The sequence below is a fragment of the Staphylococcus coagulans genome (assembly GCF_022557135.1).
Taxonomy (GTDB): Bacteria; Bacillota; Bacilli; order Staphylococcales; family Staphylococcaceae; genus Staphylococcus; species Staphylococcus coagulans.
The window spans coordinates 422,432-537,774 of the sequence record NZ_CP092966.1 but is presented as its reverse complement, the minus strand read 5'-3'; the positions used below and the strand labels follow the sequence as shown (position 1 = coordinate 537,774).

Genomic DNA, 115,343 nt, shown 5'->3' with positions numbered 1-115,343 from the left:
AATGTGTGTATGTGTTTTTAATAATTGTGCTAAATTTTGTGTATTCAATCCTCCAGCAATCATGTACTTTGTTTCGGGCAAGTCATTTAAATATGACCAATCAAACACTTCCCCTGTTCCACCAAAATGTTGTGATGGCGTATCAATCAAAATTTTGTCAACAGCATCACGATACGACATTATATGAGAACGCAATATGTCGTCAGCAGGAAGCGCTTTGAACACTTGTATATGTGGATAGTACGCTTTAAATATACGTAAAGTCTCCACAGATTCATCTCCATGAAATTGAAGGGTGTTAATATTCGTCTGTTCAACAATATTTTGCAAAGTTTGCATTGAAGCATTTACAGTAACAGCCACGCGGTCAATGTCATCGGGCACTTGCTTTGAAAGGCTGTGCAATGTTTCTAGATTAACGTACCGTGCACTTTTAGGATAAGTAATAAAACCGATTGCAGATACATCACATTGAATCGCAGCTTCAATATCTTGTTGTCTCGTAAAACCACAATATTTTAAATACATATTAGACACCCTTTGTTAATTTAAAAGCTTGAATTTGTTTTTGAGGTGCTTTGGCTTTCATTAATGATTCCCCCACTAAAATGCCTGCAATACCTGTGGAAGTTAGTTGAGCGATATCTGCAGGGGTCTTAATACCACTTTCCGAAATATAATGCACACCCGGTTGCTTACACGTGAGTATTTGAGACGTGTGTGCAACGTCAGTCTTAAAGTGGCGCAAATCTCTGTTGTTAACACCTATCAGTTCTGGATTGAGGCGATGTGCACGTTCAAGCTCTTTACGGTCGTGTACTTCGACTAATACTTCTAAGCCTAATTCAGTAGCGTAATTGTATAATTGTTGGAGTCGTACATCTGTTAAAACATTGACAATTAATAAAATAATCGAGGCCCCTGCTTTATGTGCAAGGTCTATTTGGCGTTCATCGACGATAAAATCTTTACAAAGTACAGGTAAGTTTGTTTGCTGGGTTAAATCTATCAACCGCTCGTAACTGCCGCCAAAATACCTGTCATCTGTTAAAACAGAAATGGCTGAAGCCCCTCCTTCTGTATAAAGTTGCAATTGTTCTGTTAAATCACGTTCAGGAATGTCTGACACTGTCGGACTTTTTGACTTAATTTCTGCAATGACACCTATTTTTGAATCATCCGCTAGCAATTGCGTAAGACGAGGCTTGTGCGCCACATTGATGGCATCTATCTGAGCTATTTTCTGTTCATAATACCCCTCTGCTAGTAATGCTTTTTTATATGTGATGATTTCGTCTAAGATACTCATACGATGACACCTCTCGCTTGTTCGTATTGTTGATAGGCTGCACCTGAATCAATACATTCAGCCGCATAGATAATGCCGTCTTGAATAGATGCTGTTTTTTCAGCAGTATAGAAAGCGATACCCGCGTTCAATAACACCACATCTCTCCGACAAGAGCGATCTTTCCCTTTTAAAATATCTAAACTGATTTGCTTATTTTGTTCAGGCGTTCCGCCTTTTAAAGCATCATCAGGCGCGTATTGTAATCCGTAATCCGCGGCATTAACGGTATAGACCTCAATCCCTTTATTTTGGTTCATTTCTACAATTTGGTTATCTCCAGATAGCGTTGCTTCATCCATGCCATTTGCGCCATGCATCACTATCGCTCTCTTACGTCCTAATTTTTGAAGCACCTCTGCAATTTTCACCATTCTTGATGGATCAAATACCCCCATCGCTTGGTAATCTAAGGCATAAGGATTAATGATAGGGCCTATCAAATTCAGAATCGTCGGCCGTCCTATTTTTTTGCGTACAGATTGCATATTTTTCATTAATGGATAAGACTCTGTCGCACTAACAAATGCCAAACGGCTCGTCGCCAGTTGTTGTGAAACTTGTTGAACCGGCGTTGTCGAAATCTCCATTGCTTGTAAAATGTCCATTCCACCTGACTGTGAAGTGACACTTTTATTTCCGTGTTTAACGACATGAATGCCGCCACTTGCAGCAACAAATGAAACGGTCGTTGAAATATTAAAACTATTCGATCCATCTCCCCCTGTTCCACAGACGCACATACTTCCTGTATGTTGAGGTTGTTCTTCATACATGGTTTGAATCAAACGCGCACATAATGCATATAATTCATCTGTTGTTTCACCTTTCATCGTATATGCAACAAGCAATCCTACCTTATCTTCTATCGGTGTTGTTTCAGAGATTAAAGTATTGACGAATAATGCCATATCATCTGCATCTAACGTTTCAAAATTCATTATTTTATTGAGCAATGTCATGTGACTTCACACCTTTCTTTACGATGAACAAAAAATTCTCAACCACTTTCGCCACATCTTTACTTGCAAAAGACTCTGGATGATATTGAAGACCAAAGTGTGGCCGACTTCGGTGTTCAAATGATTGAATACTATCTCGCGTACGTCCTGTAATCAATAACGAAGCGGGTAATGTGGCTTCTTCACAAATCAGTGAATGGTAGCGCATAATGTCAGAATGTTCTGAAATCCCGTTGTATAAAGCGCTCGGTGCATCAAAAGATAACTGATCAATTTTACCGTGCATAACTTTCTGTGCGACGTTCACATCCCCACCGTAATAACAGTAAAGTGCTTGCGCTCCAAGGCAAATCCCTAAGATAGGTATATGTTCGAACGATTGAATAATCCGATGCAAATCATCGCTATCGTTTGGATGGCCTGGTCCAGGTGAGATGACCACACCATCTGGATTCAGATTAAAGATTGACGTATCGTCTGGATAATGGACACGCACATTGTCAAATGGTCGCAACATGTCTACCAGGTTGTACGTGAATGAATCATAATTATCGATGACTAATATCATAGTGTGACCTCCAATAAACTTTTCGCTTTAAGTTTCGTTTCTTCCAATTCTTTCTCAGGCACAGAGTCATAGACAACACCGCAACCCGCTTCGACATGAACATCGTTATCATCAATGACCATCGTTCGAATGGCTAGGGCTAAATCCAACGTATGATCACAATTGATATAGCCTACACCCCCGCTGTAAACGCCTCTTTTATAGGGGTGATTCTCATAAATACGTTGAATCGCACGTAATTTCGGCGCACCCGAAACTGTTCCTGTAGGTAAAAGACTCGCGATTATATCAAGAGGAGAGCGCTTGGCATCAATTTCACCTACGACCTCTGTCACAATATGCATGACATGTTCATAGCGTTCTATCGTCATTAACTTCGGTATCTCTAATGAGTTAGGTTTGGCAATTCGCAAAATATCATTACGTCCTAAGTCAACCAACATACGATGCTCGCTTAATTCTTTTTCATCTTCCAACAAAATTTGCGCAAGTTTAAAATCTTCTTCCTCTGTCTCACCTCTTTTAATTGTGCCCGCGATTGGGTTTGTCATGACTTTGCCATCTTTCACTTTAACGAAGCTTTCTGGCGAACTCCCGATTAAAATGGGTCCTCCCATATTTAAGTAAAACAGATAAGGACTTGGATTTTTGCGTTTTAATTTTTGATAAAGCCGATACGTTAATTGATGTAAATGATGACCAAAGCCATGAGCATATTTGTAAACTCGAGAAGGAACGACTTGAAACATATCCCCTTCTTGAATTAATTTTTTAAACTGCGTAATTTGATTGATAAAAGTCGCTCCATCAATATTGGTTTCAATTTTCCGTTGTGGCAAGTTGTATTCTATTTCCTCTTCAAACAGTTGAATGTGGCTAAATACATCAATCATCGCATCCAAGCGTTGTACCATCTCTTGTTCAGAGGCGCCTGAGAAAAGATTTGTCACAATCACATAAATCTGCTCTTTATAATGATCAAAGACATAGACCGATTCGATCATGTAAAAATGGACGTCTTCTGTTTCTCCTTGAACCGGATATTGTTGAAGTATGGGAAATGCATGTCGCACTAAATCAAAACTGCAGTAACCCATGAACCCTGAAATAAAAGGAAGTTGTTGTAATGCTTCGTACTTAATATCTGATTGGTGTGCGCCTATAAAAGCTTTTAATTTTTCAAACGGAGCGTCCGTTTCATATTTTGAATATTGAGGCGTCGAAATATTTAAACCCGCTTCAGTCAATGTCACTTCACCATACGTATCAAACGCAACAACTGAATAACGTCCTTTGGTTTGAGATGTTGTGGCACTTTCTAATACAATTTTGTGTTGTTTATGTCGTGCTAGTGTTTCTGGATTTATTGGTGCATCTAAAATGCGATAACGGATTTTCATCGGTCTCCCCCTTAATTTTTAAAATAAAAAAACGCGTGTGTCTCCTTAAAAAAGGACGCTCACACGCGGTACCACCTTTGTTAACAGATATACTTCTGTTCACTCAAAATCTTATAAAATTAGCTGCTTCCAGTAAAACCCAATTCATTTGAAGTCGGTATAGACTCTCATCAACCGTCTATTTTCTGATGCTACCGATGATTCAAACTACTACATCTTACCTCACTATTTAACTATATCTCACTAAAAAATAAAAAACACCACGGTTTCCCATCCTCTATAAGGACGCGTTACCGTGGTGCCACCTTAGTTAATATGACTGTTGTGCCATATTCGCTTTTAAAATCATGATTCAATTATTACGTTAATGCGTGATTGCCCAATTCATTTTTACGCCGTGCTAACTTTCATCAACCGTTAGCTTTCTGCATGCTACAAACGATAAAAACTACTTTCAATCTAACGTATATTAAGTTAAGGCTTACTATAACACCATTCATAATCCCATGTCAATAACTGACTTTGAAAATCATCAAGATATTGCTATTTTTAGTATTGGTTTTGCCTATTTATTTTGATTTGCAAAGGCTTTTGAAATGATGTTCAATTTTTCTGGCGCGTCCATCACATCCATGTGGACCTCTACAAAATGCATTGTATTTGGGTTTTGTTCAATCGCATCCATTGTTTCTTTTAAGGCTTTTGTTGACTTCACATCATAAGTTGGAATATCTTGGCCTCCAAATACGGCTGGTAACATTTTGTAATCCCACATTTGAATATCATTATAATGTGCTTTTTCACCATGAATTTTTCTTTCAACAGTATAACCATCGTTATTGATGACAAAAATAATCGGATTCATTTTTTCTCGAATCATTGTTGAAATTTCTTGTACTGTTAATTGTAAAGAGCCATCGCCAATAAGTAAGATGTTACGACGTTCTGGTGCAGCTAAAGTCGTTCCTAAAGTGGATGGCAATGTGTAACCAATTGAACCCCATAAAGGTTGACCAATAAACGTTGTTGAACCTTCAATACCTAGACTATATGAACCAAAGAATGATGTACCTTGTTCAGCTAAAACAACGTCACCTTTTTTAAGAAAACCTTGCATTAATTTAAAGTAATTTTCTTGTGTCAACGGCTCTTCATTTAAGTCCACATTTTCAGCTTGTGGCCATACAAATTGTGGGAACTGACCTTCATAGTGATAATCGATTTGTCCAAGTGCGTTCACAATCTCAGGAAGTGCTGGCGAAGTCGATTCAAATTCTCCAATACGAACTTGACGATGATTTAAAATCATCACAATGTCATCTTTAAATTCTTGAGAAAAGCCTGCAGTAGCTGAGTCTGTTAATTTTGCCCCTAAAGTAATGACAACATCGCTACCATTTACATAATCACGAATCGCTTCATCTGCAATACTGCCATCAAAGATCCCCATATATTGTGGGCTTTCTTCGTTAAAAGCGCCTTTTCCAAGTGATAACTGTGCAACAGGTAAGTTTAAACGTTCAGCTAATTGTTGAACTTGAGCTTGTAAGCCAAAGCTATTGATTTGATGTCCTACAATTAAAGTCGGTTGTTTCGCATTTTGAAGTGCTTCAGTTACTTTTTCGATGATACTTGATAAGTCCTCTGACGCTTTTACTTCTGGATATTCAATTTGATCTGGTACTTCAATTTCTTTCATCGCTGTATCAATAGGTAAATGAACATGTACAGGGCGTTTTTCTTCTATTGCGACTTGGATGATTCGAGGCACTTCTGTTAGAGCATTATCTGTTGTTAAATAAGTTTGTGCTTCAGTGATATGTGCAAACATTTTACGATATGCATCAAAGATACCTGTTCCTAATGAATGATGGACATATTTTTTAGCTTTCTCAACGACTGTTGTAGGGCCACCTGTAATTGCAATCACCGGCACATTTTCAGCGTAAGATCCTGCAATACCATTCGTTGCACTTAATTCTCCTACTCCAAATGTTGTCACCATTGCCGCTAATCCATTGATACGTGCATAGCCATCTGCTGCATAACTCGCGTTTAATTCATTTGTATTCCCTACCCATTGTAAGGTTTCATGTGACTCAATATCGTCTAAAAAGGCAAGGTTAAAATCTCCAGGTACACCAAAGATTTTATCAACACCGTGTTTTGCAATTTCGTCAAATAAAAATTGTCCTACTCTTTTTTTCATTTTCATCCCGTCCTTGATTTATATTTTTCTTTACAATTAGAATTCTACATGGCACTTTTAAATAAGTCAATGATATTGACCTAATAATACTGAATCTTCTATTGAAATAATATAAAGGCCGTTCTATACTTGATTCAAAGTTATTTGATTGCGCTCTTTAGTACATTATTGAGTTCAAATTGTTTTCAATTCATAATAATTGGGCTAAAAAATAGGCACGTATTTATCACCCATTGATTGTGTTTTCGTGCATTAATGTATGACTCAACAGTTTGAGAAAGGAAGGTCTATTGTGTCTAAAATTAAAGGTCTCTTGCTTACATTGAGTATTGCGATAGTTGCAACATTGCTCGGTCATTTCTTTCCTATTATAGGAAGCGCCATATTCGCAATGCTTATCGGTATGGTCCTAAATAACTGTATCCAATTACCACAAACGTTAAAACCAGGTATTCAATTCAGCAGTAAAAAAATATTACATTACAGCATTATCGTACTCGGTTTCACACTTAGCTTTCAGTCGATTGGTTCCATTGGACTTAAATCTTTGCCTATCCTTATCGTGACACTTCTCGTCGCACTCGTAATTGTTACTGTATGCGTCAAACTATTAAAAATTGATACCCATACAGGCATACTCATAGGTGTCGGCACATCTATTTGTGGTGGTTCTGCAATCGCAGCAACGAGTCCAATCATTAAAGCCAAAGATGAAATTATTGCTTTTAGTTTATCAACTGTGTTCTTGTTCAACTTAGTTGCAGTGATTATCTTCCCACCAATCGGTCATTTTTTACATATGAGCCAAGAGGCTTTTGGCTTTTTCAGTGGTACAGCGATTAACGATACGTCTAGTGTTGTCGCTGCGAGTGCCCTTTACGGATCAAAAGCGCTTGAAGTTGCGACGATTGTTAAACTGACACGAACACTCTTTATTATTCCTATTACAATTATTCTTGCCCTATGGGTTACACAACGACAAGAGCCTCAAAAACAAGGGGAACGTCCTACCATTATTCGTGCCGTCCCAGGATTTATTATTTGGTTTATTGTAGCCTCACTCATCAGTACGCTGTTTAACTTTTCACATGAGGTCATTCAAATTTTTAAAACGATTGCACTCTTTCTTATCACTATAGCTTTAGCGGGCGTCGGATTATCTGTGAAATTCAGTCAATTTAAAAAGGCAGGACTGAGACCTATATTGCTCGGTCTATTAACTTGGGCTGCTTTAATTGTGACAAGCCTTATTGTCTTGAGCTTAATAGGAATGCTATAAAAATGAACAAGCAAGGGGAACAGAAATCAATCGGATTTCGCTTTTTAAGTCTGCCCTTTGCTTGTTTTTTCATGTCTTTATCCTCTATTCGTTTTTTCTGTTGACTATTGTTAAGATGAAGATTAAATCACAATTTGTCAGTTTCAATTCACAGTACAAAACCTTGTACAAATGTAAAATCAATAGTATTTATAAATTCAAAAAGATATTCAATATAATTTGCATAAGAAGATAAATGTGCTTTATGATATAAGAATAAGTAAAATGTACAATCAAGGAAACTTATTCACACTCAAATATGGACTCATACTTTTATGTTTTGAATATTAATCTAAACTTTAAATTATTTAACAATTTTAACAAAATTATGTTTTAAGCATAGACGTAACGGAAATGTAATAATATGAAACGCGAACGAAACATTGTTTTAAATAAAAATCTTTATAAATAGAATCAAGTTGTTTTCTAGTGTGTCACCACAACAAATGCTATGATAGTTTCATTGATGGGTTTTGATTGTTGATGAAAACAATTTGTTTCAAACAATGGTGTATCGATTCATATATTGAAAATGAATTAGGGATGATGAGAAAAATTTTTAAACAAGAGCGGATACGTTAAATCGTGTTATTCTCTTCCCTATCATAAAATTTCGAGCATAGTCATGCTAAAAATACACCCGTTGACATAAAGTCTGCTGTATTTTTATCTCTTTTATAAAGGAGGATGCTTTCACATCCTACTGGCGAAATACATAACAATAGGAGCTGGAATTAATGATTAAACAACATTGGGCTCAAAAAGTCGTAAAAAAAGCATCATCAATTATTAAGTCAGATGTACTAATCCTGAATAGAAGCGGTTACGTTATCGCAACATCAAATTCAGATAAAATAGGCGTTTTTTACCCTGCTGCCCGCCATTCTATTCAACGAAATCTCCCTATCGATATTGAAAAAGAGGATATGAAATTTTGGAAGGTTAAACAGACTGGTGTCATTATTCCGATTACACATAGTGGGAAAACGTACGGCGCACTTTTTGTAGTAGGAGAGCCAGATGAAATTAGAATTTATTCACATTTATTAAAATTAAATGCAGAGTTCATCGTCGAACAAGAATTCGAACGTTCCACGCGCTTTGAAGAAACATTATCTCGAACACAGATGCTTGCACATATATTATTTAATCCACAGCGGCAAATCCAAGCCTATAACCGTAAAAATGTCATTGAAAAGTTAGGTTTAAACGAAGACTTTACCGTCGCACTCATCTCGATAAATAGTACAAGTAAAACGAAAATCATGACATTGCGCCGCGCTTTAGAAGACTGGAAATTACCAAGCGACGACATTATTGAAATTTCTCCTTCTGAATACGTGTTCATACTCAAATCCAATGACAATCGTGGTCAAACACAATCTGAAATAAGAGCCTCCATTGAGAGTGAGATGAAAGATGAAATCTTTTCCCGCACATTAATTACACTTGGCTCCATTACTAATGGATTACAAGGACTCATACAATCTTATAATGAGGCGACGTCACTTAAAGTGCTGATGCACGATTTAAAAATTCAAGAAGGCTTGCATACGTATAAAAGCCATGAACTAGAGACAATTTGTAATAACATTAAAAAATTCACGCCATCGAATGAAATGTCACTTGTATCTAACTACAAAAAGTTATTAGATTTTGGAGAAGATAAATATCTCAATGAAACGATTGAGGCCTACTTTAGAAATCACGGTAAACTCGTCAAAACGGCAAATGACTTGTTTATTCACCGCAATACACTGAACTATCGCATTAAAAAAATCCATGAAATTACAGGATGGGATCCCAATACGATAGACGGGATTGTATTGTTACGAATCGCACAAATCTTATATGAGCGTGCACAATGCTAATACAAATTTAAAAAAATAAATCATGAGGCCGAATCCAACTTCCAAATAGGGTTTCGACCTCATAATTTTTTTATTTCATATACGCTATTCAAAGTGCCTCCAGACTATGCATGTCGTCATTTATTAGATATAATGCGAGTGTTAGGAGCGATTTTAATGAATAAAATTAAGCAATGGATTAATTCTTTTTTTGAAATGGTCGGCCCAAAGGTGATGAAAATTATTTTTGTCACAGTTTTTATCCTTGCCATTCTTTTTATTGGTATGGCAACAGTCATACCTGAACTAAACCATAAAACTTATCAAGGCATTGTCGTTGAAAAATATAAAGAAAACCATGGTCTAACGACTGGTACAAGTCGTTTTATCGTTTTAAAACATGGCAAAGAGACGATTAAAATTCAAAATGATGATATATTGTTGCATGGTAAATTTAACAGCCAAAGCATTCAAGAAGATATTATAGAAGGTAAAAAAGCTGAAATTAAAACAATAGGCTTTAATTTCCCTCGTATTGGTTTTTATCCTAATCTATACCAAATCAAGCAATAAAAAATAAAACAGCTTACCGTCATCTCCAACATATTGGAAAATAGCGATAAGCTGTTTTTTTAACGTTCGTAAGTATCAATCCATTGCTGAACAGCCGGTGCAATCCGGTCTAAGTCGTCTATATGCACCCAATCAATGTCTGTAATTTCTGCATTGATTGCAACGCGAGACCAATCAATAGCATGATTCACTTTAAATCCATTCAATTCAGTTTGCTCATCATGTTGCGGATAAGCTTGTCCTACAACGGTTCCGATATAGATGATATTTTCAGGTTTAATCTCTAACTGTAATTCCTCTTTCACTTCTCTAATTAATGCCGTTTCCATCGTTTCACCCGGTTCAATTTTGCCACCTGGGAAGTACATTTTATCTCTATGTCTCACTTGAACCAAGCGTAAGTGATCTGCCTTTCTATCTACTAAACAAACACACCTAATCATGCTTGCCACTCCCCTTTTCCAATCGTTTTTAAAGAATAGGACATCTTTGCACACATATTCTCATCTTATAACGAATGGCATCATGACGCAATTTGAATATCCATTAGAAACGATTTGTGAGCGTTAACTTACTGCTTGTTGATACGTTGCGATGCGGTTTGAATAAACCTTGCCAATTCTTAATGCAGCTTGACGGCCTCCCATTATATTTCGCGCAAAGGGACCTAATTGTAAATCTGCTAACATTCCTGAGACATATAAATGGGGCAACCATTCTAGCTCATCTGAAATACGAGGATAACCCGACACTAATTGCGCTTCTGGTAAAGCCAATATGTCTCGAAGTAAAGGCTGTGTCATTAAATCTGGCACAAAACCTGTCGCTAAATAAATGCCATCATAACGCGTTTTTAAGTCGCCCGCGATAATCATATGATCTTGGACGTAATCAATGGCTGTATGATGAACAATCAATCGGCCTTGTTTTTCATATTTTTTTAAAGTCATGCACATATCTTTAGGCATCGAACCTTTATGACGTTCTTGGTGATTAACAAGCGCGCGTTCAGAAAGTGGTTCTTCTTGAAAATGTTTCATATTTTTCGGACCTAACCAACCCGGATCTGCATCAAAATCATGGATTTCATAATCTTTCTTCATCCACAAATGAATTGTCTTATCTTGATTTTCTTTAATCAATTTGATGGCTAAATGCCCAGCTGATATCCCACTACCGACCACATGTGAAACTTCAGCGATGGGCTCTAATTGTTCACTATGAATATGTTGAACATCAGGTTGATGTTGAAATATTTGAGGTATGAATGGCGTATGATGTGTTCCCATCGCTAAAATTAATTGCTGCGCTTTAATTTTTTGTCCATTCTCTAATTCAATTTCCCATGACGTATCACATTGACAAAGGTGTCGCGCCTTTTGACATATGTGACATGTTTCTAATTCATACGCATCTATCCAATAACGCGTATGATCAAAAAACATATCCAAACGTGGCCGTTGGTATTGTCCAATCATCGCCTGAACATAGCCTTCTTTTTTCGCAAATTTTTTCAAATCAAACGGCTCGGGATGACAATGATGCACTAATGGCGATCTTAAATAAGGCATACCTATCCGCCCTGTTTGCATTTCAAATTGTCCTAATAATCGCTCATGCGGATCAATCATTTTCAATTGTTCTTTCGGTAGCCCCATGCTTCTTAATTGTAACGCAATCGTTGTCGCTTGTACGCCACCCCCGATAATAACCCATTCGTATGTCATCTTTTTCACCTATCTTAAATAGTAATAATTACGATTTATGATAAATGAAATTCGTTCTCAAATCAACTGTTTATTCATGCGAATAGCACTTTTAATTCATTTTTTAGAACATCTAACAATGGGTACCTCACGAACTGCAAAGGAACTCCAGCACAAAAAACCAGAAATCGAAATAAGCTCGACTTCTGGCTTTTATATAGAAAGATGTGTGTACGTGTAAACCGATTAATTGATCGGCGCGCCTCCAGTTACACCATAAACTTGTCCTGTAATATAGCTTGCATTGTCTGAAGCAAGTAACACATAAACATCTGCTAGTTCAACAGGTTGACCTGCACGTTGGAGTGGTTGATTTTGACCAAATTTTGGAAGACTCTCTTGTGGTTGGCCTCCGCTTACTTGAAGTGGTGTCCAAATAGGGCCTGGGGCAACCGCATTAACTCGAATACCTTTAGGTCCTAATTGTGCGGCTAAACTTTTCGTCATTGAAATGTTAGAAGCTTTTGTCATCGCATAATCCACTAAATGTGCGCTCGGTTTTACCCCTTGGATAGATGCAGTTACGATGATGCTCGCACCAGGTTCAAAATATTGTAATGCTTCTTGAATTGAATAAATATTTGAGAAAACATTGACTTCAAATGTATCTGTTAATTGATCTGCAGCTAAGTTTTCAATTTCATATTCATATTGTTGCATACCTGCATTTAATACAAGGATATCGAGTCCATTTAATTGACTGTGAGCATCCTTAACCATTTGTTTTGCATATTTAGCATCACGTAAATCACCAGGCAGTAATACCGCTTTTTGACCTGCTTTTTCAATCACTGCTTTGACTTCTTCAGCATCGTCTTGTTCATCTGGATGATAAGCAATCGCAACATCCGCACCTTCTTTGGCATATGCAATCGCAGCAGCACGACCAATACCTGAGTCGCCACCTGTTACTAATGCTTTTTTACCTTTTAATTTATTGGCACCTTCATATGTTTCTTCTCCACAGTCTGGGACAGGTGTCATTTGTTTTTGAATCCCAGGATATTTTTGAGGTTGTTCTTCAAAATCACCATTAAAAAATTGTTTCAACGGATTATTATTAGACATGATAAAACCCCTTTCAATAGTATATGAATTCCATTCCCTTTTTATGTGTTTAAAAACATACCTATCTACATTTTTCCATCATCATCTATATATAGTTTTATTTATTAAATAGTTAACAAATAAACACAAGTCTTAAAAACAAAATTTCATTGTCGAATAAATATCTTATTTTTTAGAAAATTTTAACATCTACGAACTATTTATCTACACTTAGGCAAAATTTGTATTTTAAACTTATAATTTTATTAAACTTTTGTTGTATTAAAAATTAATGGAGTTGATAAAATGTATAAAATTTCAAAATTAGTATTATCTAGTTCTTTATGCTTAAGTCTTTTACCTATCTCTGACAATGCTCACGCTGAATCGAAAGCTGATATCCCTCTTAAACATAACTTTAAACAACCTGTTCATAGTCAATCTGAAGCACACGAAGTGCTTAAAGAATTACCTAGCGACATTAAAAAGAACTATGAAGATTACGAAGTCGTTAAAACAGAAAAAGACAAACTTGGTTTTACACATTACACGTTACAACCCGTTGTTGATGGTGCATTTGCGACAGATAAAGAGGTCAAAGTACACGTGAATAAAGATAATAAAGTTGTCCTTGTCAATGGTGAAGTCAAAGCTAAAAAAGTTAAACCGACAAATGAAGTTGAAATTTCAAAGGATAAAGCCATCAACCGTGCGTTTCAAAGTATTGATGTCAGGTCATCAGAAGCTAAAAATATTGATGATCACGTCGTTAAAGAAAGCAAAGTAGAAATCGATGGTGAAAAGAATAAATTCGTTTATAACATTGAATTAGTTATGACAAAACCAGATGTTGCCCATTGGGATATTAAAGTCGATGCAGAAACTGGAGAAATTATTGAAAAAACGAATTTAATTAAGCATGCCGCTGCAAAAGGAACTGGCCGTGGGGTACTAGGTGATACTAAAGAAATCAACATTAACAGTATTGGAAATGGTTATAGTTTAGAAGACGTCACAACACCCGCTGTTATGTCTGCTTATACAGTTAATGAAGCAACAGGCTCCGCTCAATTAATTACAGATAGAGATACAAACTTTACAGATAAATATCAAAGCGCAGGTGTAGATGCAAACTACTATGCGAAACAAGTTTACGATTATTACAAAACTAAATTTGGTCGTTCTTCGTATGACGATAAAGATAGTCCAATTGTATCTATTACACATGTCAACCGTTTTAATGGACAAGACAACCGTAACAATGCCGCTTGGATTGGTGATAAAATGATTTATGGTGATGGCGATGGTGTAACTTTCACAAACTTATCTGCTGCGAATGATATCGTTGCACACGAAATTACGCACGGTGTGACACAAAGTACAGCAAACCTTGTATACCGCAACCAACCAGGTGCACTTAATGAAAGTTTCTCTGACGTATTTGCTTATTTTGTAGATTCAGAAGATTTCTTAATTGGGGAAGATGCATACACGCCAGGACGTGATGGCGATGCCTTACGTAGTATGTCTTCACCAGAACAATATGGGCAACCTTCTCATATGAGTCAATATGTCCATACTTCAAGTGATAATGGTGGCGTTCACACAAATTCAGGTATTCCGAACAAAGCAGCTTACAATACGATTCAACGTATCGGTAAAGACCGTTCAGAACAAATTTATTACAGAGCCTTATCTCAATATTTAACTTCAACTTCTAATTTCAATGATGCAAAAGCGTCTCTATATCAATCTGCTTTAGATTTATATGGACAAAATGTAGCGAGTCAAGTCGCTCAAGCTTGGGAAGATGTTGGCGTATAAAAAAAGATTTCATCTCCTTGTAATTGCATTGCCATAACATATAAAAACGCTTATTTTTCCAAATATAGATAAAAATTGATGTTGTTCAATAAACCCCTCAATACATTGAACTGAATCAGCAATAAAGGAGCGGAACAGTCGTTATTTTGCCCCTGTTCCGCTCCCTATTTGAAATTCAGGATGCAAATACCTTTTGTTATCTTCCTATTTGAATCGCATCTTTTCTTGTGTTTGCGATCCAATCTTTCACATATAAAAAATTCTGCCAGTCCGCTTCACTATAGAATAAAATTTCATTCTTTTCTAATACCTTTTGTACCGCTTCTCTAAATGACCGACTCATATAATAAAACGCACCTGGATAAAAGCGGTCATAAAAATTGAAATCACATTGTGCAACTAACGCTTCTGCCGAAACTGGAATATCCCGTACTAATTTTTCAGCTTTTTCACGACCTCCATGCTTTAAAATATAGAGTGCGATAAAATCTAAACGCGCATCTGATCCCCACACGATTGGCGTCGGTTGAAGATCTCGCGAATGGATTCTCAAACCCAGATAATGGCGCTCATTTTCAATTTCTACTAATAATCTCTGTAATGAACTGACATGTGGTTCTGACAGTTTAACCGAGCTAATCGCACTTTCTAATATATTAGACCAATGACGACAAGCTATTTTTGTATGACCGACAACAGTTAAACCTAGAGAATGTGGCAAATTAATCATACCCGCTATCGCTTGCTCTGCTTCTATTTTAGACATATTAAAAGTTAATGGATTAAGTTGTAAACCCGTAATCATATAGGTCGTATTAAAATAATCCTTGTATAAAATACTACCAATCATATAATAATCGGACGTGATTTTTGGAAAATGAGTTGCCATCACATTCGTTTTAACGATTCTACTATTCCAGCGATCAAACATTTCATACATCCGTATTGATTCTTGACCGAAGTCTAACGACACTTTATTCACTTCGCCTGGTGTTAAAGCTAAAGCTGACAAATTAGACAAATCACCATTAAAATTCAAAGTCTTAATATCTTGTCTCATCATCTTGTTAATATTCCAAAATAGCATGCCTACTTTACAAATCAATTGTGCACCGGTACGCGCCTCTATTTGTTTTTTGGTTTTATTCGATACTTTTAATGCCAGTTCAATGGTGTCATAATATTGTCCACACAAAGCAGCAAGGGCTTCAGCTACTATATCATCACGCACATCAATTGCATCTGACATTTCAAAACGTATGCAACCTTCATGTAAACCATCCTTATAATCAGCTTGTATCCAGCCACTTTGATTTTTTATCGCCTCGAAAGTGATTTTCACCTGAGATACTCCCTTCATTTGTCTTTACTTTCATCATATCGTAATGATATTAAAGGAATGTAAAGATGAAACGAATATGAAAAGTGAACGAAGCTTGTATAGCACACGTCAATCAACATTCCGCTTTCTAGAATTCATTAATATGGTAAGTAGACTATTGTTTGGAATGCGTTTTAAAGCAACGTCGTGTCATTAAGCTCAATCCCACAAAGCCCAATAATAAACCTTTCCACTGTATATTTTCAGATTGACCTGTGGCAGGCAATTGTGATGCAGTGAATAATTTTTTATTTTCATCACTGACATTCACATGATTGACCAATACTGTGTTACGAGCTAATGTTAAATGCGCCTTTGTCATTTCTAGTGATTTATAACCATGAGGATTATTCGACTTAGCCTTCATAATTTGGACTTTATCATCGATATTCTGCTTATCATATTGGTTATGGTTATCAATTTCTTCTACCATAGGTCCATCTTGTGATTCAGGCTTTCCTAGAGCTTTTAAATTTTCTTCAATTTCCCGATTACCAGATACTCTATCGCTCTCCAATGTTATTTTTGATTCAGTTTGACTATCGTTTTCTACTGGTGGCGTCTTTTCTAATTCTTCTATATGTCCAATAGCATTTTCCTCTTGTAGTGGATTGATGCTTTCTAAGTCTTCTTCCTCTGATGGAGGTGCTGCTTCTATTGAAGTTGATTCCTCTGGTACATTGTCCTCCTCTATGACTACAACATTGTCGTCAATCTTAGGTCGTTCTTCTACTTCAACTGGTTCCTCTTCCTTCTCTATGGCATTTTCCACTTCTGGAGTTTCCACACTGTCTGAAGTTTCTTCTACTGCTGACGTATCTTCTTTTATAACACTTGGTTCTTCTGGTGTTTCCACTTCTTCTGTTGGTTCTACTTTATCTTCGACTTTAGGTTCTTCTACTATTTCTGGAACGTCTACAGGACCTGAGGATAATTCTGTTTCCACTGGCACTTCTTTCTCTGGTGTTTCATCTGCTTCGGTTGGCTCAGCGTTACCTTCAGTCTTTGGTGGCTCCACTACTGCTGATGCTTCAGGTGGCTTCTCACTCGTAGATGAATTTTCCTCTTTCGGTACATCTACATTTTCTGCAGGTTCTACTACTGCTGGTGTCCCCTCTTCTTTAACAGTTGATTTCTCTGGCGTTTCCACTTCTTCTGTCGGTTCTACTTTATCTTCAGCTTTTGATTCTTCTTCCATTTTAGGTGTTTCCTCTGTTCCTGTAGCCTCGACATTATTTTCAGTCTTTGGTTGTTCCATTACTTCTGCTGTTTCTACAGAGTCAGACGGTGTTTCTGATGTATTTGTATGCGCTAAAGTTTCACTGTCTTTAACAGGTTCTATCGGCTCAGGTGCTTTTGTTATCGGTTGAACTTTAACAAATACGAGCGGTGAAACATTTGCGCTTTCATCGACAGCTTTGACTGAAACGTTGTCATCAGCTTGAATCGTTGCGATGACAGGATCATTAATTTCCCATGTTCCATCTTGAAGGACCTGTGCTTCTAAAGTTGTTTTTTCATTAATCGTCACAATGATTTTACTTTTCGGCTCTGCTTTCCCTGTCAATACCAATGTTCCTTGTTGTAATAAATCGACTGTAGGTGTTTGAGGTGGTGTCGTATCTACAACTTGTCCTATGCCCGGTTGAGATCGATTGCCAGAGCGATCTATTTCTATAACTGATACTTTGGATCCTGCACGCAATTCAGTATGAAATGGTACACCGATCATCCAAGTTAAATTTCGTCCTACTTTCGTTTTGATGATTTCATTGTTCGGTAATGTCACTTCTATCGTGTCTTTATACTTTTCACCATACCCCCAAATAATATGTTTGCCCGCTTCAGTGACTGTAACTTTTGGTTGAATAGGTGGTGTATTGTCAATAGGTGTCACGTAGTTGATTGCTGATCGATTGCCTACATCATCTATCGCTTGGACAAAAATTGTATCATCTGCAATTTGAGGTGTACTTGGCGGTATTTCAATGGACCATTTACCTTCTACAGTATTCGTTTCTAAAGTTTTCTTGTTCGGTAATGTCACCAATATGGTCGTATGCAGCGCTGATGTACCAGTCATTGTTGACGTATTTTCTACAAAATCATCCACTTGTGGTGGTGGCGGTGCAATGGTATCCATGACTTTAGCGTAAAGTGGCGGAGAAGGAAATTTCCCAGGCAATGTAGCAACAATTGCCAATTGATCATTGACTTGTAATGCTTCTCGTTCAGGAATTGCAGTTTCCCAATAACCATATTCATCTGCTTGAACTTTTGTCATAACACCTGATGGATACGTCACAGTGACCCATGCATTTTCAGATGCATCTCCCGTAATAAAATCTTTATCCCGTTCAGTTGAAGACACTGTTGGTCGCTCAGTATGATTTGTGACCATTTCTTGTAAATAAGGTTGTAATTGTTGCATCAATTTCTCTTTTTCAATGACATCCATATGTTGAACGCCTTGAACAATACGATATAGTGGGATGCGATAATCTCGATTTGGCTCCGCTTTCAATCGCTGAATCAGCTGTGTCACATCTTCTTGCATTTGCTCAGCATATCTTTTTTCTGCTGCTTCGGTAGTTTCTCCCTCCGCTATAAAGCCTTTGTCAGTTAATGTGTAAGTGACTGTTTCCTTTTCAGGTTGCGGCAATTTTAATTGCGTATGATTTTCGATACGCCAAACTTGTCGACGTGATTGGGGTTCACGATGTTTAACCGTAATTGTGTCACCGTCTTTCAAATCAAATGTAGCAACTTTGCCTTCAGCTGTCTCATTGCCTATTAATGATTGGTCTAATAAAATCTTTCCATTTTGATTTTTTATCGTAATATGCGCATATTCATCTGTAAAATAAAAATGCGGTTGTACATTGTTTTGACGATAGATCACTTTTTGATGCTCAGGTTGATATTCAATATTCACAAACTCTCGATTAGAAATCCCCTGTAATACAATGCGTTCAGTCATTGCCGTTTGCCTATGTTGGATGGCAGGATATGTCACTGTGGCTACGTTTTCCCCTTTTTCTTTCACTATCAAATACGCATGCTCTGGCAACGCTGCGTCTTTTGATAACGGCGCTACAATTTTATATATCCCTGCACGAATTTGTTCAAATTGTGCTTTTCCATTTACAATTGTAGCTTCAGCTACTTGTGTCGTTCCATCTATTAACTTAATCGTACTGCCATCAGGTAAAATCTGCCCTTGCTGATCCACTGTCACCGTTGCATTTGCTTTGATAGAACTCTCTTTTAAATCCGAACTACGTACAAGTTCATAGGCAGTCGCCAAGCCTAACTGCTTCACATATTTTTGACGCTCAGTTTCATTATCAATTAATAACGCTAACGGATAAATGTAACTATTAGGATATGCATTTACAGTATCTTTTAAACTTGTTGGTATATCGATATGATATAAATCAAAGTATGCCAAGCCGTTGTACCCACGATTCGCAAGCCAGTACGTATTGATCCAGCGTGGAACATCTTTTGTTACTGGCCCTTGTGAGGCTTCTTCCCGTATAGATTGAAGCATCTGAGTCAAACCCTCAATTCCCGTCAAACGAACCATCCGAGTCATAAAATCCAATCGATCACGTAAACCAATATTGGCATACGAAAATTGTTTCGAATCCTTTAATATTTGATCATGAATGCGCTGTTGAAAAGCTTGCTGACGGTTCTCATATAACCAACCATTTTTAATGCTTTGAACTTTTGTTTGATACTCATTCGCAAAAATATTGTTCCATACTTCTAGTAATTCCATTCGACTATCGCCGACCATCCAACCATCATACCCGTGCCCCACTTCATGTAAAGCGAGCCATCCTGGTTGTAAATAGCCATGTAATGATGCGCTGTTAGAGCCCATATGATCCCATGTCCAATAAGCTAAACCATAACCATTTTTATCTGCCATCGTAAAATATTTCATTTCCACATTATAATTTGGTGATTGCGGGTCCTCATTTAACCCTGCCCATTGACTATATTTCGAAATGACATCATCATAATAGGCAATCATTTCATCTAAATTTTTAAAAGCGGAACCTTGACTCTGTTTCATTTCACTGATGCGTTGACGGTCTTCTTTTGGAATCAAAAATGAGATATGTTCACCTTCTACAAATGCATAGCTCGCATCTTGCTTTTCCCATTGCGCTTCAAAATCATTTTGACTTTGTCCACGTCGATAAGTAGGCAAAGTGCGTCCTAAATTGTTTTGAATATAGAAATCAACGAGCGGCTGATGATTAAGGCCTCTAGGTAAATTGACAAAGGCCGCACTGTCGATCGCTGCTTCAACACTGACCCATTCTCCAGTTTTAGGGATAACTTTACTTTTATTTTGTTGGCTATCATCCGTCATCAAACTTACGTGAAGCTCATCGTTATTTTGCGGATGAACTTGACGGATATATAATTTCGTATGTGCAGGTACAATCACACCTAAACTTTCACGTCCTTGTCCAATGCCTCTTCCCATCCCTAATGTTTGTGCATTTTTAGGATGGTTCATGACTGGGATACTTTTTTCATAAACTTTCTCTGGAATCTTTTCTACTGTTTTTGGCTGAGCTTGTGCTTGAGGTGCTGGTGCGTGTATGTCTGCTTCATTTGCTTCTAGTACAGATGAATCCACTGCACGAAAAGTGGTTTCATCCGTTTGTTGACCTATCTCTGCATCTTGCTTATCAGATTGTAGTGTCTTTGTCGTTGTGTCTCGTGTATCTATATCCGCATTTGTAGGTTGTCCCGCTTGCTTATGGTTGATGACTTTCTCTTTATTAACAGCACTTTCTACATGCGTCACCGTTGGCACGTCTACTGGGTCTTCAGACTTGAGCGCTGTATGTTCCCCGGCTTGAGGTGCTTCTTTTCTCTCTCCTGTGTTTACATTGCTATGTGTTATAGATGACCCTGATTCAAGGGAAGCAGGTAATTCGGCGGCTTGTGCTGTATGCCCTATATTGATATAAATAAATGAAGCAAACATGACAGAGACGATACCCACTTTAAACTTACGTATGCCAAATTGTTGCTGTACTTGCTTTTCTGATTTTAAATGATATTTTCTATTCAATATCGATTCACATCCCTATATCTTTGTTGATATAAATTAAATTTATCTTAATATATATTAACAAAACATTTTTAGTTTTGGAAGATGTACTGTGGTTATCATTCAAGCAAGTATTTTATTCTTAGAAATAAGGCTGTATCAAAATAGGGTTATAATGCGTAATTATTGTATATCATTTGCATCGTTTAAATGCTTTTTAATAAAATGTTGATTATCATTCTAAAGTCGTATGCAGGGTTATTGCTGAGGCCGCATGTCAATCATCAGCATCATCCTGTATGATGAAAGTATCACACGACAAGAAGGAGGAAAATCATGCGCGTCATTATTCGAGCAACAGTCGCAATTGCAGCCATCCTTGTTGCTGCACATTTCCTAAATCACGAAAATCTCTCTACTATTGATAACTACAAAAATGAATTGGCCCAAAGCCAACCTGTTCAAGAAATATTAAATAGTGGTCCTGTACAAAAAGTTCAAAACTTTGACTTTGAGGAATTCTTACCTTCAGATTTCTTTTAAACCTTTAAAAATCACGTCCAATAGATGATGCGAAAAAGAGGCCGAGCCATTAATCTCATAATAAATAGCGCTAAGATGATTGATAATAAAAATCGTCTTAGCGCTTTCTTTTTTATGATAAAACTTTGTATGATATGATTTCGTCACGCGTGTAATAACCACTATTAGTGTTAATAAAATGGTCTTTAATTTATAACGATAATAGATGGTTGATATGATAAGTGATGCTCCCTTGATGTCGATCATGCGTGTGATTCAAGACACGTAAAAAGTCTAAATGCCCTACTTCAGGATAAACAATCGATTTAACTTTTGCACCTAATGCATCAAATTTTTCGTAGGTTGTTTGCGAGTCTTTGTTTGGAAAAATCACATCATCTTCACCTAACAAAAACAGTACTTCTGGCATGTTTTGAATAAGATCAATATCATCTAAATAATCCGCACGCAACGTATACAACAAATCTGTCATCATCGTATCAACTGGTGCAAGATATTGGGTGAAATTAAACACTTCATTATGTTTTTTCGAAACACCTTGCTTCAAGATAAATTCAGGAATACTTTTGACCATTTTATCTTGCTCACCCGGCTTGATATCTTTAACGAGTTCACTCAGTAACTTAGAAAAACGTAACTCTTTGTAATCAATTTTAGCTGCACTATTTAAATAAATTAAATGCTTGATGGGTAACGTATTATAGCCTGCTAACTTTGTCGCAATTAATCCACCCATTGAATAACCGATAATGGACATTTGCTCAATGTGGCCTGCTTCTACAATATCAACAAGTGCTTCGTTCATCCGTATTGCATATTCTGAGAGATCATACTGACCTCGCTCTAGTCCCGTACTTTCTCCACGTCCAGGTGCGTTAATAAAAATGAGCTGCGCATTTTGAAGATATTCTGCAAATAGTGTCATGATCTTGTAATTCATAATCGCACCATGAAGTAAAACGACCGCATGGGTTGCATTCGGGTCACCCATCGTTACAATTTCAAGTTGTGCTTGATGTGCATTTTCTAACACTTTAATATCCGTTTTGTAATTTTCCAATGACATAAAAATTCCTCTATCTAAGGTCTATTGTTTTATTGATAAATATATTATAGTAGAAAAAAGTTTTGGTCAAAAGACTTAGGACGGATTTTAATATTGCTGAACGCCCCAAAGTTTTTCTTCGCATTTTTGAATAATATATTTTAAAACTTCAATTCGTGCTGTTTTCTTATGATCTGCAGCAACAACATACCACGGTGCAGCTTCAGTATTTGTTTTTTCAATCATATCGTGACTTGCTTCCACATACTCGGCCCATTTATCTCGATTGCGCCAATCTTCATCTGTGATTTTCCATTGCTTATCAACATCTTCTTCGCGCGCTTTAAAACGTTTCAATTGTTCATCTTTATCTAATGACAAGAAAAACTTCAATATGATTGCACCGTCATTGACCCACATTTTTTCAAACGCATTAATTTCATCATAAGCACGCATCCATTCTTGTTCAGATGCAAAACCTTCAACACGTTCAACAAGAACGCGCCCATACCAACTGCGATCAAAAATACCGATATGCCCACTTTTAGGCATGGTTTTCGCAAATCGCCATAAATAATGATGATTGAGTTCGACATCTGTCGGTGCACTAATGGCATTAACTTCATAACCTGTTGGATCCAAATAGGTTCTCACGCGTTTTATATTTCCGCCTTTTCCGGCAGCATCCATTCCTTCATAAACGAGGATTAATGGGATTTTTCTTTCATATAATGCAAACTGCAGTTCACGCATTCTTAATTGAAGTGCTTCAATTTTATCTTGATAGGCTTCTTTTGACACTTTGTTTTTAGGTTTGACAAATAAATGCGAGTGAAAAGAGGGCGAAAAATGACCGTCTTTCTTATCTTCACGCTTCTGATGCTTGTCTATAGCCTTAGATAAGCGTTCATGCAAATGCTCATACATTGTTATAATCGCATCTTCTCTATCGCTATAATCAATTTCTTTCCACGTTTGATCTAACATCGGTTTTAATGTCTCTAAATAAACGTCTGGTGAAACAATTTGCTCATACTCTTGTGCTTTCCATCGTGTTAAAGGATTCGATTTCATATGCGCAATATGCTTTTGTCGCTTTTCTTCATTAATATGAATAAAAAATTTAATAATTTCGTGATGGTCGTCTTGTAACATGCATTCAAAGCCTTGAATTTCACTTTTAAGGATTTTTTCATCTTTGTAAAGCGGATATTTAATTTGATGAATTTTATAATCCACAAAATGTGAGTACCAACTTCTAAAATAGATATTGATATGACCTTTCTCGGGTAATGTTTCCCAAAATCGCTGTAAGAAAGGATATCTCAAGTCATATTCAGAAGGGGTTTTTGTCGCAATAAATTTTGTATATTTAGCATCTAAGTTGAGTAGTAAGTCGTTCGTTAAGCGTGTTTTTCCTGATGCAGCTACCCCTTCAAAAACAATCATTATCGGGATGCCAAGTTCGTGGGTTTGTCGTGTGAGTTCCGCAATTTTTAGTCGTAGGGTTTCAAGTTTTTTCATTATTTCACCTCGTCCACTTCTATTAATATATAAGAATATTTTAACTGAATCATGGATTTTTTTCGCCCTTTCTTCAAAAAAAATTAGCTTTACAATTCAAATTTCGTCAATTTCAACCCCCTCTTTTCATTACAGTTTTAATTCATATTGTAATATTTGTAATAAAAGGACGGTTTCAACAATTTTTAAATGCATCGCTAAAAACCTTTCATATCAGCGCTTTATAATGTATTAAACCATTCAGGGTACGACATTTTATATGACAGTTAGATTACAAAAAGAGAAAATGAAAACTGATTGTAATGTTTTGTTATTTACACGTAATTTACAAATAGGTGTTTCGTTGGTAGAGTGTGGTTGTTGAAAATTTTTAGTAAGCTTTTGAAAATGAAAATCTGAAAAATAATTTTTACTGGAGGACTTATTTTATTATGAAGAAAACATTACTTGCATCTTCTTTAGCATTAGCATTAGGAACTACAGGTGTTGCTTTACATTCAGCAGACGCGAATGCCGCAGAAGAAAATATTAATAAAGTAGAATTAGCTCAATTAGCATTAAACAACGATCAATCATTAAATGAACATGCAATTGAAGATGGTGCATACGACTACCACTTCACTGTAAATGGCGTAAACTTCCACTTCTGGTCTGACGGTGTGACATTCGGATGGTCATACGGTTACGGTTCAGGTCAAGAAATGGCACAATCATCAGTAGCACAACCAACTCAAATGGCTGACTACAGTGCACAAGCTTCAGCACACCACGGAAATAATGAAGCTTCAAATGTACAACAATCAAATTACTCAGCACCAGCGAAACAATCAGCACCTTCATACCAAACTTCATCAACTTCATCAAACAGTGCTGGTTCTGTAACATTATCAAACGGCAACACTGCTGGTAGCCACGGTTCAAGAGCAGCACAAATTTTAGCACAACGTACTGGTGTTTCTGCTTCAACTTGGGAACACATCATCGCTCGTGAATCTAATGGTCAATTAAACGCGCGTAACGCTTCAGGTGCGTCAGGTTTATTCCAAACTATGCCAGGTTGGGGACCAACAAATACTTTCGATCAACAAGTGGACGCTGCTACAAAAGCATACAAAGCACAAGGCTTAAGTGCTTGGGGAATGTAATTTAACCCAATATATTATAAAAAAGGATTCCAAAATTGGAATCCTTTTTTATGTTTAATGTTATTTTTCAATCGAGTGACACTATCCCTACTATTTTAAAGCTTTATTTATAACGCTAATTCCTATTCCCTCTCACCCCCATTTTCATTTACAAAGAATGTGCCAACTTGTTGAAGTTCATATAACCTTTTTAGTACGTGTCACTGAACTCAATTTTTTATGCTTTATGTGAAATTCATACTACTTCTAACTTCAATTTCAATAACCTCTCTCTTTTCGTTGTATAAAAAATGATTATATTTTTTGTTTTAAGTAGCAGGTTAAAAGAAATAAGAAGCTATTTTGGCAGTCTTTGATCCCATTTATCACTTTCTGATTTTTGATTAAAGTCAAAATTTTCCATTGTTCCGTTTTATAAAATATGAATTACACACTAATGTAAAATAAGACGTCATTTTATCTTTTGTTTCATTTATGTTACATTCACACTTAAAATTGTTTACAATGGTTTATTCCATCATATGAGTGTGCTATGATGCTTTCAGTAACAAAACGAATTCAGAGAGGAAGACTTTTTAATTATGAAAAAATTAACTACTGCTACGATCGCTACCTTGAGTTTAGTTGGAGTTGGCTACATGGCTTCTAATGACGCCCAAGCAGCAGAACTTAATGAAACATCGCACTACACGACAACATATTCAGAAGCAACTCAAGACTTCGTAACAACAGACGTAAATGGTAACAAACACCATACATTAGACGGAAACTGGGATCCATCAATGTTTAACAACCAAGATTATGTTTTTTATACAGAAAATGGTGATGGAACAGTTGATTATTACTACTACCAAACTAACAACCAAAACTACACTTATCACTATGACTACACTTCAGTTGAAACACCTGTAGTCAATACAAATAATAATACAAATACAAACTATCAATACAGTGCATACAATGCACAATCAACATCAAACGTAACAGTACCTACTACAACAACAAGCCAAGTTAACTACCAAACACAACAAACAGCCACAACAATGGCTACTGAAGCACCTACTTATAATCAAGGTACAGTAACTACAAGTGGACGTTCTATCGCAACAACTGCATCTGGATCAAACTTATATACTTCTGGTCAATGTACTTACTATGCATTTGAACGTGCAGGCGGTAAAATTGGTTCAACTTGGGGCAATGCGAATAACTGGGCAAACGCAGCGCGTTCAGCTGGATACACAGTAAACAACAAACCAACTGCAGGTGCAATCATGCAAACGTCTGCTGGGGCATATGGACACGTTGCTTACGTTGAAAGTGTCGGTTCAAATGGTTCAGTAACAGTGTCTGAAATGAACTATGGCCACGGTGCTGGTGTTGTCACTTCACGTACGATCTCTGCAAGCCAAGCTGCAGGTTATAACTTTATTCACTAATCGCTAGTTAATATATAATAAATCGGGACATCAATACTAAAATAAGAAGCGCTAAGATGATTCTTAACAGAAAATCGTCTTAGCGCTTCTTTTTATAATAAAACTGCTATGATATAACTTCGTTTCCTCTTCAATTAAGCCAAATTGAGTTGAGATTTTAGCCCCTAAGCAAGCTGTTCATGTTTTCGTGCACACAGCTATGATATATGAATCATTTCCTTCCATATAATTAGCTACGTGCTACTTTGAAACAAAATCATTGTGCTGAATACATATGCCTTATAAAATAATATTACTTATTTATATAAGGAGGATATATGAAACGTTCCTTATTTTTTATACTTTTTTGTATGACCACGCTAGGGGGGGCTTTTACTGCGCTTCGGAATGACCACACGCTCAAGTCACAGCTCACACATTGGTATACAGCTCAATATGAAAAGTATGTACATCCCGATCGAAAAACACATGGATTTGGAAAGTATAACCATGGTTTATCATTTAATGGTGATTCACGTCATTATGGTATCGATTACGCATTACCTGAAAACACGAAAATTCTTGCACCAACACACGGTACTGTGACACGTACATTTAAAAATAAATTAGGTGGCAATGTTTTAGAGATTCGCGAAGCTAACGGCACACATTATCAATGGTTTATGCATTTAAACCGATATAAAGTTAAAGTGGGTGATACTGTCTCTCCTGGAGAAGTCATCGCACAATCTGGTAATACGGGGGAACAAACAACAGGCCCTCACCTCCATTTCCAACGTATGAAAGGCGGTATTGGTAATCGTTTTGCCGAAGATCCTGAACCTTTTATTAATCAATTGCCACATCAACAACGTAGCCTTTATCGCATTGAATAAGGACATATTGAGAAATCAATGCACCGTTCGATTTCTTAATATGTCCTTTTGACATAGCGTTTTATTTATACCAACGTTTCATATACGTTGTATGCATGCTTATTAATGACATCAGGTTATTCTTCCAAATAGGGATGATGCGTTGTATTTTGATTGCTCACATCATCTTGTTGAATATTGAGATGAATACGTTGCATTTTGCGTTCAACATTTGCAATTTCAAGCGCACATTCTTTCAATGTATGACGATAAACGTCTGTATTGCCATTTGTATTTTTATAATGCAATTTATGTTCTAAACTTGCCCACATATCCATCCCGATTGTACGTAATTGGATTTCAACGGGTGTCTCAACAGTCCCATCTGTCAAAAATATAGGGACTGAAACAACAATGTGTAAACTTTTATAGCCGTTTTGCTTAGGCACTTCGATGTAATCTTTACGCTTCAACAATTTAATGTCTGCTTGTTTTAACAATAGTTGCTCCACAGTATAAATGTCATCGATATAATTACAGACGACTCGAATTCCTGCAATATCCATAATATGTGTTTGTGCAGCTTTCGCGGTAATTTCGATGCCTTTTCTTTTAAGTTTTTGGAGTAAACTTGGTATCTTTTTCACTCGTCGCTCCATATGATGAATTGGATTATGTGCATTTTTGACTTGGAAATCCTCGTCTAGTATCCTCAATTTTGTGCTAATCTCTTCTAAAGCTGCACGATACGAATGTTCGAGTGCTACAAATGCGATAATTTCCTCAGGTTGGTCCAAATGCTTTAAATCCTCAATTCGATAGCTTGCAAATTCATGCTTCAAACTTTGAACATTGATTGGCGCGTTTTTTTCTACAAACATGTTCTCACCCCATATTGATTGGATACGCGTTTTATCATTTTTTGTCTTTACTCCCATGTCATCGATGTTTTCACTACTTACCACTTTACTACTTATGATTGTATTATCGAATTTTTAGCTAAAAATTGCAAAAAAAGTGATAGCAACAGATTCAAATCTGGTCTATTACCATCAATTTGTTCATCAGTCACTATCACTTTAATTATGTGGCAAATGATCTCATTTAAGGAAATGAAAGTTACGTTCATTTTAGCCTTGGGGATGGAGAACATATTCGCAATGAAGCCACTCTTTACACAGCGAATAGCAATGTCTCTTTAGGTTTAACGATATTGAACGATTCTGTCTACATCTAAACGTGCACTTGGACGACCTTCTTGCGCTGCTTTACCAATTGCTACGATCATAACAGGTACATAACGTTGAGGATCTAATCCTAAACCTTCAGCAATTTTTTCTCTTTCAAAGCCACCAATTGGGTTCGTATCATAACCATGTTCACGTGCAACTAACATTAACTGCATCGCAGCTAAACTGCTGTCCACTTTAACGATGTCATTCATTGATTGTTGATCAAGACCTTCATACATACCTACAAAACGTTTAACAAGGTCAACTTTAACATCTTCTGGCATAAAGCCTTGTTCAACTGCAGAACCATAGATTTCTTCTGCATATTCATAATTTAACATATCACCGAAAATAACAATCATCGCTGCAGATGAATCGTTTTGACGTGTATTAAATTGAACAAGTGGACGTAATGTATCTTTACCTTCTTCTGTATCAACTACTACAAAGCGCCATGGTTGCATGTTAATTGATGAAGGTGCTAACGTCGCTTTTCTAATCATCTCATTCATTTCTGAACGTGGAATTTTAACAGATTCGTCAAATAATTTTACCGAACGTCTTCCTGTCATTATTTCCTCAAAGTTTTGATTAAGTGCCATAAGTATCACCTTTCTTTTATTTTTATAATAATCCATTTAATCAAGTGCTATTTGATTATATTTTATACCTTCTTTTGAATCAAGAGAAAAGTGTTATAATAGAAATAATCACTTCTATATACTGGGGGTCTGAAAATGACAAATCAAGATAAAAATTTAAATAAAGAATTATGCTTTTTATTTTATGTCGCTTCCAAAGAAGTCATTAAAAAGTATAGCACGCATTTAAAAAATTATAATCTCACATATACAGGTTATATTACATTGATTTCAATAGAAGATGATGAAGTGATCAATATTAAACGTTTAGGTGACCGAATTTATTTAAATTCAGGTACACTCACACCACTTATTAAAAAGTTGGTTGCTCAAGGATTTGTTGAAAAAATTAGAAACCCTGAAGACGAACGTAACCTTAATATTTCATTGACCGATGAAGGGCGTCAACTGAAGCAACAATTAAGAAATGTCACTGTTGATGCCTGTGCTTCACTTAAATTTGAAGGCAATGATTTGGCAGATATGGTTGGTATTTTACAACGTTTTCTAGATAATAACTTTCCTTCAAATCCAACGGCACTGTAAAACACCAAAATAGGTCGTTGATACACTTCAACTCACCTTGTCACGTTGACTAGGTGAGTTTTTCTTTTTAGCAACTTAGAGTCTCTTCTCTATTTAAAGCTATTCCAATACTTATAAAATAAATATGAAACGCCAACATGCAATGGCGCCTGTGTTAAACGATAAATCGGCCAAGGTAATCTCGGCACAAAATCATGCAAAGCGATTAAGCAAGTCGTTGTTGCCCCTTCTAAACGTCTAAACTCTAACCTTGGAATCCGACCGCTTCTTTTAACAAGCAATCCCCCTGTAATATTGAGTACCACGCTTTTAACAGGATCACTTGTGGTGTCGTGATACATTTGAATAAGGGGTAACTTGAATGGCATTAAAATAATTGTAAAACGTGTTCCATCATAGACACCATTAATCAATCGGCCATTCAATGTCTTAAGAAAGCGACCATACATAGACGTAACACCATCCATGGACACATTTTCAGGAATTTCAAGGGCCTGTATAGAACGTACAGTTTGTGTTTCTTTACTCAGTTGGTAAAGTGCACGTTTTCCCCATTTTAAATGTCTCACTTTTATTTTTTGATGAATCACATCAATATTAAAAGCTGCCAATGTTTGTTCAAGTATAGGATTGAGGTGTGCTTGAATTGCTAAACATTTTTGGACGCCCGCTTGATGCATAGCGGTTGCTAAATTATCATAGATGAGTCGTTCCAAATTGATAACCCGTCCTTGTGTCAAGGCGTTGTTAGAATAATGTGGGTCTCCAATGATAACGACAAAAGCAATATCTTCTAGCGCCTTTCCAACAGCTGCTTTGTTAAATAAATCAATATGGCGTGTTCGCCCATTCGTCGTTTGTGCCATAGTAGGTGACACTTGTACATAAACTTTATGACCTTGCTCCCGCATCATATTTACATATTCATGGGTGTAAGGTTGACCGTCTGTGATGACTAAAGTATTGACCATCCTACTCACTCTTTCGTTTTTTCAATTTAAACGTATTATACCAATTTTTTAATCGATAATGAATCGAATAAGCGCCATAGCGATACTTGATCTCCATATTACTTATCATCAACGTGTTCTACTATGGTAACTTACTTCTTACAAACTAACTTTTCGACGCTCTGTATAAAGATAGGGTTGGAACCGTATCGCTCCAACCCTATCTATAACATAGAATCACTAAAAGCTTAGAATCTTATTTTAAGTTAAGCCCTTTTTCCAATTCATCAATTTGTTTAATTGTCGTAGTCGTTGAACCAGATGCAAAATACCATAATTTTGGATCTACTTCGACAACTTTTTTATCTTTGATTGCTTTTACATTTTTAAGCACATCATTGCTAAGCACCTGTTTAGCTGAAGATTGTTCACCTATCGCTTGACCACGATCCATCGCAAAAATAATACCAGGATTTTTCTCACTGACATATTCGTTTGTCACATTCTGACCATGTCTACTACTCTTAATATTGTGATCAGCAGGTTTAAATCCTAATGTATCATAAACTAAATTACCAAAACGGTCACCAGCGCCAAAAGTTGATAATTCACCTTCATTAACAAGTAAATACATTGCTTTTTCATCAATGTCTTTCGTTTTTGCTTTCATTTCATCAATCTTTTGTTCTAAATCTTTAACAAGTTGATTCGCTTTATCTGATTGACCATAAATCTTACCTAAATTTTCAGTATTTGTTTTCATAGAAGATACATAATTTTTATCATTAGCACCCATATAAATTAATTTTGCATTAGGGGCTGCTTTTTTTAATTCATCAATATTTTTCTGTGACGCTGTTCTTGGTGATAAATAAATAACATCTGGTTTTGCTTTTGCGACAACATCAAAATTAATTTCTTTCAAACTTCCTGTATTCGCATAGCGGTCATCTTTAAACTCATCTAAGAAATCTGGAAGTGATGCATTGCCTTCACCTTTTGGTAACGCGACAATCTTATCTTCTAATCCAAGGGCTTTCATCGTATCGACCGTACCATAATCAAAAACGACTGCTTTTTCAGGATCTTTATCTAATTTCACTGTATCTTGATATGATTTGTCTTCGCTGCCATCTTTAGCTTCCCCTCTTAAAGTGAAATCATTTTTAATTTCAACCGCTTTTTTGCTATCTGCTCCTTTCGTTTCTTCTTTTTTATCATTGTTTTGATTACCACATGCGACTAAAATCACCATGAGTGTCATCATTAATAATAGACCTAGTTTTTTCATTGTTTTCCTCCACATACTTAAGCTATTTAATCGTGTTGCTTTTAATGATATACATCATTATTCATCAAAATAAATACAAATCTGTTGACCACGAATTTCTTCTATTTTGACATCCATTTCATAAAGTTCTTTTAATACGGCTGTATGAATGACTTCGCGTTTAGGTGCCACTTTGACCAATTTGCCCCCCTTCAGAGCGACAATACGATCTGAATATACAGAAGCAAAATTAATATCATGTAATACAACCACAATGGTCTTATTGTGAAAAGCAGCCAGTTCACGTAACGTCTGCATAATTTGGACAGAATGCTTCATATCCAAATTATTTAAAGGCTCATCTAATAAAATGTAATCCGTATCCTGCGCAATCGTCATCGCAATATAAGCACGTTGACGCTGACCTCCGGATAACGTTTTAAGATAACGATGTCGAATTTCTTCCAACTTTAATAATGAGAGTGCTTCATTAACTTTTTCTTTATCCTCATTCTTTAAATAGCCCTTCGAATAAGGAAAGCGACCAAAATTAACGAGCTGTTCAACGGTAATATTTAACTCCGTATGATTGGTTTGTTTCAGGATGGATAAACGTTGCGCAAGTGTCTGACTTTGATACGTTTCAATTGCTTGTCCCTCGATTTCAATAGATCCAGAATCAAATGAACTCAAACGACTCATTGCTGAAAGTAATGTACTCTTTCCAGCCCCGTTCGGACCAATCAAAGATGTTAATTTTCCTTTTTCAATATCAACATCAATATCTTTGAGTATCTCTTTACCATCGATAGATTGGTTTAATCCTCGAATACAAATCATGCCGCTGTCCTCCTTCTCATTAATAAGTAAATAAAGTAAATACCACCAATTAAATTAATCAGTATACTCACTTGTGTTGTTGCTTCGAATAAGTGTTCCACAATCCACTGTGCTAAAAATAAACTGATCCAACTGATACAAATTGTTGCAGGTAATATATAGCGATGCTCAAATGTTTTCATTAACTCATGGGCTAAGTTAATTGTTAAAAGACCTAAAAAGGTAATCGGCCCCACTAAAGCTGTTGCAATAGCGACTAATAGTGCGACAAGAATTAACAGTAAGCGTGTGACCACATTGTAATTCACACCTAAATTAATCGCTTGGGCTCTCCCTAATAAGAGAACGTCTAAATAAGGAATAATTGCCACTGTAATACCAAGCAATACAAGTAACACAACCGCACAAATCATTACAAGCGGTGTTTGAGATGCATCAAAATTTGCAAACATAGCACTTTGCACGGCTAAGAAATCTTCTGGGTTAATTAAGAGCTCAAGAAAACCGGTGATACTTCTAAAAAATGTCCCTAGAATAACACCAATCAGTAAAATAAAATAGACAGAAAACTGACCGAATTTGAAAATGACTTCAAATAAAAGCAATGCAAATATGACCATAGCAATAAGCGATATTGAAAAATTTAAATAAAAAGAATGAACTAAGACTGAATTCACCCCAAATACAAATAATATCAATACTTTACTAAACAAGTAGACAGCATCTAATCCCATAATGGACGGGGTTAATAGTCGATTGACGGTAATCGACTGAAAAACAACTGTCGATGCGGATATCGCAGCGCCAACTAATAAAATTAAGAAAAACTTTCTAAGTCGACTTGAAATTTGGTATGCAAATATTTCGAAATCAATTCCGATCAATAAATACATCAAAGCTGTAATCACTGTACCTATCATTAGAAAGATAAGTGTTCTCAAAGGTTTATTGTTCATAATGTCGACGTCCTTTCATTAACATCACAATAAAAACAAATGTGCCAAAAATACCAATCGTTAATCCAATATTGATTTCGTATGGATAAACGATAAGACGTCCAAAAATGTCAGAAATCATCACAAAAATCGCGCCAAGAAGCGCTGTTTGTGGCAGCGCATTTTTTAAATGATCACCTTTAAAAATTGAAACAATATTCGGTACAATTAACCCTAAGAAAGGTAACGTCCCAACAGTGACTACAACAAGCGCAGTCATCGTGGCAGTAATAAACAAGCCTATATTCATAATCCATTCATAATTTAAGCCAAGATTTTTACTGAAATCACGTCCCATTCCAGCAATCGTAAATTGATTTGCAAAAATATATGTAACAATGAGTAGCGGTATACTCAAATACAAAACTTCATAGCGCCCGCTCGTAATTATCGCGAAATTACCATTTAGCCAATTGCCAATACTCTGAACAGCGTTTGTTCTTAGTGCAATAAAGGTCGCAAAACTAGAGACAATCCCACCAAGCATGATGCCGATGAGCGGTACAAAGATCACATCTTTGAACTTAATCCGTTGCACAATTTGAACAAACATAAATGTTCCAAATAAGCTGCATAAAACGGCGAAAACCAATTTTAAAAGGATATGTTGTTTTGGGAAAAAGATAAGTGATATTAAAATGCCTAATTTTGCCCATTCCATCGTCCCTGCAGTCGTTGGACTCACAAATTTGTTTTGCATCATTTGTTGCATAATGAGGCCTGCAAGTGCTAGAGCACTCCCAGAAATTAATATACTTACTGTTCTTGGTATTCGACTTGCCCATAAAATATTCAGTTGATGCGCATTAAATTGAAATAGCTCAGTGATAGGGACACGACTCACACCTATAAATAAAGAGCAGACAGTGAGCACACTTAGGATCAAGAACAACACATAAACATTCATTATCACGCGCATTATTCTGGCTCCTTAAAAAGCAAAATATTGATAATGATTTTCATTATCAATAAAATTTTAGCATTAAGCCAACTTTTACACAATATTAAATTTAAATTTTCAATTAAGCTTAAATCCAGTTCTCATTTAAAAATAATTGTTAAATACTTATCAACGTTCATCACAATGTGAACATCAAAATAAAAAAGCCACATCATTTCGCGCACACTGCATTTAAGAATACAGTTTTATTGCAAATGATGTGGAAATTGAAATCTGCATATGATAATTGTCAGCAGTGAACATAGAAACGCGGTTTGACTGCGTGATGCAATGTCCATCTTAAAATACAGCTCAAAAGAACTCCAAGTGTTTGAGCAACCTACTCAAAACGTCATTGTCAGTTGTCATGATGATACATTCTTAATGCGAGTCTACATCAAGCTATAAATAAACATTAACATAATTGTCAGCGTTGTAATAACGGCTGTAATCACCGCCCAATTATTCGGACTGATTTTACCAGGTTTTGCTGTACGTTTAAACGCACGAATGGTAATGACCCAAGCTATCACCGTTAAAACCGATAAAATCACTATAAAGAACATGGTGTTCACTTCCTGCACCTCCAATGTCATCTCGTGAATAATATCATATTATCATATTTATCAATATAAAATTAAAAAAATCGTCATGGCGTGTAGGGGTAGCCATGACGATTCTTTATTCATTAATAGAACAACATCAATAAGATTGGAAGCATAACGGAACTTAAAACGGCAGATAAAATCATGCCGATTGAGCTAAATGCGCCTGACTCTAAGTCCATCTCTAAAGCACGTGCAGTACCAAATGCATGAGAAGCATTACCAAATGTCATCCCACGTGCGATAGAAGTTTGAAAATTCGTCATGCGCACAAGTGTTGCACCTATCATACTTCCGACGAGACCAGTAGCAATAATAAACATAATTGTCACTGTATCTTCGCCGCCGAGCTGATGTGACACTTGCACTCCGACCGCGGCTGTAATCGACCGAGGTAACAAAGTCACGATATCTTCGCGACCGTAACCGAGTAACTTTAAAGTAAAATAAATTAGGGAAAAGTTTAAAGTGACCGCAGTTAACACACTGACGAAGATTGTTTTGAAGTATTTTAAAATCTTGTGACGATTTAAGTACAATGGAAAAGCCAAACAAACGACGGTAGATCCGAGTAATTGATTAATCCATTGTCCCCCAACCATATAACTGTGATAATCGAGACGAAATAAGAGTAATATAATAATGACACTTATAGATGTGATTAAAACAGGGTTAAGAATAGGAAATTTAAACTTTGTATATAATTTTCTAGACAGTATATACATCACGACTGTCAACGCAATCATTGCAACGCCCTGTAAAAATATCATGATTGCTCATGCCCTTTGCGAAATACACGTCCTGTTGTCATTTTTTCAGCAACTAAACCTGAACTATAAGCGACAAGTACAGTCCCTAAAACAACAAGCGAGAAAAAGACAACGAAGTTTAAATTTAATTCAGAAACCACATCCATCACGCCTATCACAGAAGGAATGAAGAAAAACACCATCGTAGCGAGTAGAAAATTTGCGCCCTCTTTAATCCATTCTACTTTCACGATTTTGAACTGCAGTAAAATAAAAAATAGGATTAATCCAACAATACTTCCTGCAAGTGGGATGTGAAATAATTGTTGAATCCCGTTACCTAATAATGTAATGCCGTATATGATGAGTAATTGTGATAACACTTTAAAACACTTTTTCAACTTAATCATTTCATCCACCCTTTTCTTCATTCGAATGATTCTATTGTAAAGGGTGATGATACATAAGAAAAATATTGGTTTTTCATATCAATCATTACTTTTGTCTATGATAACGCTATCTCCTTGTTGTGCCAATGGTAGATGGATATTTAGGTAGTCCAAAAAAGTTTTTGTAGCATGGTTAAGATGGACATCTTTTTTCCATATCACACCCATCTCCCAATCTAACGTGACATCACTCAGTTGTAAGACTCTGATTTCTGGATTTTGAGCAATGATACGCACGATGTTCTCAGGCAATATACTAATCCCCATCTTGGCAGTAATTAAATGCTCAATAAAACGCCATTGCGAAATTTTAGAAACAATATGCGGAACGAACCCCGCTTGGCGTGTTACCGCAATGATTTTATCATTCAAATAAAAATCCTCATTAAACATCACAAAATCTTCGTCTTTTAAATCAGAAATTGTCACACTTTGTTGGTGTGCTAACGGATGGAGATGATGCATCACCACTTCAAAGCGCTCTGAATAGAGTGGGAATGAATCGAATTCTTGGTTATTTACTGGTAATGACGTTAACCCTAAATGGATATCATTGTTTCTCACTTGAGCTTCAATCGTTTTCCCGCCGTTCTCATTCAGATTAAAAACGACATCCGGATACTTTTGATGAAATTCTCCCAACACTTGTCCAAATCTTTCCATATCCATAATGGCAGATAATCCAATGGAAACATAACCTTTCTCTATTCCGAGTAAACTACTGATTTCAAAAGGTAAGCTATCATATAAATTTAATATTTCACATGCTTTATTAAAGAAAACTTCACCCACATCCGTTAAGTTCAGTTGCCGCTTCGAACGATCAAATAATGGCTCTCCTAACTCTAATTCTAGCTCTTTGATTGCCTTACTAATTGTTGGCTGTGCAATATACAATGTTTCCGCTGCACGTGTCATCCCTTCTTGACGTACAACTTCTACAAAGTATTTCATTTGTTTGATATCCAAACGATAACCCTCCATTCTTTCTCTTTATTATAGCCCAATGCCTCTTACAAATTGTAACGTGCACAACGGTCTCACACAAATTTTGACACGCTTACACTTTAAAGATAATATAATACTAATTTTACATATTTTTTACCTTATAAAATGGAGATATGCTTATGACATTACCTAAAAATGTGAAGTTGCGTTTACTCATGTTGTTTATTCAAAATGCCTCAGTGAATGCCGTGTTTCCGTTTATGGCATTATTACTCACGCACTATTTAGGCGGTAAAAAAGCCGGACTTATGCTCATTGTCGGAATTTTATTAAAGTTTAGCGGTTCGATTATCGGTGGCTATTTGAGCGACCATTTACCGCTTAAGAAGCATGTCATCGCTTGTTTAACGGCAATGAGTGCACTGCTCTTCCTAGGTATGGGGGCTGTATTGGCTCAGTTAGAAGGTTCACAGTCATTTCAATTATTATTTTTAGTTTTCTTGGCCTGTTACCTTCTCAATGAGCTCTTTACTGCCTTAGCCAAACCGATGTACAATGCTTTAGCTTTAGATAGTATTGACGAGACAAACCGACAACGCTATGCCCGCTTCAAATATTGGATTTCTAACACTTCTACGGCTTTAGGGATGTTGATGGGTGGGTTGTTTTACAGTTCATTCAAGGTGAGTTTGTTTATGCTAATTTTTATCTGTTTGACTGTGAATGTGTTAATTCTCTATTTTGGTGTACAAGAAGCGCGTCGCACAATCAGTCATCCATCAGCACGTCGCTTTGTGGCGATGTTTCAACGTTATCAAGTGGCATATCGCAATCGACCATTCGTCTTATTGCTCATCAGTAGTATGCTCATATTAAGCGCTGAAATGTCGCTCTCATCCTATGTTGCAGTACGTTTAGAACATCAATTTAAAACGATTCAGTGGTTTGGCTTTCCGATTGATGGCGTCCGTATGTTTTCAATACTGTTATTAATCAATACATTGACGATTATTAGTTTAAGCTTTGCGATTTTACACTATTTCAAACGTTTCAAAGTCGCCACCATTTTAAATATTGGCTTTCTCTTTTTCGCGGGAGGCTATACTGTCATCATGAGTAATAACCACGCGCTCGTCCTCGTTATCTTCATGTTGATGGCCACGATTGGCGAAATTTTGTTTACGCCGACTGTGGAAGCAGAAAAAATACGTTTTATTCCTGCCGACACACGTGGTGCCCATTCTGCATTGGACAGTTGGGTGCCGATTGGGGCAGAGCTCATATCGCGGCTATTTTTAATCATTGGTACGTTACTCACACCGCTTATGATGTCAGGTTTAGTTTTAGCAACAGTCGTAACAGGCTTTCTATTATTACTCTCAACTGTCAAACGTTATGAGGCGATTTGAAAAAGTCCACATTTAAAAGGCTGGGGGGCATTTAAGTTTTCCCAGCCTTTTCTATCACTTTTTTACACTATGCCTATAACAAATATAAAAATCACGCTCAATATCCCCTGATCAACTGATGTGTATGCATGATCGTAGGTTATCATTGCGTGCCGTTGCATACAATCCTTTCCCTTCAGAAAAAGATAAATATGTACATTCTTATTTAAGCAAAATTGTACATATTTATTTTGACATTTATACTCTTAAACCGACCAATAAAATATGTAGAAATTCCATCATATGGGGGTTCACTCTAAAGCGATTGATGGTTCTATAAGTTGGCGTTTAACCTTGCTCAAGCCGCATCCTTCGGCAACTATCTTTTAAAAGGTGCTCGATTCTTCGCCCTGAAAAAACAGAATTGGCATAACTATGCAGTATGATTTTTAACATCATTTTTGGATGGTATGATGAAGGACCTCTTTGGCTATAATATGGATTAAAAACTTCTTAGGGGATAGATTCTACAAGTTTGTTAATAATGAATACAATATCATTTTCAGGAAAAGACATCTCAGTTTCTATTGAAAGTGTAAGTTAAAACATGTTATAATTTTTATATATATAAAATATAAAGTTCCCCCGTATTTATGCTTTTGGTTATTTAATATTATACGCGAGAAATTTATTTTTTTGAAATAATATCTAAAAAAGCTCTGATTAAATGTTTTTTTACATCTAATCAGAGCTTTTTTAGCGAAGAGGGCAGGAATTATGTCCCAGCCCCTGATAGGCTAGGCTAGTAAGCGAAGCGCGGTAGAATTCTCTTTTTTCTGTGGCCGTATTCTTGACATAGTTCCAAAATAACTCTTTATACAGCTATTCCCCTACATCACATGAATTATTTTATTTTTAACAACCCATATCCGGACTTATAATCCTTTCCATTTTCTTCGATATCCAATGCATTATTATACAATTTTTTCTCAATTTCACTCGAATTAAGAGTCGGATTTTCATATTTCAATCTTACTAAAGCAGCAGTTACCTGCGGGGTAGAAAGGCTAGTTCCATAATTTAATGAATACCCCTTTTTCAAACCTAGCGCCTTATCAACTATATTTTGTTCTAAATATTCTGGGAATTTTGTTATTATCATATCCTTCACATTAATATTTTGATTTTTATCAAAGTCTTCTCCAAAATATCCTCCAGGAGCAACAATATCTAAGTTTTCTCCGAAATTCGAATAATTTGCTACCTTGTCATTCTTTAAAGTACTGCCTACCGTTATTACATCTGGGTGTCCCCCTGGTAAATGTCTATTATTATTATTTAGCAAGTTTCTTCCATCATTACCCGCCGAAGTAACTATCATTGTACTATGTTCATTTGCGTATTTAATAGCCCTATCATACAGATCTATTATCTGTTTATCTTTCACATTATTAACGTCTTTATATGTTCCTAAACTAATGTTTATAATATCATTTACTTTACTGGCTTCTACTATTGCTTCAATAATATCTGAACTGTCACCTTGATCCTTATCTATTACTTTATATACAGAAATACGAGCATTAGGTGAAATTGTGTTAATCATATTTGCTACCATCGTACCATGGCCAGTTTTATCTCTTATATCATTATTATTATCAATGAAATTTTTTGAGTTCTTAGCATCTATGTTTACACTATTAGCATCTATACCACTATCAATAACACCTACTTTTATAGAGGAATAATCTTTTTTTCCTATATCAGCACCCATGATTTTCCTGATAAACCAGTTATAATCTTCAAATTCCTTCTCTAAAAGGGAGTTAGTAGAAACTTTTATTGACTCACCATTCGATTTTATTATTTTCTTGTATTTTTTTAAGATAATACTTTTACTTCCAATATCTGAATCTGAATTGTAGATAAATAAAGAGTTTATCTCTTCTATATATTTTACTGAGTAATTATTAGCCTTTAATTCTTGAATAAATCTTGATATTTCTCCTTTTGACGAATGCTGATTAAAATTCACTATTTCCTCTTTTCCGAAAACTTTATTATTTGACAGCAATATAAGCAAGAAGAATGCCAGTGACGCTACAAAAAGAATTTTTCTCATCATAAATCCCCCTTCATGTATCTATAAACAATTCCAATTTTAGTTTGTACATTAAGCTTTCTAGCTAACTGCCGCAATTTATATTCTATTGCTGCTTCTGAATAACACAATTTGCTAGCTATCTGCTTATTGGTAAACTCTAAACATATCATTTCAATTATCTTTTTATCCTCTGTTGAAATCATACTAATACAATCCCCCATTGCTTAAATAAAACTGATTAATTACTTATTAATAATCACTCTTCTGTAAAAATAATAATTTAAAACCGTAACCAGTACAGACCATAATACAATTAAGCTAATTGATAAAAATAAATTAGTGTCGTTAATAAATAGAGCATACTGTTGTGCAGAAGGAAGATACCTAATTGCATATAACCATTCATTATACTTAAATAACTGATCATATAATACTGGCAAAGTAACAAAAACAAATACAGGGATAAATAAAAGATTCACTTGTGTTATATTTTTAGATACTAAACCAATTAATATGCCTAAAAGTACTGAAAAAACAATCATCAAAATAAGTAATACCAATTCTGTAATATCGCTGTGTAAATCTAAATCTAATAAAAAGTAACACCCCATAAAATAATTGAACACGCCAATCAATATAGGTACTATAGATTTGCCAACTAAAATCTCAATAAAAGATGCAGGAGACATTATTAAAGCTTCTAACGTCTTATACTCTTTTTCTTCTGCTATCGTACTTGCCAACACTAGGATTATTGAAAAAACATACGTACCACATAGCGTTAAAAATAACTCTATATCCGATGCATCTTCCCCAACATTAAAATAAATCAAAATTGAAAACAGAATGGGCATACATGCAGTTAAAAAAAGGTAGTTATTTTTCTTTATTTCTAAGTAGTCTTTCTTAAATATAGAAAAGATTCTATTCACCATATCTTTCTTCCTCCGATTCTTTAGTCATTTCAATAAAATTATTCCTCAAAGTGTGTTGATTCACATCTATATCTACAATTTTTTCATCCCTCATAATCCCATGCAGGTAAGCATTCAAATCATCACTTTTCGTTATTTTATACTTCTGCTTTTTAGTTTCAATAACTATTTCCTTATTCTTTTGCAATATCATTGCAGTATTACCACTCAACTTTATTTCTCCATGATGCAGAATAGAAATCTGATCACACAGTTTTTCTGCTTCCTCCATATCATGAGTAGTTAGAAATACTGTCGTGCCGCTTTCTCTTATATTTTCAATTAGTCTGTGTATTTTTTCAGTAGTTTTAGGGTCTAAAGATGAAGTTGGCTCATCTAAAATTAGCAATTTGGGTTTATTAATTAAAGCTATACCAAGCAACACTCGTTGCTTCATACCTCTGGATAAGTTCTTATATACTTCATTTCTTTGATCATAAAGCAGCAATTCTTTCATAAGCCATGTTGCAGTTGATTTTTCAACTTTATATAAGCTAGAAAAAAAGCTTATATTTTCTTCTATGGTTAATCTAGAATATGCTGAACTAGCATCACTCATTATCCCTACATTTTCCTTGAAACTTTTCTGTGTCAATTGATCTTTGTTGTGGTTCATTATAAGTAAGTCGCCTGAAAAGTCGTTTACCTTCCCAACCATTATATTAATAAGCGTCGTTTTCCCTGAACCACTCGGACCTAATAATCCATATATAACACCTTCATCAACTTTTATATCTACTCCTTTCAATACAAATTTATTTCCAAAATTCTTCCGTATATTTTTTAGGGTTATCATTTTATTCACTCCTTTGCCAAACATCATAATGCAATTTAAGCAAAAATTTCATATTTTTAGCCGAATGGTGGTTAAATCATTCCGAATAGAGCCCAATAATTAAGGGGTAAGTCTGAATTCCCTCTTATTTTTGATTTTTTGATAATAGAAGTAACAACAGTAACTAATAAAATCACTTTTCTTTGTAATGAAATGAAAAAAGAATTCAAACATATTAGATGATATGGTTAAGATGCTATAAGAAATTATAGATTAGTTGTAAATGACGGTTATAAAATGTAGGAAAATGGCGGAATGAAAATGCTGTTTTTCCTACATTTTTTAGTTTCTAAAATATATAATCATGTCTCAACTCAATCTTTGAATGGAGGTTGTTTGATTGAGACTTGATATATACGAAGGTCATGAAAGGAATAAAACCAATTTATACTGAGCTGGGTAGACAGTATCATTGCGACCCAAGAACAGTCAAAAAGGATTACGAAGCTGGAAAAGAAAATGAGTTAGAAAGAATAAAAGCAAGGAAAACGACGAAGAGAGTATCAAAATTAGAACCGTATAAAACGCTTATAGACAAAAATTAGAGTTAGGTTGTACGGCTATGGCGATTTATAAATATATTTCTAAAAAAGGATATGAAGGCAAGTATACGATTCTGAGAGAATATTGTAAGAATAAGAAAGAACCGGAGGCGTTCCTAAGGAGATATGGTTTGATAATATGAAAACAGTCGTTGATCGTCCTAGAACGCAATATAGAAAAGTTGTATTTAACACCCTTTTCCATCAATTTAGTAAAGATGCAAACTTTGAACCCATCGCGTGTAGGCCTTATAGACCACAAACCAAGGGCTCTGTTGAATCTTTAGCTAAATTTGTGGAACAGCGTTTAAGGCCCTACGATTATGAATTTTATGACGCTGTTGAACTTATCAGTCTTGTCAATCACTTTTGTCATGAAATGAACCATAACGAAATGTCCCAAGCAACTGACTGCTATCCCATTGATTTATTCAATTCTGAAGAAAAACATCTATTGAACCCGTTTAATGTGCAGTTATTAGACACCTATGTCGAAGATGAATGCATTCGAATCGTTTCTAAAGAGTCGATGGTTAATTTTAGAAAAGGTAAATATTCAGTACCTACAAAATTTATTGGAGAGGAGGTTCAATTAATCTTTAATGAATTGACTGACGAGTTATCAATCTACTTTGATGCCGAGTTAATTAGAACGCATCATTTATCGGAAAAGAAATTCAATTATGTTACCGAAGATATGTGTGAGATCTTGAAGTCTCATGTACTCAAGCATAAAGACGATCAAGAAATTCTTAGTTATATCGAAGATTCATTATTAAAATATGACGAGGTATAGGAGAACAGATATGTATACAGACCATCAAAAGCTATTAGAAAACTTTCGACAGCTCAATCTAAAAATGATTAAAGACTATTATCCGAAGTATTTAGAGTCACTATCCAAGAATCAAAAATCTTTAACTGAAATTTTACTTGAGTTGACGGAAAAGGAAGTAGAATATCAAGCTGAACAAAAATTTAAACGCGCTATTAAGTTAGCACGTTTCCCTAAGATTAAATATTTAAGTGATTTTGATTTTACGTTTCAACCAAGTATTAATAAACAAGAAATACTCACATTAAAATCCATGCATTTTCTAGAGAAGAAAGGAATAATCAATAAAACTTTAAAACAATTAAACAAAATTGAACTGCTTATCATTGATGAGATAGGCTATCAAAAGAACAAGCAGATCTCTTCTATCAATTGATGTCACTAAGGTTATGAAATGAAATCCACAATCATTACGACGAATATCCCCTTTTCTAGTTGGGGGGATTCATTTAGTAACAAAATAGCGTCAGCACCCATTATTGATAGACTTATTCATCATTCAAAAATATTTAAGATTACAGGGGGCTCTTACCGACTTAAAGACTACAAAAGTGAAAAAAGTTTAAACATACGTCATTCTCAAACCGCTAAAAAACGACATTTTCAAACCGCTATTGACAATGGGCTAGGCAAACAAGCGAAGCGCGGTAGAACTCTCTTTTTTTGTCTCCGTATTCTTGACATAGATCCACACCTTACTATTCAAAATGATTTATATAACATTGATGTAAGAGGCGAAAAATGCTTTCTATGCTATTGTACAATGCTTATAAGGTATTCTATAAGCAACGCTCCTCCCACCACTAATATAATAAAAAAGGAACTCAATGTGTTTACATTCAAACCTATCAACTTATTCTTTTTTATACTTAAAGCCCATTTCAAGCTAATATAATTTAGAAATAAACCTGTAATAAACATCAAAAAAGCCAGTTTAGCCACAATATAAACCAATAGAAAATAATACGGCATTGATATTATGATAGAAAAGTAATAATAGTTTGAAAATATGATATTGTAATTAGAATATAAAAAACCATTGCCACTTTGTATATCTCTCTTCTTTATAAAAATCGGAATAAAAAAACTATTGAAGAAGAGCATTATGATCCAAGTAGAAACTACAACAATATCGTCCATAACATTTAGTACATAAGTAATGAAAAATATTGCATAAGGAGTTAAAAAACAACCTAAAGCATTCATTGATGAACACATATTTAACATATTTTTTTTAAGAAGTTGAAAGAACATCATTATCACCTATTTTTTTGATGTATTGATTCTTTAAATGCTTTTAATCTATATTTAGATAAAGGGATATTATAATTACCTATTGAAATTTCATAACTAGATTTAGATACTTGAGTAAGTTCAATAGCATAATTCAAATTTGCGAGATAACATCTATGCGTTCTAAAAAACGAACCTAATAATTCTTTTTCTAAATTCTCTAATGTTGTTTTAATACGAACTCTATCTTCATTTAATTGTGCGTATATTATAGAATTCACAGATTCAAAAAACACAACGTCCTCTGGAGAAAAAAAGATTGTATTTTCAGTTTTCACTGACATCCCATTTAAACTTTTCGGAATTATTAACTCATTAGTTAACGGTTCCGAAAAGTTCAGTGTTTTGTATTTTCTGAGATTCTCGTTTGATAAATCATCAACAAAAATAATGTATTTTTTTTCTTTTAAAGACTGCCCAACGTCTATTATTTCATAAAAAGATGGATCGTTTATAATTTCACATGTAGGTGTTGTCAATATGACAATATTAGAATTTAATACCAAGTTAAGATAATAAGCTGTACTTGTTGAATTGATTGGTATACATTCCTCGATTTTCTTCTTTATTGCTTCGTTTTCGTTATTCCAAACTAACAAAAAGTTGATATAACTTTTCACTCCCATACCTGGAAGAGTTTGTATAATTGGATCAACATTAGTTGAACAATCATAATTTTTTAATATATATTCAATAAAGCCTCCTTCGTTTCTACGAGGAGGCTTTACAATAACAATACTATTATTTTTCATAGCATGTTTAACTTCATCAAGATAGATATCCTTATCTCTTCCCATGTAAAACACTTCCTAATTCCTTAGATAAGGTTAATTATATCCTGGTTTATGTGACGTTTCAATGCATATAAAAATCCTGCTTTGCCTAGTAACAAATTCCAAGAATCGATGTTATTAGGGAATCCGGATAAAAAAGTATCTAAATCCAATATATGTGAAATTATCCTATTTTTTTCATTAGTTAAATCATTAAAACCTAGTTCTTCTAAAATATTGCTTGTTTCAATAAAACCGCTGGCACCATTACATATAGAGTGATTATCAAAATAATAATGTTTTTTTAAGAAATTTATATGTTCTTTTATAGAGTAATCCGGAGAATATTTTTTGTATAAAGCTCTACTCAACAAAACACCTAATAATCCATGAGATAGCGTGAAGTCTCTGTACTTTTCAAAAATACTTTCATCATTTTTTTTGATAAGATTCATTACAAATTTCAAAACTATATTGTTATTAGTAATTTCGTACCCTCGTAACAAACCATAAATAATTCCGCTGTTTCCATGAGAAAAACCAATATCTTTAGGAACTCTATTCTTATTCTTAAGTATTTGAGTTTCTGTCATTACAATAGCTTTTTTTAACACTCTTTTGACATCGATATTTTTACAATATAAAAAAGCATCTCGTAGTAATGATAGTATACCTGATAAGCCACTGAAAAAATCTAAATTTTGGATTTTTTTCATATTAGATGTGTATGCTTCTAATATCGAAAATATTTTCTGCATACATTCAATATCATTATACCTATTCACTAGTATGACAAGCGGTTTTAATGCCGATAATATGTCATAATATGAAGAATAAAGGTTATCGTGTATTTTAATGTTACTAAGTAACGAATTCTTTACTAACCTATCAATTGAATCATTACCTTCATATAATAATAACTGAAACATTCCAGAAAGTCCGTCTGAATAATTTATATTCAAAGCGTTATATTCATAGGATCCGCTTAACGTCAAGCTCATACCTTCCCAGTTAATATCTTGAAAGTCGTAATCTCCTTTATAAGAAAAATCCACCAATTTATTGATTTCTTTAGTAATTAACTCATTACGAAAATCATGATTATCATTTTTGATATACTTTAAAGTCGTTCTTTGTCTTTTAAAATCCTCTACATCGCTATTAACCAATAGAATATCATTTAATATTTGGCATTGTTTTTTTATACTATCCTCATCTAATCTTTTGAATTTTTTCTTTACTAACTCTAATGGTGAAGATTTATATATATCTTTATAAATTGAATTATTGGTATATATGTCTTTTGTTGATGTATTATTATAAAATACAGGTACATCATTATTTAATAACGATAACTTTTCTTCTTTTAGAATATTTTCTGGGAGATACGAAAGATAAAGTCTATCTACTACCATTTCTCTTAAGAGAACATCAGATGTTTTTCCAGGAGATAATGAATCAAATAAAATGTTAGCATAAAAATCTGTATTTCTAATCACCGTCCTCACTTGTATATCCTGAAATATATCTAAGGCGCCCTGTTCCTTAATCAACTCTTTTTTTATATTTTGTAATACTTTTAGAATATTTTCAAAGCCATCCAAAATATACTTATTATATTCATAAGGATTGACCTTCTCATCGTTTAATTGAGGGATGTTTTTAGTTTCTGAAATTTCCATGTCTAATTCTTTTAAGGTCAAATTAGATGTCATATCGTTAGCTATATACAAATTTTTGACTGGAACTTTTTGGCATATACTTCCTAACGCACTAAGGTCAAAACCTTTACCATACTTGTCTGGAAATGAATTTTTAGGAAGCATACCAGTTCCTATTATTGAGTTTGCTAAAAAATATTTCACTTTATTGGTTGCATTTCTTTCGAAAACTCCTTCTAATTGATTATTAAAAAGCGTTTCCAAATCAATTATCACCGGAAATCCTTTATAAGCAATTATATTCTCATAATGTATATCATTACCGTTTAGCATGTAAATTATACCTAGAAGACTTCCAAAACGATAGTAATAATCTTTAATATCACCTTCCGAAACACACGATGCATAAGGTATTTTCTCTTCTATACAATACTCCTCAAACAATAGGTGGTTGACTGTATATAGTTTCTTATCTAAGTATGTATTCAAATATGAAACAAATTTATTGAAGCACTTGGTCACATATAAATTTTTAGGCTTAAATACTAAGTCCTTTTCACCAAAACTGAGGACTGCAACACTCTTTCCATTTTCGTGTGTATCACCATAATTTATATCGATTTTATTTAAAGTATTTTCTAATCCAAAGTGTCCTTTTATCTTCTGGTAATCATTTTCGACATTTTTTATGATACTTGAAATATAATTTATATAGTTATACGTCATGTCACTGTTGATTCTAAATAAAGTAATATGCTTTAGATAGAAACATAACAGATCTTTTCTGTTGAATAGATTTTTTTGAAGAAACTCTTCATATTGTTCAATAGGAGATTTAGATTCAGCCACTTGTCTAAAATCATTTACTTCTTTAATAAATGTTCTAATAACGTTATTCATCAACATTTCGTGAAGTTGGTTTCGTGAATGTTCAATATCAATACTTCTTATATTTTGTAAAGACATCTTTCTATCAAACTCTTTTAAAAAAGGAAGCGTTAAATAGTTTCTATCGAGTTCTTTATTATCTTCAATATCTTCTATATTAAAATAACGTTTTTTGTACATTTTAAGTAACTTTTCTGATTCGCTATCACTTTTATTAATTCTAGCTATTAAATCTTCTTCTGTTAGGTTCTCTGTAGCTAATTTTTTTTGCCAGTGCTTACTATGGGTCAAAAATGATTCTTCCTTCCAAAAATCTAACAATGAATAATCTGTATTTTCCACTAACTTTTTTTCACTTGCGATCTCATTACTATATAACATATTACTCATTTATCCTACCTCCATTAATCATTTCATTAAAAACACTGTTAATTGACAATAGTTCTTCAGGTTTACCTTTTTCTATAATTTTACCTTTATCTAAAACATAAATTAAATCGGCATCTAGCACCGTACTAAGTCGATGTGCAACGATAACTTGAGTTATACCTTTTTTCCGGATTCTCTCACTTATTATCCTTTGATTTTCATTATCTAGTGCACTAGTAGCTTCATCATATAATAATAATGATGGACTATTTGCAAGCGATCTTGCTAACAAAATCTTCTGAATTTGACCTCCAGAAAAATTACTAGCTTCCTCATTAATTTTAGTATGTAAACCATATGGTAATGCTTGCAACTCTTCGCTAAAATTCATTTCCTTTAATAACTCTAAACATTTTTCGTCGGTTAATATATTCGAAATATTTTCTTTTATCGTCTTATTAAAAAGTCCGCTTTCTTGTAATACCACTCCTAGGTGGTGCCCGTAGCTATACGTGGAAAAATCTTTATTATTCAATGTTATTTCGCCTTCATAATCCGTATATACTCCAGCGAGTATTTTCAACAACGTACTTTTACCTGACCCGGATTTGCCCACTATCGCTATTTTTTTATTTGCTGGTATTACCATATTTATATCTTTAAGAATTTCTGTTTCAAAAGTTCCATATGAAAAACTTAAATTTTTAATTTTTAAATCTTCCCTAAAATCACTAGCTTCATAGAACTTCACTTTTTGCTCTTGCGTACGGTAGTTTATGATATCTGTAATTTTAGATATATAACTTTTTACATAAATTATTTCAGCAAATGAATTACTCAAAGATATTACTGGTGCCATAAACATTGTTCCTATAGAATTTATAGCCAATAAAGTGCCCATGCTCATATTTCCATTTTTAACGTAGGATATACCCAAAACAAAAACAATCAAGGGTAATGAAAATTGATAGGCTTGTATCAAAGTATTCAACTTATTATTTAAAATTTCTCTCTTTTTAAAGCTTGAAATCTGATTATGAAAATATCGCTTCCATTGTTCCAAATACGTGTTTTCTAAATTCTGAGTCTTAATATCTATAATTCTTCCAACTAACTCAGTATAAAATGTTTGTAAATCTGATTTCGCTGATACATCTGTATCTGTTAAATCCATAATCTTAGGCATTGTTAACACTAAAGTTAGAAAGACTAAAACACTCAACAAAACAATCAAAACGCCAAACTGAAAAGATAAATTTACTAGTAAATACAAATATAAAACAAGAAATGCTAAGTCTATAAAAACTGCTATAACTTTACTAGATAAAATTTGCTTAATTATCTCGTTTGCAGTTGCTCGAAAAACCAAATCGCCTCTACTTCTTAGAGAAAATTCTGAAGCAGGCATATTTACTAACTTTAAAATAAATTTATTCATAATAGAGTAATCTAATTTGTTTTCTATGCTAATAACTAATAGCCCTCTTGACCAATTAGCCAATAAATATATTAATATTAATATAACTAACAAAGGAGTTATTTTTATAATGTCAAAACTGTTAATGTTGTCAGTTAGATTTTTTATTAATAATGGAATTTGTATCAATAAAATTTGAATTAATACAGTCACGATAAGTAAACTAACACCTATTTTCACAAACGGCCTAAAGTTAGGTAATTGATACCTCTTCTTTATAGGTGCATCAATATTATTTATGGATAGGAAGTACTCAGAAAAACTATCTTTCATTTTAGAAACTATATATTTTTTACGCCCTTTAGCTGGATCGACAATATATGCAATTCCTTTTTTCACTTTTTCTAATATAACAAAATGCCCTTTTCTCATATGGACAATACTAGGTGTTAAAAAATCTTCTATTTTATTTGCTTTTCCACACACCACATTCGCACCATAAAACTCAAGAATTTCGCACAAGTTCCCCATGCTCAATCCGTTTGATCCTACTTTAAATTGTTCCCTTATACTGTCTATGGTGATGTTTTTATTTTTTTGTGCTAATAGCATAGTTACACAAGCTATCCCACAGTCTTGATCATTAGTTTGCTCAATAAATGGAGTTTTTTTCATTGTAAGTCTCACCTCATCACCTTAAATATAACACTATTTATTCTTAAATTTATTAAGGATTCCCTTAACAATGCGCTGTACTACTAGATAAATATTAAAATTTGTTATAGTTTTAATATATACAAAAGGCCTATTGTATACACCAATACCTAAATTAGGAGTGATTTCAATGGATAAACTAAAATTGTGGAAGCACACAAAACAAGAAAGTAATTCTTCAGAATTTCAAAAGGTAGACATTAAAGAACTCAACAGAATTAATGGAGGTAGTGACGTTAAACCTGAAACTACCCCTTTGTGTGTAGGAGTCATCGCAGGATTAACATACTCAATTAAAAAATGTAACAAGAAGTAATAAAATCGAGTAGGAGAATAGTCATTTATTGACTATCCGTCCTCTCACACCACCGAGCGTACGGTTCCATACTCGGCGATTCAATATCTTGTATAAGCCAACTCTGCAAGCTGGACTAGTGGTATCAGTCCCCATTTGTAGAGTTGTTTTGTTGTAAGTGCACGTTGAACTTCATGCGTATTCGATAATCGCCGGTACTTTTTGCGAGACTGTGAGATTTTCATTGCACTTCTATGGTCAAGACCATATTGGCGCAACATCTTATATTTAGTTCTTACTCTTTTCCACCGTTTAAGAATGAGTTGTCTAAGTCGGCGGTTTAGCCAAGATTGCGTGGTTTCAATAAATCCTTTGATAAAACCTCTACCAAAGTAATTTATCCAGCCGCGCGTCACTTGGTTAATTTCAGTGATAATATTCTTGAAAGTATCGGGTCTATTTCGTTTCGTTATTTTCCTTAAGGCGCGTATTAAATTTCTTTTTGCTTCCGTAGTCGGTCTGAAACGATAAACCCCATTGACCTTGGTTATTAGACAACTCAAGAACTTTAAACGTGTGACTGCTCCTATTTTACTTTTCTCTTCATTGACAACCAGTTTCAATTGCTTTTCAATAAATTTCGTTACACTTGTCATTACGCGTTCACCTGCACGTTTTGTGCGTACAAAAATGACAAAGTCATCGGCATAGCGTACAAAACGTTGTCCACGCTTTTCGAGTTCTTTATCCAGTTCATGTAGATAGATATTACATAGTAAGGGAGAGATAACGCCCCCTTGTGGCGCACCTATCTTTCTTTCTGCGGCTTCGCCAGATAGTTCAATAGCACCCACTCTGGTTCTCGCTTGTTGTATCACTCTGTCTCTAGCGACAGGAATACCAAGCACACGCATTTTCCCGTTTGGTTTAGGAATTTGAACTTTTCGAACTGCTTGAGGTTGATAAGTACCATCAAGCAGTTTTTTCGTTATCTGTGAAAAGTATTGCGCAAAGTGGGCATGGAGTCCACTGACTTTCATGCCGTCAATTCCAGGAGTACCATTGTTTTTCTTAACCTTCTTGATAGCTTTTTCTATGTTGTCAGGTCTTACAACAAGCTCCATCAGAGATGAAGACTTACGATACATTTCTTTCATTTCACCTAAGATTTACTGTACACACTTATGTATTCTTTTTCGTTCCACTACTTATCCTTCCATAAGTTGCCGGTTGAAAACCGTATTCTGCACGTCGTAAACCTGTAACCTCCAATCTTTACTTTGTATTGAATATTGTTCAGTCCTTCGGTACATTTTCCCTACTATGACTTCTGCTGACTTCTCATCATTCGTTGTTACTATGGTAGAAATATACCGCGCATGTTGTTGCTTACAATCATTTCCACTGTACTTCTTTTTGATACCACGCGATGACTTGATCAATACGCGCAATCAATGTCGCCTCATCTTCTCCTTCGATGACGACTGACATAATATGATCCACACTTAATTGCGCTGCGCCAAATGCTTGGCCTGGTGTCGCTTTATGAGATTGAAAAAGCACCCAATCTTCATCTAATTGTTGTTCTATCCCTTGAAATGTCGCATTTTGGGGAGGTAGCAAGATAAATCCGCCATACCGTTGAATTTGTGTGTGTCCATTTACTTCATCTGCACGCCCTGTTTGTAAGTAAAGACTCATTTGATTGAGCTGCATTCCGATGGCATGTTCTAACATACGACCGATTTCACCGCCCCCTGTACGACTTGCAATTTCACAAAAATAGATGTCATTCGTCGGTGTCACAAAAAATTCGGCATGAAACGATCCGTTCGGTAATGTCGGTAATGCCGCAACGACTTGCTTCACTTCTTGTTGCAGCGCTTGACTAAGTGAATGGTCTTTCTTCAACATATAACTCGCTAACGGCTGATAATCTTTAAATGCTAAACATCCATTATAATAGTGAGAAACATAGGCACACTTCACTTCTGCATTGTGAACAAGTCCATCGATATGATACATCTCCCCATCAATAAACTGTTCAATTTCATATCTTCCGATGTCAGGATGCGTCTGCAAAAACATGTCAATATCCTGTTGTTTGCGTGCAATCACGACATCTGACGAACCTGAGCCATCAATCGGCTTGAGCACGACAGGATAGCCGTACTTTTCTACAAATCGCTGTATGTTCACGCCGTCTATCGCTTTATCAAAGTGTGGTGTTTTTACTGCTGTGCTTTGCAACAACTGTTTCATTAGCACTTTATCCCGATATGCTTCTGCACTGATTAGCGACTGCCCTTCTATGTTCAACAACGCTCTAATTTTCGCTGCTCGAATAACGTCAAATTCCGAAATCGATAGCACATGTGTAATGTTATATTGCGCACTTAATTCGAGTGCACGCATTTCAATGTCAGGATTTACCATATAATGTTCAAAGGCTTCAATACGCAAATAGTTTTCATCAGCATAACTGTCTTTTCTCTCAGCCGGACAAAATAATATCATTTGTTCTGCTGTATCCGGAAACCATTCATCATAAGGTGTTTTTGCATGCGCCGTACTTGATAACATGAGTATCGTCATTCCACAACCACCTCAATCACTTCATGAATCCAATCAATCTTTTGGCGAATCGCTTCTGTCGTCTCACCTTCTAAAACGATATTGAGCACAAAGCAACTCGAAAAATGTTCCGGTGGCATGACGATGGCATCACCAACATTTTTTAACGGAATGACATAGTGCACGCCTGGTATTTCAACTAAGCGGTCAAGCCCTTTAATCCCTTGAAATATTCCGGCTTGCTCAGTCATAACGCTATAAAAACACATTTTTTTTGATGTTTGATCAAAAACAGGCCAATTTTCAGTCACATCATTTCCGACTGACACATTCAATATTTTTTCAACAAACGAATGGCCAGATGCACCTGGGATTAAATGTGATGTAATGAAGCCGCCCGCTGGTCTCGCCGCCGCTTCGATGACTTTAAAACCCTCTTTCGTTGCTCTACCTTCCAGATGAAATGCACAGTTGTCAATGCCTAAACTTTGAATAGCCTGTGTCGCTTTCGTCTTAATTTCTTGTTGTAAGGTATCATGTTTATCAGACGGAAAAATTGCAATGTACTCCAGTGAATATTCAGGTGTTACCGCTTTGTCCGTAATCCCTGCAATGCGTACTTCTCCATTTTGTACGACACCTTCAACCGACACTTCTTCACCGACAAGATACCCTTCATAAATGTAATCATTCGGATAATAAGAATACACTTTGTCACGTTCTGGTGATGTCGCATGACGTAAAGTTTCGTACACATCATCAATACATGCTTCACTTTCGATTTTAAAGATTCCTTTACTTCCCGAAGCGCCAACTGGTTTCAATATCCCTGGCGTCCCAATACGTGCAACAGCCTGACGTAAATCATCTTCACTGCGCACATTTTTAAAAGAAGGTGAAATGTCAGGTACTTGATCAAACGCTACACGCATTAAATATTTGTTACGTGCATTTTTGACATGTGACATCGGTATACCTGGCAATTGTAATCGGTCATTTAATTGCGCAACCAACTCCACATCTTTATCTGACCACGTCAGTATCCCGCTCAACGGTTGTTTTTGATGATACGTAAGCACTGCTTCAACGACTGATGTTTCATCATACGTATCGATTTCAATCACTTCATCTAATCCGCTGTCAATCAGTTGTGGATTATGGTCTGTCATCAATACAACACGATACCCTTGTCTTTTTGCCTCAATCACCGGCGCAACACGCTCTACTTTGTGACTTCTTAAATTAATAAATAGTAATGTTTTCACGCACTTCACGCTCCTATATTAAATCTATATATTGCTGTTGATACCATTTACGATCATATGCCGTCATATTAAGTTGACTTTGATGTTCACGACAATAATCGAACCATGCTTGATAGAGTGCACCGACAACCCCTTTATAGTAAAGCGCTTTCATTAAGTCTGTTTCAGAATACACCACGCCAGACGTTTTCATCAACCTTAAATCGTAATAGGCGTTTAACGTATACGGTGGACATTGAATCGCCCCCGGACAACGTATCGCATGTTTCACATTTGCAAATACATGCCCTTGATGATGTTGATTGCTCCATTCGGTAATGTCACTCATCACTGGCGGAAAATAGTAATCTCGCTGAATCCGATGTCGCTCATTCAAAAAATTCCCCGGTGTATAGTGCCAACTGTTGTACTCCATGCGTTTACTCATCGCAGTTAAAATACCTGCCAACATTTGACCTTGATTGAGAAAAGCTTTTTTCATTTTGTCACTCGGTATCGCACAACAAAAATAAATTTGCTGTTTCCATTCAAAAATTGTTTCTAGCTGATTGTGTTTTAATGCATCATCATACATCCACGGCTGTCTAAAACCTCGCGTCATACCCACATCTGAATCCGTTGCCCGTATCGCATAACCCACCATTTTTTCAAGCAAAGTTTGGATCACCGTAATATCCGGATGTTGCGCAATATAGTTTATAAATGCGTCATGATACGTCTCTTCTGGCGCCATCCTTAATATTTGTGCTAATTCATTCTCCATCACTTCATCATGATAGAGTCCAACTTTTTGCGTATTTAAAAACTGTTCTTGCTTGTGTAAGTTGAGTCCATTAATTTTTCGATAAATGACATAGTTTTCCACAACTTTTTCACGCAATTGACATATCAATCGTGCTTTCGCTAAAAAAGATTTGGGTACAGGTTTGGGAGGTGTATAAGTCATTTCACGATAAACCGCTAACTTTTCTTCTAAATAGCGGGATAAATAATGCAATGAAAAATGAACACCATTCACCTCTTCTCCTCTGGCAGGCGGACCGGATTGCAACAATGTATAGAGGTTGAAAATAAATATACGTTCATCTCTTGTCCATGTGTCCTTATTTTTCTTAGCTAAATCATCTAGTAGAAAGTGTGCGGTATCGCCTTCTAAGCTTTTAAGTAAATTGTTGTAATGATAAAACGTCGTATACGTATGCCCGTTATAATACAGTAATACCGGTGCCATAAAATCCACTTTTTCTTTAATTGCATCAATAACTTGTAACACGTCTTGCGGTTCAATATGCCGAAAAAATGGGACAACTTCTGATTGATAGCGCAACAATTCTTCCCTATGCAAATGTGTCGTCAATTTTTCAATTTCAGTCATTGCTTCTGGTGTCAATAAAAATAACCCTAAACTTTCGTATAGTCATCGTTAAAACTCGGTCCTAAGTGAAGACGCCCATAGGCTGACATTCCAAAACTGATGGCTTGCTTTGGATTTATTGATTGTTCATCTGTAAATACACATTTCGCATGCACCAATTGTTGATAAATCGCCCATTGTTCAAAATTCAAACTTTGTCGTGCAATCTCAAGCGGAATTTTACCATCCAATGTTAGCATCGTATCAATCACTTCTAACGGTTGCTCGAGCTGTGTCACCTTTGCATGTGTTTCTTCCAACAACTGTTCAAAACCTTTTTGCTTCATTACAATTCCTTCTCTCTGTCTAATATGATTGGTAACGAAAAAGGCCGCTGTCCCACTATAATCGCTGACGTGGGACAATTTTCAACTACATCATCTAAATTTTCCAAGTCACATTCAGGTATTTGCGCCATGCCACTATTACAATCTAAACACATGTACGCTATCCCTTGGCATCATACTGAAACAATCGAGGCGCCGCAGCACCACAAGCTGAACAAGAAATACACACTTCTCTGTCTACATACGCATAATAATGCATCAACTTCCCTCCTTGTTCCTTGAATACAAACAAAAACACATAATATATTTATTTATTTATATTATTTTTTATATTATATACACAAAGCAATATAGAGTCAACACAGTAATTCTCCTTGTTTCAGGAATTTTACCAAAAAACCCTTCAGACAACGAATGCCTGAAGGGAAAATATATTATAATTATATAAATTATTGAAGATATTTATTATTTTATAATCAATACAGGGATATTGACACGCTTCGCAATTTTATGTGTAACATGTCCTAACACATGCTTAATATCTATTTCGGAACGTTTATTACTCATGACTACAACGTCATAGTCTGCATTTTCAACTTCATTGACGATTTCTTTCGTAGCTGCACCTGTCGTAAACTTGACATCATATTTTAAGTTGGCATCGTCTAAAGATTTTAAAAATGGTTTCATTTCATCTTTTTTCTCTTCAACAACTTCTTCAAAATGCTTGCCTTGGTATCGTACATAGTTTGCAAGTTCCGTTTCAGAAATAACATTAAAAATGACAATTTTATATGCAGAATTTTCACCTGTTAATTTCACTAATTGCTCAGGTACATTTTTAAAACTATTACCGAAATCAAATGGAACTAGAATATTTTTGAACATATCCAATCCCTCCTCATTATTAGCATTCCCCAATATATTAAATAACAAACAATATAACTGAGAAATAAATACTTCTATCACATTTATTCTATCATTATGATAACGCTTTCTCAAATAAGAAGAATAACTTAATCAATTGAATTTTAAATTAAAAAAGCACAATGCGAGTAGCCGATGAGATCTCGACATTCACATTATGCTTTAGTTCATCTATTCATTTTTAAGATGCGAGTTCCATTACATCAAACGTATCGGTAATTTCTTGATAGTCCAAATTATGTCCCACTACAATTAAATATGGCTTCATCGGAATCGGACACGGTTTGATTTCTAAATTACCAGGTGTATATTGGACAACACACGGATTCTCACAATCTTTAAGATATACAAATCCTTTAATACGATAGATATCTTCTAAACCTTGTAGCCCTTCAATTAAGGCTGTTTGTTGCACAGGCGCCTCGAATTCGTACATCAAGTGTGATAATTGCCCATGATGATGCACGCTGGAACGTTCATTGACTTGACACTGTGATTGATGTTGGACTTCGTTTAAAGTCAGCTCTCCATAACTTGTTAAAATATAAGGAATATTCGGATATGTTTGCTGAATTTCATCCACCACAGATAACAAGGCCTCGTTATTCAATAAATCTATTTTATTTAAAATTAAGTGACTGCAATAGCGAAATTGTTCAAATATTAAATGATGCACGGATTCTGGTAATTCTTTTTTCTCATAATAGGCTGCTACGTCAACGAGACCTAACATCGTGATATCTTCAATATAAGGCGCAAGCACAGGGGTCATACATGCATCAAAGACCCCGATAGGGTGTGCCACACCACTACATTCAACTAAGACAATATCAGGTTGGTACGATAGATACAGCTCATGCAATTGTTGAGATACATCTTCCTTCAACTCACAACAAATACAACCATTGACTAGGACTTCCATTTGAACATCTTCTGTAACAAGATGTTCGTCAACACTTCTTGCACCAAAATCATTCATAATTACAGCCGGTTTCAAATGATTGTCAAGGGCGTCTTGGACTAAATAATTGAGCGTCGATGTTTTTCCGCCACCTAAAAAGCCTGATAATATGACAATATCCATCTAAATCCCCCCATCTTTCATCCAATCACGGAATACTCGACTTCCCGTTGTGGTTTGTTGACCTTGATACTTACCATGATAAACAGCTTGGGGTTTCGTTTTCGTTTCAGCTAAAACAATTTGACAAATTCTTTGACCTTGCTCAATTTCTAAAGGAAAATCATTCGCATTATATAATTCTAGCGTAATCTTTCCTTCAAATCCTGGATCAACCCATCCTGCGTTTTGAATAAAGAGACCTGCACGACCAATTGAACTTCTACCTTCTATAAAGCCAGTTAATTGTTCTGGCAAAGTAATATATTCTTCCGTTGTAGCTAAAATAAATGCATGTGCAGGAACAACAACATGCGATTGATTGATCGTTTCGTAATCAATCGGCTCACTCATTCGCTGCACACCATCTTTGGGTGGGAGTGGCTTTAAAAAATGTTGCCCTAACGTGAGGTCAACAGAAGCAGGTTCAATATGTTCTTCTACTAATGGTTCGATTTTAAGCATGTTGCGTTTTAGATATTCCTTTATATCATTATCTGACAATATCACGCTCAACACCTCTATTTCTTTATAATCAATCATAATTTTTCTGAAAATTTATAGCCTAAATAATTTACCATGTATAAAAAGTTCATACAAGCATTTTAAAGATTCAAATAGTTTGGTCTGTTTTCAATTCGGAAAATTATCACAAAAAATGAAAAATATACGATAATTTGCACAAATATCAATTCATTTGCGTCTTTTTATTTCTCTATTGTATATGTATTCCATGGATTAGGTTGTTTTGACTGCCAATTGACCATCCTTCATTTAACAAAGGATTAAAAAAATATACCCTACTCAGTTAAAATTTAAACTCATTTTATATATTTTAAGGACTTAATTTTTCAAAATCAAAAATATGACCATATAAAAACAAAGAATCAACATCTCATCCCTAAAATTTAGAACCATTATCAAATAAAAAGGGACAGTCACTGAAGTTGTTCTCCAGTTATTTTCATAAAGAAACTTAAAGATTAAAAATTAGCAGTAAAGAAGCTTATTATATTTAGCTTCTTTACTGCTTTTCTTGGTTATTTAATTCTTATTAAAACATTCTTATTTCTTCTAAAGTGTTTAACTTTTTAACTGCTGAAATAATTACGCCCCAAAAAGGTCTCTTACGACTCTTTCACTTGATCTTCCATCCTGGAATTTAAAATGCTTATCTAAGAAAGGTGCAACTTTTTCAATTTCAAAATCTTCATTTTCTAGTGAAGTAATTAATTCATTAAAGGACTCTACAATTTTTCCTGGAACAAAAGATTCATAAGGCTCATAAAAGTCTCTTGATGTAATATAGTCTTCTAAATCAAACGCGTAAAATAACATAGGTCGCTTAAATAATGCAAATTCATATACAAGTGAAGAATAATCACTAATCAGAATATCTGTGATGAATAAAATATCATTGACTTCTCTAATTTGCGATACATCTAAAAAGTATTGCTTATATTCTTTGGGTATATTTAATCTATTCTTTACAAATGGATGCATTTTAAATAGTACGACCGCGTTATTTTCACGACAGTAACGTGCAAATCTTGAAAAATCAATTTTAAAGAAAGGATAGTGGGCAGTTGCATGACCATTCCCTCTAAAAGTAGGCGCAAACAAAATAACCTTCTTACCTTTTATCATAGGTAAATCTTCTTTCATTTTAGCAACTACTTTTTCTTTATACTTCTCATCAAAGAAAATATCAGTTCTAGGCACTCCAGTTGGAACGACATTTTGTTCTTTTATTCCGAATGCTTCTCCATAGTATAAAATATCGTTTTCTGAAGCAACATACGCTTTTGTATAGTTTCTATGATTAGGTGAATCAAAGAATGGCCCACCTCTTTTACCAGCACGACTAAAGCCTACAGTTTTGAAAGCACCTACAGCATGCCAAAGTTGAATAATTTCTTGAGTCTTTCTAAAATTAACTGTGTAAATTAAAGGGTGATAGTCGTCAACGAAAATATAGTCTGCTTTCCCTAGTAAATACGGCAGTCTAAATTTATCCACATAACTTCTTCTCATAGAAATGTGTGGTTTAAATATATAGTGTATATCATACTTTTCATCTAATTTACGTCTCAACATTTCATCATAAATAAATTTGAAGTTTCCTGACATATTTGATCTAGAGTCTGATGTGAACAAAACTGTATTCCCTTTTTTTAAATGGAAAAATTTAGTCATGTTAAAAATCGCTTTGAATAAAAATTGACGCACATGATATGAATTTTTATTATAGCTCTTTTTATATTCGCTTATTTTTGTGGCTAATTTACTTTTAGGAGGAATAGGTTTGTTAAATTTGATGTCTATAACAAATTCATTGACTTCTTTCGACATTTTAGGAGATACAATATAAGTCGTTTTCTGAGAGGTACCGCCTTTTTTAAATTCATACTTATAATGATTGAGTAAGAAATTATTCTTGTCATTCGTTGTTTCAAATGAATTGTATATTTCTAATTCATCTTCTTCTAAATTATAATTTTCAGGTTCTAAAAGTTTTTCATTGATATGAACAATGTGTTCAAAGTCATCTTTAAAAATTAATAAATATTGGTCTGCTGGTAAGTAATTACCATTATCTAAGATGGCTACATTAAAACGAATTTTAAATTTATTCCCATCTATTTCTACACCATTAGCTCTTACTTCAGTTGTTTCCGTAAAATTTCTTAATACAACATTGTTGCTTTTAATTTCGTAATTTTCAGCATGCCCTTCAATAAATAGTTGAACTCGTTCCCAATAGATGTTATCTACTTTTAATTTATAATTACTCAAACCCTTTTTTCACTCCTCTATACGATTACAACGTCCACTTAATTACTGTCTTGCCCCATGAAGTCGCCAAGTCTTTTTCAAATGCATCCACAACATCATTAATGGTCTTCACATCAAATTCATTACCTTTTAATAAAGATAACTTTTCAACAACATCTGGATTATTTTTATATAAGTCCGCAATATCTTTAAAATCTTGTGCTCCGCTTCTACTGCTTCCAAACATTGTTAAACCTTTCTCTAGTACTAGTCGCGTATTCACTTCTATAGAATATTCACTGACACCTAATAAACTGATTGTGCCCTCTGGAGAAATTAAATCAATGATCTGCTCAACTGCAGATTGACTCCCTTTGCCACCTACGCACTCAAAAGCATGATCAAATGTTATATCACTTGGTATTTCGTCTATGTGGTACACTTGGTCAACGAATGAAAAATGACTTAACTTATAATCGGTCTTACCGAAAACGTATAATTTAGCTTCGGGATAAAGCTTATGAAGTAAAACAGCTGTTATATATCCTAAGTTGCCATCGCCCCATATACCAAAACTACTCTTGTAAGCATGGGATTTTTGTGAAAATCTCTGTATTGCATGCCAACTTACACTGACGAGTTCTGAGTAAGCAATCGTACTTAAATCCTCAATACTTTCATCAATTTCCACAACCCGATCATAATCCATAAATATATAATCTTGCATGAAGCCATCATAACCACTCGATCTAAATTTACTACTAGGTAAATAGTTTTCAGCAATTACTTCATCTTTTTCAATCGGTGTATTAGGAACCATGATGACTTTAGTTCCAATTTTGTAGATGCCTTTACTATCGTATACGACTTCACCTACGCCTTCATGTATCAAAGACATTGGAAGTTTCTTTTTCAATACCTTTTCGTTTCTGCTTCCTGTGTAATATCTTTGATCCGCTGCACAAATAGATAAATATAAAGGACGTACAACTACTTTGTTACTTTGAATGCTTTCATTATTATATGTAACTTCAAATTGTCTAGGGGCTACAAGTTGGTATACTTGGTTAATCATTTAGCATCCCACCTTTGATGATTGAATTTGCGACTTTAAGATCATAAGGTGTAGTAATTTTAATATTATATAGTTCACCCATTACTAACTTAACTTTTTTATTGTTCACTACGAGTATCTTACACGCATCCGTTAATATTTTTTTATCTTCACTAGATAGATCGTTGTAGCTATTTTTTAATAAATTAATATTGAATGACTGTGGTGTTTGTCCTTGATACATTTCATTTCTAATAGGTATAGCATTAATTGAATCGCCATCATTTGACGTAATAATAGTATCTGTAGCAGGTATAACTGTATCCACTGCACCATATTTAAGTACATCTTCTATATTTTCTTTAATAATTCGATGTGTTAAAAATGGTCTCACAGCGTCGTGTGTCACAATGACATCTTCATCTGTAATGCTTTTTTCTGCTTCTATCGTCTTTATAATGTTCATAATCGTTTCATTACGATCTGAACCACCTTCAATAACTTTGATTCTCTCATCATCAATATGATGATTTTTAAGTATATCTTTAGTATGTGAAATCCATTTTTGTGGTGTTGCAATAAAAATCTCATCAAACATTGCTGTTAATAGGAACTTTTCTACTGTATGAATAAGAATAGGTTTACCATCTAAATCTAAAAATTGTTTAGGCAAAGGAACATTTCCCATTCTTGAACCTATCCCACCAGCTAATATTCCTGCATAAATCATTTAAACATCTACTCCCTACCTTAAATTTTATTCAATGATTATCATAAGTATTAGTAAAAGTATATTAATTGTTAAAACGCTTTCACATAAAAATTATTCGAATTTTTAAAATCCTTATTTTAGACGCTCTACATGCGTTTATAACACATTATACATTATTAAAAATATATTGCAAAATCATCTATAGGGAAATCCATCCTAAAAATCTAATATATTAATATATTACTAATATTCTTTTATAAAGAATAGTTTTTTTATATTAAAACAACTGATTTTTACTATCTATACTTTAGTTAGCGGGCATTCAAAACGTAGATTTACACTTAAGATGATGGGGTTTTCGTAAATATTTTATTGATGATTTTAAAGGCTTTTATTATTCAATATAAAAAAGAAGTGACATGTTTGTTAGTCTCGCTGCAAGTCGTATCTCGATGGTGTTTGCATTCATTCTCTAGTATTGTTTCAATTCTATCATCCATATGGCGTGATAACTCATTATTCGGAATGATAATTAGCCCTCCTTTTGGTAGCGGCAGAAGTATTTTGACGAAACGGCTGAGTGAACGATAAAAGCTGAAGACTATAGAATGATTCTATCTCCTCGAAAACCGAAGTTATAATGAAGTTTTATAATAAAAAATAAGTGCTGAGACGATTTTCTATTAAAAATCATCTTAGCACCTATTATTTTGGGATTAAAGTCCAGCCCAGCCACTTAAAAATAAGGTTAAAATAAGAAATAACGCTGCGCTAATGGAAGTTCTATTGCCGCTTCACTTGTAATTTTATTGCCATCTACAAAGACTTCGTACGTTTGTGGATCGACATCAATTTGTGGCATCGCGTTATTATTAATCATATCTTTTTTAGAAAGATTTCGTATGTTATGTACAGGTTTGACCTGCCGTTTTAAATCGAGCTGACTGCGAATATCATCGTCATACGCTGCCTGAGAAACAAAGGTGATTGCTGTATTTTGTATATTAGTGCCATATTGCCCATACATATGACGATATTTTACCGGTTCAGCTGTTGGAATGGATCCATTCGCATCTCCATTTGCTGCGACATTGATCATGCCACCTTTAATGACTATTTCTGGTTTGACACCAAAGAAACGTGGATCCCATATCACTAAATCAGCTAGCTTTCCTTCGTCTACTGAACCCACATAATCAGAAATGCCATGTGTTATTGCGGGATTTATCGTGTATTTAGCGATATAACGTTGAATTCGACGGTTATCATTGTATGCTCCATCGCCTTCAAGTGGGCCTCTTTCCTGTTTCATTCTGTGCGCCACTTGCCATGTGCGGATGATCACCTCGCCCACACGACCCATTGCTTGTGAGTCAGAACTCACCATACTGAAAACGCCCATATCTTGTAAAACATCTTCTGCAGCAATAGTTTCTTTACGAATTCGAGAGTCAGCAAAAGCCACATCTTCAGGAATTGAAGCATTGAGATGATGTGTAATCATCACCATGTCCAAGTGCTCATCAATCGTATTGTGTGTGTAAGGTAAGGTTGGGTTTGTAGAAGATGGCAAAATATTAGGATAAGATGCTGACTTTATCAAATCAGGCGCATGTCCGCCTCCCGCACCTTCAGTATGATACATATGAAGGACTTTATCACCGATAGCTTTCATCGTATCTTCCATGAATCCTGCTTCATTTAGTGTATCGGCATGTAACGCTATTTGGATATCATATTCGTCCGCGACTTCTAATGCATGTCGCAATGCAGACGGAGTGGCACCCCAGTCTTCATGAACTTTCAATCCAATGACTCCTGCACGTATTTGTTCTTCTAGTGCTTCATGATTTACCGCCTGCCCTTTCCCAGTAAAACCAATATTAAGTGGTAAATCTTCTGCAGCTTGAAGCATTCGATGGATATACCAAGCGCCTGGTGAAACAGTTGTAGCATTGGTACCTTCTGAAGTTCCTGTACCACCACCAATGTGCGTCGTAATACCACTTTCTAATGCAACCTCTGCTTGTTCAGGGTTAATGAAGTGCACATGTGTATCAATACCGCCCGTAGTTACAATTCGACCTTCTGCTGCAATGACATCTGTCGAAGCGCCAATAATAATATCAACGTCATCCATAATGTCTGGATTACCCGCTTTACCTAACTTCATAATTCGTCCATCTTTCACACCAATATCACATTTAATCACTTTGTTGTAATCAATGACAACCGCATTGGAAATGACAAGATCAGCAACTTGTGGATGCGCTCTTGTAGCGTTTGGATTTTGACCCATGCCATCACGAATGGATTTGCCACCACCAAAAGTGACTTCATCGCCATAATTGGCATAATCTTTTTCTACTTTCGCAAATAAATCTGTATCTGCCAGACGAATCGAATCTCCTACTGTAGGCCCATATAAACTGGTATATTGCGCATCTGTCATTTTAAAACTCATTTGTCTTCACTTCCCTCTTCGACATTTGGTGGCGTTACCTTTGATGTATCAATTGGACCATCTACAAGACCATGAAAACCATAAATATGTTGACGCCCCGCGTAACGTACAAGGTAAATTGTCTTTTCATCTCCAGGTTCAAAACGCACAGCAGCCCCTGCAGGAATATCTAAATGTTTTCCGTAAGCATCGTCACGATCAAACGCGAGTGCAGGGTTCACTTCATAAAAGTGATAATGTGAACCGACTTGAATAGGACGATCACCAGTATTTTTAACATTGATTTTTGTTTTTTCTTTACCCTTATTAATTGTAATTTCCGACTTTTTAACAATGATTTCACCAGGTTTCATGCTTATTCCTCCTATACAATGGGATGATGAATAGTTACCAACTTTGTGCCATCAGGAAATGTGGCTTCTATTTCAATGTCAGTCACCATGGCATCAACGCCCTCCATGACATCATCTTTTGATAAAATTTCCCTTCCATAACTCATTAATTCGGCGACGGACTTCCCATCTCTTGCCCCTTCTAATACTTCATAACTAATTAAGGCAACTGCTTCTGGATGATTTAATTTCAGCCCTCGTTCTTTTCGTCTACGCGCTAAATCCGCTGCGACGACGATCATTAACTTGTCTTGTTCTCGTTGTGTAAAATACATGTCAGTCCACTCCTTAACAATGTAAAAATAAGTGATTACTCCTCTCATTATAGTGTCTTACATAACCACTTTCAAACAATAATGTTATTTTATAAAAGCTTTTAAGTGTATTTTATTTTATAATATATTTCTTTCGTTAGTTTTAATGTTATTGTAATATAGTGGTTATATACGCTGTTAAAGTGGTAAAGTCAAAGCATATTCAGAAACAATATCAAAAGAAAGAAAGGCGTGAAAAAACATGCCAACATGGATACATACTTTTTTCAAAAACATCTCCCAAGTCGTGCTATTAGAAAATACTTGGACAGGTCTCATTATTTTAATTGCTTTATGGATTGGCAATTGGAAAATCGGATTAGCTGCAATGGTCGGTAGCCTACTCAGCTTATTAACCGCCCGTTTTTTTAATTATACAGAAGCGGAAATTCAAGCGGGACTTGCTGGTTTTAACCCTGTATTAATTGCTATTGATTTAACGCTTTTTTTAGTGTGGTCTTGGCAAAACGTGATGATCATTTTAATTTGTATTTTACTTGCGATGCCTATTGCTCAAGCAATTAAAAACTTCTTAAAACCTTTCCATTTGCCAGAGCTGACAACGCCATTTGTCGTTCTAACATGGATTGTTTTATTAATGTCTCGACAGTTTAAGTTTATCCAAACGAATGTAGCGGTCTTACCATTAACCTCGCACATTCACATTGATTTAAACACACCTTTCCATCCAGTGCTTGCTTTTTTTAACAATGTGAGTCAAATTTTCCTTATTGAACATGTGTTAAGTGGACTTTTGATTGTCATTGCTTGTTGGATTGCTTCTCGACGTGCAGGTCTCTATATCCTTGTAGCCAATTTATTAGGCTTACTTCTTGAATTCTTTTTGGGCGCAGATATCGGCAGCCTTAATGAGGGTCTATTTGGTTTCAACTTAATGCTAACCATCATTGCTATAGGTGTTACATTCCGTTCAGAAAACTATTTTCATCCTATTCTTGTCTTTGTATTGGCAGTTATGATGACACCGATGATGTATGCAGCTATTGCAACATTCTTTGAACCTATAGGACTCCCTGCATTAACATTCCCATTTATTTTAGTGACATGGACATTGTTACTAGCTGGTCAAACCCCACGTCCAAGCCAAATTAGATAATCCTCATAAAAAAGCGTCAATCACCGCAACTAAGTTAAAAACTCAGTATGCTCGTATTGACGCTTTTAAAATCAAATACATTTCTGTAGTTACGTTAAATTAAACTTGATATCTATTCATTTTTCACTTCTTCAAAGTAAGCTTCATCTAAATGATTGATGACTAAATGTTCAATTTGTAGTGTTGTATGCGCCAAACCATATTTTTCTTTCAACAATGTTTCAAGCTCATTGATCGTTTGATACGCATCCTCACTACTTCGACTATCCAAAACGACATGGGCACTAAGTGAATAGTGCTCTGTCGTGATTGACCATAAATGGAACTCATGGACGTCTAACACTTGGTCAACGGATTTCATCGTTTCCATAATTTCATCTGTATCTAAATGTTCTGGTACAGATTCCATTAAAATCAACCAGGCATTACGCATGATTTTATACCCGCCACGCAAAATCACCAGCGCAATAATCATACTCAAAATTGGGTCAATTAACTGAATACCTGTAAAATAAATCAATACTACTGCAATAATGACACCGATTGAATTTAACAAGTCTCCCATAAAATGCCACAGCGCACTTTGGATATTAATATTATTTTCACTCTTCAATGACCGCACTAAAATGACGGTTAGTACTATATTTACAATTAAACCAATTGTAGCAATGACAAGCATTAAACCACTTTCTACTGGCTTTGGAAAAATAATCCGTACGATCGCTTCATAAAAAATCCATACCGAAATCACTGCCAACGCCAAACCATTTAAAAAAGCAGCAAGAATTTCGAAACGCAAATACCCAAATGTATATCGTGCAGTAGGTTTGCGACTCGCAAAATAGACAGCAAGCATCGATAAAGCAAGTGCAAAGACATCGCTTAACATATGGAACGAATCAGATAATAACGCAAGCGAATTAGAAATTATCCCTCCAGCAAATTCAACAACTGTAAAAAAGAGCGTAATAATAAGTGACAACCACAAAGTCATTTTGGAATGCGTCTGTTTTTTTCTATGCTCCACGTGATGAAAATAGTTTCCTCTTGACATCGTATCCCTCCTTGATAATTTTTCTCACTACCCATAAACGACACGAGGTGAATACGGTCTCACCGCATTCACCTCATTTTTTCGACTAAGCTTTGAAATTATCATCCATTATTTCTTCATCTTGTTGATATTGTTGGTATGACAAGTATGCCACACCTGCCAACACTGCTACCGCAATACCGCCAAAAATGTATGCAGACAATTTATAACATTGTTTCATAATACAAGCCTCCAGTTCATTCTATTCTAACATACCACTGTGCCAACAACTACAAACATGCTTTAGAAATATATTCTTTAAAAAACATCTATTTTTTAAAGAACAAATATTTAAAGGTACTTAATTTAAAAAATTTTGACAATTATTTGAACTTAATGTATTATTTATATATCCTTTTTGAAAACCCTTTCAAAAAAAGAAAAATTATAAGGAGGCTTCTATATGTCGGTTTATTTAGCACAAATTCTTGAGTGGTTACCTCGCATACTGATTAATATTTTTATTTAACTTTGGCTAACTTTTACAAAGAATATTCAAATGAGGTGAGAAAAAATGAAACAAAAACATGTCTACAGCATTCGTAAATTTAAAATCGGGGCATCATCAGCTGTTATTGCTTCTTTCTTTTTCATCGGGCTATTACAAACGCCTGTTTCAGCTGAATCTACATACGGGGGTCAAAAGCCAAGTGACGCTTCTCATCAAACACATGTCCAATTAGAAAAACAACAACCTTCTGATGAGGAATCACAAAAATCTTTAAAAGATACAGAAACATATCCAAATAACGGTGTATCTCATACTCAAACCGACGAAAACACACGCGCTCAAAACAATCAAAAAGAACAAACATCTAGCCATGACACGACATCATCTGTACCTTTGACTTATGCTTCACAAACTGAAAATCATGTCAAAGCACCTCAAGCGGCTCAACAACCTTTGAATTCTCCTGTCAAAGCACCTATGCCTAAACCATCAAATGAAGATACGCCTTCAACGACACCATCAGATGCAAAACAAACACAAAGCCCATATACCGTTCAACCCACATCATCAGCAACTTACGCAGTAAAAGATGAGAAAACTGCTGCGCCCCAAACGCTTAAATCAAATGAATGGACGAAACCTCATGTCGGACAGCCTGTCAAAACGGATTTAGCTTCAACAAGAGAACAAGAGAAAGCGACAACACAAACGCAAAGTCGCCAACGCCAAGCTGAAAAATTAAATGAACAACCAAGTCAAAAAGCGAAACAAAATTATTATAAAAACCGAGACCCCATTGTTTTAGTTCATGGCTTTAATGGCTTTGTTGATGATAAAAATCCTACTGTCCTCTCACATTATTGGGGTGGAGAAAAGCTCAATATTCGTCAATATTTAGAAGAAAATGGCTACAACACTTATGAAGCAAGTGTAAGCGCATTTGGGAGTAACTATGACCGTGCTGTAGAATTGTATTACTACATTAAAGGCGGTCGTGTTGATTACGGCGCAGCTCATGCAGCGAAATATGGACATGAACGTTATGGTAATACATATGAAGGTATATACAAAGATTGGGAACCTGGTAAAAAGATTCATCTTGTAGGTCATAGCATGGGGGGGCAAACAATACGTGTGTTAGAAGAACTACTACGTAATGGAAGCCAAGAAGAAATTGAATACCAAAAGGAACATGGTGGTACAATCTCGCCTTTATTTAAAGGTGGACACGATAACATGGTCGCTTCAATTACTACTTTAGGTACGCCTCATAACGGAACACACGCAGCGGACTTACTCGGTAATGAGCCTATCGTAAGACAATTTGTATTTGATTTCGCAGCTGCATTAGCTAAAAATGATGCACGTGTCGACTTTGGTCTCAACCAATGGGGACTTAAACGTAAACCTGGTGAAACGGATCAAGCCTATACGCAACGCATCAAAAATAATAATAAACTGTGGACAACAAAAGATAATGGTTTTTATGACTTAACGCGTGAAGGTGCAAGTGAGATCAATAAACATACTTCACTCAATCCAAATATCGTTTATAAAACTTATACAGGAGAAGCGACACACGCAACGCTGTCAGGTAAACAAAAAGCAAATCGCGATCTATTTTTAACATTTGCTTTAACAGCTAACGTTATCGGCAAAGTTCCTGAAAAAAATTGGCGTGTCAATGATGGTCTTGTATCTGTTGTTTCTTCTTTACATCCTTATAACCAAGCATGGACAAATGCTACAGACCAAATTCAAAAAGGAATTTGGCAAGTGACACCGGTCCTTGAAGGTTGGGATCATGTCGACTTTGTCGGTCAAGATACGAATGATACGAATCATACACAAGAACAACTTCAAAATTTCTGGCTTAATATTGCAGATGATTTAGTTAAAACAGAAGAAGTTGTAAAATAATAAGGAGGCGATGCATAGTGAGTGGAACACCATTAGAATTATTACTTTCTTTATTTAAAGTATTAAGAAACATCTTCAAATTCTAATATCAAAATGAACTGATAGGATTTTTGCGGTTGGTGTAACGATGCACCAACCATTTTTTGCGCGAGAAAAGCTTGAATCACCTGCGCTTTATATCATCATGTGGACACAAGAAACTAACATCTTATAAAAGTACAAAAACATAAAAATGACTAGGACCACACATGCGCTCGTTTTAAGCGCTGCATAACCCTAGTCATCTTTTTAATGAAACCGTGAAATTTATTTGATAATATCAATCAATTCTTTTTTAGCTGCGGCTCTTGCAGGAATCCATCCAAATACAATACCAATTAACGTTGATACTCCTACCGCAAGTACGATAGAACCAAAGCTAACTGCACTTTGTATATATTCCGGTGTAACGACATCGACTAGCTGTGCAATCAATATCCCAATGATTAAACCAATGATACCGCCGATCAAACATAGAATAACACTCTCAATTAAAAATTGTAATTCTATATCACGACCTTTTGCACCAAATGCACGTCGAATTGCAATTTCTTCTGTCCGTTCTGTGACAGAGATGTACATCACATTCATCACGCCAATACCCGCTATAAATAGTGAAATCCCTGCGACAGCAGCAACAAAATAGGTGATTGAATCAAATATCTTGCCAATCCCTTTCATTAATTCTTCGGTATCTGAGTATTCATATTGCCCTTGATCAATCGCTGCCCCCTTTTTGTTCAGTTGATCAGCCACGCGTGTTGCAATTTCTTTTTTATTCGCATCTTCTCCAATTTTTAGCACAAGCTGTGGAAATGCAGATTTTAGATGAGGTAAATAAGTCTCTACTGTCTTTGTAGGGATTTGAACAGCATCTGAGAGCTGTGCTTTATCCTTTACACCTACGACTTCAAACCCCATATCATCTATATAAATCGTTTTGCCTTTCACATTACCTTTAAAAAGTGTGTCAGCCACTTCTGATGAGATGACAGCCACACGTTGTTTTAAAGCATTGTCATCTTTTGTAAAACCTTTTCCGTCAGAAACATCTGACACCGATTCGCTTTTAACGACTGCAATATCTGTTTTCTTACTAACCGTTTTTGCTTCAGATATTAAACCTGAGCTTTCATCTTCTTTAATACTTGCATCTTGAACACCTTTCACTTGGCGCGCAATATCAATTTCCGTTTCAGTAAAAGGAGAATCTTTAATAGGCTCGAAGTCGTCAGGCATAAAGCTCACTAACGCTGTGTCTTTTGCAGCCCCTGCATCACTAAACTGCTCATTCGCTGTCTTTTTAAAACCATTCCCTAAAGACATAATGGTAATAACCGCAGCTATACCTATTATAATTCCAATCATGGTAAAAATATTACGACGCTTGTTTTTCATAATTGACTTCAATGCAACGTGTATAATATTACCGAAATAGGTCATCGTTTCAACACCTCTTCTTTTTGAACACGACCATCGAGGATATGAATCACACGATCCGCTTGTTCAGCTACTTTAGGGTCATGTGTCACCACAATCATTGTGGTCCCTTGTTCTTTATTGAGTTGTAAAAACAATGCCATAATGTCTTTTGAAGTTTTTGAATCAAGCGCTCCTGTTGGCTCGTCAGCAATAATAAACTTCGGTTGATTCACAATGGCTCTCGCAATCGCTACACGTTGTTGTTGTCCGCCTGAAAGCTTATTGGGCACCAAGTTTTCTTTCTCGAATAAACCAACTCGATGCAACATCTCAATCACACGGTCGTGGCGTTCAGAAGCACGTAGACCTGCATAAAGCAACGGAATGCTAACATTTTCTAATATCGTATTGTTTTGAATCAGCTTAAAATTTTGAAAGACAAATCCAACTGTTCGATTTCGAATAGCAGCCAACTCATTATCAGAGCGTTTTTGATAATTTTCGCCATCAAATAAGTAATCTCCTTCATAACCGCGATCAATAAAACCAAGTATATTAATCAAAGTACTTTTACCTGATCCAGAAGGCCCCATGATAGCGACAAACTCGCCTTCGTGAATTTTTAAATCGATATCTTTTAAAATATGATTATGCGTATTCCCATTTTTGAAGTGACGATTGATCTTTTTAAGCTCAATCATTTCGCCACCTCTACTTTCTCCCCATCTTTAATTTTTGAGTCTGGATTTTGTATTAAATGGTCACCCTTTTCAATACCTTGCGTCACAATGAGATCACCATTTTTTTCGTCATACTTAATTTTTGTACGATGGGCAATATTATTTTTATCCACTTTATAAACATGGTTATCTTTAGTTAAAACAGATTTAGGTATTTTAAGCGTATCTAAAGGAATATTTGCCTCAACGGAGAATCCTGCTTTAACTTTAAAATCAAGGTCCCCAATGATGATTTTATATTTTGAAGTTTCTTTATCATTTTGACCTGATGGCTGTGTATCTATTGGATTATTGGTCGTTAACGTTTGCGCATCTCCATGCGCATTTTCATCTAGACTTCCAGCTGTCGTTTCGCTATGTTGTCCTTTATCTTGATCATAACTTGTTGGAAGTTGTGCGATGCTTTTAATTTTACCTTTACCTTTTTGACCAGAACTTGTGACTTCAATATTAACCGTATCGCCGACTTTAATTTTATTCAAATCAAATTCAGAAACTGTCGTTTGAATGATTGGCTCTTTCGAAATCAGTTTAAGGATAGGCTCGCTTTCACCCACTTGTTGTCGATTGATTAATGAAATTGTGCCATCAAATGTTGCATTTATACTATTATTCACTTGACCGTCATATCGATTAAGTTGCTTCCAAGCCGTATTGATTGCTTGTTGATCGCCACTTTGTTGTGCTTTTACAAGTTGATCATTCAATTTTTGACGTTGCGCCCCATCAATATCATAGTTAATCAACGGTGTGCCTTGAGATACACTTTGACCGTCTTCAACTTGTATGCTTAGAAATGTACCGAGTTGCGCATTATTTAAGTATGTTTTAATCGTTTCTGGAGAGACTTTACCAGAAATACGAATCGGTTTTTCGCTTTTTACTGTATATGTATTGTACCCTTCACCATCATTGTCTCCACCGATATGGCTAAAGTTTTTAACGAGAAAAGCAACTCCTGTCAAAATGATAATACCAATGATTGACAATGCAATTAGTGTCCTCTTCTTCAAAATTAAAAATCCTCCTTAATGCTATAATTTGTGTTTTCTGTATTATAACATTAAAAAGGACTCCATATTTTATGTATTCAAAATATTTAATAATTGTTTTATAATTCAGCAGCCAAGCTCAAAATCGTATCTTCTAAGAAAGCTGAGCCTAATGCTAGCAAGACAATGAGCACTATTGTTAAAATACCCAAAATTAAGGAAGCACGAAATGACAAGCGGCTCGTCGCATAATAGACGATAAATGTCACATATCCTTTAAATATCGTCTGTAAATCAAAAGCAGCGAGGTAGGTATTGCCTGGAAGAAAAATATTCAAACTCGTAATAATATAAGCTGGTGCAGGTAAATGTAATGCAAGTTGAATCACTATAACAACCAATGAAACAGTTGTCACTATAAGCGAATGGCTTAGAGAAGCTGATAAAATCGTCTTAGGTGTCACATCTGAATTTAGTAATTTCGAAATCATCATAAAAACGACAAATGTAAATAGAAAGCTAATCACGCCACCCATCAGACTGCTTGATACATCGGTTAGCCAATGGATTTGATGAATTTCTTCTATATCTTGTTTAGAATAGCCAAAGCCTTCTAACAACTCGGTATTATCCGTGTCATATTTTAATATTAAAGAATAAATAACAGTAATCAAAATAAGTAAAAACGATTTGACTTTCCATGTTGGATAATCCCGTAAGTTTTCAAAATGTTGGAATAAAGGGAGCTTCGTTTTGACCAACTTTAAATCCTCCTCTAAAAAGTTAATATTATATTATCATATTGCAAGGTAAAATATACTATTAAAAGTTAAAAATTCTAAAATATGCCATAACATATGAGAAAGCTACAATATAAAGTATAAAATTATAAATTTTAATGATACAATCTAATATAAATATAATTTAAGGAGGCAATTCATGAATTACTCAAAACTGTTACATATTGAATCTTTCGTTAAGGAGAGGCATCGACCTAAAGTTCTAGTTAAAATTTTGATTTTTATTATTGTCAGTTGTTTAATCAGCTTATTAACCATATTAAACATTGATTTTACTGAGACACTTGTTAATGAAGGCGGCTTATCACCAATTGAAGCTGAATCCACATTACCAATTGTGAGAGTTGCCGGTACGATTGGGAGTTTCATTGTTTATTGTTTCTTTATAGCTTTATTGTTCTTAATCACTTGGGGAATAACTAAAATCTTTAAATCACAAGTCTCTGCTAAAGTTGTTTTTGCAGCATCTTTACGCTATGCCATTATTACAACTTCAGTAGGTTGTATTGTTGCATTACTACAGTGGCTTTTCCACATTGATCCAAGCATTGTTAAAATTGATTCATTAAATATCTTCGCACCTAAAAATAATTGGTTAGGCGCAATCAATATCACTAATATCATTTCAGCTTGGTTCTTTGGTATTATGCTTCATTCTTCTCTTGGTATCAGTCAAAAATGGTCATGGATAGGTGCATGCGTTGCATTTATTATCTTTTTCGTCATTTCCGGCCTTGGTTAATTGAACGAATTTAAAAAAGAGAACAGAGTTCGGGACATAAAATATTTAATATTCTTACCTTCATGTGTACGTTTGCTTAAGGACAATTATGCCATTATCATATAGATGAAGAAGATATTTTTATGAAACGATGAAAGTATTTTATAAAAACAAAATGTCAAAAATTATAGAACCCATCTAAGTGAATGTATTTTAAATTAAATATCGTTCATTTCGATATGCATAGCGTTCACATCATAAACGTTTATGATGTGATCAAATCAATGTTTCGTTCATTTAGTTTTTGTCACTATTAATTAAATGACGCGAAAGTGATTTATTTTTAACTAAAACAGTGAGTAACGGCACGCATAAACGAAGTATTGATAGCGAGCCCTTGAGGGAAGTCATACAATACAAAGTTTTATCATAAAAGAATGCGCTCAGACGATTTTCTATTAAAAATCATTTGAGCGCTTTTTTGGATCAACGTCACAGCCTGTGTTCAGTTATAAATAACTCAGGTTACTATGGCTTAATAGAAGTACATGTGCAACCTAAATATCTACTTTATTTTTATTTAAATTACTTCGTGGATAAGCTACCAATAGCTACTCATTCTTTATCACAAATAAGCACGGTTGATAATAACAGCCCACTCCTATATTGTCAAACGTTCTTGCACTAAGTTGCTGAATCGACAATATCATTCATTGTACGTCTGACACTTTGCGCATACATCACGCCAAATTTGACTAAATGCACCATCAATAAGTAAAGTTCATAAAATTGAATACGTAAATGCGCACCCTCACTTAATGGATAAGCTTCATTATAGGCATGATAAAAAGCATCATCAAAGCCTCCGAAAACTTTTGTAGCACCTAAATCAAACTCTCGATCGCCGTATAATGGTGCAGGATCGAATAACGCCGGACGACCATCTGTTAAAAACATATAATTACCAGCCCATAAGTCGCCATGCAAGAGTGAAGGTTCACTATTATGTTGCGTTAAAGACGTAATCATAATCTTCCGGACCTCTTCAAATAAAGCATCATCACTTTCCGTCCATAATCCACGATTCCGAATCGTTTTCGCTAAAGGATTCATTCGTTGGTTAATAAATAATTCTGACCATGTCTCTGTCCATTCGTTATTAAATTGAACATCCCCGCCTTCAAAAGGCATAGGATACCCAAATCTCCCTTGTGGCTCGTGGGTATGGTGTAGTTTGGCGACAAGTTGTCCTAATGCGTGTTGACTGCCACTTTGCCCTTCTTCCAAATAACTTAATAACAAGTAGGCATCTTGGTCAATTCGACCTTGAGCAATGAAGACAGGCGCCGTCACACCCGCTTCCTCAAAAGCTTTTAAACCTGCCACTTCTGCATCATAAAATGAGGCCGCTCTATTTTGTTGCACTAACAAAAAATACGTTTCATTACTTGTTTCTACACGATAAGCTTGATTGACATCGCCACCACTCACAGCGGTAATATTTTGAATATCTTGAAGTGGCAATTCACGATACCATTGTTCCAACATAAAACCTCAATCCTTTCTATATAAACACTTTTTCATATAACAATTCTCAATTAGTGACTACGCTTTTTTCATCATTACGTACACTGTTAGCCGGTAATCTGTTGACAAATAATCATGTCGTCTTTCCGAATTAAAAATATGTCTAGATATTATTTCTAACATCTGGCTTAAATTATCTTCATTTAATGAAATTCCCTGATCATCCCCCTGTTAAAACAAAATATTTTATTGTCTTTATATGCTTCGCTATACTAAATAATATGAAAATATGCACAAAGGAGTTGCAATACTATGGAAGATCGACGTCAATTGTTGCTAGATACATTTAATTACAGATTTGCGACAAAACGTTTTGATGCAAGCAAAAAAATATCAGAAGCGGATTTTAATACCATTCTTGAAACAGGCCGATTATCGCCAAGTTCGCTTGGTTTTGAACCTTGGCAATTTGTCGTTATTCAAGATCCAGCCATTCGTGCTGCACTTAAACCTATGAGTTGGGGCGCACAAGGTCAATTAGATACAGCGAGTCATTTTGTTGTTATTTTAGCACGTAAAAATGTCCGTCCAGAAAACAAGTACGTTCAACATTTATTACGTGATGTCAAACACATGGATGAAACGATGATTCAACAAATGAGTGAAAAAACGACTTCATTCCAAGATAAAAACTTAAATCTTTATGAAAGTGATCGCGCATTGTGGGATTGGGCAAGTAAGCAAACGTATATTGCACTAGGCAACATGATGACGTCTGCTGCATTCCTAGGTATTGATTCATGTCCAATTGAAGGTTTTCAATATGACGAGGTGGCTGAATTATTAACTGAAAAAGGCATCATTGATGATGAAAACTTTGCGCCATCTGTAATGGTCGCATTTGGTTATCGGGAAGAAGATCCAAAACGTGAAAAAACACGTCAAACCCAATCAGAAATTGTAAAATGGGTTTAGGTTCAAAACAATTGAAATCATATTATCTGTGATACGCGATGAAGATTCGAGAGGGCGTCGGGATGTAACATCTTTGATAACCTTTCCTTCATGAACATGCTTGTTTAGGGACAGAAGACTCTAAGCTGATTCTGTCCCCTCGTAAGCGAATTATTATTATAAAAAAGAAGCGCTAAGATGGTTTTCTATTCAAAATCATCTTAGCGCTATTTATTTTGGGATTGATACCCTATCCCCTCATTTTTGTCTACAGACAGTCACACAAAGCCAAAATTAATGTATATTTTTCTGAATATTGTGATAAAATTAAAGCTGTCACAAACAAAGGGGGTATATGTTATGCGTAATTTCGTGACACTTTTAATTGTTGTCGTCTTTATTCTCACAGCATGTAGCCATGATCATCATGAGCAGTCGAAAAGCGAGACATTTCCAAATCGTACAATTGAAATTATTGCGCCCGCTTCACCAGGAGGCGGTTGGGATGCAACTGCTCGTGCCATACAGAAAATCATGCAAGATCAAAATTTAACTGATCAAAATATCACTGTCATAAACAAACCAGGCGGGGGTGGCGAAGTAGGATGGCAATATCTAACAGAGCGACCTGCTTCTTCCATTGCTATCAACTCCAGCTTATTACTGTCTAACCATGAATTAGGGTTAAGCAATTTAAGTCAACGCGACTTTACACCTATTGCTATTTTGGCGACAGAATGGATTAGTCTATCCGCTTCTAATCATTCTCATCTCAAATCAGGAAAAGAAGTCATGGAAAAATTAAAAAAGAATCCGAAATCGTTAACGATCGGAGTAGCGCCTGGCTTAGGAAATAACGATCACCTCGCATTTGTACAGGCAGCAAAAGCTTACGGTGTCGATGTAAAAAAATTAGATTTCCTTGTTTATAAAAGTGGTGGTGATTTAGAAACAGCGCTTTTAGGGGGGCATGTTGATGTCGCTTCCACAGCAGTCTCTGAAGTAAAAACGCAGCACCAAGCAGGAAAACTCAAAGTTCTTGCTACTACATCAGACAAACGAATACAAGGATTAGAAGATGTACCAACATGGAAAGAACAAGGATTAAATATTGTTTTTCCACATTGGCGCGGTGTCATGGGACCTAAAAACATGTCTAAAACAGAGCGTGCATATTGGAATGAAACTATGAAAAAAGTCGTTCAATCTGACCAGTGGAAAAAAATACGACAAAACAAAGATTGGGATGCATTTTATAAAGACAGTTATGAAACAGAAGACTTTTTAAATGCACAACAAAAAAAATATCAGCAACTGATTCAAGATGCTGGATTTTAAACAAAGGGGGTTTAAAATATGGCAAAATTCATTCCGCCTCTCGTCTGTCTTATGATAGGCATTGTCTATTTGATACTTTCGCTTCATCTCCCTATTTCTAGAATTGGAGATTCACAAAGCCCAAAATATTTTCCAGTTTTGATTTCAATTTTACTCATTAGTTCAAGTATCATCTATTTCTTTCAAATGTATCGTGACAAAGCAGTTTCTTTTGAAGCGTTCAAACAACTTTGGACACCCTTAGTCATAAAAAGAATCGGTTTAACTTGCTTATTTATTTTGATTTATACACTTATTTTCGAACGTGTAGGCTTTTTAATTTCAACCATACTCTTTTTAGCTGCAGTTATGTTTTTAATCAACGGATTAAAGCACTGGTTAAAAAATTTAGTTGTCGCAATCGTCTTTTCTGGGGTGGCATGGTATACCTTTTCACACCTATTAGACGTCAGCTTACCATAAAGGAGGGCTTACAATGGGAATAGATTTAAATAGTTTTTGGGAAGGATTAACAACAGCCTTCCAACCTATGAACTTATTATGGATTGTTGTTGGCGGATTCTTAGGAACTGTTGTCGGTATGTTACCCGGGCTTGGTCCAGCCACTGCAGTTGCCGTTCTTATTCCAGTCACGTTTGGGATGAATCCTGTGAGCGCGCTCATTTTAATGATTTCAATCTATTATGGCGCGATGTACGGTGGTTCGAGAAGTTCTATATTACTCAACACACCAGGCGACGGTTCAGCAATTGCTGCTACATTCGATGGCTATCCTATGACACAAAATCACCAAGCCGGTAAAGCTTTAACGATTTCAGCCGTGGCTTCTTTAATCGGTGGTTTGACTTCTGTCATTGGTTTTATACTACTCGCAAAGCCTTTATCTAACTTTGCACTCAATTTTGGTCCAAGAGAGTATTTTGTGCTCTTTTTATTTACCTTGTCTATGATTGTAACGCTATCACTTGGCAAAATGGTAAAAGGCTTCATCGCAATGTCTATCGGCTTAATGATGAGTACAATCGGTGTCGATTTACAAACAAGTGTGTATCGCTTCACATTTGATATCACACATTTAAGTGAAGGCGTTGATTTTCTTGTTATCATAATCGGCGTTTATGCAGTTGCAGAAGTTTTCTATAATTACATGCACTTAGATACGTTAGAACCGCCTAAAGCTGACCTCGGTTCAATGAAATTGACTAAAGAAGATTGGAAGCGCACGCGTTGGACGATGTTACGTCAAAGTCCGATTGGATTTCTCATTGGTGTATTACCCGGGGCAGGCGGGTCTGTCGCATCCCTATTAAGCTATGCCACTGAAAAACAAATTTCTAAAAACAGTAAAAAATTCGGTAAAGGCGCCATCGAAGGTGTCGCTGCGCCTGAAGCTTCAAACAACGCTGCTTCTGTTGGCTCACTTATTCCATTACTAACTATGGGTGTGCCTGGTTCAGGTACGACAGCTGTCATACTGGGTGCTGTTGTTATGTTAGGTTTGCAACCTGGACCTCTGTTATTTGAAAAACAGCCTGAAATGATTTGGACATTAGTTAATAGTATGTTTATCGGTAACATCTTTTTAGTGATTTTGAATATCGCACTTATCGGTTTATTGTTGAAAATTTTAAAGACACCACCAAAAACTTTGTATCCTATCATCTTGGTCCTAGCCTTTTTAGGCACTTATACTTTAAGTTACAGCATCATTGATTTTTACATTCTTTTGATTTTTGGTATCGTCGGTTTATTGTTGAAATTGCTCGATTTCCCAATTTCTCCATTAATTTTAGCTGCAATCATTGGCTCAGATATGGAACAAAACTTCCGCAAAAGCTTAATCACCAGTCAAAATCATTTAAGCGATATTTTCTTTGGCTCTCCGATTGCAATTGTATTAACACTTATGACGCTCCTTTCACTATGTTATCCTTTCGTGATGAAATTCATTAAATCGAAGCAGAGCAACACTTAACGAGAAAGAGGTCCATATCAAAATGAACAGCACCAACTATACATTGCTGGTGCTGTTCTTTTAATTCAACTGTTTTTGTGCTTAAGATATAGCTTTTACAAATTGCTTATTCGCTGTTAAATATGCACCCGTAGTTGTTTTTAACCGCGGTGTTTGATTTGCAGTATAAATGATTTGTTCGATTGTTAAAGTATCGCCAGGCTTTAAACTATCGATAGGCTCTTTTTTAAATGATCTTGAATCATATAAATAACATGTTTTAATAATTTCAACAGTTTTAGGGGCCTCAGTATAATACTGCTCATCAATTTTATTGAGTTGTTCTACAAATTTTTGATTAGCCGTAATCAAATCCCCTTCTACAGTTTGAAGTCGAGGTGTATCATTTGATGAAGCTACAATTTTGCTAATATAAAATGCTGTTCCGGGTTCGACATCACTAATTGGTTTTTTAAAATCTTTATCTTCATGTCGCTTAATTTTTTTAATTGTCACAACGCGCTTAGGATTCTCTTTAAAATAGCTATTTGAATCGCTAGAAGCAGCTTTTTTATTCAGAAATTCTACTTTAAAATTTTGACGCTTCATGACCATGTCTTTTTGATGTGTTGGATAAGAGGCATTTACAAGTGTCTCTTCATATCCATTAAATTTAATCTTTAAGTTAATATTGTAGCTAGCCATACTTACTAAATCTTTTGTCTTTATTGCTATTACATCATTATCTAATTGAAAATTTAATGATTGTGCATTAGCTGCATTATTAATTTCTACGGCTAAAACGTCTTTTATTTCAACTTTTTCTCCACGCAACAAATGAATCAATTCGTAATCTTTCCCGTTAATTCTTCGAGTTCCCAAATAGACTGGATAACATTCGATCGGTAAATTTTTAAAATGACGCTGATTAACATACAACGCTTGGTAGACCTGTCCATTTTCTATAAATAACGACTGACTTGATTGGTGTACGAGCGTTTCTAACAATTGCTCAAAAATCTCTTTAGCGTACGTTACATATGCATCGTAAAGCATACGATACACATCCATAGTCAACAATTGCGGAATACTGAACCCTTTTTGTTCAATTATTGATACCGCTTCATCAAATATTTGATAATAATCTTTTCGGGATAATGATTTTACAAATGTCTTTGTATGAAACATTCGCCGCATAAAATCCAATTCTATGAAACGCGCACATATTGCTTTTAAAGCCGCTTTAGGTATATCTAAATTTACGACTTCTTTTAATATTTCCAAATTGATTACAGCTTTCTCATACACAGATGTTTGTTTCACTAATGATACATTCTCTTGATAACGATTTGTATGGTATACCCCCACAGGCGTCATTGTTGCGGTTTGCGCCTTACCGATTAATTCAGAGAAAAATAATTTATCTTCTCCATATTTTCTATGTTTAAATTTAATATTATGGTCTATAACGAGTGATTTCTTAAAAACCTTACCTGGAGGTCCTACTGAACGAAAAATCTTGTCTATATTATAAGGTACTAAGTGTTGATCTTCTTTATATGAAGCAAATAAAGCAACTTTTTGAACTTTGTTATTTGTGTGCTTATATATTTGTCCAAATCCAATATCATCATGATTTTCATCTAAACTTTTTACTAATGAAGGAAACCCTTTGTCATCTAACCAATCATCCGCGTCCAAAATAGCAATGTATTTTCCGTTTGCTACTTTGATGCCTATATTTCTCGGTTCTGACGGTCCTCCCGAATTCGTGTCTAACTCAATTAAATGCATAAAGGGGTAACGCTCAACATACTTTTTAATCAATTCCACTGAATCATCTGTAGAACAATCATCAACAACAATAACTTCCATTTCATCTTTTTTAAAATCCAAACGAACAAGAGAGTCTAAACATTTCTCAATAAATTCTGCCTTGTTATATACAGATATAATAATTGAAACTAATTTCCCCATAAATATATCCCCCTCATATAATACTTAAAAGATGTTATTATGCAATAAACCCTTATTCTTAATATATTAAACATGTATGAATTTGTCATTATAACATAAAACACAAAATTTTCTTTCAAATATCTAAAGTTCTATATTTTCCGAAAATTGTTTTTAATTATTATTGTTTTCGCTATTTTATATTACATTTTAATGTTATAATACCAACTGTTAAATTGAATTCTGAAAGGATGATTCTTATGAACGCGCTATCGATTATAGTGCCTTTTTATAACTCAGAAGAATATATCTCGGATTGCATCAGTTATCTTAAACGTCAACGCAATCAAAATTTTGATTTAATTTTCGTTAATGATGGTGCGACAGATAATAGTGAATCATTATTGAATGTTGCTTTAAAAGACTATGATAAAAAAGTTAAATATATTAAATTAGAAAACAATCATGGGCATGCATATGCGCGTAATATAGGAATCAATGCAGTTGAAACACCTTATTTTATGTTTGTAGATGCAGACGATAAACTTGCTACATATGCGATTAATTTTTATTTAAAACATCTGAAGAGTTATGATGGTTTAATCGCACCTGTCCATGAGTTTACATTAAATATGCCTCAATATGTCAATCAAGATCGTGTTCAAATTAAGTACTTAGATACAAAACAAAATCCTAATTCTTTCTTAAGAAAAAATACCGTTTGTAATATCATTTTTAAAACAGCTATTGTTAAAGGACATAACATCCAATTTAATGATGCTCTTCAAGTCTATGCAGACTGGTCTTTTATTCTTGAATATATCCAGTATGCCGAACACTTTGTAAGGATTACAAACTTTCCATTCTATTTCAAAGGCGAAGTCTATGACCCATTTGAAACGAATACTTTATCTGAACAAAATTTTGACTTTCTCTTTGAGGATTACGCAAAAAGCTTTGTCGATGCATTAAGTCGTATAAAAAATAAAGATACACGTGCTTTTATTAAGCAACGGATGCTCAATAAACTCCATAATGAGTTCTCACCTAATTTACAAGAAACATCTGAGCGTTACAATGCGCATCAAGATACATTGGCGCAAGTGGCACGTCATTTAAATGGTGCTATTTTATCTGAGAAAAAGATACTGTTTTTTTTCGAAATGTTGGCATTAGCGTTTAAAAAGCCACAAGCAGCTGCTAAAATCAATCGATTGCGCTTTATTACCCGTCATATGAAGCGTATTGTACTACGACAAAAAAACAAAGAACAGTCTGAATACTTTTTGACTGATAAAGTTGAAAATGTAGATGAGAAAACAGTTGTTTTTGAATCATTTGGTGGAAAAAACTACAGTGATAGTCCTAAATATATTTATGAATATATGAGACACCATTACCCAGAACTTAATTATAAGTGGGTCTTCAGTGAACCAGAAGTCAATCAAGTCCCTGGTAATGCACAAAAAGTTAAGAAAAATTCAAAAGCGTACTATCAAGCTTATTCAGATGCTAAATTCTGGGTTTCTAATGCGCGGGTGCCACTCTTTTTAAATAAAAAACCGAACCAAGTCTATATCCAAACTTGGCACGGTACACCGCTTAAACGACTTGCGAACGATATGAAAGTAGTCCGAATGCCTGGTACAACGACAGCGCTATATAAACGGAATTTCCATAAGGAAGCATCACGTTGGGATTATTTAGTTTCACCTAACCGCTATTCTTCAGAAATATTCCGTACAGCTTTTTGGATGCCACCTGAAAAAATATTAGAAATCGGCTACCCACGTAATGATATTTTAGTGAATCGCGCTGACGATGTAGAGCTACAAAAAGAAATTAAAGAAGAATTAAACATACCAGAAGGTAAAAAAATTATCATGTACGCTCCAACATGGCGTGATGATGAATATATTAAAAAAGGTAAGTACACTTTTGAACTCAAAATTGATTTACCACGTTTACAAAAAGAACTCGGCGACGATTATGTTATCTTATTACGTATGCATTATTTAATTGCTAATGCACTGGATTTAAATGGTTATGAAGACTTTGCTATTGATGTATCAAACTACAACGACATTTCAAGACTTTACTTGATTAGTGATTGTTTAATTACTGATTATTCATCCGTAATGTTTGACTATGGTATCTTGAAACGACCACAATTTTTCTTTGCTTATGACATTGAAAAATATGATAAAAATCTTCGTGGTTTTTATATTGATTATCATAAAGACTTACCTGGTCCTATCCATACTGAACCTGGTGAATTAATCGAAGGTCTTAAAAATATTGATCATGTTGCACAAACTTATGATAAGCAAATCAATGCTTTTTATAACCGCTTCTGTGCGATCGAAAATGGACGTGCTGCTCAATATATTGGTGATATGATTTACGAAACCATTCAACAGACACACAAACAGTAAACGATAACCCTTGTTCACGAAACAAACGATGTGAACAAGGGTTTTTTATGATATGAAATTTTTCTATTTAAAATAACAATGATATACGCAGTGATTACTGATATAGGGCTAATAAAGATTTTGTGTAAGGTGCACGTTCTTCATGAAATAAATTTTCTATTGGAAATGCGTCTACAATTTCTCCCGCTTTTAATACGATAATACGTGAAACAATTTTTTGTAGAAAAGCAATGTCGTGTGAAGTAATCACCATTGCTTTTTGTGTCCGCTTCGCATGTTCATTTAATTGTTGTGCCATTTTATCTTCAGCAATGACATCCAAATGGGCAGTGACTTCATCACAGATCAATAAATCGGGCTGAAGCATTAACGTACGTATCACATTAAAACGTTGGAGTTGTCCTCCACTTAGCGCACTCGGATAGCGCTTTAATAATGTTTCAGATAATTGCATTTGATGCATGAGTTCATCACGATAATGACAATAAAACTCGCGTTTCTTTTGATTGTAATGAAACGCTTCATTCATAGAAGCTTCAATCGACAATTTAGGATTAAATGCATGTACGGCGTGTTGATATATAGGTAATATATATTGAAAAGTTGAAACGACTTGACCGCTTTGTGGTGCGACTTCTCCTAACATAACACTCGCTAAAGTCGACTTTCCCGAACCACTTTCACCTAAAATCCCTACTTTTTCATGCGCTTCAATTTTTAATGTAACATCTTTGAGCGCTTGCTGTGTTTGATATTTAACGTTGATATGCTCTAATTTAATCATTCAACTCGCCCCTTCTGTAACGGATGACGATAGCTTAAAAGTTTCGCACTATAAGGGTGTACAGTCGCCGAATTAAAATGTGACCATGTCCCCTTGTCGATGAGTTGCCCCTGTTTCATGACGTAAATATAATCACTAAAACGTGCAACGTGTGCTAAGTTGTGCGTCACAATCAATAAAGTGACTTGATGTGATTGCGCTAAATCACAAAGTAAGGTCATAATTTGATGTCCTGTAACGACATCTAATGCCGCTGTCGGTTCATCTGCTATTATAAGTGAAGGCTCTAGCATCATAACACTCGCAATTAAGACACGCTCCAGTTGTCCCCCTGATAACATAAATCGGTATCGTTTTGATAAATCTATTGCTTCTAATCCGACCCACCCTAAAGCTGCTTGAACATGGGCTTCAGCCGTTTCATGTGAAACTTGATAGTGTTGACGATAAATGCCAATGAGTTGCTTCTTGATGGGCATGTGGTCATTAAAACTATGCGTATAGTCTTGTGAAATATAGCCAATATGTCGCCCTAAGTAGGGTTTGAGTGTGCGTTCAGATACGTTTCGATATAAAAACGCTTGATAGGAAACACGACATCGCTCTGGCAAGACACCGAGCAAACTTTTAATAAGCATGCTCTTGCCAGCACCGCTCTCGCCAATTAATAGATTCACTTGTGAAGTATAAAGCGTGAAGTCGATATTTTGAACGATCGTTTTTTCTGCATCATGAATCGTCCAATCACGAATTTCAAGTAATTTATCCACTAAAGTGACGCTCCTTTCTTGTAAAATAGTCACGTAAGGCATCACCTGTCAGCTGGAAAATTAAAATCGTAACCGTAATCATCACCGCGGGTGCAAACAATAATAGGGGAGCTGAAGTCATAAAATCACGACCTGCATTCAGCATGGCGCCCCATTCAGGTAAAGGTGGTTGCGCTCCTAATCCAAGAAATGAAAGTGCCGAGATATATAAAATAATTTTACCAAAATCAACAGTAGCCACTACTAAAATCGAAGGCAACACGTGTGGCAAACAATGTCGCCATATAATGATGGGCGTAGGCACTTTATAAAATTTTGCCATCCTAATATAATCCTTGTCGCTTACACTTTTAACAATGGTCCGTGATAAGCGCGCATAAGTCATCCATCTTAACAAAATCATGGCGAATACAATATTCCAAATGCTTGGCTTTAACAGACTGGCCATTGCAATCACTAATACAAATTCAGGAATACTTAAACCAATATCAATGATACGCATGATCATTTTATCTAATTTTCCTTTAAAATAGCCCGCGAGCATCCCTATTGGCACACCCACCAGTATCGTTAATAACAGTGTTAACAAGCTAATTAACAACGTGTACCGCGCCCCTATCAAAAGACGTGCTAACAAATCCCGGCCATAATCATCTGTGCCTAACCAGTGTGCTGCACTGATAGGTAAAAGACTTTCATCTAGTTTCACATCAAAGGCAGCCTGTTTCGAAACAATCCCTTGTGCAACAATGAGTAAACATAAATAACCGATACATACCCACACAATGAAAGGTAAATGACGTCGTTGATTCATCATTGTGAAGACACCTCATATTCAGCTGTTTCTATTTGTATAGGTTCTGTCTTTTGATGTTGTAAACGTTGCTTTGGATCTAAAAACAAAATCAGCATGTCGCTTAACATATTCGCCAAGACCACAATCACACCCATCATTAACACAATACCTTGAATGACGGGATAGTCTCTCGCACGCACACTATCTACTAAAAATTGCCCTAATCCCGGAATACTAAATACACGTTCTATCACTACCGTCCCACCTACTAAACTTCCTATAGATAAGCCTAATATGGTCACGACAGGAACGAGTGCAGGTTTCAATATATCTGTAAAAAATATGTACCGTTCAGACACACCGCGTAAACGTGAAGCCGCAACTTCTCGACTTTGATACAAGTTCATCACTGTAGATCTCATCAATCGAATATAATAGGCGCTCATTCCAATACTCATTGCCATCACCGGTAACACCAAGTGAATGGGCGAAGTATACCCAGATGCAGGTAAAATGTTTAAACGGACTGCAAAGATATGAATGAGAACAATACCTAAAAAGAATGACGGAAGACTGACCGTCATCGATGTCGTGATACGAATCAATCGGTCCATTTTACTATTTGGGTGACACCCTGCCCATGTCCCTAGAGGTAATGCTGTCATCATAACGACCATTATCGTCAATATAGCTATCATTATTGTAGGTTGCGCATGAAAAATAAGCGCTTTGAGCACGGGTTCATGTGTTTGATAGCTCTCACCAAAATCAAAATGAAGCACGTGTCCTAACCATCGCCCATATTGTATAAGCCATTGATCATTTAAACCATACGCTTGGCGCGTGGCATTGATAGTCGACTGTGACACATTTGCTTCTCCAACATGAAGCATGTGAACTACTGGATCGCCTGGCGTCAACTTCATTAAAATAAAAGTAATCGTTGATAAAATCCACAGTACACTGATCATTTTAATGATCAGGCGAACAAATCTTTTAATGAGCATTTGTCATATCAACCTTTTCATCTACTAAATATATACCTTCTGGTGTTGCTTTAAAGTGACTCACATTTCTGTTTAGACCATCAACTGTATCATTGTAAGTAATATAACTTGCTGGTATATCACGTGCCGCTGTTTCAATAATGTCATTAGATAGTTTTTCACGTTGAGCTTGATTGACCGTATGATTTAATTGTTCAATCATTGCCGTCACTTTTGAATTTTTATAGGCACCTTTATTGACCGAACCATCTTGATGGTAGGCTTGATTGAAGAAGTAACCCGTATCCCCACGCGGAATCGTTCCAAAGCTATACATTGTTGCATCCCATTGGGAACGATCTGCTAAATAACCTTCAATATCATCAACTGTTCGGATATCTATATCGATATGGGCTTTTTTGGCGTCCGACTGAATGACCTGTGCCATTTTAGGTAATTCTGGACGACCTTCATATGTAATCAATTGAATTTTTAAAGGGTGGGTATCACTATAACCTTCTTTTTCCATTATCGCCCTTGCATCTTGTATATTTTGTTTTTTCACTGCTTGATGCTTAATAAAATCAAGATGGTCATTAAAAGGACCCGTAGCCGGCTGGGCAAAGCCTTTCGAAATTTCCTCTGCAATACCTTTTCTATCAATGACCGCATCTAACGCTTGGCGGACAGGGTGTGTCATCTTTTTACTTACTTGATTATAAACGACAATCTGTGTTCGATAACCCGATACACGCGCTATTTTTGTTCGATCTGACTTGGCTAATTGCTGAATACGATTAACAGGGACATCTGTGATTAAATCGGCTTGTCCAGATTCTAGATGACTGACACGCGCATTTCCATCTTCTTGATAAGTGACATTCACGCCATCAAGTTTGGGTTGTCCATGCCAATATTTGGAATTTTGGTCTAGACTGATTTTCTGAGAACGTTGATAACTTTTGATTTGATAAGGTCCCGTTCCTATAGGATGTGCATTTAAATCTGTTTTAGCATCCACGTCAAAAATCGCCACATAAGGATTTGCTAATTCAGAGGCGAGTTCAGGATAAGATGATTTTGTTGTAATTGTTACTTTTTGGCCTTGAGCCTTAATACTTTTGATGGGTAGTGTAGATTTGACAAAAGGACTCTTCTTCAATGCCGTTTCTAAACTTTTTTTAACTTTTTCTCCCGTCAGTGGTACCCCATTTTGGAAATGGATATGATCTTTAAGTTTTATTTCTAACTGGTCGGACGAATTGTAATGATACGATTGTGCTAACCAAGGTTGAATCTCACCATTTTTTGAAACTTTAAATAGCGTTTCTGCCGCACCGACTCGAACAGGAACGTCTGTTTCAAAAGGGGCAATTGAAGTTGTTTTCAAAGGGAGCTCAATATCCAATATTTTTTCGTTAGAATGGGAAGAAGTTCCACAACTTGCTAACAATAATGAGGCCGTCGTAAATAATGCCACTGAACGCTGATATTTCATAGTTAAATGCCTTCTTTCTCTCTATTTAAGAATAAAATAATTAACTATGATATTATATCAAAAAAATATTTAAGCACCAAATCAGCTTTCAGAAACCGTTTGCTTTTGTTGGTCTAAATGATCTAAAAAGCGTTTTGCTTGTTGATTAATTGTCTTAAAGTCGATACCTTGTTGTTGGGCCGCAAAAACACAGCCACAGTAACATTGTCGAAAAATATCATAATCTTGACACATCGTAATAGAACGCTCGTATCCTTTATTTTTTTTGAAGTCGCTCGGTAAATATTTTACATCATAAATTTGTTGTACATCTAAGCCAATCTCATTAATTAATTGCGCATTTTTCTTAGGTGACAATGTGATTGCACTACCAAAGTAATCGTACCCCATTTCAACTGCGGCTTCAGCTACCATTTCAAGGCGCATGCCAAAACATGCTGAACAACGTGCACCGCCTTCGGGTTCTTCAGTTAACCCACGGGATTTAGCCATTTTCATAAATACATGTGGTTCATATGGCGCTTCGATATATTTTACATGACTTCCCGTACGTTCATTAAAGTCATTGACAAATTTTTCTTGTACACGCGCACGACGAAGATACTCATTTTTAGGATGAATATTAGGATTCGCAAAGTAAATCGCAACGTCTGCATGTTCTGTCAAAAACTCAAGTGTATAGGTGCTACATGGCGCACAACAACTATGCAATAGTATGGATGGACGCTCATTTTCTCTTTCCCAGTTCATGATCATTTTTCGTAAAACTTTATCATAATTAATTTTTTGGTTTTTCATTTTATCTAGTATTTGGTCTGCTTGAATCATTATGCTCCCCCACTTATAAAAAATATCATTGTTACATAAAATATAACATAAATCATTGTCGCAATGAATGATTCACTTGAGCTCAATGGTAATAGAATCGGTTGTTAAGAGACATAGCAATGACCTAAAGGATATATTTTTTACTTCGGACCCTCGCTTTATGTTATAATATTTTTTAGCTCGTAAATGAGGTGATTAAATACTTGAGCTTTTATGAATATATGCAGATTTACATTGGTGATGATACCCCATTAGGTGATTTGGCGAGACATATGCATGCAGATGCTAGATTTCCTAAGGAGCTTCATACGTCCGATGAAATATTAGCATGCTTTCGTGAAGCTTCATGTCTCGGTCAATTGAATTTAGCTGTAATTAAACGAGCGATTGCAATTTATTTGCAATTTGGACAAAGCTAAATGAAGACCTCACATTCACTTTATATGGAATGTATCACCTCTAACAACGCCTCTTGCGCTCAAGTCAAGAGGCGCCTTTTTTATTTATCAACTTTTCTCTAAGCATCGGACACCAATAAAAAGCATCTGACCTTCAATGTAAATACATACACCTTAGCCAGACGCTATCTTAAGAGTCTCTGGAACATCATCCGTAACCTTTTGTCTTATTATTCTTTGGCAATTAGATTTAATCCTCTCGAAAAATTTGCTTCATTGAACGCCCACGTGACCGCTCATCAATCATTTTGTCTAAATAACGAATTTCTTTCATAAGTGATGGCTCCATTTCTTCAATTCGTTCACCACAAAATATCCCTTTTATTTTTTTACGCTGTGGATTCAGATGCGGCGCTTGCTTAAAAAACATCTCAAATGTCGTTCCATTTTTCAAATTTGACTCAAGCATATCTTGAGAATAACCTGTGAGCCAACAAATGATTTCATTAACATCTTGAGACGTACTACCTACTTTATTCACTTTACGCACATAATAGGGATAAACTTCATTTACTTCCACATGATAAATATGGTATGTCATCACATACACGCCACCTTTTGTTTTCACTTTAATGCCCAAATTTCATATGAATCAACCAAGCAAAACGGTTTTGTTGTTCAAATTCCGGAGTACCATTTGCAGCTTCTACAATCTTTTCAAGTTCATCTTTAAATGGATAGTACTCGGTTTGTAAGTCCTCGACTAAATTGACATACATTTTATCTGTGTAATATTGAATGATTTGATTTTTATTCATTTCCGATTCAAATAACGTATCAATAAAAACGATATGTCCATTTGGTTTTAAAAATTGTTTCATATAATTGAGTGCTTCTTGTTTACCTTGATGATCTAAATGATGAAAGGCAAAACTCGACACGATCGTATCGAATTTTTTCTCTACTGGGATTTTTAAGAAGTGGCCTTCTATCACATGGATGCCTTCTTTTTGGTTTGCAATGGCTCTCATATCTTCTGACGGGTCAATTGCCGTCACGTCTAGCCCTTGCCTAATTAAATGTTGCGTTAAATTCCCTGTTCCTGCACCAATTTCTAATACCTCTCCTGTTGATAATTGTGCAATTTGATCTAACATCTTTGGATAATCTTCAAAAACATCTTTATATTCATTTTCATTGCTCGTATTAAATACCGTATCATCATATCTTTCTGCCCATTTTTCAAACACGTCCATGAATTCCATAGCAATCTCCTCTTATTTCTTAGTAATTCGATATGTATTATATACTAAAAAGTTCACTCTGCCAATCACTTCAAATTATCGTCACAATCTTTGACACCTTTTGATGAAAAATTAGTTTCGTAAGCGTTGGATGACCCAAGGGTTCACCATATGATTCAACTAGGTATTTACAAACGAAAAAGGTGTAAACCATTGGGCACAATGCAATTTTTGCGCTATGGCTTACACCTTTTATTTGATTCACTTTTGATTTTTAAACTCGGTCGAAAAGTACATTCAAAACATTATTCTAATATGTTACTCTTATCAGCTTTGTCTGCAAGTCCTTGTGCTAAAGGATCTAAATAAGGTTTACCGATTAGACCTACAAGGAAGAAGCCGATACCAAAGAGTGTGAGCATTGTTAATTTAAAAACTAAAATTTGAGGTACAGGCCCCCCTACCGCTTCTCTCAATGCATCAATACTATAAGAGAATGGTAAGTACGGGTGGATTGTTTGGAAAAACTGTGGTGTGACCTCAATTGGGAATGTCCCACCACCACCAGCAATTTGTAATACTAATAATACGATAGCGAGTGCTTTACCCGGATTACCTAATACAGAAACCAATGTATAAACAATAACCGAGAAAATGATGGCTGAATATAAACAAATAGTAATAAAGAGCCATACCGACTCAACCGATGCTTTCAGAATGACAATGTCCCCTATTGAAACAATAAGTGCTTGAATCATATTCATAACAACAAATAGTCCCATTTTACCTAAATAAGTCTCACGTATTGTTAAATACGGCTTCAATTCAGGGTGCTTATTATGTGTTGTAAGCAAGCTGACAAGTAACAGTGCACCTACCCAGATAGAGAGTGCCGTATAGAATGGCGTACTTGCTGAACCGTAATCTTTAACTGGAAACACATTTTCTTTTTGTAAATCGATTGGATTTGAAATGACGCCCGCTTGTTTTTTGAGGTCATTACGTAATAAATCAATCAACTCTTCAATCGTATTGTCTCTATCTAATTGTTTAAATATTTTATTCGCTTTTTTCAAGTCTTTTTCAACGCTTGGAAAATCATTTTTAGCAAAGTCCGCAAGATTGCTCAGCGCTTCCTTCGCTTTCGGTTGGTTAGCGTCTAGAATTTGACGTAAACGATCATATTTTGCAAATGCTGTCGGTAAATTTTCATTAACCGTTTGTGTCGTTTCAGAAATTTTGTTTTCAAGAGCAGGTAAATCATTTTTTACAAAATCAGACGCATTGTGAACTTTTTTCTTAAACTCTGGGAAGTAAGCTTGCGCTGCTGACATTGCACGAATGTACTCTGCTTCAACAGCAGGCAACGTATCACTCAAGCGTTTCAAACGTTCATTGGCATCTGATAATATCGTTTGGCCACTACGTATAATCGCTTGAACCTTTTGAAGTTTTTCTTGTGCAACATCCAAAGTCACTGCACCTTTGTCTAGTGCTTTACCTAATGCGTGTGATACGTCCAATAACTTATTCGCAACATCGTTTTTTAACATATTTTGCGCTGCTTTAATTTGTTTTTGAATATGATCTACACGTTTGATAATATCCATCGCTTCTGCTTTACCAGAATTACCTGCTGCAATGGCATCGTTTAATTTGTTCAAGCGTTTCGTTGCTTCTTTAATATCATCTTGCGCTGTTTTCAATTGTGCTTGGGCTTTACTCAAATTAACGCCTTCTGTACGTTCAACGTCTGATAAAAAGTCACGATAATCTCTAATTGTTTTATTCGCATGGTTCATACGCGCAATAAGATGAGACAACGGCTCTTTAAATTGTGAAGCATCGTTTGAGCTGATAATGCCATAGCCCATATTTTTAGCAGCATCCAAATCATCTTGAGTCGCTTTTAATTGCGAAGCTGTTGCTGAATTGACATCTTGCAATGAATTTGAATAGGCAGACTCTAAAGATGCTACATCTTCATTCGATATCACTTGTCCATCTGGTAATGGTTGACCACTCGCGTCATTAGCCGTACTTACTTGGCTTGTCTGATAATGAGATTGGTGCGTACTTTGTGGCGCTGTTTGAACATTTGCTTGCTGACCTTGTTGATTTTGTGCACGAGAAACGTCATTCGCTAACTGGTCATTCGCTTGACTTGCGTTGTTAACAACTTCTCCATAAGCTCGAATACGTTGCTCGATGGAAGGTAACAACTGTTGTGCTGAGTTGAGGTCTTTCAAGGCTTTATCTGTGCCGCCAATCGCTATGTCCACCCCTTTGTTAATTGTTGGAAAACGATTTGGCACTTTGCTTGCAGCTTGTAAAATACGTTCGATTTCAGGAAGTGAATTCTCTAAGGCAACCACTAATTTTGCACGCTCATTGATTGCAGGAATACTTGCATTCAACTGGTTGAGTCGCTCAGTTGCATTGACCGCATCGTCTTTATAGCGATCTAACTCTCTGAATTTATCTGCGTATTGATCGAGCTGATCTTGATGTTCATTTAAGTAAATCAAACCTTCACGGAAGCGTTCGATTTTAGGTAATGCGTTATTCGCAGCATAAATACCATCACGAACTTTTTTATACGCTGGAAGCTCATCTTCAAGTTTAATCCCTAAACGATCTGCCTCTTTAAGCAATACTTTCGTTACAGTTTCATTAAATTTCTGATTGGCCTTTTTCACAATCTCACTCGAACCCGCGTCAGTCATTTTAGGCGCAATCGCGTTGAGCTTCTGGTTCACTTTATATTCCACTTTTGCTTGTTGTGGGTCTTTACGTAACGTACCAGTAATTTGGTGTGTAAATCCTTCTGGAATATAGAGTGCTGCGTAATACTTACCCATGCGTAAATCATGATCTGCTTTTTCACGACTTACAAATTGCCAATCAAAATGAGTATCTTTTTTCAAAGTATCCTCAAGTCGATTACCAACATTCAATTTTTTATGACGTACCGTATCACCCTTGTCTTCATTTACAACAGCAACTTTAATGTGGTTTGTATTTGAATAAGGATCCCATGTTGCTTCCAGGTTAAACCAAGCATAAAAGGATGGTAAAATCGCTAATCCTAAGATAATGATGATTGCACCAGGGGTCTTGGCAATCTTCTTAATGTCCATCAGAAATAATTTGATGGCGTTCTTCATTTCCTCACCTCAATATCTACTCAAACACTTTATAAATCATGATGATTCATGTAATATAAGTATGTGCAATATTTATTTGTCGTTTCAAATTAAAGTTAACATATGTCAACAAGTTGCAAAGACACACCATAGTATAACAAGTTCATCCTTGGTTTGTATAGCATTTATCATGTCTTTCATATATCACTTTTTATACAAACTAAGTCGTTTCGTAACCAAAAATATGATTCACATTTCTAGGATATGAGTCTCCCTTTTTGATTGCAAGACAAAAACTATATAGAGAAAAGGAGTAACGCTTTGAAAAGTAAATTTATTTTCACAGGTTTATTGACCACAGCCCTTATCTTTCCCCCTGTCACATCAAACTTGGCACATGCTGCCTCACCTAAAGCGACAGAAACTGTAAAAGATAAAATTTCAGATGTAGATGATGAACAAGAAACATCACAAGATCGCAATCATGATGACAATTCAAAAGAGCGTTCTTCTGAAAAATCAGATGACTCAAAACAAGATAAAAAGACAAAAGAAAAGCGTTCCAAACATAGTGCGCATACTTTTGAATATCCATCTCAATCAAGTTTTTCTTCGATTGGGAATTGGCCAACATATAAGAAAAGTAATGATTGGTTTAGCGACTTATTCCACCATTCTTTCAATAATCAAAGTGACGATGCACAAAGCAGTCACTTCACAAACGAACCGCATTCAAGTGACGCTCCATCTTCATCAGATGTATCGCTTGCTGAGAACACTTCAAGTGATGAACAGAGTGCCGCTCAACCTGAAGAGCGTGACTTTTTTGATGCGCTTAACGATATTTTAAAAGGCACTCATCACACTACAAACAATCAACAGCCATCTTCTGACTCAGAAGCATCTCGTGATGACCATGACACATCCGCTTCTGTAGACGATTCAGTTGCAAAAGATGATAACAATGACCGCTCACAGTCTGATAATCAAAACAGTGAACAACCGCAGATGAATGATTCACAATCATCTTCAGAAACAGACCATTCAAGTGCACATGACACAACTTCAAATAAAGAAGACAATCAAACAGATGCGCAACAATCAAATTCAGAAGACAAACAAGATCAAGAACAAAGTAGTGCTTCAACATCAAAAAGTAAGAATGATGATATGATTGATTCACTTTTAGATGAATACAGTGATAATGCAACAAAAACACATCAAAATTATCAGAAACAGAAACATAAAAATTCAAACGGTCATGATGAGCAAATCCCTGAACTAGATGCATTGAAACATTCACGTGAACAAGCACCTGCGCAAACGTTTAAAGATTTGCCTCAAAATAGTCATTTACGTCAAACAACGTTATTTGAACAAATGCCAAGTCGTAATGATGCTTCATCTTCATCCGATACATTTCGCGTTGTACCAACAGAATCTACGCGTAAATTTATCAATGATATTGCCAAAGATGCACATGATATCGGTCAAAAAGAAGATATTTACGCATCGATTATGATTGCGCAAGCGATTTTGGAATCTGATTCGGGCCAAAGTACATTATCACGTGAACCGAATTTCAACCTTTTCGGTATGAAAGGAAGCTATAAAGGAGAGTCTGTAGGTTTTAACACATTAGAGTCTGACGGACACTCAATGTATCAAATTCATGCGGATTTCAGAAAATATCCAGATCATAAATCTTCGCTAAACGATTATGCAGATTTAATTAAAAATGGTATTGATGGAAATCCTTCCATTTACAAAGGAACATGGAAAAGTGAAAGCTCCAGCTATCGTACAGCTGTTTCAGAGCTTGTCGGTACATATGCAACGGATCCACAGTACGACGAAAAATTAAAATCATTGATTAAAACTTATGATTTAACACGCTTCGACCATAAAAAAATGGGTTCATTGTTAGACGAAGATACAATGAACCAAAATAGTGAAGACGTAAGTGGCGACTTTAAGCCATTCAGAGCGACAAGTGCTTCACCATATCCTCAAGGTCAATGTACATGGTATGTATACCTTCGAATGGCACAATTTGATAAGGATATCGCAGGAGATATGGGTAATGCGAGTGACTGGACTTACTCAGCATTAACGAAAGGCTTCTCTGTTTCAAGTGAACCTGAAGCACATACTGCTGTTGTCTTCAAACCTGGTCAATTAGGCGCGGACCGTTACTACGGTCACGTTGCTTTTGTTGAAAAGGTAAATAAAGATGGTTCTATCGTTGTCTCTGAATCTAACGTCAAAGGACTAGGTGTCATTTCTTATCGTACAATCGATAAAGAAGATGCTGACTCTCTAGACTATATTAAAGGTGGCACTTCAAACGAGTAACCTTTATTCATTACAACTTGATTTACAAAAAAGAACAGCAACACGCACTGTCAAATCAGTTTGTGTTGCTGTTCTTTTTTATCTTCGGTTATTTTATTGTTTACGTTTTTTCAAATACTTAATTAATAAACCGATACCTAAAATGACGACAACAATACCAATTGGCAATGCTGCATTTTTAGTGATTTGACCTGAGTCTGGTAATTTAAAATTACCATTTTCATCGAATAAGTTATCTAAGAAGTTGTCACCCGTTGCGAGTTTATTTACTTTTTGGTACGGATCAATGGTTGGTTTTGGTGCAAAATCATGTTGGAATAATCCACCTAATCCACCTGAAGGTCTTTGATTCAGTAGTTTTCTTAATTTATCATTTGTACTTTCAGAAGGTAACAATAAACGATGACGTTGATTTGTTAAATCTAAGGTTGGCAAATGGCGTAACGGTGATAAAATGTCATTAATATTAGTGCGGAAATCATTTCTAACATCTTTGATTTGTTTTTGTAGTGTGAGTAGACGATTCGCTTGTGCATCCAACTCACCATGAATTAATTTTAGTAAGTCTTTTGTATTATGAATATCCTTTGAAATACGTTGCGCAATTAATGACGCATTATCAGGATTTAAACGACCATCTAAAATGGCTTCAATCGCATCTTTTTTATTATGCGCTTGTTTTAATAGCGCATTTAAAATATCATCGCTCGTCGCTTTGCCATTTTCTTTATAATATTTTTTGAGTCTATTCAAAATTTCTTGATTTGAAGGTTGTCCTTCCATAATTTTTTGAGCTAAATGTTTCGATTTTTGTTCATCAAAACGTGTATTTAATAAAGTAGTCACCAAATCTTTAGTGTGTGTTGTGTTATCTAACATACCTAACAACAGCGTATCACTATGTGTTTGTTTCAAATCATCAATCGCACGTTGCAATTGGTCGGCAATTTGTTGATTGTTTTGACCATGTGTATGAATTTGCTTTGCGATTGCTTCTGCTTGATTATCATTATATAAGTCACTTAATATCGATTTAACCGCAACTTGTTTATCATTGGCTGCTTTTAAACGAGACAATATCTCATCATTTTGTTGGTTCAATTGTGATACAACAGTCTTCGCACTTTCATGCAACTTTTGTTGTTGCTTAGGTGAGAGGTCTGAGCGGCTATCAATTTTATTTTGAAGCTCATCTAAATGTTGGCGTTTTTGCGTTAAGTAATCTTCAGATTGATCATCAACTGATTTTGAAGCCATATCATCAATTTGTGATACGACACTGTCTCGATCGTTAAGCAAATCTTTTAACGCCTCATCGCGTTGATTTAACTTTTGGTGCAATGTGTCTCTATCTGCTGTCAAATCACGATCCATTTGACGAAGTTGGTCTTTTGTATCACTCAAATGTTTGCGCTTTTCTTCAGCAATATCATTGAATGTATCGGGTTGAGCGTCAGAAGTGGTATCATTTTTTGGTATTTCATCACTCTGTTTTTGACGGTTATCACTTTGCGATTGACCGTGTGTACCATCATTATTTTGTGCTGGTTCAGACTTTGGTTGTTCTGTTTCTTTTTTCGATAAATCATTGATTGTATCTATCAATTTCGACAAATCATCATCATCCGAAGCACTCGCATGCGATGGTTGAGGGGCATCTGTTCTATTTTTGATTTGAGGTGTCTCCTGTTGATGTCTGTCAACTTCTTTTTTTAGCTGTTCGATTCTTTGATCAATACTGTCTAGTTGAGGTCTAACGTCATCCTTCTTCTCTGCATCTTTCGCTTTTTTATTTGCTGCTTCAGCTTCTTCGATGACTTTGTTAATACTTTGTTGAGAATCATCATTTGCGCGTAGAAGTTCTAAGAAATCATTTTTATAATCTGTATTCAATGAATCCATTTTATTAATTTGATGTTCTGCATCGTCAAGTAATCGTTGAATATCATCGTCTGACTGAGTTGATGCATGTGCATAAGAAGGGGAGGTTGCACTGATTGGATAATAGAATAATGATCCTACTAAACAAAGCGCGGTACCAGTTTTTAATAAATGATGGCGCACATTGACATGTCGCGTTGATTTTGACTGAGTCATGTCATCCTTCCTTTCTTTTTCATGTTACTATTATAGACCCTCCGTTGAAAATTTTAAATATTTATTATCTGAAAATGTATAATACAAAATGTAATTGTGAAGATCTCGTTCAAAAAGGATGAAAAACCTTTAATATTCTATTCATTATCACAGAAATAAATTAGAATTGCTCACTACTTATATTAATAATAAAAAGCAACTCATGGCTATCTTGTTTGTACCATCAGTTGCTTTTAAACCATTTTTTCAATATGGTTTTAACAAGCGCTTATATTAACCTTTGTATATCACTATATAATGCTTTAGTATCTGAAGCATTCAACAATTGCATTCGTTTGTCATCTTGCATTAATGCTTTTGATAATTGTTGGAGTACTTTCAAGTGTGTATCATGACTATGCAGTGGCACCGCAATTAAAAAGATTAATTGTGGCCATGTACCATCTATGCTCTCCCATTCTACACCTATATCATTTTTTAACACGGCGACGACAGGCTGACGAATCGCATCTGTTTTTGCATGAGGCATCGCAATGTTCATTCCGAGCGCAGTCGTTGCCTCTGCTTCTCTCGCTAAAATAGCTTCTTTGAGTACGACTTCATCATTAACATAGCCAGCCTTTTGCAACGCATCAACCAATATATCAATCGCATGATCTCGTGACATTGACTGATTGATGTTTAAAATCACATTCGCATCAAACAGTTCGTCGACTTGAGCATTCTCATCTTTAGCCTCTACGGATGACACCGCTACATGCGTATCATCGCGCATTTCCTTTGTGCGTTCGTTTGGCATTTGATCTACTTGTTCGTTACTACTACGACGTGCAACAGGTTTTTTTCTTAAAATTAACACGACTGCCATCGTCACGAAACTTCCGACTATGACTGCAATCGCAAACATAAGGATGTGATCAATGCCACCTAAAACAGCAACAATGGGTCCACCATGGGCAACACGATCCCCTACATCACCCAGCGCCGCAATCACTGAAGCAATCATTGCTCCTACCATGTTTGCAGGTATGACGCGTAATGGATCTTGAGCAGCAAATGGGATGGCTCCTTCTGTAATACCAAACAAGCCCATCGTAAAAGAGGCTTTACCCATTTCAATTTCATTTTGATTGAATTTACTCTTTTTGATAAATGTTGCGAGTCCGAGTCCAATCGGCGGTGTACAAACTGCAACAGCAACCATTCCCATTACACTATAGTTACCTTCAGCGATTAAAGCAGAACCAAATAAAAATGCCACTTTATTCACTGGGCCTCCCATGTCAAAAGCAATCATTGCACCAATAATCATCGCTAAAATCACGATATTTGCACCTTGCATGCCTTTTAACCAAACTGTCAATGCGCTGAACACACTAGCAATAGGTGCACCAATCACAAATATAAAGATCACGCCAACAAGAATAGAAGCAATGATTGGAATCACAATAATAGGCATAATCGGCGCCATAGCTTTAGGAACTTTTATATTTTTAATCCACTTAGCGATATAGCCCGCTAAAAATCCTGCGACAATTCCTCCTAAAAAGCCTGCCCCTGCATCACTGCCATAAAAACTTCCATCCGCCGCTATTGCACCTCCAATCATGCCTGGTACAAGTCCTGGCTTATCAGCAATACTCATCGCGATATACCCAGCTAAAATAGGAACCATAAAACTAAAAGACAGTGCCCCTATTTTTTCAAAAGGCTTCCAAAACGAGTCATCCGGAATTACTAAACCCTGTGTTGCGGTCTTTTCGCCTCCTAATGATAAGGCAATGGCAATCAACAATCCCCCTACTACAATAAATGGGACCATGAAAGAAACACCATTCATAAGGTGCTGATAGACTGCTTGAACACCCTGATGCTTAGTAGACGAATTATTCTCTGTATCATCTTCAGAAGGTACATTGATTTTATCACCTTGATAGATAGGCACATGTCCATCAATAACGCGTTGTATCAGAGCTTCTGGTTGATGAATCCCTGCACGGACGCTTTCTCTAATTAAAGGTTTTCCAACAAAACGTGATAAGTCAACTTGTCGATCTGATGCAATAATAATACCGTCTGCTTTTTCAATCTCTTCTGCTGTTAATTCGTTTTCGACCCCAATACCGCCTTGTGTCTCAACTTTAATGTTGACACCTAGCTTTTTTGCAGCTTGTTCTAACTTTTCTTGTGCCATATATGTATGTGCAATACCATTGGGACAAGATGTGATTGCAAGTATATTCACGCCTAACACTTCCTCTTTCTAAAATTCAAATACACCTCCATATTATCCCCTTGCTGATTGTATTTCAATGAATATTTTAAGCGCTTACAACATTGTCTAACTGATAGTTTCTTATATAAAAAAGAGACTTCTGAACCGATAAAGAACACATAAGAAAAGTGGTAGTAAATGACAGATTTGATGCATTGCTTTAAATCAAGCTTTCATCAAAAACAATCTTCCCTACCACCGTGATCTCTTCAAATTTTTGTTCAATTTAACAATGCTCATTTAAAAATCGCATTCTGTTCCATGTTGGATTTGCATGCTTAACTTTCATCATAAACTTCAGTACAGTATCCATTAAAATGACAATGGGGACATTCGAATTTCCGTGTTGTTAACGTATGGCTTGCAAACGCCCAAGTCCATAAGTCAGGTTTGAACGTTGTCTGACAGTTAGGGCATTGATATTTCACCTTGCCATAATAATCGACTGTCATACGGTACGCAACAATAGCACTATAAGTCAATGCTATAGCGGTTGGCCACGCGGTTTGGTTTTTCAAACTAAGACTGATTCCAATGACATTGGCCAATGATGCTGTAGTACCCAGCACCATCGTTTTTTGTGTTAACTGAGATAAATAAGGTCGATTTTTCATTATTTTCTCAATGTCCGATAGTGTATGCACAGGTGCTGTTGATGACGTAGCAATCATTTTTTGAATTGTTTTCATCTGCTTTAATTGAAGTTGCTGTTGATGAATCATTTCTTCTGATGCACTTATTTTTTGTTCTAAAATTGAACGAACCGTCTTAAGTGTGCCCTCTGCATGAATCAATTTTCGGATTTCAGTCAAGCTTAAACCTAAAGACTTCATCATTAAAATCAGGTTCAATTGTTCCGCTTCACGATCAGTATAAATACGATATTGATTATCTTTAACAAAGGCTGGCTTTAATAACTTTTGTCGATCATAATATTGTAACGTTCGCTTTGAAATATTGAACTTTTCAGCAAGCTCACCTGTCGAATAATGGGACATTGATCTCACCTCCTTATTTACGTTGTACACGATGACCTTACGTCATGGTCAACAATCTTATGCATAATTGCGAGCATTTTTTTAGGTTCATCTATAAAAGGTGCATGTGCCGTGTCTTGAAAGGCATAGAAATGCTTATCTTTTGAAGCCACACGATCAAAAAAGGCTTTACTATCTTCATACGTCGTTTGCAAATCATGGACACCTTGCAAAACGTAAAAAGGCACTGTTATTTCCTGGGCAATATCATTTAAATCGACATTGGCCATCTCATTCGTTAAGTGCTCAAATGTTGAGAGACTCCCTCTCACAATATTAATCCGCTCTATTAATTTATAGTAAGGTGTGGACATCATCACTTTAAACATACGCCATAACGAATAGCCATGACTTGAAAATCCAACTTTATAACGCTCTGTGTAACGTTGGCGTACGCGACCATAGTAGCGATCTGTATTAAACTGACGCGTGAGGTGTACACGGTTTAAGCGTTTAACCGCATTTTGATTGTTTTCTTCATGAGCTAAAAAGCGTAAATGATCAAGTATAAGCTGTTCATTATGAAAAACATTTCCTAGTTGCCCCATACCAATATAAGCTGCAATCACTTCTGGATAACGGTGCGCCACATGGGTACCGATAATGGTTCCAAACGAGTGACACATTAAAAACACTTTATCTTGATGAAAATGTAAACGTAAAAATTGGATGAGTTGATATAAATCATCAATGAGGTCGCACATCCCTACTATTTGACGTGTATACGACATTCCCGTCCCTCTCTGATCCCAATAAACGACCGTATACTGATCCGTCAAATCAATATGGTGTGCGCGAAAAAATGGATAAAGTGGAAAACCTGGTCCCCCATGCACGACTAATAAAATTGGATTTTGTTCATCCATTGTTTCAATAATAACGCCTTGGCGATGTCCATTTAGAGAAAGATATAATTTCTTCACTTTGCGGCCATCTGCTTCTATATATGTTTTCATCTCTACACCTCAAATCTTTCATATCAATTATAAATCATTTCTTATCCTTTAGAGTAAGCGAACACCTTAAAACCATAAAAAAAGGCTTTGGACGTGATACGCGCGTCCAAAACCGTGAAAGGATTTGTATTCAATTTGTCGATACACCATGCATTATTTTTTGTAATGATAGTCGATCGTATACGTAGAGACTTTGTTTTTAATGATTGGACTTTCTGTGTCCTCTCGATGACTTCTCACGTTTTTATGTGAGGCTTTAAAAACATCTGAAGAAAGCCAATTTTTAAATGCTTGCTCTGAATGCCAAATGGTTAAAATTTTTACTTCATCAAATTCTTCTAAATCATTCGTTTGTGTCACATACATTTCTATAAAGCCATCCATCGTTTCAATGCCTTGACGTTGATGAAAACGTTGCATCGTTTCCTGTGCTGTTCCTTTTGTTAATGTCAATTTATTTTCTGCCATAAACATCATACTTCCAACTCCTTATTCCTGATACGCATGGACAAAAACACTTTAGTTTTAATCACCTGTCCAAGACGCTTCAAACATCATCCATCGCGCTCAAACTTTGATTATCTTTCGACACCTCTATTATATTTGATAACGATTATCAATATCAACTATAATTCGGATTTCACGTCTTCATTTCATATCAAAATGGATTTGAAGTTGTGATTAACATCACATCATAGAGCATACCCATTCTAGTGAACACCCTGTGTAACAAATGAAAAGGAGAGCGGATTGCGAATCATCTCACAGTCCCTCTCCCATTTTTATATCATTTTTTACATTGATTTATTTTTTTTACGCATTTTAAGACGGATCGTCTACTTTGATAGATAAATACTTAGTTTCTAAATAGGGTTCGATGCCTTCAATGCCACCTTCACGACCGTAGCCACTTTCTTTCATGCCACCAAAGGGTGCATGTGCTGCAGAAGGTCCACCATCATTCCATCCAATCACGCCGTAATCTAAATGATTATAAATATATAAACCTGTACGATAATCATTCGTGAAGAAATAAGCAGCGAGTCCAAATTCTGTATCATTAGCCATTCGAATGGCTTCGTCTAAATCCTCATAACGCATAACTGGCGCCACTGGACCAAACGTTTCTTCATGCATACATTTCATCTCTTGATTGACTTGTGTGACAACGACCGGATTAATGAAATTACCGCCTAATTTCACTTCATCCCAGCTTCTAGAAAGTTGTCCGCCATGTTGTTCTGCATCTTGTAAGTGATCAATCACTTTCTCAACTGCCTTTTCATTAATAAGCGGTCCAACTTTAACATCTTCTGCCATGCCATCTCCCACTTTAAGCGCATGGACTTGTTCAATTAACTGTCGCTCATATTCATCAGCGATCGCGTGGTGAACATAAATACGATTTGCACAAATACAAGTTTGACCTGCATTTCTAAATTTAGTCGCAATTGTTTGCGCAACCGCTTGGTCAATGTCAGCATCTTTATGTACAATGAGCGGAGCAAGGCCCCCGAGTTCCATTGTGACATTTTTAACTGTACTGGCAGATTGTTCAATTAATTTTTTACCTACTGGTGTTGAACCTGTAAATGTAACCTTTTGGACATCGGGATGTGTCGTAAAGATTTCGCCTGCTGTTTTACCGCTTGCTAAGACATATGATATTGCGTCTTCAGGTATGCCCGCTTCATGGGCTAGTTCAACCAATCGAATCGTCGTCATAGGGGTTTCTGTGGCAGGTTTACATACAATAGTACAGCCTGCTGCAAGAGCAGGTGCCATTTTTCTAGTAATCATCGCCGCTGGAAAGTTCCATGGTGTAATTGCTGCAACAACGCCTACTGGAAACTTATCAATGATGATTTTTTTATCTGGCGTATTCGCAGGTACTGTTCGACCATATGTTCTTTTAGCTTCTTCAGCATACCAATCGACATAAGAGACTGCGTAATCTACTTCCCCGAGTGCTTCTACGTAAGGTTTGCCCCCTTCTAATGTAATTAATCGCGCTAAGGCTTCACGATTGTCTTTAATTAAAGCTGACCAAGACCATAACAAACGTGAACGTTCATGGGCATCAACATCACGCCACGATAAAAATGCTTGATGTGCACGCTCAATTTTAGAATGAATGGTTTGCTCGTCAGTATAAGGATAAGTTGCAATGACTTCATCTGTAGAAGGATTTTTGACTTCTAAATTTGACATTTTACCATCTCGCTTCCTCTCAATGAATAGATTTTAAATGTGCTCAATTTTTTGTTATTCTTATCGTAACACTATCTTCAATTTGTTACATACTTTTCATCTTGAATATGCTAGATTATAAGTATATCCTGAGGAAAGTAGTGATTAGAAAATGACAACCGCAATTCCAAACTGTCCACAATGTGATTCAGAATATACTTATGAAGATGGTGCTGCTTATGTTTGTCCGATGTGTGCGTTTGAATGGACTAAAAATGCAGTTGAAGAAGCGGCTGCCGCAGAAATCATTCGTGATGCAAATGGCAACGAACTAAAAGACGGTGACACGGTTTCAGTTATCCGTGATTTAAAAATTAAAGGCACATCAGGTGTCATCAAACAAGGTACAAAAGTTAAAAATATTAAACTCGTCGACCCAGAAGATGGTCATGATATTGACTGTAAAATCCCCGGTTTTGGTCAAATAGGCTTAAAATCAGAAGTTGTGAAGAAAATTAACTAACATACAAAATAAAGGATGAAACAATAAACCTTTTAGGTTATCGTTGTTTCATCCTTTTTTATTTCAAGTTAAAATGTATCTCTGACAGAAGCGATGGCCTCGTCCATAGATTGTCCAGTTGATAATGACACACTTGCGATAAAACTGCCTTCTACAATAGGCGCATCGACTTTCTCAATTCGGTAATGCCCTGCATACATTTCAATAGCCATATCTAAATTCATTTCTGAAGACCCAATGTCAAAGAAACAAATCGCATCTTCCTCTAAATCATTCAATACCTCTGAGATTGTTTCAAACGAAGTCCCTATTTCACCATCATTACCACCCACGGCAATGACACTCACACCTTGTGCCATTTGTTCTAGTAAATCTTTTGTGCCTTCTGCAATTTTTTCACTGTGACTAATGAGTACGATACTTGTCATTTGTTCTCATCTCCTATTAATGCATTTAAAATATATACGCTACTTTGCGCACCTGGATCTACATAGCCTAAACTCTCTTTTTTAAAGTAAGATGCACGCCCTTTAGTGGCTTCTATATCACGAGTCGCGTCTGCTAATGCTTGTAATTTTTCTAAATCTACACGCTCACCATTTTCCACCGCTTCTCTCGCACGTGAGATGACATCATACATCGTTTTTTCATCTCGCGTTACTTTGCCACGTTGTGCAACCGCATCTTCAAATGCCTTTAATATTGCGATTAGATTATCATGGTCAATTTCATCTTTAGCAACTTGTGACATTTTAACAAAACTAAAACCATATAAAGGACCTGAAGCGCCACCGACTTTAGACATTAATGTCATCCCTGTTGATTTGAGTAATGTTGCAATAGACTGATCATCAAGCTGTGCAGGTAGCGCCTCAAAACCACGTCTCATATTGACGCCATGGTCTCCATCGCCAATAGCACGATCGAGATCAGTTAAATGGGCTTCTTCTCTTTCAAAGATATCTTTTAAATTTAATAAACGTTCCTTTAAAATTGTCACATCCATTGTTACATCCTCCTATGAATTAAAATTTCGACTTGTTGTAGGCGCATTAAGTGCTGCTAAAACATGGTCATCATATGGCGCAAATGTGAGTGAAAAACCTTGCATATCTAATGAAGTCATATAGTCCCCAACGAACCACCCTTTGACAACTTTACCTTCTTTTTCTAATTGCTGCGCTACGTATTTTGTGACGATATTGAGTTCAGAAAGCGGTGTACCGCCCATGCCATTAATCATGACAATCAATGCATCACTGTCGACTTCTTGTTCTAGTTTTGTGGTTAAGCGTTGAACAATCTGAGCAATCGGTTCTATTTGAGTTCTTTCTAATCCTCGTTCACCGTGAATACCGATTCCAATTTCCATCTCATCTTCACCAATATCAAAACCATATTTGCCTGTTGTCGGTACTGCAGGAGGTATGATGGCCATACCAATAGAGCGAACGCCTTCAAGAAACTGTTCAATTTTTGTTTTGAGCGCTTTAAGATGTGTGCCTTGCTCAGCTAAATAGCCCGCATATTTATGTACCCATACGGTGCCGGCAACGCCCCTTCTTTTAGCCACATCATCAATGGCAATGTCATCTCTAACAACGACCATTTCGACGTTAATGCCTTCCATCGCTGCCATATCTTGAGCCATCTCAAAGTTCATGACATCTCCTGCATAATTTTTAACAATTAACAAAACGCCATCTCCATTATCTACTGCTTTGATTGCCTCTAATACTTTATCCGGAGTTGGAGATGTAAAAACTTCACCGCATACTGCTGCATCTAACATGCCCTCTGCAACATAGCCAGCATGTGCAGGTTCGTGACCACTTCCACCCCCTGATACTAACGCAACGCCAGATGTTTTTTTGTGTTTCCGAACGACAACCGTTTCTGCTATGACATCAATATTAGGATTCGTATACTTCAAGCCATCTAACATGTCGTTTAAAAACTGTGTCTTTTCTTGAATTAACTTTTTCATGTTGTCACCTGCTCTCATCTTTTCTTCTATTATAACTTTCTACAATAAAAACGTTCACGTCAAACGATTATTCAACAGGAATTTATGCAAAAAAAGAGTAGCACCGTTATCTAAGCCACCTCTTAGATAATGACACTACCCCTTTTAAACATCCCTACGACTTTATTTTACAATTGTATATTAGAAGAATATTGCTGTTAAAACTGGGACTACCGCAACGACAATAACCCCTACGAGTACAATCGCGATGCTCGCCATTGACTCTTCAACTTCGCCAAGTTCTTTTGCTGCAGCAACACCTAAAGTGTGGCCACTTGTACCTAATGCTAAACCACGTGCAATTTTATTATCGATGTGGAACCATTTTAATAATTTGTTTCCTAAAGCATAGATAATAACTGCATTCAGTATAACAGCTAAAGATGTAAGTTCTTTAATACCATGAATTCCTTCAGAAACAGGTAATGCAATTGCAGTCGTTGCTGCTTGCGGAAGCATTGATGCAATGATGTCATTACCAAACTGTAATGCTTTGGCAACAAAGAAAATACCTACTAATGCGACTACCGTACCAATTCCTATACCACCTATAATACGGTGCCAATGTTTTAAGAGCACATCACGCTTTTTATATAAAGGTATCGCGAATGAAATTGTTGCAGGTGCAAGGAAGAAATTAATCACATCGCCACCTATTTTATATTTTTCATATGGAATGCCTGTAAAGTGTAGGAATGCCACACCTACAACCATTGCAACAAATAATGGTGCAAATAAGAAGAAACCATTAGTTTTTTTAAATAAATATGTTGCAATTAAGAATGGAATAACGGATAACAAGATACCAAAATATGGGGTATTAATACCTAAATGATCAACCATGTGAATGTGCTCCTTTCATTTCTGATTGTGCTTTTTCTGGTTTTTGTGCGTTATTTTTAGTCGTTACACGCATAATAATTTGTGATGCAAAACCTGTACATACAAGCAACAACACTGTAGAGATAATAATGAGACCAATAATCAAAATTGGGCTTGCACTAATAATCCCTAATGAATTAACGACTGAAATCCCCGCTGGTACGAATAAAAATCCGATATTATTCGTTAATGCTGTCCCTACTTTTTCGACTTGTCCCAATTTCACAACGCCTGTACATAATAAGATAAACAATAAAACGAGTCCTATTACTGATGCTGGCATTGGAATCGGCATAAACGATTCAATGATACTTGAAACAAATAACACTAACGAAATTACTAAAACTTGATGCAAAAAGCTATACGTTTTTTCAACTTTTTGTTCCATCTTCACGGCCTCCTGTGTGCTTCTGATTGACTTCATTATAGTATGAAAAGAAAGGTTCACCGCATTTTCACGCTGAAATGCAAAAATAAGGGGGTGAAATGCATTATGTGCATTTTTTCACACATTACATATTTTTCTCAATTAAATATAAATAAACTTTCAAATACCAGCGTGGCGCGATCCTATCTTCATTTTCAATCTACGAAAACATTTAAATCATTATACTAGCAAGTGCTACCTACGCTTCCGAAGCCGTTATATCAAGTGCTCGTACCACGAAACCCTACTTGTCGAAATGGTAGAACGAAATCAAATCAATCTCTGCTTTGTCACCATTTGCTACGTGAGACAAACACAAAAAAGACACTCAAAATTCATAATTCCATCAAAATTTTGAGTGTCTTTTTCATTTTCTCAACTAGTTAATCCATAGCCTACGATGTAAGACCCATTACTTGCTTAAAACTTTTCATATAGGAACGACTCACTTGCATTTTTACATCATTTGTCAAAGTGACCATATAGGTTGAATTAAACCAATGTTCTATAGCTTGAATGTGCTGTCGATTAATAATATTTGCCCGATGAATTCTAATAAACTGCGGTGTGTTCAACTTTTTTTCGTATGCGCTTAAAGGCTCTGTTGTTTCAAACGTACCTTGTGTCGTATGAATCGTAGTAAGTCCTTTATTAACTGAAATGCCGATTACATCAGAAAGATTTAGCATATGGATGCGGTCATCAATCTCAATGGGTAAAAGTGTTTCAACATTCGTAACAGGAGGCATGTCCTGTGCCGCTTTGCTTTTTTTAAGTTGCGCTTGTACTTTTTGAACGGCTTGCTCGACACGGCTTTGTTCGAATGGCTTCATAATATAATCTGTCGCATTTAATTCAAAGGCTTGAACAGCAAATTGGTCATGTGCCGTGGCAAATACAATCGCAGGTGGGGACTTCATTTTTTGAATTTTACGTCCTAGCTCAATGCCATTTTCATCCATTAAGTTAATATCTAAAAAAACAAGGTCGTAGTCGTCTACTAACAATGCCTCAATCGTTTCACTCACATTCTCTGCTTCATTCAATACATCGAAGCCACCGATACGATTTAATAAATAGATTAACTCATTACGCGCAAGGGGTTCATCATCAACTATTAACGCCCTCATGCTTTATCCCTCCTTTTGTTGATAAGGCAGCGTACACCATACCGTTGTTCCTGTGTGACTTGTATCAAAATGTAAAACTGCATCATTACTGAATAAACCTTTTAATCTTAAATTTAAATTTTCTAAGGCACTGCCTGTGCCCGATTCTGATTCAACGGCAGTCTGACCTAGTAAAGATAATTTTTCTTTCGGAATGCCCTGCCCATTATCACAAACCGATATCACTAATTGTTGTTGATTTTCAACCCGTGCGACAACTCGAATACGATTGTCTGTCTTTCGTTTTGGAAATGCATGTTTTACCGCATTCTCAACTAAAATTTGAATTAAAAATGGAGGGACAAGAGCTTGTGTCACATTCTCTGGAACATCAAAAGTCACATCAAATCTGCCTGGGAAACGTGCTTGCTCTAATGATAGATAAGCAGACACTTGGCTTAATTCTTTTTCTAAAGTAATCGTATTTTGGCGAGAGCCTTGTAAATTTGAACGGAAGAAATGACTTAGTTCTAATAATAGCTCTCTAGCCTTTTCACTATCAATTCGAACAAGTGCGGAAATCGTGTTCATCGCATTAAAAAAGAAATGCGGATTGACTTGTGCTTGTAATGATTTAATCTCTGCATCTTTCAATAATTTACTCTGCATCTCAGCCTCACCCAATTCGATTTGACTACTAAATATTTCAGCTAACCCTTCCGCCAATTGACGTTCTACGAAAGTAAGATTGTTCGGATTCGTAAAATACATTTTTAAAGTTCCCGTCACTTTCCCATGCATTTTCAAAGGAATCACAATGGCAGCGTGTAATGGACAATGCGGGTGTGTACATCCGATTTCACCTTTCGTATGAACTTCTTTGAGTTGTCCTGTTTGTAAAACTTCTTTTGATAAATCCGTTATAATTTCTTTTTTCGGAATATGATGATCACTTCCGGCGCCCACATGTGCTAAAATATCATGTCGATTTGTAATCGCTACGGCAGAAACTTTCATCAACTCTTTAATAATCATTGCCACATGCTTGGCAGAATCTTCATTCAGCCCTTCCTTGAAGTAAGGTAACGTCTGATTTGTTAATTGCAACACATCATGCGTTTGTACAGCTCTCATTTGCTCTTCTTGCTTTAATGTGGAACTAATAATAGACATAAAAATAGCTGTCCCTGCACTATTAACAATTATCATTGGTAATGCAATTAGTGAAATCAAATCAATCGCATAGTGTTTATCTTGTGCAAACGAAAAAATACAAATCATTTGGACAATCTCCATCGTCGCCCCGATTAGCGCACTTTTTCCTATTGAAGGATATTGATTTTTTTGACGTGCTTGCTGACCAAAATAACCCGAAATCAAGCCGATAAATAGTGAGGAAATTAAATAAGTATAAGCTTCAGCACCTCCCATATATAATCGGAAAAGCCCTGAAAAAATCCCTACGAACACCCCAACAAATGGACCTCCTACTAATCCAGCAACCCCAATTGTTAAAACACGTGTATTGGCTAACGATACATCATCATCTAAATGAAAATAAATACTTCCAGATAGGATGTCACCATTGCGAATGACAATCCCTGTAAAGTTAGACATCAGTGCAAAAAGGCTAAATATCAAGCAAAGTTGCCATTTTGAGGGCCACATTTGTCGTTGCTGCATCGTGTTTTTAAAGTAACTGGAATTCATTAAAATATAGGCAAGGATAATAATGAGACCCACACGTTCCAATAGTAATATCGTCAAATTAAACACTGAATATTTCTCCTTTTTCAACTGATTATTAATTTATTATATTTTAACACAATAAATAGAAATGACGTGTGCAATTGGATAAAATTCAAAGAAGCGTCCTATTTTGCAACAGCGATCAGTCGTAAATCCCCAATATTGTATTGCCCTATAAACCGCAGTGCATCATTTTTGTTTCATTTTCCAGTTGATAAACAAACTGATACAATCACTTCGTCGTGTATAAACAACAAAAGACGAGGTTGGGAATTGCCTTTCCCAACCTCGTCCTTAAAGTCAAAGCCATTTGTTATGATGCGTCCGAGTTATTGTAATTTTTGAAGATAACTGCGACCAAATTCTGGAAGCGGTACG

At 35.7% G+C, this 115,343-nt stretch carries 100 protein-coding genes and 3 pseudogenes (1 of these 103 cut by a window edge); 25 read left to right on the top strand and 78 right to left on the bottom strand.

Annotation, left to right across the window (positions count from 1 at the left end; all coding sequences use genetic code 11):
- The 6 genes from trpF to KM149_RS02280 all read right to left on the bottom strand — a co-directional run.
- Nucleotides 1-528 carry the 5' portion of a phosphoribosylanthranilate isomerase gene (trpF, locus tag KM149_RS02305; protein WP_182280853.1) on the bottom strand. It extends 102 nt beyond the left edge of the window, so the window shows 528 of its 630 coding nt (coding positions 1-528); the start codon lies at nt 526-528; the stop codon falls past the left edge of the window.
- Between the two features lies 1 nt (nt 529).
- Nucleotides 530-1,309 (bottom strand): indole-3-glycerol phosphate synthase TrpC, encoded by a 780-nt coding sequence (trpC, locus tag KM149_RS02300; protein ID WP_165545251.1) that lies wholly within the window; start codon nt 1,307-1,309, stop codon nt 530-532.
- Nucleotides 1,306-2,310: an anthranilate phosphoribosyltransferase gene (gene trpD, locus KM149_RS02295; RefSeq protein ID WP_165545252.1), complete on the bottom strand. Its 1,005-nt coding sequence runs from the start codon at nt 2,308-2,310 to the stop codon at nt 1,306-1,308. Before trpD ends, trpC begins: the two co-directional genes overlap by 4 nt.
- On the bottom strand, nt 2,294-2,878 hold the full coding sequence (locus KM149_RS02290) for an anthranilate synthase component II (protein WP_241415499.1): 585 nt from the start codon (nt 2,876-2,878) through the stop codon (nt 2,294-2,296). Before KM149_RS02290 ends, trpD begins: the two co-directional genes overlap by 17 nt.
- Nucleotides 2,875-4,278, bottom strand: coding sequence for an anthranilate synthase component I (locus KM149_RS02285; RefSeq protein ID WP_182308576.1), 1,404 nt, complete (start codon nt 4,276-4,278; stop codon nt 2,875-2,877). Before KM149_RS02285 ends, KM149_RS02290 begins: the two co-directional genes overlap by 4 nt.
- Before the next feature lie 565 nt (nt 4,279-4,843).
- Entirely contained in the window at nt 4,844-6,487 is a 1,644-nt protein-coding gene (locus KM149_RS02280; protein WP_182280856.1) for an alpha-keto acid decarboxylase family protein, read from the bottom strand.
- A gap of 292 nt (nt 6,488-6,779) precedes the next feature.
- Here KM149_RS02280 and KM149_RS02275 point away from each other — a divergent pair, with 292 nt between their 5' ends.
- From KM149_RS02275 to KM149_RS02265, 3 genes are all read left to right on the top strand, one after another.
- A complete protein-coding gene (locus KM149_RS02275; protein WP_241415498.1) occupies nt 6,780-7,766 on the top strand; it encodes a YeiH family protein in 987 nt (328 codons plus the stop codon).
- A 776-nt stretch (nt 7,767-8,542) separates the two neighbouring features.
- A complete protein-coding gene (locus KM149_RS02270) occupies nt 8,543-9,676 on the top strand; it encodes a sugar diacid recognition domain-containing protein (RefSeq protein WP_214971251.1) in 1,134 nt (377 codons plus the stop codon).
- Nucleotides 9,677-9,832: 156 nt separating this feature from the next.
- Entirely contained in the window at nt 9,833-10,228 is a 396-nt protein-coding gene (locus KM149_RS02265) for a hypothetical protein (RefSeq protein WP_060829414.1), read from the top strand.
- A gap of 59 nt (nt 10,229-10,287) precedes the next feature.
- Here KM149_RS02265 and KM149_RS02260 read toward each other — a convergent pair whose 3' ends face one another.
- The 3 genes from KM149_RS02260 to KM149_RS02250 form a co-directional block, all read right to left on the bottom strand.
- Nucleotides 10,288-10,671 (bottom strand): NUDIX hydrolase, encoded by a 384-nt coding sequence (locus KM149_RS02260; protein ID WP_060829413.1) that lies wholly within the window; start codon nt 10,669-10,671, stop codon nt 10,288-10,290.
- 123 nt (nt 10,672-10,794) lie between these two features.
- Nucleotides 10,795-11,955, bottom strand: coding sequence for an FAD/NAD(P)-binding protein (locus tag KM149_RS02255; RefSeq protein ID WP_214971260.1), 1,161 nt, complete (start codon nt 11,953-11,955; stop codon nt 10,795-10,797).
- Nucleotides 11,956-12,180: 225 nt separating this feature from the next.
- On the bottom strand, nt 12,181-13,062 hold the full coding sequence (locus tag KM149_RS02250; protein WP_050329961.1) for an SDR family oxidoreductase: 882 nt from the start codon (nt 13,060-13,062) through the stop codon (nt 12,181-12,183).
- A 285-nt stretch (nt 13,063-13,347) separates the two neighbouring features.
- Here KM149_RS02250 and KM149_RS02245 point away from each other — a divergent pair, with 285 nt between their 5' ends.
- Nucleotides 13,348-14,865 (top strand): M4 family metallopeptidase, encoded by a 1,518-nt coding sequence (locus KM149_RS02245; protein ID WP_214971264.1) that lies wholly within the window; start codon nt 13,348-13,350, stop codon nt 14,863-14,865.
- Between the two features lie 196 nt (nt 14,866-15,061).
- Here KM149_RS02245 and KM149_RS02240 read toward each other — a convergent pair whose 3' ends face one another.
- Nucleotides 15,062-16,207, bottom strand: a complete 1,146-nt coding sequence (locus KM149_RS02240) for a hypothetical protein (RefSeq protein ID WP_214971267.1) — start codon at nt 16,205-16,207, stop codon at nt 15,062-15,064.
- 154 nt (nt 16,208-16,361) lie between these two features.
- Nucleotides 16,362-21,350 (bottom strand): Ig-like domain-containing protein, encoded by a 4,989-nt coding sequence (locus KM149_RS02235; RefSeq protein WP_216342011.1) that lies wholly within the window; start codon nt 21,348-21,350, stop codon nt 16,362-16,364.
- Between the two features lie 315 nt (nt 21,351-21,665).
- Here KM149_RS02235 and KM149_RS02230 point away from each other — a divergent pair, with 315 nt between their 5' ends.
- Complete coding sequence (locus KM149_RS02230) at nt 21,666-21,872, top strand: hypothetical protein (RefSeq protein ID WP_050329956.1); 207 nt, start codon at nt 21,666-21,668, stop codon at nt 21,870-21,872.
- A 190-nt stretch (nt 21,873-22,062) separates the two neighbouring features.
- On the opposite strand, the gene KM149_RS02225 is transcribed toward KM149_RS02230, so the two are convergent.
- Complete coding sequence (locus KM149_RS02225) at nt 22,063-22,938, bottom strand: alpha/beta hydrolase (RefSeq protein ID WP_050345184.1); 876 nt, start codon at nt 22,936-22,938, stop codon at nt 22,063-22,065.
- 87 nt (nt 22,939-23,025) lie between these two features.
- Nucleotides 23,026-24,444 carry a phosphate--AMP phosphotransferase gene (locus KM149_RS02220; RefSeq protein WP_214971340.1) on the bottom strand — a complete coding sequence of 473 codons (1,419 nt, stop codon included), beginning with the start codon at nt 24,442-24,444 and terminating at the stop codon, nt 23,026-23,028.
- 428 nt (nt 24,445-24,872) lie between these two features.
- On the opposite strand from KM149_RS02220, the gene KM149_RS02215 reads away from it, so the two are divergent.
- The 3 genes from KM149_RS02215 (at nt 24,873) to KM149_RS02205 (ending at nt 27,900) form a co-directional block, all read left to right on the top strand.
- The gene (locus KM149_RS02215) at nt 24,873-25,586 is read left to right on the top strand and encodes a lysozyme family protein (RefSeq protein WP_103356315.1); all 714 of its coding nucleotides are present in this window, start codon (nt 24,873-24,875) and stop codon (nt 25,584-25,586) included.
- A 581-nt stretch (nt 25,587-26,167) separates the two neighbouring features.
- A complete protein-coding gene (locus tag KM149_RS02210; RefSeq protein WP_050345181.1) occupies nt 26,168-27,025 on the top strand; it encodes a CHAP domain-containing protein in 858 nt (285 codons plus the stop codon).
- Between the two features lie 317 nt (nt 27,026-27,342).
- The gene (locus KM149_RS02205; RefSeq protein ID WP_214971276.1) at nt 27,343-27,900 is read left to right on the top strand and encodes a M23 family metallopeptidase; all 558 of its coding nucleotides are present in this window, start codon (nt 27,343-27,345) and stop codon (nt 27,898-27,900) included.
- Between the two features lie 116 nt (nt 27,901-28,016).
- Here the strand turns inward: KM149_RS02205 and KM149_RS02200 are convergent, their stop codons facing one another.
- Both KM149_RS02200 and KM149_RS02195 read right to left on the bottom strand, forming a co-directional pair.
- Nucleotides 28,017-28,760, bottom strand: coding sequence for a GTP pyrophosphokinase (locus tag KM149_RS02200; RefSeq protein WP_165545264.1), 744 nt, complete (start codon nt 28,758-28,760; stop codon nt 28,017-28,019).
- Between the two features lie 323 nt (nt 28,761-29,083).
- The gene (locus KM149_RS02195) at nt 29,084-29,713 is read right to left on the bottom strand and encodes a nitroreductase family protein (RefSeq protein WP_016426117.1); all 630 of its coding nucleotides are present in this window, start codon (nt 29,711-29,713) and stop codon (nt 29,084-29,086) included.
- Nucleotides 29,714-29,848: 135 nt separating this feature from the next.
- Between KM149_RS02195 and KM149_RS02190 the strand changes: the two genes are divergently transcribed.
- Nucleotides 29,849-30,298, top strand: coding sequence for a MarR family winged helix-turn-helix transcriptional regulator (locus tag KM149_RS02190; RefSeq protein WP_060829405.1), 450 nt, complete (start codon nt 29,849-29,851; stop codon nt 30,296-30,298).
- Between the two features lie 89 nt (nt 30,299-30,387).
- On the opposite strand, the gene KM149_RS02185 is transcribed toward KM149_RS02190, so the two are convergent.
- The 9 genes from KM149_RS02185 to cidR form a co-directional block, all read right to left on the bottom strand.
- Entirely contained in the window at nt 30,388-31,269 is an 882-nt protein-coding gene (locus KM149_RS02185; RefSeq protein ID WP_182281025.1) for a hypothetical protein, read from the bottom strand.
- Nucleotides 31,270-31,504: 235 nt separating this feature from the next.
- On the bottom strand, nt 31,505-32,539 hold the full coding sequence (locus tag KM149_RS02180; RefSeq protein WP_214971282.1) for a ferrated catecholamine ABC transporter substrate-binding lipoprotein SstD: 1,035 nt from the start codon (nt 32,537-32,539) through the stop codon (nt 31,505-31,507).
- Nucleotides 32,540-32,596: 57 nt separating this feature from the next.
- Entirely contained in the window at nt 32,597-33,358 is a 762-nt protein-coding gene (locus KM149_RS02175) for an iron ABC transporter ATP-binding protein (RefSeq protein ID WP_214971286.1), read from the bottom strand.
- Nucleotides 33,355-34,314, bottom strand: a complete 960-nt coding sequence (locus KM149_RS02170) for an iron chelate uptake ABC transporter family permease subunit (RefSeq protein WP_050345177.1) — start codon at nt 34,312-34,314, stop codon at nt 33,355-33,357. The genes KM149_RS02175 and KM149_RS02170 overlap by 4 nt, the downstream gene beginning before the upstream one ends.
- Nucleotides 34,304-35,272 (bottom strand): ABC transporter permease, encoded by a 969-nt coding sequence (locus KM149_RS02165; RefSeq protein ID WP_050329942.1) that lies wholly within the window; start codon nt 35,270-35,272, stop codon nt 34,304-34,306. Before KM149_RS02165 ends, KM149_RS02170 begins: the two co-directional genes overlap by 11 nt.
- A 413-nt stretch (nt 35,273-35,685) precedes the next feature.
- Entirely contained in the window at nt 35,686-35,868 is a 183-nt protein-coding gene (locus KM149_RS02160) for a hypothetical protein (protein ID WP_214971343.1), read from the bottom strand.
- 113 nt (nt 35,869-35,981) lie between these two features.
- Entirely contained in the window at nt 35,982-36,668 is a 687-nt protein-coding gene (locus tag KM149_RS02155) for an LrgB family protein (RefSeq protein ID WP_214971289.1), read from the bottom strand.
- The gene (locus KM149_RS02150; protein WP_050329938.1) at nt 36,665-37,057 is read right to left on the bottom strand and encodes a CidA/LrgA family protein; all 393 of its coding nucleotides are present in this window, start codon (nt 37,055-37,057) and stop codon (nt 36,665-36,667) included. The genes KM149_RS02155 and KM149_RS02150 overlap by 4 nt, the downstream gene beginning before the upstream one ends.
- Before the next feature lie 78 nt (nt 37,058-37,135).
- Nucleotides 37,136-38,065: a cidABC operon transcriptional activator CidR gene (gene cidR, locus KM149_RS02145; RefSeq protein WP_060829400.1), complete on the bottom strand. Its 930-nt coding sequence runs from the start codon at nt 38,063-38,065 to the stop codon at nt 37,136-37,138.
- A gap of 158 nt (nt 38,066-38,223) precedes the next feature.
- Here cidR and KM149_RS02140 point away from each other — a divergent pair, with 158 nt between their 5' ends.
- Nucleotides 38,224-39,453: an MFS transporter gene (locus KM149_RS02140; RefSeq protein WP_214971293.1), complete on the top strand. Its 1,230-nt coding sequence runs from the start codon at nt 38,224-38,226 to the stop codon at nt 39,451-39,453.
- 327 nt (nt 39,454-39,780) lie between these two features.
- Here the strand turns inward: KM149_RS02140 and KM149_RS12005 are convergent.
- The 5 genes and pseudogenes from KM149_RS12005 to KM149_RS02120 all read right to left on the bottom strand — a co-directional run.
- Nucleotides 39,781-39,930, bottom strand: a pseudogene (locus KM149_RS12005) (transposase); the annotation flags it as partial.
- A gap of 406 nt (nt 39,931-40,336) precedes the next feature.
- On the bottom strand, nt 40,337-41,554 hold the full coding sequence (locus KM149_RS02130; RefSeq protein ID WP_214971298.1) for a S8 family peptidase: 1,218 nt from the start codon (nt 41,552-41,554) through the stop codon (nt 40,337-40,339).
- Complete coding sequence (locus tag KM149_RS12000) at nt 41,554-41,739, bottom strand: LuxR C-terminal-related transcriptional regulator (RefSeq protein ID WP_214971301.1); 186 nt, start codon at nt 41,737-41,739, stop codon at nt 41,554-41,556. Before KM149_RS12000 ends, KM149_RS02130 begins: the two co-directional genes overlap by 1 nt.
- Before the next feature lie 39 nt (nt 41,740-41,778).
- Complete coding sequence (locus KM149_RS02125) at nt 41,779-42,471, bottom strand: ABC transporter permease (RefSeq protein WP_103356740.1); 693 nt, start codon at nt 42,469-42,471, stop codon at nt 41,779-41,781.
- Entirely contained in the window at nt 42,461-43,306 is an 846-nt protein-coding gene (locus KM149_RS02120; RefSeq protein WP_214971304.1) for an ABC transporter ATP-binding protein, read from the bottom strand. Before KM149_RS02120 ends, KM149_RS02125 begins: the two co-directional genes overlap by 11 nt.
- A 720-nt stretch (nt 43,307-44,026) precedes the next feature.
- Here KM149_RS02120 and KM149_RS02115 point away from each other — a divergent pair.
- From KM149_RS02115 to KM149_RS02105, 3 genes are read left to right on the top strand one after another with little or no spacing between them, the layout of a single operon-like run.
- Nucleotides 44,027-44,683, top strand: coding sequence for a Mu transposase domain-containing protein (locus KM149_RS02115; protein WP_241415497.1), 657 nt, complete (start codon nt 44,027-44,029; stop codon nt 44,681-44,683).
- A gap of 10 nt (nt 44,684-44,693) precedes the next feature.
- Nucleotides 44,694-45,098 (top strand): ATP-binding protein, encoded by a 405-nt coding sequence (locus KM149_RS02110; RefSeq protein WP_241415496.1) that lies wholly within the window; start codon nt 44,694-44,696, stop codon nt 45,096-45,098.
- Nucleotides 45,099-45,116: 18 nt separating this feature from the next.
- Nucleotides 45,117-45,617 (top strand): ATP-binding protein, encoded by a 501-nt coding sequence (locus KM149_RS02105; protein ID WP_241415495.1) that lies wholly within the window; start codon nt 45,117-45,119, stop codon nt 45,615-45,617.
- Between the two features lie 364 nt (nt 45,618-45,981).
- Here KM149_RS02105 and KM149_RS02100 read toward each other — a convergent pair whose 3' ends face one another.
- The 3 genes from KM149_RS02100 to KM149_RS02090 are packed head-to-tail and all read right to left on the bottom strand — an operon-like array spanning nt 45,982 to nt 51,798.
- Nucleotides 45,982-46,812 carry a LytTR family DNA-binding domain-containing protein gene (locus KM149_RS02100; RefSeq protein ID WP_241415494.1) on the bottom strand — a complete coding sequence of 277 codons (831 nt, stop codon included), beginning with the start codon at nt 46,810-46,812 and terminating at the stop codon, nt 45,982-45,984.
- A gap of 20 nt (nt 46,813-46,832) precedes the next feature.
- Entirely contained in the window at nt 46,833-49,727 is a 2,895-nt protein-coding gene (lanM, locus tag KM149_RS02095) for a type 2 lanthipeptide synthetase LanM (RefSeq protein ID WP_214971307.1), read from the bottom strand.
- Complete coding sequence (locus tag KM149_RS02090; protein WP_214971310.1) at nt 49,720-51,798, bottom strand: peptidase domain-containing ABC transporter; 2,079 nt, start codon at nt 51,796-51,798, stop codon at nt 49,720-49,722. The genes lanM and KM149_RS02090 overlap by 8 nt, the downstream gene beginning before the upstream one ends.
- A 169-nt stretch (nt 51,799-51,967) precedes the next feature.
- On the opposite strand from KM149_RS02090, the gene KM149_RS02085 reads away from it, so the two are divergent.
- Nucleotides 51,968-52,153 (top strand): mersacidin family lantibiotic, encoded by a 186-nt coding sequence (locus tag KM149_RS02085; RefSeq protein WP_214971313.1) that lies wholly within the window; start codon nt 51,968-51,970, stop codon nt 52,151-52,153.
- Between the two features lie 80 nt (nt 52,154-52,233).
- Here KM149_RS02085 and KM149_RS02080 read toward each other — a convergent pair whose 3' ends face one another.
- From KM149_RS02080 to KM149_RS02010, 15 genes are all read right to left on the bottom strand, one after another.
- Complete coding sequence (locus KM149_RS02080) at nt 52,234-53,280, bottom strand: reverse transcriptase domain-containing protein (RefSeq protein WP_342592901.1); 1,047 nt, start codon at nt 53,278-53,280, stop codon at nt 52,234-52,236.
- 247 nt (nt 53,281-53,527) lie between these two features.
- Nucleotides 53,528-54,727, bottom strand: a complete 1,200-nt coding sequence (locus tag KM149_RS02075; RefSeq protein ID WP_214971319.1) for an ATP-grasp domain-containing protein — start codon at nt 54,725-54,727, stop codon at nt 53,528-53,530.
- Complete coding sequence (locus KM149_RS02070; RefSeq protein WP_241415492.1) at nt 54,724-55,971, bottom strand: ATP-grasp domain-containing protein; 1,248 nt, start codon at nt 55,969-55,971, stop codon at nt 54,724-54,726. The genes KM149_RS02075 and KM149_RS02070 overlap by 4 nt, the downstream gene beginning before the upstream one ends.
- A gap of 13 nt (nt 55,972-55,984) precedes the next feature.
- A complete protein-coding gene (locus tag KM149_RS02065; RefSeq protein WP_241415491.1) occupies nt 55,985-57,361 on the bottom strand; it encodes a hypothetical protein in 1,377 nt (458 codons plus the stop codon).
- An 11-nt stretch (nt 57,362-57,372) separates the two neighbouring features.
- Entirely contained in the window at nt 57,373-57,672 is a 300-nt protein-coding gene (locus KM149_RS02060) for a hypothetical protein (protein ID WP_241415490.1), read from the bottom strand.
- Nucleotides 57,673-57,832: 160 nt separating this feature from the next.
- The gene (locus tag KM149_RS11995; protein ID WP_425353678.1) at nt 57,833-57,931 is read right to left on the bottom strand and encodes a 4Fe-4S domain-containing protein; all 99 of its coding nucleotides are present in this window, start codon (nt 57,929-57,931) and stop codon (nt 57,833-57,835) included.
- Nucleotides 57,932-58,137: 206 nt separating this feature from the next.
- Nucleotides 58,138-58,560, bottom strand: a complete 423-nt coding sequence (locus KM149_RS02050; protein ID WP_050329936.1) for a universal stress protein — start codon at nt 58,558-58,560, stop codon at nt 58,138-58,140.
- A gap of 220 nt (nt 58,561-58,780) precedes the next feature.
- A complete protein-coding gene (locus KM149_RS02045; protein ID WP_050329934.1) occupies nt 58,781-59,683 on the bottom strand; it encodes a CobW family GTP-binding protein in 903 nt (300 codons plus the stop codon).
- Nucleotides 59,684-60,229, bottom strand: coding sequence for a dCTP deaminase (dcd, locus tag KM149_RS02040; protein WP_050329933.1), 546 nt, complete (start codon nt 60,227-60,229; stop codon nt 59,684-59,686). It abuts the gene before it with no gap.
- A 597-nt stretch (nt 60,230-60,826) separates the two neighbouring features.
- On the bottom strand, nt 60,827-62,515 hold the full coding sequence (tarL, locus tag KM149_RS02035; RefSeq protein ID WP_214971016.1) for a teichoic acid ribitol-phosphate polymerase TarL: 1,689 nt from the start codon (nt 62,513-62,515) through the stop codon (nt 60,827-60,829).
- A gap of 25 nt (nt 62,516-62,540) precedes the next feature.
- Nucleotides 62,541-63,569: a ribitol-5-phosphate dehydrogenase gene (locus tag KM149_RS02030; protein WP_050345171.1), complete on the bottom strand. Its 1,029-nt coding sequence runs from the start codon at nt 63,567-63,569 to the stop codon at nt 62,541-62,543.
- Nucleotides 63,562-64,278 carry a D-ribitol-5-phosphate cytidylyltransferase gene (locus KM149_RS02025; protein ID WP_214971018.1) on the bottom strand — a complete coding sequence of 239 codons (717 nt, stop codon included), beginning with the start codon at nt 64,276-64,278 and terminating at the stop codon, nt 63,562-63,564. The genes KM149_RS02030 and KM149_RS02025 overlap by 8 nt, the downstream gene beginning before the upstream one ends.
- Nucleotides 64,279-65,008: 730 nt before the next feature.
- Nucleotides 65,009-66,724, bottom strand: a complete 1,716-nt coding sequence (ureC, locus tag KM149_RS02020; RefSeq protein WP_060829395.1) for an urease subunit alpha — start codon at nt 66,722-66,724, stop codon at nt 65,009-65,011.
- Nucleotides 66,721-67,077: an urease subunit beta gene (gene ureB / locus KM149_RS02015; RefSeq protein ID WP_165545268.1), complete on the bottom strand. Its 357-nt coding sequence runs from the start codon at nt 67,075-67,077 to the stop codon at nt 66,721-66,723. The genes ureC and ureB overlap by 4 nt, the downstream gene beginning before the upstream one ends.
- 11 nt (nt 67,078-67,088) lie before the next feature.
- A complete protein-coding gene (locus tag KM149_RS02010) occupies nt 67,089-67,391 on the bottom strand; it encodes an urease subunit gamma (RefSeq protein ID WP_050329929.1) in 303 nt (100 codons plus the stop codon).
- 241 nt (nt 67,392-67,632) lie between these two features.
- On the opposite strand from KM149_RS02010, the gene yut reads away from it, so the two are divergent.
- Nucleotides 67,633-68,547, top strand: a complete 915-nt coding sequence (yut, locus tag KM149_RS02005) for an urea transporter (RefSeq protein WP_165545270.1) — start codon at nt 67,633-67,635, stop codon at nt 68,545-68,547.
- A gap of 112 nt (nt 68,548-68,659) precedes the next feature.
- On the opposite strand, the gene KM149_RS02000 is transcribed toward yut, so the two are convergent.
- The gene (locus tag KM149_RS02000) at nt 68,660-69,601 is read right to left on the bottom strand and encodes a cation diffusion facilitator family transporter (RefSeq protein WP_050329926.1); all 942 of its coding nucleotides are present in this window, start codon (nt 69,599-69,601) and stop codon (nt 68,660-68,662) included.
- 85 nt (nt 69,602-69,686) lie between these two features.
- The gene (locus KM149_RS11950; RefSeq protein ID WP_268768012.1) at nt 69,687-69,821 is read right to left on the bottom strand and encodes a hypothetical protein; all 135 of its coding nucleotides are present in this window, start codon (nt 69,819-69,821) and stop codon (nt 69,687-69,689) included.
- Between the two features lie 333 nt (nt 69,822-70,154).
- Between KM149_RS11950 and lip the strand changes: the two genes are divergently transcribed.
- A complete protein-coding gene (lip, locus tag KM149_RS01995; protein ID WP_182281135.1) occupies nt 70,155-72,011 on the top strand; it encodes a YSIRK-targeted triacylglycerol lipase in 1,857 nt (618 codons plus the stop codon).
- A gap of 306 nt (nt 72,012-72,317) precedes the next feature.
- On the opposite strand, the gene KM149_RS01990 is transcribed toward lip, so the two are convergent.
- The 4 genes from KM149_RS01990 to KM149_RS01975 all read right to left on the bottom strand — a co-directional run bounded on the left by KM149_RS01990 (nt 72,318) and on the right by KM149_RS01975 (nt 75,965).
- Nucleotides 72,318-73,493: an ABC transporter permease gene (locus KM149_RS01990; protein ID WP_165545273.1), complete on the bottom strand. Its 1,176-nt coding sequence runs from the start codon at nt 73,491-73,493 to the stop codon at nt 72,318-72,320.
- Nucleotides 73,490-74,173 (bottom strand): ABC transporter ATP-binding protein, encoded by a 684-nt coding sequence (locus KM149_RS01985; protein ID WP_050329922.1) that lies wholly within the window; start codon nt 74,171-74,173, stop codon nt 73,490-73,492. The genes KM149_RS01990 and KM149_RS01985 overlap by 4 nt, the downstream gene beginning before the upstream one ends.
- Nucleotides 74,170-75,228 carry an efflux RND transporter periplasmic adaptor subunit gene (locus KM149_RS01980; protein ID WP_425353681.1) on the bottom strand — a complete coding sequence of 353 codons (1,059 nt, stop codon included), beginning with the start codon at nt 75,226-75,228 and terminating at the stop codon, nt 74,170-74,172. Before KM149_RS01980 ends, KM149_RS01985 begins: the two co-directional genes overlap by 4 nt.
- A gap of 95 nt (nt 75,229-75,323) precedes the next feature.
- On the bottom strand, nt 75,324-75,965 hold the full coding sequence (locus KM149_RS01975; protein ID WP_050345165.1) for a hypothetical protein: 642 nt from the start codon (nt 75,963-75,965) through the stop codon (nt 75,324-75,326).
- Nucleotides 75,966-76,143: 178 nt separating this feature from the next.
- Between KM149_RS01975 and KM149_RS01970 the strand changes: the two genes are divergently transcribed.
- Nucleotides 76,144-76,746: a YIP1 family protein gene (locus KM149_RS01970; RefSeq protein WP_060829388.1), complete on the top strand. Its 603-nt coding sequence runs from the start codon at nt 76,144-76,146 to the stop codon at nt 76,744-76,746.
- Nucleotides 76,747-77,409: 663 nt separating this feature from the next.
- Here KM149_RS01970 and KM149_RS01965 read toward each other — a convergent pair.
- The gene (locus tag KM149_RS01965; protein ID WP_214971036.1) at nt 77,410-78,273 is read right to left on the bottom strand and encodes a fructosamine kinase family protein; all 864 of its coding nucleotides are present in this window, start codon (nt 78,271-78,273) and stop codon (nt 77,410-77,412) included.
- 291 nt (nt 78,274-78,564) lie between these two features.
- Here KM149_RS01965 and KM149_RS01960 point away from each other — a divergent pair, with 291 nt between their 5' ends.
- From KM149_RS01960 to KM149_RS01945, 4 genes are all read left to right on the top strand, one after another.
- A complete protein-coding gene (locus KM149_RS01960; RefSeq protein WP_060829386.1) occupies nt 78,565-79,227 on the top strand; it encodes an NAD(P)H-dependent oxidoreductase in 663 nt (220 codons plus the stop codon).
- 339 nt (nt 79,228-79,566) lie between these two features.
- The gene (locus KM149_RS01955; RefSeq protein WP_165545279.1) at nt 79,567-80,544 is read left to right on the top strand and encodes a tripartite tricarboxylate transporter substrate binding protein; all 978 of its coding nucleotides are present in this window, start codon (nt 79,567-79,569) and stop codon (nt 80,542-80,544) included.
- Nucleotides 80,545-80,562: 18 nt separating this feature from the next.
- The gene (locus tag KM149_RS01950) at nt 80,563-81,006 is read left to right on the top strand and encodes a tripartite tricarboxylate transporter TctB family protein (RefSeq protein ID WP_214971038.1); all 444 of its coding nucleotides are present in this window, start codon (nt 80,563-80,565) and stop codon (nt 81,004-81,006) included.
- A 13-nt stretch (nt 81,007-81,019) separates the two neighbouring features.
- The gene (locus tag KM149_RS01945; RefSeq protein WP_060829383.1) at nt 81,020-82,519 is read left to right on the top strand and encodes a tripartite tricarboxylate transporter permease; all 1,500 of its coding nucleotides are present in this window, start codon (nt 81,020-81,022) and stop codon (nt 82,517-82,519) included.
- Between the two features lie 81 nt (nt 82,520-82,600).
- Here KM149_RS01945 and KM149_RS01940 read toward each other — a convergent pair whose 3' ends face one another.
- Nucleotides 82,601-84,475 carry a DUF5776 domain-containing protein gene (locus KM149_RS01940; protein ID WP_182281131.1) on the bottom strand — a complete coding sequence of 625 codons (1,875 nt, stop codon included), beginning with the start codon at nt 84,473-84,475 and terminating at the stop codon, nt 82,601-82,603.
- A 239-nt stretch (nt 84,476-84,714) separates the two neighbouring features.
- On the opposite strand from KM149_RS01940, the gene KM149_RS01935 reads away from it, so the two are divergent.
- Nucleotides 84,715-86,889 (top strand): bifunctional glycosyltransferase/CDP-glycerol:glycerophosphate glycerophosphotransferase, encoded by a 2,175-nt coding sequence (locus tag KM149_RS01935; protein ID WP_214971040.1) that lies wholly within the window; start codon nt 84,715-84,717, stop codon nt 86,887-86,889.
- Between the two features lie 94 nt (nt 86,890-86,983).
- On the opposite strand, the gene KM149_RS01930 is transcribed toward KM149_RS01935, so the two are convergent.
- The 6 genes from KM149_RS01930 to KM149_RS01905 all read right to left on the bottom strand — a co-directional run bounded on the left by KM149_RS01930 (nt 86,984) and on the right by KM149_RS01905 (nt 92,551).
- Nucleotides 86,984-87,673, bottom strand: coding sequence for an ATP-binding cassette domain-containing protein (locus KM149_RS01930; RefSeq protein ID WP_214971047.1), 690 nt, complete (start codon nt 87,671-87,673; stop codon nt 86,984-86,986).
- Nucleotides 87,670-88,443, bottom strand: coding sequence for an ATP-binding cassette domain-containing protein (locus KM149_RS01925; protein WP_050345158.1), 774 nt, complete (start codon nt 88,441-88,443; stop codon nt 87,670-87,672). The genes KM149_RS01930 and KM149_RS01925 overlap by 4 nt, the downstream gene beginning before the upstream one ends.
- Nucleotides 88,436-89,260, bottom strand: coding sequence for a nickel transporter permease (gene nikC / locus KM149_RS01920; protein WP_050329905.1), 825 nt, complete (start codon nt 89,258-89,260; stop codon nt 88,436-88,438). Before nikC ends, KM149_RS01925 begins: the two co-directional genes overlap by 8 nt.
- Nucleotides 89,257-90,246, bottom strand: coding sequence for a nickel ABC transporter permease (gene nikB / locus KM149_RS01915; RefSeq protein ID WP_050329903.1), 990 nt, complete (start codon nt 90,244-90,246; stop codon nt 89,257-89,259). Before nikB ends, nikC begins: the two co-directional genes overlap by 4 nt.
- Nucleotides 90,236-91,723 (bottom strand): nickel ABC transporter substrate-binding protein, encoded by a 1,488-nt coding sequence (nikA, locus tag KM149_RS01910; RefSeq protein ID WP_214971050.1) that lies wholly within the window; start codon nt 91,721-91,723, stop codon nt 90,236-90,238. Before nikA ends, nikB begins: the two co-directional genes overlap by 11 nt.
- 81 nt (nt 91,724-91,804) lie before the next feature.
- A complete protein-coding gene (locus KM149_RS01905; protein ID WP_050345156.1) occupies nt 91,805-92,551 on the bottom strand; it encodes an epoxyqueuosine reductase QueH in 747 nt (248 codons plus the stop codon).
- Nucleotides 92,552-92,754: 203 nt separating this feature from the next.
- On the opposite strand from KM149_RS01905, the gene KM149_RS01900 reads away from it, so the two are divergent.
- Entirely contained in the window at nt 92,755-92,970 is a 216-nt protein-coding gene (locus tag KM149_RS01900) for a YozE family protein (protein WP_016426070.1), read from the top strand.
- Nucleotides 92,971-93,199: 229 nt separating this feature from the next.
- Here KM149_RS01900 and KM149_RS01895 read toward each other — a convergent pair whose 3' ends face one another.
- From KM149_RS01895 to KM149_RS01885, 3 genes are all read right to left on the bottom strand, one after another.
- On the bottom strand, nt 93,200-93,550 hold the full coding sequence (locus KM149_RS01895; protein ID WP_165545285.1) for a DUF2200 family protein: 351 nt from the start codon (nt 93,548-93,550) through the stop codon (nt 93,200-93,202).
- A gap of 28 nt (nt 93,551-93,578) precedes the next feature.
- Complete coding sequence (locus tag KM149_RS01890; RefSeq protein WP_214971058.1) at nt 93,579-94,214, bottom strand: class I SAM-dependent methyltransferase; 636 nt, start codon at nt 94,212-94,214, stop codon at nt 93,579-93,581.
- A gap of 284 nt (nt 94,215-94,498) precedes the next feature.
- Nucleotides 94,499-97,360: a YhgE/Pip domain-containing protein gene (locus tag KM149_RS01885; RefSeq protein WP_214971061.1), complete on the bottom strand. Its 2,862-nt coding sequence runs from the start codon at nt 97,358-97,360 to the stop codon at nt 94,499-94,501.
- 300 nt (nt 97,361-97,660) lie between these two features.
- On the opposite strand from KM149_RS01885, the gene KM149_RS01880 reads away from it, so the two are divergent.
- Nucleotides 97,661-99,694, top strand: a complete 2,034-nt coding sequence (locus KM149_RS01880) for an amidase domain-containing protein (RefSeq protein WP_214971064.1) — start codon at nt 97,661-97,663, stop codon at nt 99,692-99,694.
- Between the two features lie 93 nt (nt 99,695-99,787).
- On the opposite strand, the gene KM149_RS01875 is transcribed toward KM149_RS01880, so the two are convergent.
- The 7 genes and pseudogenes from KM149_RS01875 to KM149_RS01850 form a co-directional block, all read right to left on the bottom strand.
- Nucleotides 99,788-101,791, bottom strand: coding sequence for a coiled-coil domain-containing protein (locus tag KM149_RS01875; protein ID WP_214971068.1), 2,004 nt, complete (start codon nt 101,789-101,791; stop codon nt 99,788-99,790).
- A gap of 268 nt (nt 101,792-102,059) precedes the next feature.
- Nucleotides 102,060-102,485 (bottom strand): annotated as a pseudogene (locus KM149_RS11990) (PTS sugar transporter subunit IIA); the annotation flags it as partial.
- Between the two features lie 137 nt (nt 102,486-102,622).
- Nucleotides 102,623-104,036: pseudogene (locus KM149_RS01870) on the bottom strand (PTS fructose transporter subunit IIC); the annotation flags it as partial.
- Between the two features lie 308 nt (nt 104,037-104,344).
- On the bottom strand, nt 104,345-105,064 hold the full coding sequence (locus KM149_RS01865) for a MerR family transcriptional regulator (protein ID WP_214971074.1): 720 nt from the start codon (nt 105,062-105,064) through the stop codon (nt 104,345-104,347).
- A 17-nt stretch (nt 105,065-105,081) separates the two neighbouring features.
- A complete protein-coding gene (locus KM149_RS01860) occupies nt 105,082-106,059 on the bottom strand; it encodes an alpha/beta fold hydrolase (protein WP_165545292.1) in 978 nt (325 codons plus the stop codon).
- Between the two features lie 153 nt (nt 106,060-106,212).
- Nucleotides 106,213-106,533 carry an antibiotic biosynthesis monooxygenase gene (locus KM149_RS01855; protein WP_165545301.1) on the bottom strand — a complete coding sequence of 107 codons (321 nt, stop codon included), beginning with the start codon at nt 106,531-106,533 and terminating at the stop codon, nt 106,213-106,215.
- A 348-nt stretch (nt 106,534-106,881) separates the two neighbouring features.
- Entirely contained in the window at nt 106,882-108,270 is a 1,389-nt protein-coding gene (locus KM149_RS01850) for an NAD-dependent succinate-semialdehyde dehydrogenase (RefSeq protein ID WP_214971077.1), read from the bottom strand.
- 151 nt (nt 108,271-108,421) lie between these two features.
- Between KM149_RS01850 and KM149_RS01845 the strand changes: the two genes are divergently transcribed.
- Nucleotides 108,422-108,772, top strand: a complete 351-nt coding sequence (locus KM149_RS01845) for a zinc ribbon domain-containing protein YjdM (RefSeq protein WP_050329889.1) — start codon at nt 108,422-108,424, stop codon at nt 108,770-108,772.
- 68 nt (nt 108,773-108,840) lie between these two features.
- Here the strand turns inward: KM149_RS01845 and dhaM are convergent, their stop codons facing one another.
- The 7 genes from dhaM to KM149_RS01810 form a co-directional block, all read right to left on the bottom strand.
- Complete coding sequence (gene dhaM / locus KM149_RS01840; protein WP_050329888.1) at nt 108,841-109,200, bottom strand: dihydroxyacetone kinase phosphoryl donor subunit DhaM; 360 nt, start codon at nt 109,198-109,200, stop codon at nt 108,841-108,843.
- On the bottom strand, nt 109,197-109,778 hold the full coding sequence (dhaL, locus tag KM149_RS01835) for a dihydroxyacetone kinase subunit DhaL (protein WP_050332062.1): 582 nt from the start codon (nt 109,776-109,778) through the stop codon (nt 109,197-109,199). Before dhaL ends, dhaM begins: the two co-directional genes overlap by 4 nt.
- Before the next feature lie 12 nt (nt 109,779-109,790).
- Complete coding sequence (dhaK, locus tag KM149_RS01830) at nt 109,791-110,759, bottom strand: dihydroxyacetone kinase subunit DhaK (RefSeq protein WP_050329886.1); 969 nt, start codon at nt 110,757-110,759, stop codon at nt 109,791-109,793.
- Between the two features lie 180 nt (nt 110,760-110,939).
- Nucleotides 110,940-111,641, bottom strand: coding sequence for an antiholin-like protein LrgB (lrgB, locus tag KM149_RS01825; RefSeq protein ID WP_016426054.1), 702 nt, complete (start codon nt 111,639-111,641; stop codon nt 110,940-110,942).
- Nucleotides 111,634-112,074, bottom strand: coding sequence for an antiholin-like murein hydrolase modulator LrgA (gene lrgA, locus KM149_RS01820; protein ID WP_371317747.1), 441 nt, complete (start codon nt 112,072-112,074; stop codon nt 111,634-111,636). The genes lrgB and lrgA overlap by 8 nt, the downstream gene beginning before the upstream one ends.
- Nucleotides 112,075-112,502: 428 nt before the next feature.
- Nucleotides 112,503-113,237, bottom strand: coding sequence for a response regulator transcription factor LytR (locus tag KM149_RS01815; protein ID WP_016426052.1), 735 nt, complete (start codon nt 113,235-113,237; stop codon nt 112,503-112,505).
- Nucleotides 113,238-113,240: 3 nt separating this feature from the next.
- On the bottom strand, nt 113,241-114,992 hold the full coding sequence (locus KM149_RS01810) for a sensor histidine kinase (protein WP_165545295.1): 1,752 nt from the start codon (nt 114,990-114,992) through the stop codon (nt 113,241-113,243).
- Nucleotides 114,993-115,343 lie beyond the last annotated feature (351 nt).

Bases quoted from the DNA above. Each gene is read 5' to 3' on its own strand.
- trpC (WP_165545251.1), bottom strand. From the start codon at position 1,309: ATGAGTATCTTAGACGAAATCATCACATATAAAAAAGCATTACTAGCA.
- trpD (WP_165545252.1), bottom strand. From the start codon at position 2,310: ATGACATTGCTCAATAAAATAATGAATTTTGAAACGTTAGATGCAGAT.
- KM149_RS02290 (WP_241415499.1), bottom strand. From the start codon at position 2,878: ATGATATTAGTCATCGATAATTATGATTCATTCACGTACAACCTGGTA.
- KM149_RS02285 (WP_182308576.1), bottom strand. From the start codon at position 4,278: ATGAAAATCCGTTATCGCATTTTAGATGCACCAATAAATCCAGAAACA.
- KM149_RS02280 (WP_182280856.1), bottom strand. From the start codon at position 6,487: ATGAAAAAAAGAGTAGGACAATTTTTATTTGACGAAATTGCAAAACAC.
- KM149_RS02270 (WP_214971251.1), top strand. From the start codon at position 8,543: ATGATTAAACAACATTGGGCTCAAAAAGTCGTAAAAAAAGCATCATCA.
- KM149_RS02265 (WP_060829414.1), top strand. From the start codon at position 9,833: ATGAATAAAATTAAGCAATGGATTAATTCTTTTTTTGAAATGGTCGGC.
- KM149_RS02260 (WP_060829413.1), bottom strand. From the start codon at position 10,671: ATGATTAGGTGTGTTTGTTTAGTAGATAGAAAGGCAGATCACTTACGC.
- KM149_RS02255 (WP_214971260.1), bottom strand. From the start codon at position 11,955: ATGACATACGAATGGGTTATTATCGGGGGTGGCGTACAAGCGACAACG.
- KM149_RS02250 (WP_050329961.1), bottom strand. From the start codon at position 13,062: ATGTCTAATAATAATCCGTTGAAACAATTTTTTAATGGTGATTTTGAA.
- KM149_RS02245 (WP_214971264.1), top strand. From the start codon at position 13,348: ATGTATAAAATTTCAAAATTAGTATTATCTAGTTCTTTATGCTTAAGT.
- KM149_RS02230 (WP_050329956.1), top strand. From the start codon at position 21,666: ATGCGCGTCATTATTCGAGCAACAGTCGCAATTGCAGCCATCCTTGTT.
- KM149_RS02225 (WP_050345184.1), bottom strand. From the start codon at position 22,938: ATGTCATTGGAAAATTACAAAACGGATATTAAAGTGTTAGAAAATGCA.
- KM149_RS02215 (WP_103356315.1), top strand. From the start codon at position 24,873: ATGAAGAAAACATTACTTGCATCTTCTTTAGCATTAGCATTAGGAACT.
- KM149_RS02210 (WP_050345181.1), top strand. From the start codon at position 26,168: ATGAAAAAATTAACTACTGCTACGATCGCTACCTTGAGTTTAGTTGGA.
- KM149_RS02205 (WP_214971276.1), top strand. From the start codon at position 27,343: ATGAAACGTTCCTTATTTTTTATACTTTTTTGTATGACCACGCTAGGG.
- KM149_RS02200 (WP_165545264.1), bottom strand. From the start codon at position 28,760: ATGTTTGTAGAAAAAAACGCGCCAATCAATGTTCAAAGTTTGAAGCAT.
- KM149_RS02195 (WP_016426117.1), bottom strand. From the start codon at position 29,713: ATGGCACTTAATCAAAACTTTGAGGAAATAATGACAGGAAGACGTTCG.
- KM149_RS02190 (WP_060829405.1), top strand. From the start codon at position 29,849: ATGACAAATCAAGATAAAAATTTAAATAAAGAATTATGCTTTTTATTT.
- KM149_RS02185 (WP_182281025.1), bottom strand. From the start codon at position 31,269: ATGGTCAATACTTTAGTCATCACAGACGGTCAACCTTACACCCATGAA.
- KM149_RS02180 (WP_214971282.1), bottom strand. From the start codon at position 32,539: ATGAAAAAACTAGGTCTATTATTAATGATGACACTCATGGTGATTTTA.
- KM149_RS02175 (WP_214971286.1), bottom strand. From the start codon at position 33,358: ATGATTTGTATTCGAGGATTAAACCAATCTATCGATGGTAAAGAGATA.
- KM149_RS02170 (WP_050345177.1), bottom strand. From the start codon at position 34,314: ATGAACAATAAACCTTTGAGAACACTTATCTTTCTAATGATAGGTACA.
- KM149_RS02165 (WP_050329942.1), bottom strand. From the start codon at position 35,272: ATGCGCGTGATAATGAATGTTTATGTGTTGTTCTTGATCCTAAGTGTG.
- KM149_RS02155 (WP_214971289.1), bottom strand. From the start codon at position 36,668: ATGATATTTTTACAGGGCGTTGCAATGATTGCGTTGACAGTCGTGATG.
- KM149_RS02150 (WP_050329938.1), bottom strand. From the start codon at position 37,057: ATGATTAAGTTGAAAAAGTGTTTTAAAGTGTTATCACAATTACTCATC.
- KM149_RS02140 (WP_214971293.1), top strand. From the start codon at position 38,224: ATGACATTACCTAAAAATGTGAAGTTGCGTTTACTCATGTTGTTTATT.
- KM149_RS02130 (WP_214971298.1), bottom strand. From the start codon at position 41,554: ATGAGAAAAATTCTTTTTGTAGCGTCACTGGCATTCTTCTTGCTTATA.
- KM149_RS12000 (WP_214971301.1), bottom strand. From the start codon at position 41,739: ATGATTTCAACAGAGGATAAAAAGATAATTGAAATGATATGTTTAGAG.
- KM149_RS02125 (WP_103356740.1), bottom strand. From the start codon at position 42,471: ATGGTGAATAGAATCTTTTCTATATTTAAGAAAGACTACTTAGAAATA.
- KM149_RS02120 (WP_214971304.1), bottom strand. From the start codon at position 43,306: ATGATAACCCTAAAAAATATACGGAAGAATTTTGGAAATAAATTTGTA.
- KM149_RS02115 (WP_241415497.1), top strand. From the start codon at position 44,027: ATGAAAACAGTCGTTGATCGTCCTAGAACGCAATATAGAAAAGTTGTA.
- KM149_RS02110 (WP_241415496.1), top strand. From the start codon at position 44,694: ATGTATACAGACCATCAAAAGCTATTAGAAAACTTTCGACAGCTCAAT.
- KM149_RS02105 (WP_241415495.1), top strand. From the start codon at position 45,117: ATGAAATCCACAATCATTACGACGAATATCCCCTTTTCTAGTTGGGGG.
- KM149_RS02100 (WP_241415494.1), bottom strand. From the start codon at position 46,812: ATGGGAAGAGATAAGGATATCTATCTTGATGAAGTTAAACATGCTATG.
- lanM (WP_214971307.1), bottom strand. From the start codon at position 49,727: ATGAGTAATATGTTATATAGTAATGAGATCGCAAGTGAAAAAAAGTTA.
- KM149_RS02090 (WP_214971310.1), bottom strand. From the start codon at position 51,798: ATGAAAAAAACTCCATTTATTGAGCAAACTAATGATCAAGACTGTGGG.
- KM149_RS02085 (WP_214971313.1), top strand. From the start codon at position 51,968: ATGGATAAACTAAAATTGTGGAAGCACACAAAACAAGAAAGTAATTCT.
- KM149_RS02080 (WP_342592901.1), bottom strand. From the start codon at position 53,280: ATGTATCGTAAGTCTTCATCTCTGATGGAGCTTGTTGTAAGACCTGAC.
- KM149_RS02075 (WP_214971319.1), bottom strand. From the start codon at position 54,727: ATGACGATACTCATGTTATCAAGTACGGCGCATGCAAAAACACCTTAT.
- KM149_RS02060 (WP_241415490.1), bottom strand. From the start codon at position 57,672: ATGAAGCAAAAAGGTTTTGAACAGTTGTTGGAAGAAACACATGCAAAG.
- KM149_RS11995 (WP_425353678.1), bottom strand. From the start codon at position 57,931: ATGCATTATTATGCGTATGTAGACAGAGAAGTGTGTATTTCTTGTTCA.
- KM149_RS02050 (WP_050329936.1), bottom strand. From the start codon at position 58,560: ATGTTCAAAAATATTCTAGTTCCATTTGATTTCGGTAATAGTTTTAAA.
- KM149_RS02045 (WP_050329934.1), bottom strand. From the start codon at position 59,683: ATGGATATTGTCATATTATCAGGCTTTTTAGGTGGCGGAAAAACATCG.
- KM149_RS02030 (WP_050345171.1), bottom strand. From the start codon at position 63,569: ATGATTAACCAAGTATACCAACTTGTAGCCCCTAGACAATTTGAAGTT.
- KM149_RS02025 (WP_214971018.1), bottom strand. From the start codon at position 64,278: ATGATTTATGCAGGAATATTAGCTGGTGGGATAGGTTCAAGAATGGGA.
- ureC (WP_060829395.1), bottom strand. From the start codon at position 66,724: ATGAGTTTTAAAATGACAGATGCGCAATATACCAGTTTATATGGGCCT.
- ureB (WP_165545268.1), bottom strand. From the start codon at position 67,077: ATGAAACCTGGTGAAATCATTGTTAAAAAGTCGGAAATTACAATTAAT.
- KM149_RS02010 (WP_050329929.1), bottom strand. From the start codon at position 67,391: ATGTATTTTACACAACGAGAACAAGACAAGTTAATGATCGTCGTCGCA.
- yut (WP_165545270.1), top strand. From the start codon at position 67,633: ATGCCAACATGGATACATACTTTTTTCAAAAACATCTCCCAAGTCGTG.
- KM149_RS02000 (WP_050329926.1), bottom strand. From the start codon at position 69,601: ATGTCAAGAGGAAACTATTTTCATCACGTGGAGCATAGAAAAAAACAG.
- KM149_RS11950 (WP_268768012.1), bottom strand. From the start codon at position 69,821: ATGAAACAATGTTATAAATTGTCTGCATACATTTTTGGCGGTATTGCG.
- lip (WP_182281135.1), top strand. From the start codon at position 70,155: ATGAAACAAAAACATGTCTACAGCATTCGTAAATTTAAAATCGGGGCA.
- KM149_RS01990 (WP_165545273.1), bottom strand. From the start codon at position 73,493: ATGACCTATTTCGGTAATATTATACACGTTGCATTGAAGTCAATTATG.
- KM149_RS01985 (WP_050329922.1), bottom strand. From the start codon at position 74,173: ATGATTGAGCTTAAAAAGATCAATCGTCACTTCAAAAATGGGAATACG.
- KM149_RS01970 (WP_060829388.1), top strand. From the start codon at position 76,144: ATGAATTACTCAAAACTGTTACATATTGAATCTTTCGTTAAGGAGAGG.
- KM149_RS01965 (WP_214971036.1), bottom strand. From the start codon at position 78,273: ATGTTGGAACAATGGTATCGTGAATTGCCACTTCAAGATATTCAAAAT.
- KM149_RS01960 (WP_060829386.1), top strand. From the start codon at position 78,565: ATGGAAGATCGACGTCAATTGTTGCTAGATACATTTAATTACAGATTT.
- KM149_RS01955 (WP_165545279.1), top strand. From the start codon at position 79,567: ATGCGTAATTTCGTGACACTTTTAATTGTTGTCGTCTTTATTCTCACA.
- KM149_RS01950 (WP_214971038.1), top strand. From the start codon at position 80,563: ATGGCAAAATTCATTCCGCCTCTCGTCTGTCTTATGATAGGCATTGTC.
- KM149_RS01945 (WP_060829383.1), top strand. From the start codon at position 81,020: ATGGGAATAGATTTAAATAGTTTTTGGGAAGGATTAACAACAGCCTTC.
- KM149_RS01940 (WP_182281131.1), bottom strand. From the start codon at position 84,475: ATGGGGAAATTAGTTTCAATTATTATATCTGTATATAACAAGGCAGAA.
- KM149_RS01935 (WP_214971040.1), top strand. From the start codon at position 84,715: ATGAACGCGCTATCGATTATAGTGCCTTTTTATAACTCAGAAGAATAT.
- KM149_RS01930 (WP_214971047.1), bottom strand. From the start codon at position 87,673: ATGATTAAATTAGAGCATATCAACGTTAAATATCAAACACAGCAAGCG.
- nikC (WP_050329905.1), bottom strand. From the start codon at position 89,260: ATGATGAATCAACGACGTCATTTACCTTTCATTGTGTGGGTATGTATC.
- nikB (WP_050329903.1), bottom strand. From the start codon at position 90,246: ATGCTCATTAAAAGATTTGTTCGCCTGATCATTAAAATGATCAGTGTA.
- nikA (WP_214971050.1), bottom strand. From the start codon at position 91,723: ATGAAATATCAGCGTTCAGTGGCATTATTTACGACGGCCTCATTATTG.
- KM149_RS01905 (WP_050345156.1), bottom strand. From the start codon at position 92,551: ATGATTCAAGCAGACCAAATACTAGATAAAATGAAAAACCAAAAAATT.
- KM149_RS01895 (WP_165545285.1), bottom strand. From the start codon at position 93,550: ATGACATACCATATTTATCATGTGGAAGTAAATGAAGTTTATCCCTAT.
- KM149_RS01890 (WP_214971058.1), bottom strand. From the start codon at position 94,214: ATGGAATTCATGGACGTGTTTGAAAAATGGGCAGAAAGATATGATGAT.
- KM149_RS01885 (WP_214971061.1), bottom strand. From the start codon at position 97,360: ATGAAGAACGCCATCAAATTATTTCTGATGGACATTAAGAAGATTGCC.
- KM149_RS01875 (WP_214971068.1), bottom strand. From the start codon at position 101,791: ATGACTCAGTCAAAATCAACGCGACATGTCAATGTGCGCCATCATTTA.
- KM149_RS01865 (WP_214971074.1), bottom strand. From the start codon at position 105,064: ATGTCCCATTATTCGACAGGTGAGCTTGCTGAAAAGTTCAATATTTCA.
- KM149_RS01860 (WP_165545292.1), bottom strand. From the start codon at position 106,059: ATGAAAACATATATAGAAGCAGATGGCCGCAAAGTGAAGAAATTATAT.
- KM149_RS01855 (WP_165545301.1), bottom strand. From the start codon at position 106,533: ATGTTTATGGCAGAAAATAAATTGACATTAACAAAAGGAACAGCACAG.
- KM149_RS01850 (WP_214971077.1), bottom strand. From the start codon at position 108,270: ATGTCAAATTTAGAAGTCAAAAATCCTTCTACAGATGAAGTCATTGCA.
- KM149_RS01845 (WP_050329889.1), top strand. From the start codon at position 108,422: ATGACAACCGCAATTCCAAACTGTCCACAATGTGATTCAGAATATACT.
- dhaM (WP_050329888.1), bottom strand. From the start codon at position 109,200: ATGACAAGTATCGTACTCATTAGTCACAGTGAAAAAATTGCAGAAGGC.
- dhaL (WP_050332062.1), bottom strand. From the start codon at position 109,778: ATGGATGTGACAATTTTAAAGGAACGTTTATTAAATTTAAAAGATATC.
- dhaK (WP_050329886.1), bottom strand. From the start codon at position 110,759: ATGAAAAAGTTAATTCAAGAAAAGACACAGTTTTTAAACGACATGTTA.
- lrgB (WP_016426054.1), bottom strand. From the start codon at position 111,641: ATGGTTGATCATTTAGGTATTAATACCCCATATTTTGGTATCTTGTTA.
- KM149_RS01815 (WP_016426052.1), bottom strand. From the start codon at position 113,237: ATGAGGGCGTTAATAGTTGATGATGAACCCCTTGCGCGTAATGAGTTA.